This window comes from Phenylobacterium sp. T106, from assembly GCF_057219735.1.
The window spans coordinates 111,433-218,587 of the sequence record NZ_JBXVWA010000002.1; the positions used below are offsets into that span (position 1 = coordinate 111,433).

Annotated in this window: 114 protein-coding genes (2 of these 114 running past the window's edge); 50 read left to right on the top strand and 64 right to left on the bottom strand. The window is 70.8% G+C overall.

Annotation, left to right across the window (positions count from 1 at the left end; translation table 11 throughout):
* A protein-coding gene (locus AC2D8W_RS05145) for an electron transfer flavoprotein subunit beta/FixA family protein (protein ID WP_484670630.1) crosses the window boundary here: on the bottom strand, positions 1 to 104 show its start. Its footprint begins 643 nt before the window's first position; 104 of the gene's 747 nt are visible here — the first part of the coding sequence; its start codon is at positions 102 to 104; its stop codon lies beyond the left edge, outside the window.
* A 148-nt stretch (positions 105 to 252) separates the two neighbouring features.
* On the opposite strand from AC2D8W_RS05145, the gene AC2D8W_RS05150 reads away from it, so the two are divergent.
* Entirely contained in the window at positions 253 to 549 is a 297-nt protein-coding gene (locus AC2D8W_RS05150) for a hypothetical protein (protein ID WP_484670631.1), read from the top strand.
* Here the strand turns inward: AC2D8W_RS05150 and AC2D8W_RS05155 are convergent, their stop codons facing one another.
* Positions 550 to 1,122: a cob(I)yrinic acid a,c-diamide adenosyltransferase gene (locus AC2D8W_RS05155; RefSeq protein ID WP_484670632.1), complete on the bottom strand. Its 573-nt coding sequence runs from the start codon at positions 1,120 to 1,122 to the stop codon at positions 550 to 552.
* A gap of 10 nt (positions 1,123 to 1,132) precedes the next feature.
* Entirely contained in the window at positions 1,133 to 1,330 is a 198-nt protein-coding gene (locus tag AC2D8W_RS05160; protein WP_293483851.1) for a twin transmembrane helix small protein, read from the bottom strand.
* Between the two features lie 334 nt (positions 1,331 to 1,664).
* Between AC2D8W_RS05160 and AC2D8W_RS05165 the strand changes: the two genes are divergently transcribed.
* From AC2D8W_RS05165 to AC2D8W_RS05215, 11 genes are all read left to right on the top strand, one after another.
* A complete protein-coding gene (locus AC2D8W_RS05165; RefSeq protein ID WP_293483849.1) occupies positions 1,665 to 2,315 on the top strand; it encodes a TetR/AcrR family transcriptional regulator in 651 nt (216 codons plus the stop codon).
* Between the two features lie 15 nt (positions 2,316 to 2,330).
* Positions 2,331 to 2,969 carry a TetR/AcrR family transcriptional regulator gene (locus AC2D8W_RS05170; RefSeq protein ID WP_484670633.1) on the top strand — a complete coding sequence of 213 codons (639 nt, stop codon included), beginning with the start codon at positions 2,331 to 2,333 and terminating at the stop codon, positions 2,967 to 2,969.
* A gap of 159 nt (positions 2,970 to 3,128) precedes the next feature.
* A complete protein-coding gene (locus tag AC2D8W_RS05175; protein ID WP_484670634.1) occupies positions 3,129 to 4,058 on the top strand; it encodes a formylglycine-generating enzyme family protein in 930 nt (309 codons plus the stop codon).
* Positions 4,059 to 4,152: 94 nt separating this feature from the next.
* Positions 4,153 to 5,793 (top strand): sulfatase-like hydrolase/transferase, encoded by a 1,641-nt coding sequence (locus tag AC2D8W_RS05180; RefSeq protein WP_484670635.1) that lies wholly within the window; start codon positions 4,153 to 4,155, stop codon positions 5,791 to 5,793.
* 91 nt (positions 5,794 to 5,884) lie between these two features.
* Entirely contained in the window at positions 5,885 to 6,574 is a 690-nt protein-coding gene (locus tag AC2D8W_RS05185) for a TetR/AcrR family transcriptional regulator (protein WP_484670636.1), read from the top strand.
* Positions 6,575 to 6,731: 157 nt separating this feature from the next.
* Complete coding sequence (locus tag AC2D8W_RS05190; protein WP_484670637.1) at positions 6,732 to 9,053, top strand: TonB-dependent receptor; 2,322 nt, start codon at positions 6,732 to 6,734, stop codon at positions 9,051 to 9,053.
* A 63-nt stretch (positions 9,054 to 9,116) separates the two neighbouring features.
* A complete protein-coding gene (locus AC2D8W_RS05195; protein WP_484670638.1) occupies positions 9,117 to 9,770 on the top strand; it encodes a DsbA family protein in 654 nt (217 codons plus the stop codon).
* Entirely contained in the window at positions 9,767 to 10,924 is a 1,158-nt protein-coding gene (locus AC2D8W_RS05200; protein ID WP_484670639.1) for a glutathione S-transferase family protein, read from the top strand. The genes AC2D8W_RS05195 and AC2D8W_RS05200 overlap by 4 nt, the downstream gene beginning before the upstream one ends.
* A gap of 11 nt (positions 10,925 to 10,935) precedes the next feature.
* Complete coding sequence (locus AC2D8W_RS05205; RefSeq protein ID WP_484670640.1) at positions 10,936 to 12,219, top strand: spinster family MFS transporter; 1,284 nt, start codon at positions 10,936 to 10,938, stop codon at positions 12,217 to 12,219.
* A gap of 88 nt (positions 12,220 to 12,307) precedes the next feature.
* On the top strand, positions 12,308 to 12,976 hold the full coding sequence (locus tag AC2D8W_RS05210) for a TetR/AcrR family transcriptional regulator (protein ID WP_293483833.1): 669 nt from the start codon (positions 12,308 to 12,310) through the stop codon (positions 12,974 to 12,976).
* 103 nt (positions 12,977 to 13,079) lie between these two features.
* On the top strand, positions 13,080 to 14,078 hold the full coding sequence (locus tag AC2D8W_RS05215) for a glutathione S-transferase family protein (RefSeq protein WP_484670641.1): 999 nt from the start codon (positions 13,080 to 13,082) through the stop codon (positions 14,076 to 14,078).
* Between the two features lie 10 nt (positions 14,079 to 14,088).
* Here AC2D8W_RS05215 and AC2D8W_RS05220 read toward each other — a convergent pair whose 3' ends face one another.
* The 5 genes from AC2D8W_RS05220 to AC2D8W_RS05240 form a co-directional block, all read right to left on the bottom strand.
* Complete coding sequence (locus AC2D8W_RS05220) at positions 14,089 to 15,129, bottom strand: glutathione S-transferase N-terminal domain-containing protein (RefSeq protein WP_484670642.1); 1,041 nt, start codon at positions 15,127 to 15,129, stop codon at positions 14,089 to 14,091.
* 82 nt (positions 15,130 to 15,211) lie between these two features.
* Positions 15,212 to 16,183, bottom strand: a complete 972-nt coding sequence (locus AC2D8W_RS05225; RefSeq protein ID WP_484670643.1) for an alpha/beta fold hydrolase — start codon at positions 16,181 to 16,183, stop codon at positions 15,212 to 15,214.
* 37 nt (positions 16,184 to 16,220) lie between these two features.
* Positions 16,221 to 17,888: a sulfatase-like hydrolase/transferase gene (locus AC2D8W_RS05230; protein ID WP_484670644.1), complete on the bottom strand. Its 1,668-nt coding sequence runs from the start codon at positions 17,886 to 17,888 to the stop codon at positions 16,221 to 16,223.
* Positions 17,885 to 18,577 carry a hypothetical protein gene (locus AC2D8W_RS05235; protein ID WP_484670645.1) on the bottom strand — a complete coding sequence of 231 codons (693 nt, stop codon included), beginning with the start codon at positions 18,575 to 18,577 and terminating at the stop codon, positions 17,885 to 17,887. Before AC2D8W_RS05235 ends, AC2D8W_RS05230 begins: the two co-directional genes overlap by 4 nt.
* Positions 18,578 to 18,725: 148 nt before the next feature.
* The gene (locus tag AC2D8W_RS05240) at positions 18,726 to 19,721 is read right to left on the bottom strand and encodes a fatty acid desaturase (protein ID WP_484670646.1); all 996 of its coding nucleotides are present in this window, start codon (positions 19,719 to 19,721) and stop codon (positions 18,726 to 18,728) included.
* Positions 19,722 to 19,956: 235 nt separating this feature from the next.
* On the opposite strand from AC2D8W_RS05240, the gene AC2D8W_RS05245 reads away from it, so the two are divergent.
* Positions 19,957 to 20,379, top strand: coding sequence for a response regulator transcription factor (locus AC2D8W_RS05245; protein ID WP_484670647.1), 423 nt, complete (start codon positions 19,957 to 19,959; stop codon positions 20,377 to 20,379).
* A gap of 184 nt (positions 20,380 to 20,563) precedes the next feature.
* Positions 20,564 to 20,767: a hypothetical protein gene (locus AC2D8W_RS05250; protein WP_484670648.1), complete on the top strand. Its 204-nt coding sequence runs from the start codon at positions 20,564 to 20,566 to the stop codon at positions 20,765 to 20,767.
* Between the two features lie 46 nt (positions 20,768 to 20,813).
* Here the strand turns inward: AC2D8W_RS05250 and AC2D8W_RS05255 are convergent, their stop codons facing one another.
* The gene (locus AC2D8W_RS05255; protein WP_484670649.1) at positions 20,814 to 21,734 is read right to left on the bottom strand and encodes an SDR family NAD(P)-dependent oxidoreductase; all 921 of its coding nucleotides are present in this window, start codon (positions 21,732 to 21,734) and stop codon (positions 20,814 to 20,816) included.
* A 265-nt stretch (positions 21,735 to 21,999) separates the two neighbouring features.
* Here AC2D8W_RS05255 and AC2D8W_RS05260 point away from each other — a divergent pair, with 265 nt between their 5' ends.
* Positions 22,000 to 22,629, top strand: coding sequence for a TetR/AcrR family transcriptional regulator (locus AC2D8W_RS05260; protein ID WP_293483814.1), 630 nt, complete (start codon positions 22,000 to 22,002; stop codon positions 22,627 to 22,629).
* Position 22,630: 1 nt separating this feature from the next.
* On the opposite strand, the gene AC2D8W_RS05265 is transcribed toward AC2D8W_RS05260, so the two are convergent.
* Positions 22,631 to 24,208 (bottom strand): class I adenylate-forming enzyme family protein, encoded by a 1,578-nt coding sequence (locus AC2D8W_RS05265; RefSeq protein ID WP_484670650.1) that lies wholly within the window; start codon positions 24,206 to 24,208, stop codon positions 22,631 to 22,633.
* A gap of 182 nt (positions 24,209 to 24,390) precedes the next feature.
* Here AC2D8W_RS05265 and AC2D8W_RS05270 point away from each other — a divergent pair, with 182 nt between their 5' ends.
* From AC2D8W_RS05270 to AC2D8W_RS05280, 3 genes are all read left to right on the top strand, one after another.
* Positions 24,391 to 26,526 carry a TonB-dependent receptor gene (locus tag AC2D8W_RS05270; RefSeq protein WP_484670651.1) on the top strand — a complete coding sequence of 712 codons (2,136 nt, stop codon included), beginning with the start codon at positions 24,391 to 24,393 and terminating at the stop codon, positions 26,524 to 26,526.
* A 92-nt stretch (positions 26,527 to 26,618) separates the two neighbouring features.
* Positions 26,619 to 27,593, top strand: coding sequence for a TauD/TfdA family dioxygenase (locus AC2D8W_RS05275; protein ID WP_484670652.1), 975 nt, complete (start codon positions 26,619 to 26,621; stop codon positions 27,591 to 27,593).
* A gap of 3 nt (positions 27,594 to 27,596) precedes the next feature.
* Positions 27,597 to 29,663 carry a CaiB/BaiF CoA-transferase family protein gene (locus tag AC2D8W_RS05280; RefSeq protein ID WP_484670653.1) on the top strand — a complete coding sequence of 689 codons (2,067 nt, stop codon included), beginning with the start codon at positions 27,597 to 27,599 and terminating at the stop codon, positions 29,661 to 29,663.
* Here AC2D8W_RS05280 and AC2D8W_RS05285 read toward each other — a convergent pair.
* Positions 29,660 to 30,445, bottom strand: a complete 786-nt coding sequence (locus tag AC2D8W_RS05285; protein WP_484670654.1) for an enoyl-CoA hydratase/isomerase family protein — start codon at positions 30,443 to 30,445, stop codon at positions 29,660 to 29,662. The two genes, AC2D8W_RS05280 and AC2D8W_RS05285, sit on opposite strands and share 4 nt — an antisense overlap.
* Positions 30,446 to 30,533: 88 nt before the next feature.
* On the opposite strand from AC2D8W_RS05285, the gene AC2D8W_RS05290 reads away from it, so the two are divergent.
* Positions 30,534 to 31,394, top strand: a complete 861-nt coding sequence (locus tag AC2D8W_RS05290) for a phytanoyl-CoA dioxygenase family protein (protein ID WP_293483802.1) — start codon at positions 30,534 to 30,536, stop codon at positions 31,392 to 31,394.
* Between the two features lie 93 nt (positions 31,395 to 31,487).
* On the opposite strand, the gene AC2D8W_RS05295 is transcribed toward AC2D8W_RS05290, so the two are convergent.
* Entirely contained in the window at positions 31,488 to 32,234 is a 747-nt protein-coding gene (locus AC2D8W_RS05295; RefSeq protein WP_484670655.1) for a class II aldolase/adducin family protein, read from the bottom strand.
* 43 nt (positions 32,235 to 32,277) lie between these two features.
* The gene (locus AC2D8W_RS05300) at positions 32,278 to 33,573 is read right to left on the bottom strand and encodes a spinster family MFS transporter (RefSeq protein WP_293483798.1); all 1,296 of its coding nucleotides are present in this window, start codon (positions 33,571 to 33,573) and stop codon (positions 32,278 to 32,280) included.
* Between the two features lie 115 nt (positions 33,574 to 33,688).
* On the opposite strand from AC2D8W_RS05300, the gene AC2D8W_RS05305 reads away from it, so the two are divergent.
* Genes AC2D8W_RS05305 through AC2D8W_RS05320 form a run of 4 tightly spaced genes read left to right on the top strand, consistent with a single transcriptional unit; the run spans position 33,689 to position 37,000 of the window.
* Positions 33,689 to 34,522 carry a metal-dependent hydrolase gene (locus AC2D8W_RS05305; protein ID WP_484670656.1) on the top strand — a complete coding sequence of 278 codons (834 nt, stop codon included), beginning with the start codon at positions 33,689 to 33,691 and terminating at the stop codon, positions 34,520 to 34,522.
* Between the two features lie 14 nt (positions 34,523 to 34,536).
* Positions 34,537 to 35,079 (top strand): 2,4'-dihydroxyacetophenone dioxygenase family protein, encoded by a 543-nt coding sequence (locus AC2D8W_RS05310; protein ID WP_484670657.1) that lies wholly within the window; start codon positions 34,537 to 34,539, stop codon positions 35,077 to 35,079.
* Positions 35,076 to 36,122, top strand: coding sequence for a zinc-binding dehydrogenase (locus AC2D8W_RS05315; RefSeq protein ID WP_484670658.1), 1,047 nt, complete (start codon positions 35,076 to 35,078; stop codon positions 36,120 to 36,122). The genes AC2D8W_RS05310 and AC2D8W_RS05315 overlap by 4 nt, the downstream gene beginning before the upstream one ends.
* Positions 36,110 to 37,000 (top strand): alpha/beta fold hydrolase, encoded by an 891-nt coding sequence (locus AC2D8W_RS05320; RefSeq protein WP_484670659.1) that lies wholly within the window; start codon positions 36,110 to 36,112, stop codon positions 36,998 to 37,000. Before AC2D8W_RS05315 ends, AC2D8W_RS05320 begins: the two co-directional genes overlap by 13 nt.
* A gap of 182 nt (positions 37,001 to 37,182) precedes the next feature.
* On the opposite strand, the gene AC2D8W_RS05325 is transcribed toward AC2D8W_RS05320, so the two are convergent.
* Both AC2D8W_RS05325 and lepA read right to left on the bottom strand, forming a co-directional pair.
* Positions 37,183 to 37,629 carry a hypothetical protein gene (locus AC2D8W_RS05325; protein WP_484670660.1) on the bottom strand — a complete coding sequence of 149 codons (447 nt, stop codon included), beginning with the start codon at positions 37,627 to 37,629 and terminating at the stop codon, positions 37,183 to 37,185.
* Positions 37,630 to 37,697: 68 nt separating this feature from the next.
* Positions 37,698 to 39,503, bottom strand: a complete 1,806-nt coding sequence (lepA, locus tag AC2D8W_RS05330) for a translation elongation factor 4 (protein ID WP_293483789.1) — start codon at positions 39,501 to 39,503, stop codon at positions 37,698 to 37,700.
* A gap of 152 nt (positions 39,504 to 39,655) precedes the next feature.
* On the opposite strand from lepA, the gene AC2D8W_RS05335 reads away from it, so the two are divergent.
* Positions 39,656 to 40,309 (top strand): DUF1134 domain-containing protein, encoded by a 654-nt coding sequence (locus tag AC2D8W_RS05335; protein WP_484670661.1) that lies wholly within the window; start codon positions 39,656 to 39,658, stop codon positions 40,307 to 40,309.
* 188 nt (positions 40,310 to 40,497) lie between these two features.
* Here the strand turns inward: AC2D8W_RS05335 and AC2D8W_RS05340 are convergent, their stop codons facing one another.
* The 14 genes from AC2D8W_RS05340 to AC2D8W_RS05405 form a co-directional block, all read right to left on the bottom strand.
* A complete protein-coding gene (locus tag AC2D8W_RS05340) occupies positions 40,498 to 40,950 on the bottom strand; it encodes a VOC family protein (RefSeq protein WP_484670662.1) in 453 nt (150 codons plus the stop codon).
* 34 nt (positions 40,951 to 40,984) lie between these two features.
* Positions 40,985 to 41,716, bottom strand: coding sequence for a PEPxxWA-CTERM sorting domain-containing protein (locus AC2D8W_RS05345; protein ID WP_484670663.1), 732 nt, complete (start codon positions 41,714 to 41,716; stop codon positions 40,985 to 40,987).
* A 113-nt stretch (positions 41,717 to 41,829) separates the two neighbouring features.
* Positions 41,830 to 44,199, bottom strand: a complete 2,370-nt coding sequence (pheT, locus tag AC2D8W_RS05350) for a phenylalanine--tRNA ligase subunit beta (RefSeq protein WP_484670664.1) — start codon at positions 44,197 to 44,199, stop codon at positions 41,830 to 41,832.
* Entirely contained in the window at positions 44,196 to 44,603 is a 408-nt protein-coding gene (locus AC2D8W_RS05355) for an ASCH domain-containing protein (RefSeq protein WP_484670665.1), read from the bottom strand. The genes pheT and AC2D8W_RS05355 overlap by 4 nt, the downstream gene beginning before the upstream one ends.
* A complete protein-coding gene (pheS, locus tag AC2D8W_RS05360) occupies positions 44,600 to 45,709 on the bottom strand; it encodes a phenylalanine--tRNA ligase subunit alpha (protein ID WP_484670666.1) in 1,110 nt (369 codons plus the stop codon). The genes AC2D8W_RS05355 and pheS overlap by 4 nt, the downstream gene beginning before the upstream one ends.
* Before the next feature lie 241 nt (positions 45,710 to 45,950).
* Positions 45,951 to 46,307: a 50S ribosomal protein L20 gene (gene rplT, locus AC2D8W_RS05365; RefSeq protein WP_293483773.1), complete on the bottom strand. Its 357-nt coding sequence runs from the start codon at positions 46,305 to 46,307 to the stop codon at positions 45,951 to 45,953.
* 18 nt (positions 46,308 to 46,325) lie between these two features.
* On the bottom strand, positions 46,326 to 46,526 hold the full coding sequence (rpmI, locus tag AC2D8W_RS05370) for a 50S ribosomal protein L35 (RefSeq protein WP_293483771.1): 201 nt from the start codon (positions 46,524 to 46,526) through the stop codon (positions 46,326 to 46,328).
* A 382-nt stretch (positions 46,527 to 46,908) separates the two neighbouring features.
* Positions 46,909 to 47,430 (bottom strand): DsbA family protein, encoded by a 522-nt coding sequence (locus AC2D8W_RS05375; RefSeq protein ID WP_484670667.1) that lies wholly within the window; start codon positions 47,428 to 47,430, stop codon positions 46,909 to 46,911.
* A 132-nt stretch (positions 47,431 to 47,562) separates the two neighbouring features.
* A complete protein-coding gene (locus tag AC2D8W_RS05380) occupies positions 47,563 to 48,633 on the bottom strand; it encodes a hypothetical protein (RefSeq protein ID WP_484670668.1) in 1,071 nt (356 codons plus the stop codon).
* 144 nt (positions 48,634 to 48,777) lie between these two features.
* Positions 48,778 to 49,773, bottom strand: a complete 996-nt coding sequence (locus AC2D8W_RS05385; protein WP_484670669.1) for a hypothetical protein — start codon at positions 49,771 to 49,773, stop codon at positions 48,778 to 48,780.
* 11 nt (positions 49,774 to 49,784) lie between these two features.
* A complete protein-coding gene (locus tag AC2D8W_RS05390; RefSeq protein ID WP_484670670.1) occupies positions 49,785 to 49,907 on the bottom strand; it encodes a hypothetical protein in 123 nt (40 codons plus the stop codon).
* 12 nt (positions 49,908 to 49,919) lie between these two features.
* Positions 49,920 to 50,423 (bottom strand): hypothetical protein, encoded by a 504-nt coding sequence (locus tag AC2D8W_RS05395; protein ID WP_484670671.1) that lies wholly within the window; start codon positions 50,421 to 50,423, stop codon positions 49,920 to 49,922.
* A gap of 129 nt (positions 50,424 to 50,552) precedes the next feature.
* On the bottom strand, positions 50,553 to 51,281 hold the full coding sequence (pdeM, locus tag AC2D8W_RS05400) for a ligase-associated DNA damage response endonuclease PdeM (protein WP_484670672.1): 729 nt from the start codon (positions 51,279 to 51,281) through the stop codon (positions 50,553 to 50,555).
* Positions 51,278 to 53,758: a ligase-associated DNA damage response DEXH box helicase gene (locus AC2D8W_RS05405; RefSeq protein WP_484670673.1), complete on the bottom strand. Its 2,481-nt coding sequence runs from the start codon at positions 53,756 to 53,758 to the stop codon at positions 51,278 to 51,280. The genes pdeM and AC2D8W_RS05405 overlap by 4 nt, the downstream gene beginning before the upstream one ends.
* 88 nt (positions 53,759 to 53,846) lie before the next feature.
* On the opposite strand from AC2D8W_RS05405, the gene AC2D8W_RS05410 reads away from it, so the two are divergent.
* The 6 genes from AC2D8W_RS05410 (at position 53,847) to AC2D8W_RS05435 (ending at position 59,890) form a co-directional block, all read left to right on the top strand.
* On the top strand, positions 53,847 to 54,575 hold the full coding sequence (locus AC2D8W_RS05410; RefSeq protein WP_484670674.1) for a glycosyltransferase family 2 protein: 729 nt from the start codon (positions 53,847 to 53,849) through the stop codon (positions 54,573 to 54,575).
* 29 nt (positions 54,576 to 54,604) lie between these two features.
* Entirely contained in the window at positions 54,605 to 55,336 is a 732-nt protein-coding gene (locus tag AC2D8W_RS05415; protein ID WP_484670675.1) for a class I SAM-dependent methyltransferase, read from the top strand.
* Between the two features lie 177 nt (positions 55,337 to 55,513).
* Complete coding sequence (locus AC2D8W_RS05420) at positions 55,514 to 56,590, top strand: phospholipase D-like domain-containing protein (RefSeq protein WP_484670676.1); 1,077 nt, start codon at positions 55,514 to 55,516, stop codon at positions 56,588 to 56,590.
* A gap of 92 nt (positions 56,591 to 56,682) precedes the next feature.
* Positions 56,683 to 57,690 carry an SDR family oxidoreductase gene (locus AC2D8W_RS05425; RefSeq protein WP_293483753.1) on the top strand — a complete coding sequence of 336 codons (1,008 nt, stop codon included), beginning with the start codon at positions 56,683 to 56,685 and terminating at the stop codon, positions 57,688 to 57,690.
* 32 nt (positions 57,691 to 57,722) lie between these two features.
* Complete coding sequence (locus AC2D8W_RS05430) at positions 57,723 to 57,995, top strand: DUF2277 domain-containing protein (protein ID WP_293483751.1); 273 nt, start codon at positions 57,723 to 57,725, stop codon at positions 57,993 to 57,995.
* Between the two features lie 155 nt (positions 57,996 to 58,150).
* A complete protein-coding gene (locus AC2D8W_RS05435) occupies positions 58,151 to 59,890 on the top strand; it encodes an N-acyl-D-amino-acid deacylase family protein (protein WP_293483750.1) in 1,740 nt (579 codons plus the stop codon).
* Positions 59,891 to 59,896: 6 nt separating this feature from the next.
* Here AC2D8W_RS05435 and AC2D8W_RS05440 read toward each other — a convergent pair whose 3' ends face one another.
* A complete protein-coding gene (locus tag AC2D8W_RS05440; protein ID WP_484670677.1) occupies positions 59,897 to 60,988 on the bottom strand; it encodes a hypothetical protein in 1,092 nt (363 codons plus the stop codon).
* 285 nt (positions 60,989 to 61,273) lie between these two features.
* On the opposite strand from AC2D8W_RS05440, the gene AC2D8W_RS05445 reads away from it, so the two are divergent.
* Positions 61,274 to 61,924 carry a PEPxxWA-CTERM sorting domain-containing protein gene (locus AC2D8W_RS05445; protein WP_484670678.1) on the top strand — a complete coding sequence of 217 codons (651 nt, stop codon included), beginning with the start codon at positions 61,274 to 61,276 and terminating at the stop codon, positions 61,922 to 61,924.
* A 124-nt stretch (positions 61,925 to 62,048) separates the two neighbouring features.
* Positions 62,049 to 62,462: a rhodanese-like domain-containing protein gene (locus tag AC2D8W_RS05450; protein ID WP_484670679.1), complete on the top strand. Its 414-nt coding sequence runs from the start codon at positions 62,049 to 62,051 to the stop codon at positions 62,460 to 62,462.
* 25 nt (positions 62,463 to 62,487) lie between these two features.
* Here AC2D8W_RS05450 and AC2D8W_RS05455 read toward each other — a convergent pair whose 3' ends face one another.
* From AC2D8W_RS05455 to AC2D8W_RS05475, 5 genes are all read right to left on the bottom strand, one after another.
* Positions 62,488 to 62,649 carry a hypothetical protein gene (locus AC2D8W_RS05455; protein WP_484670680.1) on the bottom strand — a complete coding sequence of 54 codons (162 nt, stop codon included), beginning with the start codon at positions 62,647 to 62,649 and terminating at the stop codon, positions 62,488 to 62,490.
* Between the two features lie 90 nt (positions 62,650 to 62,739).
* Entirely contained in the window at positions 62,740 to 64,008 is a 1,269-nt protein-coding gene (locus AC2D8W_RS05460) for a cytochrome P450 (RefSeq protein WP_484670681.1), read from the bottom strand.
* Between the two features lie 91 nt (positions 64,009 to 64,099).
* Positions 64,100 to 64,495, bottom strand: a complete 396-nt coding sequence (locus AC2D8W_RS05465) for a DUF983 domain-containing protein (protein ID WP_293483741.1) — start codon at positions 64,493 to 64,495, stop codon at positions 64,100 to 64,102.
* 83 nt (positions 64,496 to 64,578) lie between these two features.
* Complete coding sequence (locus AC2D8W_RS05470) at positions 64,579 to 64,800, bottom strand: hypothetical protein (protein WP_484670682.1); 222 nt, start codon at positions 64,798 to 64,800, stop codon at positions 64,579 to 64,581.
* A gap of 45 nt (positions 64,801 to 64,845) precedes the next feature.
* Complete coding sequence (locus tag AC2D8W_RS05475) at positions 64,846 to 64,983, bottom strand: entericidin A/B family lipoprotein (RefSeq protein ID WP_293483738.1); 138 nt, start codon at positions 64,981 to 64,983, stop codon at positions 64,846 to 64,848.
* A gap of 173 nt (positions 64,984 to 65,156) precedes the next feature.
* Here AC2D8W_RS05475 and AC2D8W_RS05480 point away from each other — a divergent pair, with 173 nt between their 5' ends.
* Both AC2D8W_RS05480 and AC2D8W_RS05485 read left to right on the top strand, forming a co-directional pair.
* Positions 65,157 to 65,561, top strand: coding sequence for a DUF2784 domain-containing protein (locus tag AC2D8W_RS05480; RefSeq protein ID WP_484670683.1), 405 nt, complete (start codon positions 65,157 to 65,159; stop codon positions 65,559 to 65,561).
* A gap of 1 nt (position 65,562) precedes the next feature.
* Positions 65,563 to 66,585 carry a hypothetical protein gene (locus AC2D8W_RS05485; RefSeq protein ID WP_484670684.1) on the top strand — a complete coding sequence of 341 codons (1,023 nt, stop codon included), beginning with the start codon at positions 65,563 to 65,565 and terminating at the stop codon, positions 66,583 to 66,585.
* A gap of 26 nt (positions 66,586 to 66,611) precedes the next feature.
* Here the strand turns inward: AC2D8W_RS05485 and AC2D8W_RS05490 are convergent, their stop codons facing one another.
* Together AC2D8W_RS05490 and AC2D8W_RS05495 are read right to left on the bottom strand one after the other, a co-directional pair.
* Positions 66,612 to 67,256, bottom strand: a complete 645-nt coding sequence (locus tag AC2D8W_RS05490; protein WP_484670685.1) for a PEPxxWA-CTERM sorting domain-containing protein — start codon at positions 67,254 to 67,256, stop codon at positions 66,612 to 66,614.
* A gap of 143 nt (positions 67,257 to 67,399) precedes the next feature.
* Positions 67,400 to 67,744, bottom strand: a complete 345-nt coding sequence (locus tag AC2D8W_RS05495) for an MmcQ/YjbR family DNA-binding protein (RefSeq protein ID WP_484670686.1) — start codon at positions 67,742 to 67,744, stop codon at positions 67,400 to 67,402.
* Positions 67,745 to 67,930: 186 nt separating this feature from the next.
* On the opposite strand from AC2D8W_RS05495, the gene AC2D8W_RS05500 reads away from it, so the two are divergent.
* The gene (locus AC2D8W_RS05500; RefSeq protein ID WP_484670687.1) at positions 67,931 to 68,674 is read left to right on the top strand and encodes a class I SAM-dependent methyltransferase; all 744 of its coding nucleotides are present in this window, start codon (positions 67,931 to 67,933) and stop codon (positions 68,672 to 68,674) included.
* On the opposite strand, the gene AC2D8W_RS05505 is transcribed toward AC2D8W_RS05500, so the two are convergent.
* From AC2D8W_RS05505 to ubiA, 7 genes are all read right to left on the bottom strand, one after another.
* On the bottom strand, positions 68,668 to 70,434 hold the full coding sequence (locus AC2D8W_RS05505) for a gamma-glutamyltransferase family protein (protein WP_484670688.1): 1,767 nt from the start codon (positions 70,432 to 70,434) through the stop codon (positions 68,668 to 68,670). The two genes, AC2D8W_RS05500 and AC2D8W_RS05505, sit on opposite strands and share 7 nt — an antisense overlap.
* Positions 70,435 to 70,578: 144 nt before the next feature.
* A complete protein-coding gene (locus AC2D8W_RS05510; protein ID WP_484670689.1) occupies positions 70,579 to 70,923 on the bottom strand; it encodes a VOC family protein in 345 nt (114 codons plus the stop codon).
* 37 nt (positions 70,924 to 70,960) lie between these two features.
* Positions 70,961 to 71,611 carry a class I SAM-dependent methyltransferase gene (locus AC2D8W_RS05515; protein ID WP_484670690.1) on the bottom strand — a complete coding sequence of 217 codons (651 nt, stop codon included), beginning with the start codon at positions 71,609 to 71,611 and terminating at the stop codon, positions 70,961 to 70,963.
* A 52-nt stretch (positions 71,612 to 71,663) separates the two neighbouring features.
* The gene (locus AC2D8W_RS05520; protein ID WP_484670691.1) at positions 71,664 to 72,164 is read right to left on the bottom strand and encodes an SMI1/KNR4 family protein; all 501 of its coding nucleotides are present in this window, start codon (positions 72,162 to 72,164) and stop codon (positions 71,664 to 71,666) included.
* Positions 72,161 to 73,153: a fatty acid desaturase family protein gene (locus AC2D8W_RS05525; protein ID WP_484670692.1), complete on the bottom strand. Its 993-nt coding sequence runs from the start codon at positions 73,151 to 73,153 to the stop codon at positions 72,161 to 72,163. The genes AC2D8W_RS05520 and AC2D8W_RS05525 overlap by 4 nt, the downstream gene beginning before the upstream one ends.
* Entirely contained in the window at positions 73,153 to 73,773 is a 621-nt protein-coding gene (locus tag AC2D8W_RS05530) for a TetR/AcrR family transcriptional regulator (protein ID WP_484670693.1), read from the bottom strand. The genes AC2D8W_RS05525 and AC2D8W_RS05530 overlap by 1 nt, the downstream gene beginning before the upstream one ends.
* A 290-nt stretch (positions 73,774 to 74,063) precedes the next feature.
* Complete coding sequence (ubiA, locus tag AC2D8W_RS05535; RefSeq protein ID WP_484670694.1) at positions 74,064 to 75,047, bottom strand: 4-hydroxybenzoate octaprenyltransferase; 984 nt, start codon at positions 75,045 to 75,047, stop codon at positions 74,064 to 74,066.
* A 467-nt stretch (positions 75,048 to 75,514) separates the two neighbouring features.
* Here ubiA and AC2D8W_RS05540 point away from each other — a divergent pair, with 467 nt between their 5' ends.
* Positions 75,515 to 77,302, top strand: a complete 1,788-nt coding sequence (locus AC2D8W_RS05540; RefSeq protein WP_484670695.1) for an ABC transporter ATP-binding protein — start codon at positions 75,515 to 75,517, stop codon at positions 77,300 to 77,302.
* On the opposite strand, the gene AC2D8W_RS05545 is transcribed toward AC2D8W_RS05540, so the two are convergent.
* Entirely contained in the window at positions 77,299 to 78,546 is a 1,248-nt protein-coding gene (locus tag AC2D8W_RS05545) for a winged helix-turn-helix domain-containing protein (protein ID WP_484670696.1), read from the bottom strand. The genes AC2D8W_RS05540 and AC2D8W_RS05545 overlap by 4 nt on opposite strands.
* Before the next feature lie 169 nt (positions 78,547 to 78,715).
* The gene (gene ppk2 / locus AC2D8W_RS05550; RefSeq protein ID WP_484670697.1) at positions 78,716 to 79,468 is read right to left on the bottom strand and encodes a polyphosphate kinase 2; all 753 of its coding nucleotides are present in this window, start codon (positions 79,466 to 79,468) and stop codon (positions 78,716 to 78,718) included.
* 72 nt (positions 79,469 to 79,540) lie between these two features.
* Between ppk2 and AC2D8W_RS05555 the strand changes: the two genes are divergently transcribed.
* Entirely contained in the window at positions 79,541 to 80,254 is a 714-nt protein-coding gene (locus AC2D8W_RS05555) for a 16S rRNA (uracil(1498)-N(3))-methyltransferase (protein ID WP_484670698.1), read from the top strand.
* Between the two features lie 22 nt (positions 80,255 to 80,276).
* Here the strand turns inward: AC2D8W_RS05555 and AC2D8W_RS05560 are convergent, their stop codons facing one another.
* The 3 genes from AC2D8W_RS05560 to nhaA all read right to left on the bottom strand — a co-directional run bounded on the left by AC2D8W_RS05560 (position 80,277) and on the right by nhaA (position 84,226).
* Positions 80,277 to 82,511 (bottom strand): xanthine dehydrogenase family protein molybdopterin-binding subunit, encoded by a 2,235-nt coding sequence (locus AC2D8W_RS05560; RefSeq protein ID WP_484670699.1) that lies wholly within the window; start codon positions 82,509 to 82,511, stop codon positions 80,277 to 80,279.
* The gene (locus AC2D8W_RS05565) at positions 82,508 to 82,963 is read right to left on the bottom strand and encodes a (2Fe-2S)-binding protein (RefSeq protein WP_293483042.1); all 456 of its coding nucleotides are present in this window, start codon (positions 82,961 to 82,963) and stop codon (positions 82,508 to 82,510) included. Before AC2D8W_RS05565 ends, AC2D8W_RS05560 begins: the two co-directional genes overlap by 4 nt.
* Positions 82,964 to 83,026: 63 nt before the next feature.
* The gene (gene nhaA, locus AC2D8W_RS05570) at positions 83,027 to 84,226 is read right to left on the bottom strand and encodes a Na+/H+ antiporter NhaA (RefSeq protein ID WP_484670700.1); all 1,200 of its coding nucleotides are present in this window, start codon (positions 84,224 to 84,226) and stop codon (positions 83,027 to 83,029) included.
* Positions 84,227 to 84,313: 87 nt separating this feature from the next.
* On the opposite strand from nhaA, the gene AC2D8W_RS05575 reads away from it, so the two are divergent.
* The 3 genes from AC2D8W_RS05575 (at position 84,314) to AC2D8W_RS05585 (ending at position 87,284) form a co-directional block, all read left to right on the top strand.
* On the top strand, positions 84,314 to 84,883 hold the full coding sequence (locus AC2D8W_RS05575; protein WP_484670701.1) for a carboxymuconolactone decarboxylase family protein: 570 nt from the start codon (positions 84,314 to 84,316) through the stop codon (positions 84,881 to 84,883).
* A gap of 1 nt (position 84,884) precedes the next feature.
* Positions 84,885 to 85,685 carry an SDR family NAD(P)-dependent oxidoreductase gene (locus tag AC2D8W_RS05580; protein WP_484670702.1) on the top strand — a complete coding sequence of 267 codons (801 nt, stop codon included), beginning with the start codon at positions 84,885 to 84,887 and terminating at the stop codon, positions 85,683 to 85,685.
* 180 nt (positions 85,686 to 85,865) lie between these two features.
* Positions 85,866 to 87,284, top strand: coding sequence for a protein adenylyltransferase SelO (locus tag AC2D8W_RS05585; RefSeq protein WP_484670703.1), 1,419 nt, complete (start codon positions 85,866 to 85,868; stop codon positions 87,282 to 87,284).
* Here the strand turns inward: AC2D8W_RS05585 and AC2D8W_RS05590 are convergent.
* The 3 genes from AC2D8W_RS05590 to AC2D8W_RS05600 are packed head-to-tail and all read right to left on the bottom strand — an operon-like array spanning position 87,281 to position 89,640.
* Complete coding sequence (locus AC2D8W_RS05590; RefSeq protein WP_484670704.1) at positions 87,281 to 88,171, bottom strand: DMT family transporter; 891 nt, start codon at positions 88,169 to 88,171, stop codon at positions 87,281 to 87,283. The two genes, AC2D8W_RS05585 and AC2D8W_RS05590, sit on opposite strands and share 4 nt — an antisense overlap.
* Positions 88,164 to 88,991, bottom strand: a complete 828-nt coding sequence (gene gluQRS, locus AC2D8W_RS05595; RefSeq protein WP_484670705.1) for a tRNA glutamyl-Q(34) synthetase GluQRS — start codon at positions 88,989 to 88,991, stop codon at positions 88,164 to 88,166. Before gluQRS ends, AC2D8W_RS05590 begins: the two co-directional genes overlap by 8 nt.
* A 10-nt stretch (positions 88,992 to 89,001) precedes the next feature.
* Positions 89,002 to 89,640, bottom strand: a complete 639-nt coding sequence (locus AC2D8W_RS05600; RefSeq protein ID WP_484670706.1) for a TetR/AcrR family transcriptional regulator — start codon at positions 89,638 to 89,640, stop codon at positions 89,002 to 89,004.
* A 1,050-nt stretch (positions 89,641 to 90,690) separates the two neighbouring features.
* Between AC2D8W_RS05600 and AC2D8W_RS05605 the strand changes: the two genes are divergently transcribed.
* Positions 90,691 to 91,251: an HNH endonuclease gene (locus AC2D8W_RS05605; RefSeq protein WP_293483051.1), complete on the top strand. Its 561-nt coding sequence runs from the start codon at positions 90,691 to 90,693 to the stop codon at positions 91,249 to 91,251.
* On the opposite strand, the gene AC2D8W_RS05610 is transcribed toward AC2D8W_RS05605, so the two are convergent.
* The gene (locus AC2D8W_RS05610; protein WP_484670707.1) at positions 91,224 to 91,832 is read right to left on the bottom strand and encodes a TetR/AcrR family transcriptional regulator; all 609 of its coding nucleotides are present in this window, start codon (positions 91,830 to 91,832) and stop codon (positions 91,224 to 91,226) included. The genes AC2D8W_RS05605 and AC2D8W_RS05610 overlap by 28 nt on opposite strands.
* Before the next feature lie 117 nt (positions 91,833 to 91,949).
* On the opposite strand from AC2D8W_RS05610, the gene AC2D8W_RS05615 reads away from it, so the two are divergent.
* Together AC2D8W_RS05615 and AC2D8W_RS05620 are read left to right on the top strand one after the other, a co-directional pair.
* The gene (locus tag AC2D8W_RS05615) at positions 91,950 to 92,852 is read left to right on the top strand and encodes a haloalkane dehalogenase (protein ID WP_484670708.1); all 903 of its coding nucleotides are present in this window, start codon (positions 91,950 to 91,952) and stop codon (positions 92,850 to 92,852) included.
* Between the two features lie 14 nt (positions 92,853 to 92,866).
* Positions 92,867 to 93,286: a DUF1330 domain-containing protein gene (locus AC2D8W_RS05620; protein ID WP_293483056.1), complete on the top strand. Its 420-nt coding sequence runs from the start codon at positions 92,867 to 92,869 to the stop codon at positions 93,284 to 93,286.
* Positions 93,287 to 93,346: 60 nt separating this feature from the next.
* Here the strand turns inward: AC2D8W_RS05620 and AC2D8W_RS05625 are convergent, their stop codons facing one another.
* The 6 genes from AC2D8W_RS05625 to AC2D8W_RS05650 all read right to left on the bottom strand — a co-directional run bounded on the left by AC2D8W_RS05625 (position 93,347) and on the right by AC2D8W_RS05650 (position 98,669).
* On the bottom strand, positions 93,347 to 93,787 hold the full coding sequence (locus AC2D8W_RS05625) for a hypothetical protein (protein ID WP_484670709.1): 441 nt from the start codon (positions 93,785 to 93,787) through the stop codon (positions 93,347 to 93,349).
* Between the two features lie 49 nt (positions 93,788 to 93,836).
* Entirely contained in the window at positions 93,837 to 95,516 is a 1,680-nt protein-coding gene (locus tag AC2D8W_RS05630) for a sulfatase-like hydrolase/transferase (RefSeq protein ID WP_484670710.1), read from the bottom strand.
* Between the two features lie 87 nt (positions 95,517 to 95,603).
* A complete protein-coding gene (locus tag AC2D8W_RS05635) occupies positions 95,604 to 95,801 on the bottom strand; it encodes a hypothetical protein (RefSeq protein WP_484670711.1) in 198 nt (65 codons plus the stop codon).
* 46 nt (positions 95,802 to 95,847) lie between these two features.
* Positions 95,848 to 97,305 carry a sensor histidine kinase gene (locus tag AC2D8W_RS05640; RefSeq protein ID WP_484670712.1) on the bottom strand — a complete coding sequence of 486 codons (1,458 nt, stop codon included), beginning with the start codon at positions 97,303 to 97,305 and terminating at the stop codon, positions 95,848 to 95,850.
* Positions 97,302 to 98,033, bottom strand: a complete 732-nt coding sequence (locus AC2D8W_RS05645) for a response regulator (RefSeq protein WP_484670713.1) — start codon at positions 98,031 to 98,033, stop codon at positions 97,302 to 97,304. Before AC2D8W_RS05645 ends, AC2D8W_RS05640 begins: the two co-directional genes overlap by 4 nt.
* A 78-nt stretch (positions 98,034 to 98,111) precedes the next feature.
* The gene (locus AC2D8W_RS05650) at positions 98,112 to 98,669 is read right to left on the bottom strand and encodes a Spy/CpxP family protein refolding chaperone (RefSeq protein ID WP_484670714.1); all 558 of its coding nucleotides are present in this window, start codon (positions 98,667 to 98,669) and stop codon (positions 98,112 to 98,114) included.
* 419 nt (positions 98,670 to 99,088) lie between these two features.
* On the opposite strand from AC2D8W_RS05650, the gene AC2D8W_RS05655 reads away from it, so the two are divergent.
* Entirely contained in the window at positions 99,089 to 99,892 is an 804-nt protein-coding gene (locus AC2D8W_RS05655) for a PEPxxWA-CTERM sorting domain-containing protein (protein ID WP_484670715.1), read from the top strand.
* On the opposite strand, the gene AC2D8W_RS05660 is transcribed toward AC2D8W_RS05655, so the two are convergent.
* Both AC2D8W_RS05660 and AC2D8W_RS05665 read right to left on the bottom strand, forming a co-directional pair.
* Complete coding sequence (locus AC2D8W_RS05660) at positions 99,889 to 100,173, bottom strand: hypothetical protein (RefSeq protein ID WP_484670716.1); 285 nt, start codon at positions 100,171 to 100,173, stop codon at positions 99,889 to 99,891. The genes AC2D8W_RS05655 and AC2D8W_RS05660 overlap by 4 nt on opposite strands.
* A gap of 79 nt (positions 100,174 to 100,252) precedes the next feature.
* Positions 100,253 to 100,582 (bottom strand): winged helix-turn-helix transcriptional regulator, encoded by a 330-nt coding sequence (locus tag AC2D8W_RS05665; RefSeq protein WP_484670717.1) that lies wholly within the window; start codon positions 100,580 to 100,582, stop codon positions 100,253 to 100,255.
* A 65-nt stretch (positions 100,583 to 100,647) separates the two neighbouring features.
* Here AC2D8W_RS05665 and AC2D8W_RS05670 point away from each other — a divergent pair, with 65 nt between their 5' ends.
* Entirely contained in the window at positions 100,648 to 101,196 is a 549-nt protein-coding gene (locus AC2D8W_RS05670) for a carboxymuconolactone decarboxylase family protein (protein WP_484670718.1), read from the top strand.
* Here the strand turns inward: AC2D8W_RS05670 and AC2D8W_RS05675 are convergent.
* From AC2D8W_RS05675 to AC2D8W_RS05685, 3 genes are read right to left on the bottom strand one after another with little or no spacing between them, the layout of a single operon-like run.
* The gene (locus AC2D8W_RS05675) at positions 101,193 to 101,756 is read right to left on the bottom strand and encodes a demethoxyubiquinone hydroxylase family protein (protein ID WP_484670719.1); all 564 of its coding nucleotides are present in this window, start codon (positions 101,754 to 101,756) and stop codon (positions 101,193 to 101,195) included. The two genes, AC2D8W_RS05670 and AC2D8W_RS05675, sit on opposite strands and share 4 nt — an antisense overlap.
* A complete protein-coding gene (locus tag AC2D8W_RS05680) occupies positions 101,753 to 102,268 on the bottom strand; it encodes a disulfide bond formation protein B (RefSeq protein WP_484670720.1) in 516 nt (171 codons plus the stop codon). The genes AC2D8W_RS05675 and AC2D8W_RS05680 overlap by 4 nt, the downstream gene beginning before the upstream one ends.
* A 29-nt stretch (positions 102,269 to 102,297) precedes the next feature.
* Positions 102,298 to 102,876, bottom strand: a complete 579-nt coding sequence (locus tag AC2D8W_RS05685) for a YqaA family protein (protein ID WP_484670721.1) — start codon at positions 102,874 to 102,876, stop codon at positions 102,298 to 102,300.
* Positions 102,877 to 103,048: 172 nt separating this feature from the next.
* Here AC2D8W_RS05685 and AC2D8W_RS05690 point away from each other — a divergent pair, with 172 nt between their 5' ends.
* The 5 genes from AC2D8W_RS05690 to AC2D8W_RS05710 form a co-directional block, all read left to right on the top strand.
* Positions 103,049 to 103,639: a PEPxxWA-CTERM sorting domain-containing protein gene (locus AC2D8W_RS05690; protein WP_484670722.1), complete on the top strand. Its 591-nt coding sequence runs from the start codon at positions 103,049 to 103,051 to the stop codon at positions 103,637 to 103,639.
* Positions 103,640 to 103,774: 135 nt separating this feature from the next.
* The gene (gene hppD, locus AC2D8W_RS05695; RefSeq protein WP_484670723.1) at positions 103,775 to 104,878 is read left to right on the top strand and encodes a 4-hydroxyphenylpyruvate dioxygenase; all 1,104 of its coding nucleotides are present in this window, start codon (positions 103,775 to 103,777) and stop codon (positions 104,876 to 104,878) included.
* Between the two features lie 31 nt (positions 104,879 to 104,909).
* A complete protein-coding gene (locus AC2D8W_RS05700) occupies positions 104,910 to 105,899 on the top strand; it encodes an isoaspartyl peptidase/L-asparaginase family protein (RefSeq protein ID WP_484670724.1) in 990 nt (329 codons plus the stop codon).
* A gap of 1 nt (position 105,900) precedes the next feature.
* Entirely contained in the window at positions 105,901 to 107,034 is a 1,134-nt protein-coding gene (locus AC2D8W_RS05705; RefSeq protein WP_293483076.1) for a homogentisate 1,2-dioxygenase, read from the top strand.
* A protein-coding gene (locus tag AC2D8W_RS05710; RefSeq protein ID WP_293483077.1) for a hypothetical protein crosses the window boundary here: on the top strand, positions 107,031 to 107,155 show its beginning. Its footprint extends 151 nt past the window's final position; the window shows 125 of its 276 coding nt (coding positions 1-125); its start codon is at positions 107,031 to 107,033; its stop codon lies off the right edge, out of view. The genes AC2D8W_RS05705 and AC2D8W_RS05710 overlap by 4 nt, the downstream gene beginning before the upstream one ends.

Below are 107,155 nucleotides of genomic sequence, written 5' to 3' on the forward strand. Positions count from 1 at the left end.
ATGGACATCTTGACGTTGGCGAGGTCGACGCCCGTCTGGTCGGCCTTCACGCGGGCCTTGACGTTGTAGTCGATCACCCGCTTGACCGGGACCAACACCTTCATGGGTTGCTAGCGCCTCAAATTGTTCGCGGAAATGACTTAAGCCGGTGGCTGATACCCGTTCCCACGCGGTTTGCAAGTGCGGCGCGGGCGGTCCTGCCGCAGCGCACAAAACTAGCCAGACGTGCCTGTCCCTACGTAAAAGGCTCCCATGAACCCGAATATCGAGCGCCTGAAGCTCATCTTCATCTGCCTCTTCGTCGCCGCCGCGATCGGAGTCGGCGTGTGGCAGGTGTGGTGGGTCATGCCCGCGCAGAAGTGCGAGAAGGAGCTGAAGAAGTGGTGGGATCCCGTTGAGCGGGTCTGCGCCACGCCGGTGCTCATCTCCGACATCACGGGCCGTGTCATCACCGACGAGAAGGCGCTGGCCGAGGCCAAGCGCGCCATCGGCCGGCCGGCCGGTCCGGCGAATGCGGCAGCAGCGCCTGCTCCCGCGCCGAAGGAGTAGCTAGCGGGTCGCGCCCGAGACCCAGAACACCTCGGCCTCGCCGCGGCCGTTGGCCCACCGCGCGGCGACGAAGAGCAGGTCGGACAGCCGGTTCAGGTAGCGCAACGCCGGCGCGCTGACCGGCTCGCCCGTCTCCACGAGCCGAACAGCCTCCCGTTCCGCACGCCGGCAGACCGTCCGCGCCAGGTGCAGGGCCGCCGCGGCCGACGTTCCCCCCGGAAGGACGAACGACCGCAGCGCCGGCAGGCGGTCGTTCAGCCGGTCGATCTCGGTCTCCAGTCGCGCCACCTGGGCGTCGCTGACCCGCAGCACCGCGCCCTCGGGCTCGTCGGGGCGCGCCGGCGTGGCCAGGTCGGCCCCCAGGTCGAACAGCTCGTTCTGCAGCCGGGCCAGGATCTCGTCGAGCTCGGGGTCGGCCAGCGACACACGCGCCAGGCCCAGGCATGCGTTGGTTTCGTCCACCGCCCCATAGGCCTCGACGCGCAGGTCGGACTTGCTCACGGTCGCGCCGGTGGCCAGCCGGGTCGCGCCGGCGTCGCCCGTGCGGGTGTAGATCCGGTTCAGCGTCACCACGGGGCGACCCTCAGCCCTGGCCGCGCCACCAGACCGCCAGCACGAGGACCGCGACGGCGACGGCCTGGGTCAGGACGCGGAGGCGCATGAGCTTGTTGGACCACGACCGCCCGAAGTCGCCGCCCCGGAAGAGGGCGTAGATTCCCGCCGCCAGAACGATGGCGACGGCGGCCAGCGCCGCGTAGATCAGGTAGTCGAAGACGTCCATGCGTCGAACTTAGGCTGGCAAACGCCGCCTTGCCACAATCATCCATGTTCATTTGAAACTTGACTTTATCAACCTTGATCATGTTCAACGATCACACGACCTTTGTCCTTCCGCAGAAGGGGGGTGACGCAAGAGTCCTTATCACATAAGGACTTGCCGTCCGGCCCCGACCGCGGCCGGTCGCTGATTCCATCGGATTACAGCTTCGTAACCTTGCTCACGTACCGAGTTAGTTGAACATGTTCAGCGTTGGTGCTAGGCCGCCACTCCTCTCCAAATCCCCTGAAACCAGACGCTTCGCCGGATACCCCCACCGGTGAGCGATAAGAGACGAATGAAGCACATCTCCCCCAATCAAGTCGCCGCGGACGCCCCGGCGCGTCCCCCCACGCGCCGCGCGCTCGCCAAGCAGCAGACCCGCCAGAAGGTGCTTGCGGCTGCCCGCCGGCTCTTCTCCGAGCAGGGCTATGAAGGCGCCACCATCCGCGACATCGCCGCTGCGGCGGGCATGTCGACCGGTGCGGTCTTCGCGAACTTCACCGACAAGTCGGACCTCTTCCGCGAGATCATGGTCGACGACATGGAGGCCCTCGTGACCTCGATGCGCGAGGCGGCCGAGCGCGGCCGCAACGTCGAGGACGCGCTCCTGAAGGTCTTCATGGCCGGCTACACGTTCTACAAGACGCGTCTTCAGCTGGCGCGTGCGGCCTTCTCGGTGTCGTGGGACCGGGACGGCGGGCCCTCGCTGCGCGGGCTGCCTTCGTCGCTGGCGTTCCAGGAGCTCTTCACCGAGCAGTTGGCCTCGGCCGTGACCCGTGGCGAACTGTCGCAAGAGGCCGAGGTGAAGCTCCGCAGCCAGATGCTGATGGACACGTACCTCTCCAACTTCCCCCAGGCGATCTTCGAGGGCTGGAGCCTGGACGCCCTGCAGGCGCGCGCCCGCGACCAGATCCGGATCCTGCTCGCGGGGGCCCGCCGCGGCTAGCCGGGGCAGCGGGCCATGACAGCTGGGGCCAACCCACTTCCGGAAGCGACGCCGGTCCGGCAGTCGCAAAAGGAAGCGACGCGCCGGCGGGTGATCGCCGCCGCGCGCGAGCTGTTCGACGCCCACGGCTACGAGGGCACCACGATCCGCGAGATCGCGCGGCACGCCGGCGTGGCTGTCGGGTCTGTGTTCACCACGTTCGCGTCCAAGGGGGAGATCCTCTCCGAGGTGATGGCCGCGCGGCTCGAGCCGCTCTACGCCGAGGTCGACCGCGTGATGCCGCATGTTCGCGGGTCGACGGTCGACCGCCTCCGGACCATGTTCGCCATCCACTTCGAGTTCGAGGCGCGCCATATCCGGCTGTTCCTGGCGCACATCGCGGCCGCCTTCGACCATACCTTGTCGGGCGCCGCGCGTCCCTACGGCCGCAACGAGCACTTCCAGCAGGTGATCCGCGATATCCTGCAGGTCGGGATCCAGGCCGGCGAGGTGCGACCCGACATCGACATGCAGGAAGCCGTCGACCTGATGATGGCGGCCTATGCCTGGACCTACCGGATCGTGGTGACCACCGAGGCGGACGCCAAGGCGCTCATCGCCGTGATGGACCGCCAGCTGGGTCTGATCGTGGCCGGGCTCGCCCCCGAACGGTAGCGGCTGCGCGGCCGCCCGCGAGCCTGCGCTGCGTTTCCGCTTGCCAGACGGCGCTGCTCCAGGCGCAAGAAGGCGAGGGCCGTCATTCCGCGGGAGGGTGGGCGCAGCGTGAGTTCGAAGTTGAAGCCCAGGGCCGCCAGGCGGTCGAAACTCGCGGGGATGACCCTGATCCGCGGCGGCGATTTCCTCATGGGGTCCGACGCGCACTATCCGGAAGAGGCGCCCGTCCGCCGGGCGGCCGTCGGCGACTTCTGGATCGACACCCATCCCGTCACGAATCGGCAGTTCGCCGAGTTCGTCGCTGCGACCGGCTACGTCACCTTCGCCGAGATCGCGCCCGATCCCCGCGACTACCCGGGAATGCCGCCGGAGATGGCGCGCGCAGGCTCGGCCGTGTTCATGCCCACGCCCGGCCCGGTCGACACGGGCGACCCCGGCCAATGGTGGTCCTTCGTGTTCGGGGCCGACTGGCGACACCCGCTGGGCCCCGGCAGCTCCATCGACGACATCCTCGATCACCCTGTCGTGCAGATCGCGTACGCCGACGCCGCCGCCTACGCGCGCTGGGCGGGCAAGTCGCTGCCGACCGAGGCCGAATGGGAGTACGCCGCGCGCGGCGGCCGCGAGGGCGAGCCGTTCGCCTGGGGCCAGGAGCTGGCGCCTGAGGGCCGCGCCATGGCCAACTACTGGCAGGGCGAGTTCCCCTGGCAGAACCTGCTGGACGACGGCTGGGCCCGCACCTCGCCCGTCGGGGTCTTCCCGCCGAACGGATTCGGCCTCTTCGACATGATCGGCAACGTCTGGGAGTGGACCGTGGACTGGTTCGCGACGGACACGGCGGAGAGCGGCAAGGCCTGTTGCGGCCCGCCCCGGGCCCGGCTCGCCGTCGAATCGGAGAGCTACGACCCGCACACGCCCCATATCCCCATGGGCCGCAAGGTGCTCAAGGGCGGGTCGCATCTCTGCGCGGAGAGCTACTGCCGCCGCTACCGGCCCGCGGCGCGACATCCCCAACCTCTCGACAGCCCGACTTCCCACATAGGATTCCGCTGCGTGGCGCGCCGCGGTAGCCCGCGGGATATTGAATGAGAATACCGGTTCCGGTATTGCTTCCCGGGCGCGCTCGCCGCGCGTGATGACGGGATGCGCGCGTACGCTTCCCGCGGACGTGGGAGGCTGGTCCATGCGGTTCAAACGGGCGCTCTTGGCTGCGGCCGCGGTGGTGGCGGGGACGGCGCATCAGGCCGCCGCGCAGGCGCCGTCCAACGTGCCCGTCGACAGGCCGGCGGTGCAGGCGGGTCCGCCGCGCGCCGTGACCTGGCAGCAGGGCCCCGCGCGTCCGCCGTCGGGCAAGCGTCCTCCGAACATCATCCTGATCGTCGCCGACGATCTCGGTTTCAACGACCTCAGCTTCAACGGCGGAGGCGTGGCGGGCGGCTCGGTTCCGACGCCCTACATCGACTCCATCGGCCGCCAGGGCGTGAGCTTCGAGCAGGCCTACTCCGGGCACGGCACCTGCGCGCCCTCGCGCGCGGCGCTGCTCACCGGCCGCTACCCCACCCGCTACGGCTTCGAGTTCACGCCCACGCCGCTGCGGTTCGCCCGCCAGGTGCGGGCCCACCACTACGGCAAGCTGAACCCCGTCTACTTCCCCGAGCGGGAGAAGGATGTGATTCCCATGGTCGAGATGGGCGTCCCCACCGACCAGATCATGCTGGGCGAGCTTCTCCAGAAGGAGGGCTACCACACGATGCAGCTGGGCAAGTGGCACCTTGGCGAGGCGCCCAAGTTCCAGCCACAGAAGCGCGGCTTCTCGGAGACGCTGGGGTTCACCGGCGGCGCCTCGATGTTCCTCCCGCGGGAGGATCCGCGGGTGGTCAATTCGATCCAGGGCTTCGACCCGATCGACATGCAGCTCTGGTCGACCCTGCAGTTCTACGTCCGCAAGGACGGCGGCGAGGCGTTCCAGCCGCAACGCCACATGACCGACTACCTGACGGACGAGGCCGTCGCGGCCGTGGCGGCCAACCGGAACCGGCCGTTCTTCATGTACCTCGCCTACAACGCCCCGCACACGCCTCTCCAGGCGACGCACGAGGACTACTGGGCGCTTTCGCACATCGCCGACCACCGCGAGCGGGTCTACGCCGCCATGATCCGCCAGCTCGACCGAAACGTCGGGCGCGTCCTGCAGGCGCTGCAGGAGCAAGGGCTTGAGGAGAACACCCTGGTGATCTTCACCAGCGACAACGGGGGCGCCTACTACATCGGTCTCGAGGAGATCAATCGCCCCTTCCGCGGCTGGAAGCAGACGTTCTTCGAGGGCGGCATCCGCGTGCCGATGCTGATGAAGTGGCCCGCGGCGATCCGGCCCGGAAAGACCTACCACGCGCCGGTTTCCCACTTCGACATCTTCGCCACCTCGGTGGCCGCGGCGGGCGCCGCCATGCCCAGGGACCGGCCGATGGACGGCGTGGACCTGATGCCGTTCGTCAGCGCGCGGAAGACCGGACGACCCCACGACGTCCTCTTCTGGCGCACGGGCCCCTACCGCGTCGTCCGCGCCGGCGACTGGAAGCTGCAGGTGACGGAGCGGCCGGCGAAGGACTGGCTCTACGACCTGTCGTCCGATCCCACCGAGCGGGTCAACCTGGCGCAGGCGAGGCCAGAGAAGGTGGCGGAGCTGAAGCGCCTCCTCGCCGATCACGACGCCCAGCAGGCCCCGCCGCTGTGGCCCGAGCTTGGTCAATCGCCGGTGATGCTGGATCATTCGCTGATCGAGCCCCAGCGGGACGACGACGAGTATGTCTACTGGGGGAACTGAGGCCTCGCGCCGGTTCGCGCGTCGCCGTTGAGCAACATGGACGCCCGCGGCGAAGCCCGCCGCGATGTCGAGGGAACGGTGGCGCTTGGCGATGGAACCCTTCGACCTGACCGGCGTCGACGGCGTGATGCCGGCCAACCAGGCCCGCAGCCGCGAGGCGCAGGCCCGGCTCCTGAAGGCGGGCGAGGAGGTCTTTGCCCGCAAGGGCTATGACGAGGCCCACGTGGGCGACATCGCCGCGGCCGCAGGCTGTTCCATCGGCAGCTTCTACCGCCGCTTCCGCGACAAGGAGGCGCTGTTCCGGGCGCTGCACCTGCAGTTCGCCCACCGGATCGAGCGCAACATGGAGCGCTTCCTCAGCCGGCCCGAGCGCGCCGGCCAGCCCGTCTACGAGGTGCTCGAGGTGCTGGTGCGCAACACCGCCCAGGTCATCGAGCGCCATCCCGGATTCTTCCGCGCCCTGTTCCAGCGGATGCTGGCGGGCGCCGGCCGACTGTACGTGCCGGCGCTGTGGGCGGCGGACACGGCGTCGGGTCTTCGCCTGGCGGCGTTCCTGCGTTTGCGGGGCGAAGGGCTGTCGGACACCCTGGACGACGCCTGCGCGCTGGGCCTGCGGTCGGTCGAAGCGATCCTGATCCAGCGCGTCCTGCGGCGGGACGTGGTGCAGCAGGAGGCGGTCGCGCCACCGTTCGTGATCGACCGGCTGACGCGGATGCTGGCGGCCTGCATCGGCGTGACTGCGCCGCCGGAACGCCGCGCTGCCCGCTTTACGGAAGCGTAATTCCGGTTCATCCTTTCCTTGCGTCAGGCGGGATGGACTTCGCGTCGCCTGACACCCGCGCTGGCTGCCGAGGCGCCGGTCCGGGTTGACTTGAACCGGAATTCACATTCACAATCCGCCAACAAGAACACGACGTTTCCATCGGGGAGGATCTGACATGCCGAGGCGCAGCCTTGCTTCGAAACTGCTCGTCACCACGGCGTTCGCGCTGGTGGCGGGCGCGGCGTCCTCGGCGCTGGCGCAGACCGCCAGCGGGGTCGCAGAGGTGGAGACGCTGATCGTCACCGCCAACAAGCGCGCCGAGAACATCCAGGACGTCCCGATGTCGGTGACCGCCGTGAGCGGCGAGTTCCTGGAGAAGACGGGCGTTGCGAACGTCACCGAACTGGCCCGCTTCATCCCTTCCGTTTCGATCTCGCAGTCGAACAACAACCGCAACACCACCGTCTTCGTGCGCGGCATCGGGACGTCGGGCACCAACCCCGGCATCGAGTCGTCCGTCGGCATCTTCATCGACGGCGTCTACATCCTGGCGGCGGGGCCCATTCAGGGGAACCTCCAAGACATCTCGACCGTGGAAGTCCTGCGCGGCCCCCAGGGCACGCTGTACGGCCGCAACACCCCCGTGGGCGCGATCAACATCACCTCGCGCGAGCCGACCCAGACCTTCGAAGCGCAGCTCACGGCGCGGGCCGGCAACTACGAGGACCGTGGACTGAGCGGCTACGTGGGCGGCGGGCTCACCGAGAGCCTGGCGGGCCGGCTGTCCTTCTGGGTCAGCGATCGGGACGGCTACGAAACCAACCTGTTCGACGGCGATGACGTCAACGGCAGCGAGCAGTGGGGCGTGCGAGGCCGGCTGAAGTGGCAGCCCCGCGACGGCATCACCGGCAACTTCATCGGCTACTACGCCCGGCTCGAGGCCAACTGCTGCACGCCCGAGACCCTGGCGCCCTCCACGCCCACCGGCATCGCGACCCCGGGCTTCCTGACGGCCGCGCAGGCGGTGGGCCGCCCGTTCCGCAACTTCAACGACCGCGACCACGTGGTCGATGACGATGTCGAGGGCGACAACAACACCGACGTCTACGGCGTCTCGGCGACCTTCGACATCGACCTGCCCGGCGGGCATACCCTGACCTCGATCACCGCCTTCAACGGCTATGAGGACAAGATCGTCTCGCTGGCGGCCGACGGCCTGCCGCAGAACACCGCCACCGGCTCTCAGCGCCTCCGGGCCGAAGGCTACTCCGAGGAACTGCGGATCGCCTCGCCGGCGGACCAGCGCGTGTCGTACCTCGCGGGCGTGTACCTGTTCTCCGAGACCCTGACCTACACCTCGCGCACGGTGCTGGGCCTGCACGCCAACCGCGTGCTCCCGCCCGCCCGCCGGTTCACGCCCGGCGACACCGGCATCTTCTACTACACCCAGGACACCCAGAGCTGGGCGCTGTTCGGCCAGGCGACCTTCAACGTCACCGACAGCTTCCGGCTCGTCGGCGGCCTGCGGTACTCGTACGACAAGAAGAACGCCTTCCTCGACGGCGACGTGAACCCGACGGCGTCCCCGGCGGCGCGAACGGTCTTCCCCGTCAACCACCTGGGCAAGGTCAAGCGCAACGAGGACAAGATCACCTGGTCGGCGACCGTCCAGTACGACGTGACCCCCGACGTGATGCTCTACGCCCTGGCCGCCACGGGCTACAAGACGGGCGGCTACAACGCCCGCTCGTCGGCCGTAGGCGTGCCGGTCGAGTTCGACGCCGAGAACTCTGAGACCATCGAGGTCGGCATGAAGTCGCTGCTGCTCGACAACCGGCTGGTGCTGAACGTCGACGCCTACCGGATGAAGCTGAAGGACTTCCAGGACTCGATCCTCAACCCGCTCACCGGATCCGGCTTCATCGTGGCCAACGCCGGCGACCGTCGGGTGCAGGGCGTCGAGGCCGACGCCGAGTTCCGGCCGATCCGCGAGCTCACGATCAAGGGCTCCCTGGGCTACATGGACGCCGAGTTCACCGACTACACGGCGGGCCAGTGCTACGCCGGCCAGCCGGCCAACGGGACCTCGCCGGGGACCTGCAACTACAACGGCAAGACTCCGTCCCACAGCCCGAAGTGGACCTGGAGCCTCGCCGGCCAGTACCAGCGGCCGCTGGCGGGCACGGGCCTCGAGATCTTCGTCAACGCCGACGTCAGCTACACCAGCTCGAAGTTCCTCGAGCCGCTGCTGGACCCGCGCGGCCTGCAGGACTCGGTGACGCTGGTCGGCCTGCGCGTGGGCCTGACGCCCGAGAAGGGCAACTGGCGCATCTCGGCCTACGGCAAGAATATCTTCGACCGCGACTACTTCGCGCAGGCCACGCTCCAGCCGCTCAACGCCTTCATCTCGGCGGGCGGCACGGCCCAGGCGCAAGGCTTCGTCGGCTGGTACGCCCCGCCGCGCACCTACGGCATCGAAGCCACGGTGAAGTTCTGAGGCGGCTTCCGGCCGGCCGCGCTCCGCGGCCGGCCGGGCCCACGCGGGCTCCGGGGACGATCCATGCTCAGCTACGACCTCTACTGGTCCTTCCGCTCGCCCTACTCGTACCTCGTGACGCCCAGGCTCCGGGCCCTTGAGGACGAGTACGAGGTGACGTGCAACGTCCGCCCGATCTTCCCGATCGCGGTGCGCACGCCCGAGTTCTTCGAGACGCGGGATCCGCTGTGGTTCAGCTACTTCCAGGCCGACATCCGGCGTGAGGCCGAGTTCCTGGGCCTGCCGCTCCGCTGGCCGCGGCCCGATCCGGTCTTCCGGCTTCCAGACGGCAGCTACCCCAAGGAACAGCCCCACATCCACCGCCTCACCTACCTGGGCGTCGCCGCCGCCGAGCGGGGCCGAGGGCTGCCGTTCCTGGACGAGGTCAGCCGGCTGATCTGGGGCGGGTCCGTCGAGAACTGGCACGAGGGCGACCACCTGCGCCGCGCGGCCGAGCGGGGCGGACTCGACTACGACGAGCTGTCCGGCGCCGTCGACGGCGACCCCGACCGCTACCGCGCCATCGTCGAGGCCAGCCAGGTCGCCCAGCGCGAGGGCGGGCACTACGGAGTGCCGATGATGGTGTTCGGCGGCGAGGCCTTCTTCGGCCAGGACCGGTTCGACCAGCTCAAGTGGCGCATGCTCCAGAAGGGCCTGAAACGTCGCGGGACCACATGACCGGCGAAGCGCCCGACCTCTGGCTCTACGGAGCGCCCGCGTCGCTCTACACCGCCAAGGTGCGGGCGTTCCTCCGGGCGCGCGGCGTCCGTCACGTCGAGCGCTTCCCCTCGCACCCTCGCTACCGCGAGGTGATCAAGCCGGCGGTCGACACGCACCGCATCCCGGTGGTCGAGTTCGCAGACGGGATGATCGTCCAGGACTCCACGGCCATTCTGGACGCGCTGGAGCGGCGATACCCCGACCCCCGCGCGCAGCGCATGGGCCCGCGCCAGACCCTGGCGACGCTGCTGCTCGAGGTCCTCGGCGACCGCGGACTCGCCAAGCCGGCCATGCACTACCGGTGGAACTTCCTCGACGTGAACGAGGGCTTCGTCGTCGGCGAGTTCGGCCGCTCGCTTCGGTTTCCCGCGCCGCCGGAGGAGGTCGAACGCCTGGGCCAGCGGGTGGCCTCGCGCATGTCCTCGTACCTGCCGATGCTCGGCATCGAGCCACGGACCATCCCCACGATCGAACGGGTCTACCGCGAGACCCTGGCGCTGCTGAACGCTCACCTCTCGCAGCACCCATACCTGCTGGGGGGCGCGCCGAGTCGGGGCGACTACGCCCTCATGGGACCGATGTTTGGTCACCTGGGCCGTGATCCCTATCCGCTGCACCTCATGCAGCGAACGGCGCCGCTGGTCTTCCGCTGGATCGAGCGCATCAACGGCGGCGAGCTGCAGACGCCCGAATTCCCGGACCGTTCCCGCGAGCTCCCGGCCGACGACGTCGTCCCCGAGACGCTGACAGCGTTCATGCGGCACGTCTTCCGCGGCTACGCGGAGGAGCTGGTCCTGACCGCAGGCCGCTTCAACGCCTGGGCCGAGGCCAACCCCGATGCGCCGGCCGGCGGGTTCGTCTCGGCCGAGGGGGCCGACCAGCCCGCGCTGGGACCCATCGTGGTGGACTATCACGGCGTGGCGATCGAGCAGCAGGCCCTGGGCCACTCGCTGTGGATCCTGCAGCGCGCCCTGGACTTCACGGCCGGGCTTTCCGGCGCGGAGCGCGAGGCGGCGCTGGACTTCGCGCGTGCGGCCGGCGCCGACGGCGTCGTGGCCTTGCGCCTCGCGCGGCGGCTGACGCGTGTGCGCAGCCGACTGGCGGTTGAATAGGGGAGGCGGGAATGGCGGCGACCGACACGGCCGGCGCAGCGGGGGGCGTCTCGCGCGGGTACGCCCGCTACGCGCTCGCCCTGCTGCTCGTGGTCTATGTGATCAACTACGTGGACCGGCAGGTGCTCTCCATCCTGGTGGAGCCGATCCGCAAGGAACTGGGGCTCACCGACACCCAGATCGGGCTGCTTTCCGGCTTGGGCTTCGCCCTCTTCTACGCCGCCGCGGGCCTGCCGATCGCGCGCCTAGCCGACCGCACCTCGCGCAAGGGCATCATCGCCGGCTGCCTCGCCCTCTGGAGCGGCGCCACGGCTGTCTGCGGGCTGGCCATGAACTTCCCGCAGCTGCTCGTGGCGCGGATCTTCGTGGCCGTCGGCGAGGCCGGGGCGGGACCGGCCGGACACTCCATGCTGGCCGACCTCTTCCCGCACGGGAAGCGCGCCACGGCGCTGGCCGTCTTCTCGTGCGGCGTGCCGATCGGCATCCTCGTGGGGCTGCTCGCGGGCGGCTGGCTCAACCAGGCCTTCGACTGGCGCACCGCCTTCATCGTCGTGGGCCTGCCCGGCGTGGTGGTGGCGGCGGTGGTCGCCCTAACTCTCAAGGAGCCGCCGCGCACGGGGGAGGTCTCCACCGAGCCCGCGCCCACCACCCGCGAGGCGCTGGCGGTCCTGATGAAGATCCCGGCCTACAACTACCTCGTCCTGGGTTCGGCCCTGCACGCCTTCACCTCGTACGGCGCGCTGCAGTGGAATCCCGCCTTCATGATCCGCTTCCACGGCCTGTCCACGGGCGAGGCTGGGCTGGCGCTCGGCCTGATCTCCGGCGTCACCGGCGTCGTCGGCACCCTGGCCGGCGGCTGGTTCGCCGACCTGCTCGGCCGGCGGGACAACCGCTGGTACGCCTGGCTTCCGGCGCTGATGATCGGCGTGCGCGCGCCCCTCTTCATCTCGGCCTATCTCGCGCCCACGGCCGAGCTGGCGATCGCCTGCCTGATCCTGCCGGGCTTCCTCGGCAACAGCTTCACGGGCCCGGTCTTCGGGACGATCCAGACCCTGTCGCCGCCCCGCACGCGGGCCTTCGCCTCGGCGTGGACCCTCTTCATCATCGCGCTGGTGGGCTTCGGCCTGGGCCCCCTGGTCATCGGCATGACCAGCGACGCGCTGGCGCCGGCTTTCGGGACGCGCAGCCTCGGCTACGCGATCTCGCTGGCCGCGATCGGAGAGCTGGTGTCGGTGGTGTTCTTCCTTCTCGCCGCGCGCCGCTTGCCCCGAAACACGGCGCCCGCCACGCCCTGAGCCGATCCGGGTACTGCGCCCTGTGCAATCACCGCGCGCAGGCGTTAGAGGATAACGGGATTTTCGAGAACCTGAGTCGCTGCCGCCCATGGCCAGAGCCAAGTCCGCCGAGACGCCGCCGACCGACGATCCGGCGTGGGCCCTGCCGGCCTACCAGGCGCGCAGCCGCGAGCAGCGCGACCGCCTCCTGAAGGCCGGAGAGCGCGCGTTCGCCGAGCATGGCTTCTGGCAGGCCCACGTGGCCGACATCGCCCGGCGCGCCGGATGTTCCGTCGGCAGCTTCTACCGGCGCTTCCAGGACAAGGAGGCCCTGTTCTTCGCGCTGCAGGCCCACATGGCGCAGCGGTCGGCCGAGAACATCACCACCTTCTTCGCCGATCCGGCCTGCGCCACCGATCCGCTGGACAAGGTGTTCGTCCGGCTCGTGGCCAACTCCGCGCGGTCGATGGGCCGCATCGAGGGCTACTTCCGCGCGCTGTTCGAGCTCAGCCTGCGCGGCCAGGACGTCTGGCCTTCGATGCGCCAGCTCGAGATTTTCGAGGCCCGGAAGATCCAGGACATGCTCGAAGGCAGGGGCCTGTCCGTCGAGGCTGGCTTCCCCGAGCGCGCGCAGCTCGCCGTGCGGATGATCCACGGCCAGATCATCACCCAGCTTCTGCACGGACCGGGGCCGTTCTCCATCGATGACCCTCGCCTGGCCGACGAACTGGGGCTGCTGCTGATCCGCTACCTGGGCCTCGAAAAGACGGCCGCCTGAGCCGCGTAGGCGCCGGCCGCGGTATTGCCTCCCCATCCCCCGGACGCCATGATAATCGGAACTCCGGTTCGCAAAAGCGGCCGGTCGGCGGGAGGAAACGTTCGTGAGCGAAGGCGTGTACCGGATCTACGGCTCCGAGATGTCACCCTACTCGGTGAAGGTGCGCTCTTACTTCCGCTACAAGGGCATCCCGCACCGCTGGATCCCGCGCAACGCGGCCACCGAAGAGGAATACAAGGCCGTCGCCCGCCTCCCGATCGTGCCGACGGTCGCCACCCCCGCCGGCGAGGGCGTACAGGACTCCACCCCGATCATCGAGCAGGTCGAGCGCCAGGGGCCTGAACCCTCCATCCATCCCGACGACCCGGACCTCGCCTTCCTCTCCGTGCTGCTGGAAGAGTTCGGCGATGAATGGGGCAACAAGCTGATGTTCCACCATCGCTGGTGGGACAAGGTCGACCAGGAGGCCTCGGCGCTCACCCTGGCGCGCCTGTCCATGCCCGGCGCGGACGCCGAGACTGTGGCCGCGCGCCAGAAGATGATCCAGGAGCGGATGACCGGCCGCGGCCACTTCGTGGGCTCGTCGGCGGAGACGGCGCACCTGATCACCGACTACTGGTTCGAGCTCCTGGATCTGCTCGAGCCGCACTTCGCCCAGCGCAAGTACCTGTTCGGCGGCCGCCCCGCCTTCGGAGATTTCGGTCTGTCGGCCCAGATCTACGAGGCCTCCGTCGACCCGACCTGCGGCGCGGGCATCCTGGCCCGGGGCCCCGCCGTGCTGGGCTGGTGCCATCGGATGATGGAGCCGCGCGACGACGGCCCGTTCGAAACCTGGGAGTCGCTGCAGCCCACCCTGGCGCCGCTCCTGGCCTACGTGGGCCGCTACTTCCTGCCCTGGTCGCAGGCCAATTCGGATGCCCTGGCGGCGGGTCAGGAGAGCTTCACGGTGGATCTCGCCGGCCGGCCCTACGTGCAACCCCCGCAGAAGTACCACGCCAAGTCGCTGGCCGCGCTGAAGGCCCGCTACGCCGCCGCGGCGTCGCCGCGCCTCGACGCGATCCTGGAGGCCGCCGACTGCCGCCGCTGGCTCGCGGCCGGCTGAACCGGACCCCTCACAGCCCCTGCAGCAGCACCTCGCAGCCCGACCCGGCCAGGGCTGCGTCCGCCGCCTTGCGATCGGCCGGCCCCAGGGCGGCGTACTCCTCGCGCAGCCACTGCAGGCACTTGCCCTGGTAGGTGAAGGGCTGCTGCACCCAGCGGCCGCCGTCGATCTCTGTCTCCACCTGTTCGGCGCCCTCGCGCAGCGCCTTCGCGTTGGCGAGCAGCAGGGGAGCGTAGACGCGGCCGATCTCGCCGAGGATCGCCTTCACCGTCTGCGGCAGCGCCGCAGGGTCGAACCAGTCCGCCTCGGTGGGCTCCAGGCCCGAGAGGTCCTCGACGGCGCCCGTCCAGGCGAAGACGCGCGGCGCGCGCGCCTCTGTCACCGCCATGGGCGTGGGGTCGAACAGCGCGAGCTGGGTGAGCTGGCCATAGCAGCCGAAGTCGCCGCCGCCGGGGCGTTGCCCCAGCATGAAGGCGTGTTCGCGCAGGTGCGCCTCGAAGGCGTCCAAAAAGCGCGCGTAGCTGGCCTCGATGATCGGGCCCGTGATCTCATTGGAGCCCACGTAGCGCAGGCGCGGGATCTGGCGGTTCGCCACCTCGGCGCCAGCCGCCTTCAGCTCCGCGTCCGGCATGCGCGAGCGCCGCCAGGCGGGCAGGATGGCCGAGGCCCGCGCGATGTCGGCCTTGTAGGCCCAGCGGTAGTGGAACATGGCCTTGGTCAGCCACTCGTCTCCGTAGTCCTCGATCAGCGAGTCGATGAACGCCAGGGCGGGGTTGGACGGACGCGCCGAACGGCCGGCGTGCTCGCGCTCAAGCCGGCGCAGGATGGGCGTGGAGTCGTTGACGGCCACCAGGGCGCCGGTTTCGTCCGGGAAGTAGAAGGTGGGCAGCAGGTTGACCTTGGCGGTGGGCAGTCCCGCCGCGCCATGAGAGGCCAGCACCAGCTTGTAGGGGATCCGCCGGTAGCGCAGCAGCGCCAGCATCTTGCGGGTATAGGGCGAGCCGGGCACGCCGTTCAGGAGGACGCGTCCGTCGGTCGTGGTGGCGGTCATGTTCGGGGCCTCTGCTCAGTCCAAAGATAGCGAACCGAAATCCCGGTTCCGGTCAAGTTCGAATGCGTCGCCGCTCGGCGGGTCACGTGGCGGCGTGCGCGAGGAACAGCTCGGCGATCCGGTCGCCATGCGTGTCCTGCAGGAAGTGCGCGGCGTCGGGCAGGAGGTCGAAGGTTGCGTGCGGGTAGCGGGCCGCCCAGGCCTGGCCGCGGTCGGTGGTGAAGACGTCGTCGGCCCCGCCCCAGATGAAGTGGATGGGCTTCTTCCAGTCCAGCAGGGTCCGGAAGTGGCGGGTCTGCGCCTCGGCCGCGCCGCCTGCGGGGTTGTCGAAGGGCAGGCTGAGGGGGAAACGCCGCGGGCCCGCGTGGCCCGCGTACCCCAGGCCGGCGAACGGGGCGTCGTACGCCCGCCTCACCTCGGCGTCGGCGGCGGACAGCTGCGGCGTTTCCTGCCCCTGGACCACGGCGAAGAAGTGCGGGCGCTCGATGCGCCGCGTCGCCAGCATCATGAACCAGCCGATCGACATGCGGTCGGGCACGTTCGCGCCGAAGAGGCCGTCGGGCTTCCAGCCCTCGTTCCACCGGCGCAGCGGCTGGGCGTAGTCGTACTCCGGCGTGTGCAGCCAGGTGTTCATGATCACCAGCCGGGCGAAGCGCTCGGGCGTCTCGGCCGCCTGGGCCAGCCCGATAGGCCCGCCCCAGTCCTGGCAGAAGAGGGTCACTTCCTTCAGGTTCAGCTCGGCGATGAGGTGGGCCATGGCGCGGGTGTGGCGGGCGATGGAGTACCAGCCGTCATCGGTGACCTTGTCCGACCGTCCGAAACCGATGTGGTCCGGCGCGACGCACCGCCATCCGGCAGCGACCAGCCCGGCGATGATGCGCCGGTTCAGGTAGCTCCACGTGGGCATGCCGTGGAGCAGCAGCGCCACCGGCCCGTCGGCCGGCCCGGCGTCCACATAGTGCATCCGCAGCCCCTCGAACGTGACGTAGCTGGGCCCCCAGGGGTAGTCCGGCAGTCCCGCGAAGGCCGCGTCCGGAGACCGCGCGAACGGCACGCCATCCTCCGTCGTCCCGCGTTCCACGCCGCCGTCCTCAGCCGGGCCAGTAGATGTACTCATCGTCCTTGGTCGCCTTCTGCTCGAGCGTCTTGTCGATCACCACGGGCATCTGCCCGGCGGCCGGATAGAGCGCGCCGCGGGCGCCGCGACGGTGCTCGGCGATCGCCGCCTTCAACTCCGCGACCTTGGCCGGATTCGTCGCGGCCAGGTTCCGCTGCTCGGTGGGATCGACGGTGAGGTGGAACAGCCAGTCCTTCTTCGGGTCCTGCGAGGTCTGCAGCTTCCAGCCGTCCTTCAGCACCGCCTGGTAGTGCCCGTCCTGCCAGAAGATCGCCCGGTGCGGCGGGCTCGCCGGCCGCGGCCCGCCGGTGACGTAGGGCAGCAGGTTGGCGCCGTCGATGGGCCGGTCGGCCGGCGGCGCGGCGCCCGCGGCGGCGGCCACGGTGGGCAGGAGGTCCAGGTGGCTCACCGGATCCGGCAGTCGCGTGCCCGGCGCGATCTTTCCGGGCCAGGACACGAAGTAGGGCACCCGGATGCCCCCCTCGAAGAAGGTCAGCTTCCAGCCCCGGTAGGGCTTGTTGACCTCCGGAAGACCGAGGTAGCCGGCGCCGCCGTTGTCGGAGGTGAAGATCACCACGGTGTTCTCGGCGAGCCCCTGGTCGCGCAACTCCTGCATCACGCGTCCGACGCTCCGATCCAGCGCCCGCACCATGGCCGCGTACACGCGCAGGCGGTGGTCCTTGATCTGGGGCAGGGCGTCGTAGTCGGCCTTCGAGGCCTGCAGCGGGCTGTGGACGCCCCAGTGCGCCAGATAGAGGAAGAAGGGCCGGTTGCGGTTCGCTCGGATCACCTTCACCGCTTCGTCGGTGTAGTAGTCGGTGAGATAGCCGCGCGGCGCGAACAACGGCCCGCCGTTGAACTGGGCCGCGTGCGTCATCCGCGCCCAGAGGAAGCGGTCGATCGGGTCGAACGGCTGCTTGGCGTTCACCACCTGCGGATCGTCCGGCGGCAGGTACATGCCGCTCGCCATCAACAGGCTCTCGTCGAAGCCCTGGGCGTTCGCGCCGAATTCCTTGCCTTCGCCCAGGTGCCACTTGCCGATGTGGACCGTGTGGTAGCCGCGCGTCTTCAGCACCTCGGCGACGGTCACCTCGGAGCCGGGGAGCCCCTGCCGGTCCTGCGGCGGGAGCGCCTTCTCGGCCTCCGCGTCGTGGATCAGGCGGTGAGGCCGCGTGCCGTCGTTGTAGAACAGCGTCATCATGCGCTGCATGCCGGGCGGCGTCGGCGTGAACTCGAACCCGTGCCGCGTCGGGTAGCGTCCGGTCATGAGCATCGCCCGCGACGGCGCACAGGCCGCCGTTCCGGAATAGGCCCACGGCATGACCGCGCCGCTCGCCGCCAGGGCGTCGATGTTGGGGGTGGGCACGCGGCCCTGCGCCACGCCCCCTCCGTAGGTCGAGATGTCGTTGATGCCCAGGTCGTCGGCCAGGATGAACACGATGTTGGGCGGCCGGTCGCCGGCCGCGGGCTGAGGCGGCCCCTGCCGCCACGCAACCTCGATGTTCGGCCCGGGAATCTCCTTTCCGCGGTTGCCCACCACGAACAGGATGATCTCGCGGAAGTTCGCGGCCGCGACCACGCCCAGCGCGCCGATGACGGCCAGCACCGCCGCCGCGACGACCAGGGGCTTGCGCAGGCTCATCGGGCGAACGCCTCGGACAGGCGATTGCGCTCGGGACGTATCAGCAGCGCATAGTCCACGGGGTGCTCCACCCGCGGCCGCTGGCGCAGGATTTCGCCCGCCGCCTCCGACACGATGTGCCATCGCGCCTGGGCGTACTTGCGCTCGTCGCCGATGATGGTGTCCTCGACGTCGAAGACCGCCACCGGCGTGGCGTCGATCCCGGCCGCGACGTCCGGAGCTTTCGGGTCCGACACCACTTGCACCAGCAGGAGCGGCGCAGAGCCCACCTCGACCGGCGCAGGCGGCGCATCGTCCGGGAGGAAGGTGGCCAGCACGATCGTGAATTCCATGCCCGCCCGCTTGTGGATCACGCGAGCCTGGAACTCGGGCAGCAGCTGCATGTCGAGCTGGGAGACGCGGCTCGGGTACTTTGCGATCGCCACCCGGTCCCAGCGGCCGCCGTCACCGACCAGCTGATGCACCACGGGCGCAAGCAGCACGCCCGCGGCGCCCACGGCCGCCAGTTCGGCCTCCGGGCGATAGAGATCGTCGGCCTCCTGGCCGGTGATGGTGGTCGCGCGGCCGTCCGCGTACTGCGCGACGGGCCGATAGCGCATAAGGTTGAGCGCCCACATCGGCCGCGTGTCGTCGGTGCGATCCCGCCAGCCGCTGATGTAGCCGACGTTCGGCGTGCCGTACCCGTTCATGCGCGAAAGCCCCCTATGGCGGACCGGATGACCCGGCCTCTTTCCGGCACTATGCGCCAGTTCCGCAATAACGTGAACCGGGGTTCTGCTTCCTGATAGAGAACGCCCTACGAACGGTGGGCCGCGCTCTTGAACGGCAGGCTCCGGATCAGCCCGGCCGCGCCTCGCGGAACGTCACCAGGCGCCCGGCGGCCTCGTCCCAAAGCGCAAGCCTCAGCGCCGGCAGGACGTCTCGGCCATGGAGCCGGCGCGCGCCGGCCAGTGCGGCGTGCGAGCCCAGCGCCTCCGGCAGTCGGTAGAAGGGGATGCGGCTGGATGCGTGATGGACATGATGAGCGCCGATGTTCGCCGTCAGCCAGCGCAGCGGCTGCGGAAGCACAAGGTGCGAGCTTCCCTCGATCGCCGCGGCGGCGGGCTCCCACGTCTCATGGCGCGTCCAGCGAACGCCCTCGAACTGATGCTGCACATAGAAGAGCGCCACGCCGATGGCGGCCGCGAACGCCACCACGGGAAGATGCGCGAGCAGCATCGCCTCCAGGCCCACGACGGGGATGAGCGCCGCGGCCAGCAGGAGGAGGCCCAGATTGTTGCCCAGCACGCTGCGCCACGCCCAACCCTCGCGCATCACCCCGATGGGCAGGCGATGCTGCAGCAGGAACATGTAGGGCGGTCCGAAGCCCAGCATCACCAGCGGGTGCCGATAGAGCCGGTAGCCCAGACGCCTGATCGGCCCCAGCGCCCGATACTCGCCGACCGTGAGCGTCTCGATCGCCCCCAGGCCGCGCCGGTCCAGGTCGGCCGACGTGGCGTGGTGGATCGCGTGGGTCCGCCGCCAGTAGTCGTAGGGCGTCATGGTGAGCACGCCGATCAGGCGGCCGATCCAGGCGTTGGCGCGGGAGCCGGGCAGGAAGGCCTGGTGGCCGCAATCATGCTGGATCATGAAGAGGCGGACCAGGAAGATGGCTGCCAGCGGAGTCAGGGCCAGACCCAGCCACCAGCCCCGCGCGACGCAGAGATAGATCGCGCCCCACAACGCCAGCAGGGGGACAAGCGTATAGGCGAGCTCCGCAAGCGCGCGGGCCGTGTCTGGCCGCTGGAACGGCGCGAGGGCCGTTCGCAGGGACTGGGGATCGGGGTCGGTCACGGGGCCTCGGGCTGTAGCGTGCGGCCCTAAACGCCTCGTCCGGGCCGCGGTTCTAGTGGAGCTGGAGGACGCGGGCGGTGCGGCGTCGTGTCTCGCCTCGCGGACATGCGGCCCGTTAACGTCCTTCGTCCACCATGGCGGCCCGACGTTGGGCGCCGAGGCGAGTGATGCGTGCGAGGATGAGCAGCCAGAGCGGACCTGCGCGGGACCGATTCGGCCCGGAAGGAGGCCGTCTATGCCGCAGATGAACCCTGCGCGACGGGTGCTGGTGGTCGAGGACGACGCCGACGCGCGCGAGCTGGTGGTCGGCCACCTGAAGCTCGTGGGTTGCGACGTCCGCGCCTGCGTGGACGGGGTCGCCACCCTGCAGGCGCTCCACACGTTCCAGCCCAACGCGATGGTGCTCGACCTCGGGCTGCCCGGACTCGACGGCTTTCGCGTTTTGCAGGAGATGCGAGAACGCGGCGGGAAGCACGTTCCCACCCTGGTCCTCACGGGACGCTCCCAGACCGACGACTTTTCCCGCGCGACCGCTCTGGGCGCGAACGACTACCTGCTGAAGCCGTACACGCCCCAACAGCTTCTCGTGAGGGTCGCGCGCCTTCTGGTCTGGTCCCGTCGCATCGAGGCGGCGCAGGTCGCGGCTGGCGGAGACTGAGATTCGCCGACGGCCGCCGCTCGCCTCATGATTGATGTTTTCGCCTTTTGGGAGAAGGCTGCGGGAGCCCGACCGGCAGCCGATAGGACTGTCTCATGACGACTCCAGTTCGGCGTCGTCGGGGCGCCGACCGTCACGACCCGCCCGGCGTCGCCCCTTGTTCCATGGCGGCCAGAGGCTGAGCGTGCCCGGCTACGAATTGGAGTACTTCTGGTCGCCGGGGGGCGGGGCGCCTCGCGAGGCCATCGAGGCGCCGGACGACGACGCGGCCAAGCTCAAGGCGGCGTTCAGGTTCGCGGCGCTCGACCCTGGAGCGCGCGTGGTGGGCTACTCTCTCCGGAACGCGGAAGGGCGCGTCGTCTTCACCTACCCGCAGCGCGGGGCCTGACCGGCTCCACGCGGACACGGCCGGCGCCCCAACGCCGCGGTCTTCGTCACCCCAGCCTGACTCCCATAGCCTGGGCGGCCTTGCCCACGAACTTCATCACCTGGGCGCCGCCGGCGGCGTAGAGGTGCTGGCCCCGTACGTCGGAGATCTCGTCGAACAGCTCCGCGATCCGCTCGGGCGTGTTGTCTTCGGGCGGCAGGTAGACCCCCTCGGTCTCGTGGATGTACGTGCGTGAAACGCCGCCCGCCGTCGCATTGAGGATGGTCCGCCGCGGAGCGTCCTCGCTGACGAGGAACAGGGCCGTCGGGGTCACCGACTGCGGCGTCATCAGTTTCAGGATGTCGGGCGCGATCAGGCTCTCGGTCATGCGGGTCGCGGCGCCGGGGCCCAGCGTGTTCACGCGGATGTCGTTCTTCTCGCCCTCGATCTGCAGGACGTTCATCAGGCCGATGAGAGCCGTCTTGGCCGCCCCGTAGTTGGATTGGCCGAAGTTGCCGTAGAGGCCTGACGACGAGGTGGTCATGAGGATGCGGCCATAGCCTGCGGCCCGCATGTGCGGCCATACGGCGTGACTGCAGACCACTGACCCCATCAGGTGCACCTCGACCACCTTGCGGAAGTCGGCGATCGACATCTTGGCGAAGCTGGCGTCGCGCAGGATGCCGGCATTGTTGATCAGGATGTCGACCTTCCCCCACGTCTCCAGCGCCTGGCCGACCATGTCGGCGACCTGTTCCGCGTTGGTGACGTCCGCGCCGTGGGAGATGGCTTCGCCGCCCGCGTCCCGGATCTCCGCGGCGACGGCGTCCGCGGGCGCCGACGAGGCGCCGGAACCGTCGATCCCGCCACCGAAGTCGTTCACCACCACCCGCGCGCCCCGCGCCGCGAGACCCAGGGCATGGGCGCGGCCGAGGCCGGCGCCCGCTCCCGTGACGATGGCGACGCGGCCGTCGAAGCGAATGCTCATCCTGGATGTCCCTGTTCTCGATTGGGCGTCGGAGCGCGGTCGCCACAAGGCGGTGCGCGCAGCCGGGCCGGCGGTGGAAGCAGATCGCCCCGGTCGCGGGGCGGTTGGGACTGAACAATAGTTCAGTGCAGCGTCGCTTTTCAAGGCAGCCGGACCTTGGCGGTCACTTTTTCTGCTCTGTGGCTGAACACGCCGGCGCTCACTGCGGGAAAAATCTGGCGTCGGGCTGAACGAGGCGCGAGAAGGGGCGAATGGAGAGCCGCAATTGACCCAAGCCACACCCCGGGAGGCGCCTGTCGGCCGAGACAGGCTGGTCCGCGAGGCTTTCGTTCTGTTCGCCGAGAAGGGGTTCGACAGCGTCACGGTGCGCGATATCGCGGCCGCGTCCGGCGTCAGCGTCGGGCTGATCAACCACCACTTCGGGTCGAAGGACGGCCTGCGGGAGGCGGTGGACGAGTTCTTCATCGCCCAGTTCGAAGACGCCATCACGGGGGCGGCGGCGCATCCCGAAGCCACGACGCCCGAGGATCACGCCAAGATCATCGACGGCTGGATTGCCCGGCATGAGAAGGACTGGCCGACCATCGTCGCCTACTTCCGCCGGGCGTTGCTGGAAGAGAGCGACTGGGGCTTCTCGGTCTTCCAGCGCTTCTACGGCTTCGTCCAGAGTTCGGTGATGCGCATGGACGCGGCCGGACAACTCGCGCCGGACGTGGATCGCCTGTGGCTGCCGTTCCTGATGATGTACCTCGAGCTGGGGACGATGGTGTTCGACCCCTATGTGAAGCGGGTCCTCGGGCGCTCGGGCTACGAGCGCGACCTCTGGCAGCGCCGCCACCGGGCCTACATGACGCTCATCCGCCGCGGCTCCTCGCCCAAGCGCGCGGGCCTCTAGCCTAACCCGCAGCCGCCTGCTTCAGCGCCAGCTTGTCGAGCTTGCCGTTCGGCAGCTTCGGCAACTCGGCGGCGATCGTGAAGCCCTTGGGGATCTTGTAGTTGGCAATCCGGTCGCGCAGGAACGCTCGCAGCGTCTCGGCGTCGACGTCCTGGCCGGGCGCCGTCTCGACGAAGGCGTGGCCCACCTCCTGGAACGTCGGATGGGGGACCGACACGACGGCGGCCAGCTGCGCGGCCGGGTGCTCGCAGATCGCCTGCTCCACCTCGACCGGATAGACGTTGTAGCCGCCGGACTTGAACATCTCCTTCAGCCTCCCGGCGAAGACCACGTTCCCGTCGGCGCGCCGGACGCCCAGGTCGCCGGTCCGCAGGAAGCCGTCTTCGGTGAAGGCGTCGCGCGTGGCCTCGGGGTTGCGGAAATAGCCGCTCATCACGTACGGGCCGCGGACCTGGATCTCGCCCGCGACGCCGTCGGGCGCAGGGCCGGACCCGTCCGGCTGCCCGATCCGCATCTCGGCGCCCGGAAGCACCTGGCCGATCGTCTGGGACATCACCTCCAGCGAGGCGCCGGGGAGCGTGCGGGTGATGATGCCGCAGGTCTCCGTCTGACCGTACACGTTGGCGAGCTCGAGGCCCGGCCGGGCGATCTGCTCCAGGATCGGCTTCGGGGTGACCGCGCCGCCGAACACGATGAGCCGCGTGTAGGCCAGCCTGTCGGCCGCGCCCTGCGGCTGCTGCAGCATCATCGCGAAGCCGGTCGGCGACGAGACCAGGTAGCTGGGCCGTTCCCGGCGACTGATCTCGGCCAGCACGGGAAGGTCGACCCGCGGATGGAAGATGAGGCGTCCGCAGGCGGCCAGGACCGGCATGCAGAGGTTGTTGATGGCGCCGACGTGGTTGACCGGAGCCGCGCAGACCGAGCTCTCGAGGTTGGACGCGCCCATCCACTCCCGGTTCGCCAGGGCCGACGCCACGATGGCTCTGTGCGAGAGCATGGCGCCCTTGGGCCGGCCGGTCGTGCCTGACGTGTAGACGATCAGCGCGGGGTCTTCGGGATCCACCGCGTCGCGCGCGGCGGCCAGCTCGGCCCGGCTCACGGAGGCGCCGCGGGCAAGGAAGGTCTCCAGCGACGCTGCGCCGGCGCTGGGCTCGCCATGGCAAACCATCGGGGCGGCCGGCGCGAGCGCCGCGAGCTCGGCGCAGTAGTCTCGGCCTTCGAACGGCGACATGGCCACCACCAGCGCCGGGTCGGAATCGGTGAGGACGTGCTCGAATTCGCGCCGCTGGTAGCGCGGGTTGATCCCCAGCCAGATCGCCCCGATGCCCGCGGCGGCGTGGAAGGCGATCCAGAAGTCCACGGAAGGCGCGGCGAGCATGGCGACCCTGTCTCCACGCTTCACGCCGGCCGCCAGCAATGCGCAGGCGTAGCCATCCACCGCGCTGCGCAGACCCGCGTAGGTGAGGCTGCGGCCCTCCTCCATGGCGGCGACACGGTCGTGGGCCAGCTTGCATGCGTGGTCGAGCAGGTCGTCCAGGCGACGCAGGTCGACCATCGGCTGGGCCGCACGCTTGTTCATTCAGGTCCTCAATCGACGCGTCTGCGGCTCCACCGCCGCGGCGCGGACAATGACGCTTGCGGGATGGCTGTACAAGTGTTTAGTCTTTTCTCCACCAGTGAGCCTGGACGATCTGAGTCTCGTGCCGCTGTAACGACATGCAAAACGGTCCAGTCGGGCCACGAAGGGGAGATTCACGCGACATGAACACCCGTACAATGCTGCTCGCGACCGTCTGCGCCGCCATCGGCGTTCCGGCCTTCGCCGCGGACGACGACGCCACAGTCTCCGAACTGGTGGTGACCGCCCAGAAGCGTGAGGAGCGCCTCGTGGACGTCCCCCTCGCCGTTCAGGCGCTGAGCGGCGAGGACATCGCGCGCAGCGGCGCGGTCAAGGTGTCCGACCTCACCAAGCTGATCCCCGGGGCCAGCGTGGTCTCCAGCACGACGCCCGGCTTCGAGACGGTGCAGATCCGCGGCGTGTCCAGCGGGACGACCGGCGACGGGCTCGTCGGCTACTACATCGACGACACGCCCTTCGGCGTTCCGAACCTGCAGCTCACGCCGCCGGCGCGGCTCCTCGATCTGGAGCGCGTCGAGGTCATCCGCGGCCCCTCGGGCACGCTCTACGGCCAGGGCTCGATGGGCGGCACCATCAAGCTGATCACCGCCAAGCCCGACTCCAGCGCCTTCTCCGGCAAGGCCCAGAGCGAGCTCTCCACGACGGAGGGCGGCGGGACCAACTACAACGTCGACGCGGTGGTCAACCTGCCGCTGGTGGCCGGCAAGCTCGCGGCCCGCATCTCAGCCGGCTACGAGAAGCTCAGCGGCTTCGCCGAGGCGCCCGAGCTGCGCGAGCGCAACGTGAACGGCTTCAAGGGCACGAACGCGCGCCTGACGCTGGGCTGGACGCCCTCGGACGACGTGACGGTCACCGGCTTCGTCTGGACGATCCGCAACAAGCAGGACTTCTCGAACAGCCTGACGCCGAACAACGCGACCACGCGGCTCCTGGCGCCGACGCCGTTCAACCTTCCGGGCATCGTGGGGACCGGCGGCCGGCGCGGCTACACCGACGTCGACGCCGACATCTACTCCGCGACGGTGAACTGGGACGTCGGGTTCGCAGACCTGGTGGCCAACACCTCGTACGTCGACCACGAACTCGACTTCCTGGCGCCGCTCCTGACGATCCTCGTCAACGACTCCACGTTCCACACCAAGTCGTACACCAACGAAGTGCGGCTCTCGTCCAAGGCGGATAGCCCCGTCACCTGGATCGTCGGCGGCTACACCCGCAACGCCAAGATCCGCTCCGACATCTTCTACTATTCGCAGCTCACGCCCACCGCCGCGCGGACCGGGATCATCAACACCCTCGGCACGATCGACACCGACAGCTACTCGGTGTTCGGCGAGGTGTCGGCCCCGCTCCTCGACGGTCGCCTCACGCCCCTCTTCGGCCTGTCCTACTTCAAGGACGACCGAAGCACGAACGGCGTCGACCGGGCCACCGGCGCGCCGCGGGTCGGGCAGCTCAAGTTCGACAGCTGGAACCCGCGCTTCAACCTCAAGTACAAGCCCGCGGACAACGGCACGATCTTTTTCAACGCGGCCAAGGGCTTCCGCTCGGGCGCGCTGCAGACGCCGGCGCAGGCGGCCGCGGCCAACGTGACGCTCGGGCTCCCTGCGGGGACGATCCAGACCAGCGTTCAGCCCGACAAGCTCTGGACCTACGAACTGGGCACGCGGTGGGAACTGGCCAACGGCCAACTGCTGGTCGAAGGCTCGGTCTACCGCACCGACTGGGACAACGTCCTGGTCCAGTTCGCGACCGCCGCGGTGATCTCGCTGGCCAACGGCGGCGACGCGAAGATCGAGGGCGCCGACTTCGGTCTGAACTACCGTCCCGACTGGGCGCAGGGCCTGACGCTGGCCGCCACTGGCAACATCCAGGACGCCCGGTTCAAGCGGGTGACGGGCGCGCTGTCGGTGGGCACGGCGATCGTGAAGGGCGGCAAGGTGCCGAACGTGCCCGACATGAGCCTGACGCTGTCGGCCGACTATCGCCGCGAGCTGGCGGCCCTGGGCGGGGTCACCGGCACGTTCTACCTGGGCTACGCCTTCCGGGACAACGTGATCGACGCCACCACCAAGAACCTCCGGGCCGGCGAGCTCAACGACCTCACGGTCCGGCTCGGTGTCGAGAAGGACAACTGGCGGCTCGAGGGCTTCATGCTCAACGGCCTCGACGACAAGGACCCGGTGGCGATCGGCTCGACCGCCGTGCAGATCCTCTATCCGCGGCGTTACGGCGTGCAGCTTGGGATCAGCTTCTAGGGCGTCCTGCGGCCCAGACTGGCGGTTGCGGTCCTGCGGGGGCCGTGACCGCCCGATCTCCCAGTCCTCCCGTGCGTAAGGCGGAAGCGAACGTGTCCCAGTCGCGTCTGATGACCATCGCCGAGCAGTCGGCGCATTTCCTGAACCGGCCGCAGGGTGGTCCGCCGCCGGGTCCCGTCACAGGCGCCGCGGCCTGGTGCGCGCCCGACCTCGGCGGCGCCGAGGACTGGAGCGAACGGCTCAGTCCCGACCTTGTCGCCGCCGTGGACGCGGCGATGGCCCGGGTGAGGGGGCGAGACCTCGACGCCCTGGGACCGGCCGACGTGATGCTGGAAGGCCAGGCCGAGACCGTGGCGCGCTGGCGCGAGACGCTTGCGCGCGGGCGCGGCTTCCTCGTCCTGCGCGGCGCGCCTGTGGAGCGCTGGGACCTCGCCGAGCAGAAGCTCTTCATGCGCGTCCTGGGTCTGCAGTTCGGGCGGCTGGGGTTCAACAATCCGCAGGGCGACGTGATCGGCGAGGTGCGCGACACCGGCGCCGCTGGCCGCGATCCGCACGCGCGCCTCTACGCCACCTCGGGCGAGTTCAGGTTCCACTGCGACGCCGCTGATCTTGTAGGCCTGTTGTGCGTGCGCCCGGCCATGACCGGCGGCGACAGCCGCATCGCAAGCTCGTCCGCCGTCTACAACGAGCTGCGCCGTCGCCGCCCGGATCTGGCGGCGAAGCTGTTCCGGCCGATGCCGTTCGACCTGCGCAACGAACAGGCCGCCGACGCTGCGCCCTTCGCCGAGATGACTCCCTGCACCTTCGACGGCGACCGGCTCTACACGTTCTACATCTCGGACTACTTCCGCAGCGTGGAGCGGCACGGCATCGCCGTGGATCGCGACCTGCTGGACACGTACGATGCCCTCGCCGAGGAGCCCGGTGTCGGGCTGAAATTCAGGCTGGAGGCGGGGGACATCCAGATCCTCAACAACCACGCGCTGCTGCACGCCCGCACCGCGTTCGAGGATGCGCCGGGCCATGAACGGCTGCTGCTGCGTTTCCTGGTCTCGGTCGGGGCCTGACGGATGGACCCGCTTCCACTTGCGGGGGTCCGGGTCCTGGAGCTCGGCGGCGGCCTGTCCGCAGCGTTCTGCGGCCGGCAGCTCGCGCTCTGGGGCGCCGAGGTGGCCGTCTCAGCCGAGCAGGCCGCGGTCGTGGCGGCGGCGGGACCGACGATCCGGCGCGACGGGCGCGCCGCCTCTGCCGCGGAAGCCTACCTTCAGACCGGCAAGCGGCGGCTCACCGACAACGGGCGCGGCCTTCTGGACGCCGCCGACATCGTGATCGGCGGCTTCGAGCCGCCCGGCGCGGCCGGTTGGGACGACCTCGCCGCGCGGCGGCCTGGCGTGGTCTTCGTGTCCATCTCGCCCTTCGGCCTCTCGGGGCCGCGAGCGGGGCAGGACGCGTGCATCGCCGAGCTGGAGGCGCTGAGCGGCTACCTCAGCCTCAACGGTCCGGCGGACGGACCCCCGCTTCCCGCGCCGGCGCGGCTGCTCGACTACGCGATCGGCGCCAACGCCTTCGTGGGCGCGATGGGCGGCCTCATCCGCCAGAGGCGTTGGGGGTGCGGGGAGCTCGTGGAGATCTCGGGGCTGGAGACGATCGCCGGCCTCGTCCCCTTCGTGCGCGAGCAGCAGCAGGGCCACGCCACGGTCCGCAACGGCGGCACGCCCGAGGGCGCGCGGCTGCTTCCGTGCCGGGACGGCCATGTCGCCGTCGCCCCGGCGATCGGCGTCCACCTCGAGGCCTACCGCGAGGTTCTGTGTGTGCCCGACGACGTCGTGATCGAGATTCCGGAGGCGCGGGTGCTCGGTGCGGGGGTCGACCGGGTGGCCGCGGCCCTGGCGCCCTACGCCTCGCGGCTTTCCATGGAGGAGGTGTTCCTGGGGCTTCAGGTTCGCGGCGTGGTCTGCGGCAAGGTCCAGTCCCTCGACGACGTCCTCGCGGACCGGCAGCTGGAGGACCTGAAGGCCTTCTCGCCCCAGGCGACGGCGCTGGGGGAGGGGCGGATCCCGCTGTCGCCGGCGCGCCTCGACGGCGCGGCGCCGCCGGCCCCGGCGGCCCGCGAGGCCGCGCCCGCGTGGGCGCCGCGCAGCGACCGGGCGGGCGATGCGGGCGGGCCGGCGCCGCTCGAAGGCCTGCGGGTGCTGGACCTGACCCAGGCCTGGATCGGGCCGATCTGCGGGATCATGCTGGCTGACCTGGGCGCCGAGGTGATCAAGGTGGAGGGCCCCGCGCGCCCGGACATCTGGCGGCATCTGGGACAGGCCGAACCCGCCGGACCGCGGCCGCTGGACACCAGCTGCTACTTCAACGCCGCCAATCGCAACAAGCTCGGCCTGGCCCTCGACCTGGGATCGCCGGAGGGCGCCCGCGATCTGCTCCGCCTCGCGCGCGGCTCGGATGTCGTCATCGAGAACTTCACGCCCCGGGTCCTCGCGCGCCTGGGCCTGGAGCCCGCCCGGCTGCGCGCGGAGAATCCCCGGCTCGTGGTGACGTCGTTCAGCGGCTTCGGCGCCGAGGGGCCGCACGCCGACTTCAAGGCCAACGGCTCCTCGATCGAGGGCCTCGCGGGCTGGGACGCGCTCAACCTGGACCACCGCGGCCGGCCGACGCTGATGGGCGGCTACCCGGCCGATCCCATCTGCGGGCTCCAGATGGCGGGCTGCACGCTGGTGGCGCTCTACCGGAGCCTCGCGACCGGCGAGGGCGGGCACGTCGAGGGCTCGATGCTGGAGGCCGCCTGCGGCTACATCGGCGACGCCCTGCTCGCCCGCAGCCTGGAGGCCCGGGGATGCGGGACCGTGGCGTGGCCCGAGCCGGCCGCCCGCATGGAGGCGGCGTCCGGCGTCGACGCCTGGCAGGTGGCCGTGGGCGAGCGCCGCACGCCTGTCCTGTCCACGCTTCAGGCCCTCGAGGAGCCCCAGCTCGAGGCGCGCGGGTGGTTCATCACCCTGGACACCGACGGCCAGGGACGGGCGAAGCATCCCGGCCGGTTCTGGCGGTTCGATCGGTCCCGGCTGCCCGAGCCGACCCCGCCGCCCCGCCTGGGGGAGCACACCGACGAGGTCCTGCGCCGCCTGGGCGGCTAGTTGCCGGTGAAGCTCGGCTTGCGCTTCTCGAAGAAGGCGCCGACCGCCTCCTTGTAGTCCTCGGTGAGGCTGGACAGCAGCCACTGGTCCGCGTCCATGTGCATCACCGCCCGGTCCAGCGCGCCCGAGAGGCTGTTGATGCTCTTCTTGATCATCTGCACCGAGTTCGGCGGCAGGGCCGCGTAGGTCTCGGCCATCTCGCGGGCGGCGGCGTCGAGGTCGGCAAGCGGCACGACCTCGTCGAGGAAGCCCCACCGTTCGAGCGTCGCGGCCTCGAACAGCTTGCCCGTCATGATCATCTGCTTGGCCCGCGCCGGCCCGATGAGGTGCAGGCAGATCGGCACGGCGTTCCACATCAGGTTGATGCCGAGCTTGACCTCGCCGTAGCCGATCCGGGCGTTGTCGGCGCCAACGCGGAAGTCGCAGGCCGAGGTGATGCAGGCCCCCGCGCCCGTGGCGATGCCCTGGACCGCGCAGATCGTCGGCTGCGGGATCTCCTGCATCGAGCGCATGAGCTGCGCGCCGAACTCGGCCCCGCGGCGGCGCATCAGGATCGAGGCCTGGGCCCGCTGGCTGGGCGGGTTGGAGAGGTCTGCGCCGACCGAGAAGTCCCGGCCCTCGGCGCGCACGATCACGACGCGGGTCGCCTCGTCGTGCAGGAACTCGCGGCTGATCCGCTCGAGATCCTGCATCATCTCCAGCGTCACGGCGTTGCGGCGCTCGGCGCGGTTGATGGTCACGGTCGCGACGTGTCCGTCGCGGGTCAGTTCAACGAGGGCCACGCGCGTCTCTCTCCCAATTTCCTGGTCCGCGAGGCTAGACGACGGGCGCGGACTGAGCAAATGTTTAGTCGATAAGCGGAGGCCCAGGATGCGACGTCTCACGCCCGACGAGAAGGCGCGCTACGCCCGCGAGGGCTATCTTTGCCTGGAAGGCTGGCTGGATCCGGACTGGGTCGACCGGCTCGCGGCGGTGGCCGACGCCTTCGTCGAGCGCAGCCGGACCCTGTCGCAGAGCACGGCGGATATCCTGCTCGGGCCCGGCCATACCCCGGAGCATCCGATGCTGCGGCGGATCCCGCAGACGGTCGCCTTCCATCCGGTGTTCGAGGCGTTCGGCCTGACCGGACCTATCGTCGACCTCGCCGAGGACCTCCTGGGCCCCGACGTGCGCTTCCATCACTCGAAGCTGAACTTCAAGTCGGCCGGCGGCGGCGAGGAGATCCGCTGGCACCAGGACATCCAGTTCTGGCCGCATTCGAACTACGGGCCGCTGACCATCGGCGTCTATCTCACCGACGTCGACGACGACATGGCGCCGATGGGCGTCTTCGCCGGCAGCCACCGCGGCCCGCTCAGCCGGCTGCGGGACGACCAGGGCGCATGGACGGGCGCGCTGTCCGACGCCGAGGCCGCGCGCCTGGATGCGTCGGCGCTGCGCTGGCTGGCCGGTCCCCGCGGGACCGTGACCGTCCACAACTGCCGCGTCGTCCACGGGTCGCGGGCCAACCTGTCGCCGCGGATGCGGCCGCTGCTGCTGCACACCTACGCGCCCTGCGACGCCATCCCCCTGACGCGCATCATGGACCCGGTGAAGTTCGCCAATGTGATCGTCCGGGGCGGCCCCCCGGCCTACGCCCGCTTCGACGCGGATCCCTGTCCGATGCCGCCCGACTGGGGCGCGGGCGAGTACAGCTCGATCTTCTCGGTCCAGCAGGAGAAGCTGGGCTAGCGGTCGGGAGCCCCTCCAACCAGGATCCCGCACGTGGATCTGGGTCCCGGCATTCGCCGGGACGGTCGGAAGCTGAAATGGCGGCTCTCGGACCTAGTCCGCGTAGCCCGGCGACTCCGCGTCGAGCTTCCGCAGCAGGGCCGGCCAGGTGAAGGCGCCGGCCGAGCCGTCGAACAGCGAGCGCGACTGGTCCGTCACCTTCTCGGGCACGCCCTGGCGGGGCTGGACCAGCCGGGCGCCGGTGGATTGGGCGCGCACCTGCATGGTGCAGGCCCGCTCCAGGAAGTAGATCGCCAGCCACGCCGAGGCGCAGCTCGGCCCCACCGACAGCGTGCCGTGGTTGCGCAGGAGCATCAGGCGCCGGTCGCCCAGGTCGGCGGCCAGCCGCTCGCGCTCGTCGAGGTCGAAGGCGATGCCCTCGTAGTCATGATAGGCGACTTCGTCGCGCACCATCATGGCGTGCTGCGACAGGGGCAGGAGCCCGTCCTCCTGCGCCGCCACGGCGACCCCGTCGTCGGTGTGCAGATGGATCACGCATTGGGCGTCCTCGCGCGCCATGTGCAGGGCCGAGTGGATCACGAAACCGGCCGGGTTCACCGGATGCGCCGACGGGCCCACCGGATTGCCCTCGATGTCCACCTTCACGAGGTTCGACGCCGTCACCTCGTCGAAGCGCAGGCCGAAGGGGTTGATCAGGAAGTGGTGCTCGGGCCCGGGGACCCGCGCCGAGATGTGGGTGAAGATCAGGTCGTCCCAGCCTTCCAGCGCCACGAGGCGGTAGACGGCCGCGAGGTCCCGGCGGACTTCGGCTTCGGTCTGGACAGGCAGGTCGTAGGCCATGGCGATCGGCTCCGATGTCAGGGCAGGAGGTCAGGGCAGGATTTCAGGGCAGTCGGTCGCGAAGGGCCCTTCGCGCCGACAGGAGGAAGTGCAGTCCCGCCCACAGCAGGGCGGCGGTCGAGATCAGCAGGGCGTAGCGCAGGCTCTCCCGGCCAAGGGCGGGCGCGAGGGCGTCGCTGGCCACGCCCACCAGCCAGGGGCCGAGACCCAGGCCCAGCAGCGAGGACAGGAAGAGGGTCAGCGAGACGGCCGTGGCGCGCCGGTGCGGTTCGGCGAAGGACTGAATGGCCGACAGGGCGACGCCGCCGCCCGAGGCCGCCAGGAAGGTCGCCGCCAGCTTGATGCCGATGGCCAGGAACGGCGACGGGGCCAGGAACACGGCGGCGTAGAGCGGCGCGGAGCCGCCGTAGGCGATGGCCGGCAGCCAGAGCTCCCAGCGCGGGTCGCGGGGGATCAGGCGCGTGGCCAGCCATCCACCGAGCATGACCCCGAGGATCCCGCCCACGCCGCTGGCCGTGCCGGACCACAGGCCGATCTGCGTCAGGGAGAGGCCATGGACGCGGATGAAGAAGGCCGGGATCCACTGCGTCAGGCCGTAGGTTGCGAACGCGCCGACCGAGAGGGCGAGGACCAGGTGGCGCAGGGCCGGACGGCCGAGGAGGGCCCGCAGGGCCGCGCCGGCGGGCTCGGTGGACGCGGGCGCGTCGTGGCCCTGACGCGCCGGCTCGCGCAGGGTCAAGGCGATGATGAGGGCGAGGGGGACGCCGGCCAGCCCCACGGCGAACAGGGCGGCGCGCCAGCCCAGCTGGTCCGCGAGGAGCCCGGTCAGGATCAGGCCCCCGCTGAGCCCCGCAAGCCCCCCCGCCTGGAAGACGGAGATGCCCAGCGCGCGCCGGGGCCCGGGCATGTAGTCCCCGATCAGGGAGTGGGCGGCGGGCACGCAGCCGGCCTCGCCGACACCGACGCCCACGCGGGCCAGGAACAGGCCGCCGAAACTGCGCGCGAGGCCGGTAGCGGCGGTCATCAGGCTCCAGGTCGCGACGCAGACCGCCAGCAGCCGAACCCGCGAGGTGCGGTCTGCCAGACGGGCCAGCGGAATGCCGAGCGTGGCGTAGAAGGCGGCGAAGGCGAGGCCCGAGAGCAGGCCGAGCTGGCTGTCCGACAGGCCGAGCTCGGCCTTGATCGGCTCCAGCAGCACCGCCAGGACCATGCGGTCCATGTAGTTGAAGAACGAGACGGCGGTCAGGACCGCGAGGGCCCACCAGGCGCCGGAACTGACGGCCGGGCCGGTCGGCGCGGTCGCCGCGCCCTGAACCATCGCCGGCTCGCCCGTCGCCATCCCTGCGTCTCCCCGCGATCTTGCGTCGCTGAACAGGCGGACACCGTACGCAAAGAGGGTGGACTAATCAAATGTTCAGTGGTTCTCTTTCAGACCTAGGCAGGAGGAGCGCGCCTTGGACGCCGCCGAAGCGATTCCCATCCGCCGGATGGACTTCGAGTTCTCCGACGACGTCGATCTCGTGTTCATCGAGGGCGACCCGGGGCTGTCCTACTTCTTCGTGGGCGCATGGATGATGCTGCCCTACCTGGAGCCCTTCCTAATCCGCACGATCCAGGCCGCCACGCCGCTGATCGAGGATGCGGACCTCCGCGCCCGCATGACCCGCTTCTGCGCCCAGGAGGGCCAGCACTTCCGCCAGCACGCGCGCCTGAACGAGGTGGTCCGCCGCGTGCACCCGTCCGGGCCGAAGCTCGCCGAGCTCGAGAAGGCGGTCGAGGCCGAGTTCGCCGCCTGGAGCGCCGAGAAGCCGCTGAAGTTCAACCTGGCCTACGGCGAAGGCTTCGAGTCCATGACCTGCGCCGGCGCGCGGACGCAGATCCAGCTGGGCATGTTCGGCTGGATGAAGGAGCCGATCCGCAGCCTGATGTACTGGCACATCCTCGAGGAGATCGAGCACAGGTCCGTCTGCTTCGAGGTCTACGAGGCGGTGGTGGGCGACTATCTCTATCGCTCGCGCATGAGCTTCTGGTTCCAGCGCCACTACTTCGCCTGGTGCGGCCGCTTCGCCCGCGAGATGATCGCCGCCGACCCCGAGACGATGGCCCGGTACGACACGCCCGAATGGGCGAGGGTCCGCAAGCGGCGCGCCGCCGCCTACCAGCGCGACTACCTGCCACGCCTGCTGGGCACCTTCATGCCCTGGTACGATCCCGCCCGGGTGCGACTGCCCGACGGGTTCTCCGCCGCCCGCGCAGAGTTCTCGGCGCGCGCCGTCAGCGTTCAATAGACCGGAGCCGCCCGATGGATGACGCCGCCGCCCGCGACGCCCGCCTCGCCGAATTCGCGCAAGCCCTGGCCGCCCGGCCCATGGTGCCGGCCGACGGCCTTCTGCCCACCCTGCACCTGGGCGACGACGACATGCCCTGGATGGAGGCAGGCGACGGATCGGCGCTGCAGCTGCTGCACGTCGATCTCAATCAGGGCCTCTGGATCTCCAAGACGCGGCTGCCGCCCGGCTATCAGGTTCCGACGCACTACCACACCGGCCTGGTGTTCGCGGTGACCCTGGAGGGCGCCTGGTTCTACCGCGAGACGCCCGAGGCGGTGAACCGGCCCGGCTCCTACCTCTTCGAGCCCGCGGGCTCGCGCCACACCCTTTGCACCCCTGCCGACATGCCGGGCCGGATGGTGACGTGGTTCGCCATCTACGGCGCCAATCTCAATCTCGACGAGCAGGGCCAGATCACCTCGGTGATCGACGCCCGCGCCGCGCTCGACCTCTATCGCGGATACTGCGACGCCATGGGGCTGGACCGCTCGAAGCTGATCGTGGTCGGCGAATGACCATGCGGGCGGCCGTGATGCGGGAAGGCCGCTTCGAGGTGGAGCCCCGTCCGATCCCGAAGCCCGGCCCGGGCAATGTGCTGGCGCGCGTGCGGGCCTGCGGCATCTGCGGGTCGGACCTGCACTACTTCCACCATGCGCCCGAGATCATCGCTCGGGCGAAAGGCCTCGGCGCCGACACCTCGGCCATGGAGCGTACCCTGCGCGAGGGGCCGGTCCTGGGCCACGAGTTCGTCTGCGAGATCGTCGACTTCGGCCCCGGCGCCACCCGCGCCCTCCCGGCCGGGACGCGCGTCGTTTCCATGCCGTTCGTGCTGCGCGACGGCGCGCCCGTGCTGGTGGGCTCCAGTCCCGAGACGCCCGGCGCCTACGCCGAGTACATGGAGCTCACCGAGGCGCTGCTGCTGCCGGCGCCGGACAGCGTCCCGGACGAGGGCGCGGCCCTGGTCGAGCCCTTCGGCATCGCCGTCCACGCGGTCAACAAGGCGGCGCTGCGGGGCGACGAGACCTGCGTCGTCGTGGGCTGCGGCCCCATCGGCCTGGCGGTGGCGGGCGTGCTGCGGGCGCGGGGGTTCGAGGCGATCCTGGCCGCCGACCTGTCGCCCCGGCGCCGCGAGCTGGCCCTGGCCCTGGGCGCGACCGCGGCCGTCGATCCGCGGCGCGACAGGGTGCTGGCGCTGGCCGCCGACCAGGCGGCCGGCCGGCCCTTCGTCGTGTTCGAGAACACCGGCGCGGCCGGGATGCTGCACCGCCTCGTGCTGGAAGCGCCGAAGGACAGCCGGATCGTGGTCACGGGCATCGCCGCCGGCGACGAGAGCCTGCTGCCGATGGTGGCGATCACCAAGGAGCTGCAGCTCCAGTTCGTCATCTACTACACCGCCGAGGAGTTCGCCGAAGCCCTGCAGCTGATCGCCGGGGGGCGCGTCGCCTGGCGCGCCATGCTGACGGGCGAGGTGGGCCTCGACGGGGTCACCCAGGCGTTCGCCGACCTCAGCGATCCCGAGCAGCACGCCAAGATCCTGGTCCGCCCGTGGACGGACTGATCCCCGGCGCCGCGCGGCGCGTCCTGCGTCGCGGGGACCTGGCGTTCACGGCCTGGGAGATGGGCCAGGGGCCGCTCGTCCTCTTCGTGCACGGCTTTCCCGACACGCCGGCCACCTGGCGGCCGCTGCTGCCGCGGGTCGCGGCGCGCGGCTTCCGGGCGGTCGCCGTCACGTGTCGTGGGTACGAACCCTCCTCCCGGCCTGCCGACGGCGACTTCGGCCTCATGGAGCTGGTGGACGACGTCCTCGGCTGGCTGGACGCGCTCGACGCCCCGTCGGCGCACCTCGTCGGCCACGACTGGGGCTCCAGCCTGGTGCAGCTCGCCGCCGCCAAGGCCCCGCAGCGGGTCGTCTCGTTGACCCTGCTGGCGGTCGCCCACCCCGCGGCCTTCGCGGCCCTGCTGCCCGCCGACTTCGCGCAGCTCGAGCGCACCTGGTACATCCAGTTCCTGCAGGCGCCGGGGGCGGCCGAGGCCGTGGCCGCCGACGGGCGGTTCCTGGAGTGGCTCTGGCGGCGGTGGTCGCCGGGCTGGGAGCCCGACCCAGGGCCCCTCGCGGCCATGCGGGCGGCCTTCGCGGAGCCGGGGGTCCTCGACAGCGCCCTGGCGTACTACCGGCGCGCCTTCGCGGACGACCATCCGCGCTTCGCCGAGGCGCTGGCGCTGCTCGGCCGGGCGATCCCGTGTCCGGCCCTGGGCCTCGCGGGAGCCCTGGACACCTGCGTGCTCCCGGCCGCCTTCGAGCGCGCCCTGCCGCCCGAGATCTTCACCGCCGGCCGCACCGTCCAGGTCGTCCCGGACGCCGGGCACTTCCTGCACCTGGAACAGCCGCCCCGCGTCGCGGACGCCGTCACCGCCTGGCTCGCCGGCCGGCGCTGAAGCCGCGTCCGCTGACGGAGGCGGCTCCAGGGTCGGGACTCAACACCCGGTCATCCCGGCGAAGGCCGAGATCCAGATGGAATGGCTCAGATGCGGGTTCTGTGGGTCCGGAGCCCTTCCGTCACGATCCCGTACGTACCGGGAGGGGCGGAAGCTGTTGAAATCGCTGTCGAGCCTGAACCCTAGAGGTGGAACCAGACGTGGTTCACCGGCGCCCCGAGCGCTTCCGCGATCGCAGCCTCGACGTCCGGCGGGTCGTCGAAGCCGGGGTTCATGAGGCTGAGCACGAACCGTCCGAAACGCGGCTTGTGGTCGTCGCTGCACGCGTCGAGCGTCGTCGCCGACCCGCAGCATGGCGTCACCACGGAAAGGTCCGTGAAGTCGTGCTCCGCAGCGGCGCCTGCCGCGTCGTACCACCAGGCCTCGATGTCCGCTCCGCACGCCGGGCACCGTGGGCCGTCCCAGAACCCCAGGGGTACGAACACCTGCGGGCAGTCGAAGAACTCGGCATTGATTTCGTCGGCGTCGGGGTGCAGCTCCCGGGCGACCGTGCAGGCGCGGTCGGCGGCCTCGGCGGAAGGCTGCCAGTTGGCATCCGCGGGCACGAACTGCAGAAAGTTGTCGGACAACGCCATCCCTCCGGTCTTTCGGAACAGAAAGGGAACATTCCCTGACTGTCAAGCCCGGATGCCGCGGGTCAGTCGGCGTCCATCTTCAGGGCGGCGATGAAGGCCTCCTGCGGGATCTCCACCTTGCCGAACTGGCGCATGCGCTTCTTCCCCTCCTTCTGCTTGTCGAGGAGCTTGCGCTTGCGGGTGGCGTCGCCGCCGTAGCACTTGGCCGTCACGTCCTTGCGCAGCGCGCGCACGGTCTCGCGCGCGATGATCCGGCCGCCGATCGCCGCCTGGATCGGGATCTGGAACATGTGCGGCGGAATCAGGTCCTTCATCTTCTCGACCATGCCGCGGCCGCGGGCCTCGGCGCGGTCGCGGTGGACCAGCATGGAGAGCGCGTCCACCGGCTCGGCGTTGACGAGGATCGACATCTTCACGAGGTCGCCCTCGCGGTAGCCCTCGATCTGGTAGTCGAAGCTGGCGTAGCCCTTCGAGATCGACTTCAGCCGGTCGTAGAAGTCGAACACCACCTCGTTCAGGGGCAGGTCGTAGACCACCATGGCGCGCGTGCCGACGTAGCTGAGCTCGCGCTGCTGGCCGCGGCGGTCCTGGCACAGCTTGATGATCGAGCCGAGGTAGTCGTCGGGCGTGAAGATGGTGGCCTTGATCCAGGGCTCGCTGATCGAGTCGATCTTGACCGGGTCGGGCAGGTCGGCCGGATTGTGCAGCTCGATCTCGTCGCCGTTGGTCATCTTCACGCGATAGACGACCGAGGGGGCCGTCGCGATCAGGTCGAGGTCGAACTCGCGGCTGAGACGCTCCTGGATGATCTCCAGGTGCAGCAGCCCCAGGAACCCGCAGCGGAAGCCGAAGCCGAGCGCGGCGCTGGTCTCCATCTCGTAGGTGAAGCTGGCGTCGTTCAGGCGCAGGCGGCCGATGGCGGCGCGCAGGTCCTCGAACTCGGCCGCGTCCACGGGGAAGAGGCCGCAGAACACCACGGGCTGGACCTCGCGGAAGCCGGCCAGGGGCTTGTCGGTGGGCTTGCGCTCGTCGGTGATGGTGTCGCCGACGGCGGCGTGCGCCACCTCCTTGATCGAGGCGGTGATGAAGCCGACCTCGCCGGGGCCGAGCTCGCTCATCTCGGTCTGCTTGGGCTTGAACACCCCCAGCCGGTCGATCTGATACGTCGCCCCGGTCTGCATCATCTTGACCTTCTGGCCGACCTTGAGGGTGCCGTCGAACACCCGCACCAGCACGACCACGCCCAGGTACTGGTCGTACCAGGCGTCGACCAGGAGGGCCTTCAGGGGGGCGTCGGGGTCGCCCTTCGGCGGCGGCAGGCGGGTGACGATGGCTTCCAGCACGTCGTGGATGCCCACGCCCGACTTGGCCGAGCATTCCACGGCGTCGGAGGCGTCCAGGCCGATCACGTCCTCGATCTGCTGGCGCACCCGCTCGGGCTCGGCCGCCGGCAGGTCGATCTTGTTCAGGACCGGCACGATCTCGTGGTTGTTGTCGATGGCCTGGTAGACGTTGGCCAGCGTCTGGGCCTCCACGCCCTGGCTCGCGTCGACCACCAGGATCGACCCCTCGCAGGCGGCCAGGCTGCGGCTGACCTCGTAGGCGAAGTCCACGTGGCCGGGCGTGTCCATCAGGTTCAGGACATAGGTCTCGCCGTCGTCGGCCTTGTAGTCGAGACGTACGGTCTGGGCCTTGATGGTGATCCCGCGCTCGCGCTCGATCTCCATGTTGTCGAGCACCTGCTCGGTCATCTCGCGCTGGGTCAGGCCGCCCGTCTCCTGGATCAGGCGGTCGGACAGGGTCGACTTGCCGTGGTCGATGTGCGCGACGATCGAGAAGTTGCGGATCTTGTCGAGAGGCGTGGTCATGGCGGCGCCCCTCTACCACATCTCGCCGCGCAACATAGCCGCGCCCCTTTCGCGCCTCATCAACGTGGTTAATCGGCCGTTAAGGCGGGCCCGGTCATGCAGGGACGCTGGGCGGACTGATTCTTGTGCATTGGGAGGCGGGAAACGCGCCGATGGATCGTCGTAAGCTAATCGTCTCGAGCCTGGTCGCCGCCGCCGCGCCGACGCTGGTCCGGGCCCAGACCGTGCAGTCCCAGCCGCTGCCGCCGGCCGAGGCGCCGCCGCCGCCCAACTCGACCCCCAGCTATCCGTCGGCCGGCCCCACCGGCCAGGCGCCCGGCGCGCAGACCTATTCGCAGGACGAGATCGTCACGAACGTCTCCGACTTCCTGGGCGTGACGGCCGAGAGCGCGGGCGCCGCCGTCGAGCGGCTGTTCGCCAACAACGGCCGGCCCACCGCCTACATCGCGGGCGAGGAGGGCTCGGGCTCGTTCATCTTCGGCCTGCGCTACGGCCGCGGCCTGCTCTACATGAAGGACCGTCCGCCGATGGAGGTCTTCTGGCAGGGGCCCTCGATCGGCTGGGACTGGGGCGGCAACGCCAGCCGGGTCTTCACGCTCTGCTACAACCTGCAGGTCCCCGAGGTGATCTTCCAGCGCTATCCCGGCGTGGAGGGCTCGGCCTACCTGGTGGGCGGCCTGGGCGTGAACTACCAGCGCGCCGAGGACGTGACCCTGGCTCCGATCCGCGCCGGCGTCGGCCTGCGCCTGGGCGCCAACGTGGGCTACCTCGCCTACACCCGGAAGCGGAACGTCATCCCGTTCTGACCTTCCCGCGAGCGGGAAGGGGGGACCGCCCGCCGAGCGGAGCGAAGAGCGGGTGGTGGGAAGGGTGAGCGGCCGGCAGGGCGCGCGTCTCGACCGCAGCGCCTGAGCCTTGCCCTTTCCACCCCTCGCTCTACGCCCTGCGGGCTCGGCGAGCGGTCCCCCTTTCCCGCAGGCGGGAAAGGAAGGGCTCAGCGGCCGTCGAGGCTGGCGCCGACGCGCTGGCTGGGGGTGTCGAAAAGGCCGCGGCCGGGGACGTGGTTCAGCTCCAGGCGGATCCCGTCGGGGTCCTCGAACAGCACGGCGTAGTAGCCGGGCGCCCAGGGCTCGTCCTGCGGCGGGTGGACGATCGTGGCGCCGATCGACTGCAGGAACGCGTAGAGCTCGTCCACGTCCTCGCGCGAGCGCGCCCGCCAGCAGTGGTGGTGCAGGCCCACGCGGAACTGCGCGAACCGCGCGCCCGCGTGCTCGGGATCCGGCCGCCGGACGCCGAAGCCGGTGCGCCCGCCGACGCAGTAGTAGGTGTCCGGGCTGTCGGCGACCTCGCGCATGCCGAGGAACGGCAGCAGCTTGCGGTAGAAGGCGACCGAGGCCTCGAAGTCCCCCGCCGTGATGAAGGTGTGCGCGACGCCGTTCACTTCCATGCGCGGGAGTGGAGAACCGCCGCCGCTGGGGAAGTCAAACGCGGGCGACGGCCCGGGCCAGGGCCGCCGCGGGCCCAGCCCGGCGCAGGGCCGCGCCCGCCAGGCCGAAGCCCAGGATCATGAGGAGCCACGTCGCCGGCTCGGGAACGGCGCCGGTGTCGGGCGCCGCCGTGCGGATCTGCAGGGCCGACAGCAGCTGGTAGCGGGTCTCGCTCTCGGTCAGCAGCGTGAAGTCGGTCGCGCCGTCGGCGTCGAATTGGACCGAGATCCACTGCGGCATGGCGCGCCCGGGATAGCTGGGCCCGCCCGCAATGGCGCCTCCGGCCTGCACCGGCGCCGAGGAGACGCCGTTGAGCGAGAAGCGGGTCGCCCAGTTGGCGTCCCACTGCGGCATGAAGAGCTGGATGACGTACGAGCCCATGGGCAGGACGCCGAAGCCGAGCTGCAGCTGGGTCGGCGCCACGAAGTACGAGGTGGACTCCACGAGGGTGCGGTACTCGGGGTCCCAGCCGGGGCCGAACTGGCCGAAGCCGGTCAGGACGCCATAGTTCGGCGCGTTCGGCAGGCCCAGGCCGACGCTGGTGAAGCTGACGCCGTTGACGGTGGTGGCGGCGCCGAAGGTGATCGCGTCCACGAACGCGCCGGTGTTGATCACATCGGTGCTCTTGCCGGTGCTGTCGACGGGGGCCGACCAGACGATGGCGGCGCTGGCCGGCGCGCCCGCGAAGGCCAGGGCGGCGGTGAAGGCGAGAAGGGCGGTGCGCATGGCGATCTCTGAGTGGCGTCGTGGAGCGCCATTCAGGTTCGCGGGCCGAAATTCGTCAATTCGACCAGAGTCTTACGACGTCACCGACCGGGTCTTACGACCTCCCGCCTCGTCTAGCCGCGCAGCTTCGCGCCCACGGCCTTTTCGGCCGCCGCCACGATGCGGCCGGACAGGGCTTCGATCTCAGGGTCGGTGAGGGTCTTGTCGCGGGGCTGGACGACCACCTCGACGGCGACCGACTTCATCCCCTCGGGCACGCCCTGGCCGGCGTAGACGTCGAACACGCGCACGTCGTCGATCAGCGCCTTGTCGGCGCCCTGGATCGGGCGGACGAGGTCGCCCGCCGGCGTCGCGGCGTCCACCAGGAACGCGAAGTCGCGGCGCAGCGGCATCAGGGACGACAGCTCGAGCGCCGGCTTGGTCTTCACGCCCTTGCGCTTGGGCTCGGGCAGGGCGTCGAGGTTCAGCTCGAAGGCCAGCATGGGTCCGTCGGCGTCGAGCGCCTTCAGCACCCGCGGGTGCAGTTCGCCGAACTCGGCCACCACCACCTTGGGCCCCAGCTGCAGCCGCGCCGAGCGGCCGGGATGCCACCATCCCGCGTTCTGCCCCTGGACCACCTGCAACGCCGGGGCGCCCAGTTCCTCGAGCAGCGCCATGAGGTCGCCCTTCAGCGCGAACAGCGGGTCGCCCGCGGCCTTCGCCCAGTGCTTGGGCGGGTGCGGCGCGAGCAGGGCGGTCACCGCCGTCCACTGGTCGGCCGGCTGGTCGCCGCGGAAGTTTGGACCCACCTCGAAGAGGGCGACGTCGGCGAAGCCCTTGCGGGCGTTGCGGGCCGCCGCCTCGATCAGGTTGCCCAGCGCGCTGGGGCGCATGGTCGACAGGTCCGAGGCGATCGGGTTGGTCAGCACCAGTTCGGGCTGGCCGCCGCCGAACAGCCCGGCCCATTCGCGGCGCATGAAGCTCCACGTCACCGCCTCGGCGTAGCCGCGGGCGGCCATGGTGCGCCGCGCGTCGCGCATGCGACGCTGGCGCAGGGTCAGCGCGCCGCCGGGCGGGCGGGCGATCTCGGGCAGGGGCTCCACCGGCAGGGCGTCGAAGCCCTGGATCCGTGCGACCTCCTCCACGAGGTCGGCCTTGCCTTCCACGTCGCGCCGCCAGCTGGGCGGGGTGACGGTGTCCCCGTCCACCTTGAACCCGAGCTTCGTGAGGATCTCGTCGATCCGCGCGGCGGGTACGTCCAGGCCCGACAGCTTCTTCACATAGCCGCGGTCGAAGGCGAAGGGGGCGGGCGGGGCCGGGGCCCGGCCGGCCACGCGCACCTCCGACGGTTCGCCGCCGCAGAGCTGCAGGATCAGCTGGGTCGCCTGCTCGATCCCGTGGACCGGGCTCTCGGGGTCCACGCCGCGGGCGAAGCGGTACTGGGCGTCCGAGGTGATGCCCAGGGTGCGGCCCGTCTGCGCCGTGCGGATCGGGTCGAACCAGGCCGCCTCGACGAAGACGTCGGTGGTGTCGTCCAGCACCTTGGTGGACTCGCCGCCCATGACGCCGCCGATCCCGATGGCGCCCGTGCCGTCGGCGATGACGCAGATGTCGGGGCCCACGTCGTAGGTCTGGCCGTCCAGGGCCTCGACGCGCTCGCCTTCGCGGCCCAGGCGGGCCTCGATGAAGCCGCCGGTCAGCTTGTTGGCGTCATAGACGTGCAGCGGCCGGCAGTTGTCGTAGGAGATCAGGTTCGTCACATCGACCAGGGCGTTGATGGGGCGCAGCCCCACGCTGGTCAGCCGCTGCTGCAGCCACGCGGGCGAGGGGCCGTTCTTCACGCCCCGGATCAGGCGGCCGGCGAAGACCGGACAGGCCTGCCCATCCACCTTGATCTCGACGGGGTTCGGGAACGTGCCGGGCGTCGGCGCGACCGGATCCGGCTTCAGCGTTCCGACGCCCGCCGCGGCGAGGTCGCGGGCGATGCCGCGCACGCCCAGCCAGTCGGGCCGGTTCGGCGTGACCTCGAAGTCGATCGCCGCCTCCAGGCCGAACGCCTCCACGGCGCTCGTCCCGACGGCCAGGCTGTCCGGCAGCTCGACGATGCCGTCGGACTCCTCGGCGACCTCCAGCTCGCGCGCCGAGCAGAGCATGCCGTTGGACACCACGCCGCGCACCGGCCGCGCCTCCAGCGTGATCCCGCTGCCGGGCACATAGGCGCCGATGGGGGCGTAGATGGTGGTCAGGCCCGGCCGCGCGTTGGGCGCGCCGCAGACGATCTCGAGCCGGCCGTCCTTGGTCTCGACCTGGCAGACCCGCAGCTTGTCGGCGTTGGGGTGCCGCACCGCCTCGACGATCTTCGCCACGGTGAACTTGGCGAGCTTTTCGCCGGGGTTCTCCACGTGCTCGACCTCGAGCCCGGCCATGGTCATGGCCTCGACCACCTGCTCGACCGTCGCGGTCGTATCCAGGTGATCCTTCAGCCAGGAGAGGGTGAACTTCATCGGTCGGCTCCTTCGCCGAGCACTTCAAGAAGGCGGAAGCGTTCGCACCAGAGCATCATCTCGGGGTCGAACCCGCCGTTGCGGGTGAAGTAGGCCTGGTGGCCGTCGCGCCAGTCGTCGAGGCAGGTGTCGCCCTCACCCTCGTGCTGGGCGAAGCTCCACGGCACGTCGCAGAAGCGCATCTGCTCGAGCCAGACGGTCTCGATCACCGCGCGGGGACGGCCCGCGCCATCGTTCACGACCATGCGCTTGCCCACGTGCGTCTGCTGGCCGTCGGCGATCGACCAGCAGGTGGCGGTCTTGGCGCCTGCCAGCACGAAGCCCAGCAGCCGGTCGGCCATCTCGGGAGTGTCGCCGAACGCGAACGTCTCCAGCGACCGCCAGTCGTCGGTCACGACGGTCATGACAGCCCCGTCGAGGTATTCGGCGCCTGGAAGGCCGAGAAGCCGTAGTGCTCCAGCCAGCGCACGTCGCTGGCGAACATGTCGCGCAGGTCGGGCATGCCGTACTTCAGCATCCCCAGCCGGTCGATGCCGAAGCCGAAGGCGAAGCCCTGCCAGACGTCGGGGTCCAGGCCGCAGTTCCCCAGGACGTTGGGGTGCACCATCCCGCAGCCCACGACCTCCATCCAGTCGTCGCCCTGGCCGATCTTCACGTCGCCGCCCGAGCGGTCGCAGCGGACGTCCATCTCGGCGCTGGGCTCGGTGAAGGGGAAGTGGTGCGGCCGGAAGCGCGACTCCACCGCCGGCGTCTCGAAGAAGCGGGCGATGAACTGGTCCAGCGTCCACTTCAGGTGCCCCATGTGGATGGCCCGGTCGATGACCAGCCCCTCCATCTGATGGAACATCGGGGTGTGGGTGGCGTCCGAGTCCGAGCGGTAGGTGCGGCCCGGCACGATCACGCGGATCGGGGGCTCCTGCCCATTGGCGATCCAGGCCGGCAGCTTCTCGTTCAGCCGCTGCATGGTGCGGATCTGCACCGGGCTGGTGTGGGTGCGCAGCACCTTGCGCTCGCCCGTCTCGTCCTCGGGCAGCCAGAAGGTGTCGTGCATCTCGCGCGCCGGATGCTTCGGCGGGAAGTTCAGCGCCGTGAAGTTGTGGAAGTCGTCCTCGATGTCGGGCCCCTCGGCGAGCGAGAACCCCATGTCGGCGAAGACGGCGATCATCTCGTCCAGCACCTGCATGGTCGGGTGCACGCGGCCCCGGCGCTGGGGCGGCGGCGGCAGCGACAGGTCCACGCGCTCGGACGCCAGCTTGGCGTCGAGCTCGGCGGTCTCCAGCGCGGCCTTCCGGGCGGCGACAGCGGCCGCCACGGCGTCGCGCAGGCCGTTGATCCTGGGGCCTTCGACCTTGCGCTCGTCCGGGGTCATCCGGCCCAGGGTCTTGAGGAGCTCGGACACGGTCCCGGTCTTGCCCAGGGCCTCGATGCGGATGGCCTCCAGGGCGCCGAGGTCGGCGGCCGCGGCGATCCGGCCCTCAAGATCGGCCTGCAGTTGCGAGATGTCGGTCATCGGTGGTGTCCTAGATGACGTTGTGATGGAGGGAAACCCGCTCCTCCCCTGCGAAGCGGGGGAGGTGGATCGGCGCCGGAGGCGGCGAGACGGAGGGGGGCAAACAGGCGGCTCGCACGCCCCCTCCGACCCTTCGGGCCACCTCCCCCGCTTCGCAGGGGAGGCGCGCTCACGAAAAAGCCCCCCGGCGGTTCGGCCGGAGGGCTCTTCAAGCTCTAGCGGATCGAGACGATCCCAGACCTTAAGCCAGCGCGGCGCGAACCTTGTCGGCGATGGCCTTGAAAGCGGCGGGATCGGCGCCGGCGACGTCGGCGAGAACCTTGCGGTCCATCTCGATCCCGGCCTTCGCAAGGCCGTGGATAAACTGCGAGTAGGTAAAGCCTTCCAGGCGCGCCGCGGCGTTGATCCGCTGGATCCACAGCGAGCGGAAGTTCCGCTTGCGGACCTTGCGGTCGCGGTAGGCGTACTGGCCGGCCTTGTCCACAGCGGCCTTGGCCGTGCGGATGGTGTTCTTGCGGCGCCCGTAGAAGCCCTTGGCTTGCTCGAGGACCTTCTTGTGCTTGGCGTGGGCGACAACGCCCCGTTTCACGCGTGCCATCTGTCAGTGTCCTTCCGCTTAGAGGCCGTAGGGGAGCCAGGACTTGATGATCTTGGCGTCCTGGTCGGACATCACCTTCGTCCCGCGGTTCTGACGGATGTACTTGCCGTTGTGGCTGATGAGGCGGTGGCGCTTGCCGGCGACGCCGGCCTTCAGCTTGCCAGACGCGGTCATCTTGAAGCGCTTTTTCACGCCCGACTTCGTCTTCAGTTTCGGCATTTCACTCGGGGCCCGAAGGCTCCGTCCTCTGGTCGTGTTGATGAACCGCCCTGGCATGCCTTGGGCCAGGCGGCTCCGAAGGGGCGGGCTAGTAGCGGAAAGGGGGTGGAAGCGCAAGGGGAGGGCGCCTGGTCGTCGGTCGGATGGCCCTCGCGCGGAGCCTTGAAAGGCAGCCATGAGTTTCAAGCCTTCCTCTTCCCACGAAGTGGGAGAGGGGGACCGCCCGCCGAAGCCGGCGCCTGCCGGCTGTAGAGCGGGGGGTGGAGAGGGCAAGCCTCATCCGCCGCACAGCAAGCCGATCCGCCCTGCCGGCGTCTTACCCTTCCCACCGCTCGCTCTTCGGCGAGCGGTCCCCCCTTCCCACTGACGTGGGAAGGGAAGTTCAACGCGGCGGTCCCGACCGCCGCGCCCGGTCCACCGCCCGCTGCAGCGCTCCGTCGTTCAGGCCGCCCTGAACCAGGTATGGACCCACCAGATACGCCGGCGTGCCCTGGAGCCCCAGCCCGAACGCCTGCAGGCGGTGCCGGCCCAGCTGCGCATCGATCGCCGCCGCGTGATCGCGCAGGTCCGCCGCCAGCCGCGCCGGGTCGCACCCGGCCTCGACCGCGATCGCGTCCACCCGCTCCGGCGTCAGCGTCCCGCGCGCGTCCATCAGCGCCGCATGGACCCGGCCGTACCGTCCCTGCCGCGCCGCGGCCAGCGCCACACGCGCCGCGTAGTCCGACACCGGCCCGCGGATCGGCCAGTCCTTCCAGATGACCCGGACGCCGGGGTCTTCGCCCATCAGCCGGAAGATCGCCCCGTCCGTCTGCTTGCAGACCCCGCACTGGTAGTCGGTGAACACGACCACCGTGACGTCGGGCCGCGCCGCGCCGCTGGCGGGCGAGCCGGGATCGAACAACACCTGTTGGACGACAGGCGTCAGTGTCAGGCGCTGGCCGCCCGATCCGAGCCAGCGCGCGCCGGCGGCGACCGCGCCTCCGAAGCCGAGGGCCAGGCCAAGCCCGATCAGGTCACGACGCGCGAGGGGCAGCGGTCAGTCCCCGCCCTTCTTCTTCGCCGGCACCGGCGTGCCGAAGATGCCCGGCCCCTCGGTGGGGGTGATCCCCTGCGCTTCCTGCAGCCGGGCGCCGGCGAGGATGCCGCGCATGGCGTAGTTGCCCTCGTGGCAGGCGTATTCGTAGACCTGCTCCTTGCGCGCGTTGAGGCTCATCTCGGCGCGCCAGGGCTGGCTGTAGTAGACTGGGTCGTCGACCGTGAACTCGTAGGTGATCTGGCCGGCGGACGTGCGCGTGAGCCGCTCGGTCACCCGCCCCTGCGGCGACAGGAAGATCGGGCCTTTGCGCCCCTGCGCCGGGTGGACGTTGGTCGTCTCGATCACCAGGGTGTCGCCCTCCCACCAGCCGACGGAGTCGCCCAGCCACCTGGGGATCGGCCCGTGGGCGGCCCGCGCCTTCGCGGCGTCCTCGAACAGCGGGATGGTCCGGGCGTCGTGGACCATCTCGACCACGATGACCACGGCGTCCCGGGTCTGCACCAGCTGATAGTTGTTGTTGTAGATGGTGTTCAGCATCCCCGGGCCGCCCGCGCCCGAGAAGCCGATCATGCAGCGCTCCTCGAGCGGCAGGGCCTCGGGGTCCTGCCAGAGCTTCTGCCGCCGCGCGGCGCGGTCGGCCTGGGCAAGGCGGCGGCCCTCGGCGGTGAAGGGCATCTGGCCGCCGGCGGGCTCGACGATCCAGCTGGTGCGCCATTCGCCCTTCACATTGGCTAGGCTGCGGCCCGGGTCGATCCAGAAGGTGTTGTAGCCGCGGTCCGAGTTGCCGTCGGCGAGGAGGTCGTCGTCGAGGTCGCTCGCGCCCTCCTCGGCCTCGATCAGCTTCATGAAGGGGTTGGCCTTCACCAGCGCGTCGGCCTCGGCCTTGGACACGACCAGCTTCGGCACGCTGGGGGGCCGGGTGAGCTGGGTCACCGAGGCGTTGGTCCAGACGCCGTTGAGGTCCGGTCGTCCGTCGGCGGTGCGCGGGGGCTTCCACGCCTCGGCCGCCTGCGACACGGTCGCCATCAGGATCGCCGCCGCGAACATCGCGGATCCCAGTCTCAGCCCCATTCGCGCCTCCCGAGCCGCGGCGCTTGCGGCGCGCCGTCTCCGGGAACCGTAGCACCGCCCACGCTGGGGGCGCCCGCAAATCCTGTCGGGACCGCGACGACCCGCCCGGGCGAACCGGTTGGACGCTTCCGGCCCCCTTGGTGTTCAGCGCGCGCTCCGGCCTTCCGTGGCGCGGGCGCCGCCCAGGATGCCGGGCAGCGCGTAGTTCCCCTCGTGGCAGGCGTACTCGTAGATCTGTCCGTCGAGCGCCGTCAGCACCATCTCGGCGCGCCACGGCCGCGTGTAGTGGACGGGGTCCTCCACGGCGAACTCGTAGGCGATCTCGTTGCTGGCCGTGCGCGTGAGGCGCTCGGTCACGCGGCCCTGTTCCGACAGGAAGATCGGCCCGAAGCGCCCCTGTTCGGGGTGCACGTTGACGGTTTCGATCACGAGGGTTCCCCCCTCCCACCAGGCGGTGGAATCGCCCATCCACGGATGCAGGGCCGCGGGACGATGCGCGGCCTGGGCGGCGGCCTTGTCCTTCAGGATCGGGATGGCGCGGACGCCGAAGCCCATCTCCACGATCACCACGAAGGCGTCGCGGGTCAGCAGGAACTGGTAGTTCGAGTTGTAGATGTTGTTGAGCATGCCGGGCCCGCCCGAGCCGCGCGAGCCGATCAGGCAGCGGTCGTTGGGCGCCAGCTCCTCAGGGCCGGCGGGATCCATCCGGTTGCTCATGGCGGCGGCTTCGCGGCGGCGCTGCTGGCCCAGCGGCGTGAGCGGCAGGCGCCCGTCCTCCGGTTCGACGATCCACGACGTGCGGTACTCGCCGCGCACCCTGGCGAAGGAGTCGCCGTTGTCGAGGAAGATGGCGTCGTGGCCGGTGGCCCCGCCGGGCGCCGGCGGGCCGGCCTCGGGGTCGATCGGCCCGCGATCCAGCTTCATCCGCAGGATGGGGTCGTTGGCCGCCAGGGCCTTGGCCTGAGCCTCGGGCAGGGTGAGGCCCTTCAGGCTGGGCGGACGCTCCAGCTTGGTGAGCGAGACGTTCGACCAGTTCCCCGAGAGGTCGGGCCGTCCGTCCGCCGTCTTCGGGACCGGCTGGGCCAGGGTGGGGGCGGCGGCGAGGGCGGCGCAGAGCGCAGTGGCGGCGAACAGCTTCATCGAACGCGAGCTTAATCGCCCCGGACGGCGCACGCATAGGGTCCCTCGGCGCCGTCGATCGGCGTGGCGTCGCGGTAGAGCACCGGCGCAGCCAGGGCGCGCGCGATGCGCCCCGCCGCCGGTGGCCGCGTCAAGAACCGGCCGCGTCAGGAGCCCGGCGGTCCGGCGGGGCCGCCCAGGCGGGGCGGCGCATCGGTGAACGTCCGCGGCTCGGGCCGGGGCTGCGCGTCGCCGCGGGCGAGCCGCCGGAACGCGTCGCGCAGCTGTGGCGGCGTCTCCGCGCCCCAGACCAGCCCGACCGCGTGCAGCAGCCGCACGTTGCTCGCCGCCTCCAGCGCGACGCAGTCCCAGAGGGTCGCGTCGGCGGCCGTGACGTCGCGCACCACGCTGGCCGTGATCTCGGTCACCATCCCCGGATGCTCGGCGGTGCGCGCGACGACGAAGGCGATCTCGAGCGCTCGCGCCGGGTCGTTGGCGGCGATGTCGATGAGCGCCAGGTGCAGCTGCTCGATCTCGACGCGCAGGTGTCGCGGGATCCGGTCGGTCTCGGCGTGCGAGCGCCCGTCGATCCACCAGGCTTCCATCCACGCCGCGGCGATGTCGGCGTCGCTCCGGCTCAGCCACTCCAGCCACGGTTGTTTACGTTTCATAAACCTGGAGGGTCAGGCCGAGACCCTAACGAGACCTTGAAAAACGACGTTAATTTCAAGTGTCGGCCGCGAAACGTAACGCCGGCGCGCGAACGCGGGTCGGTGGTCGCGGAGCGTCGCCTTCTCCGGTCAGTCGTCGGTGAGCTGCCGCCATCCGATCGCCCGCACGGCCTGCGGGCCCAGCGCTCCGGCCAGCGGAGGGCGGACGAACAGGCCGGCGAAGGCGGCGTCGCGGATGTTCAGCCCGCCCGCATAGGCGCCGAACGCGGGCAGGATCACCCGCTCGCCGTCGGTCACGAAGCAACGCCGGCGGATCACGCCGCGCGGGGCGCGCACCTTGGCCGCCGGATGCAGGTGGCCCGCCACTTCGCCCGGCTGCGCGCCCGCCTGCGGCTCGTGCCGGAAGCGCAGGCCGCAGAGGTCGAGTTCGTCGGCCGTCTCGCCGGGGAGCGCCTTCGGACCGTCGGCGTCGTGATTGCCGATCACCCACACCAGCGTGCGGCCGACGGCGAGGGCGCGCAGGCGGGCGGCGTCGTCCTCGGCCAGCCGCGCCTCGGCCCGGCGGTCGTGGAAGGTGTCGCCCAGGAGCACCACCACCTGCGGCGACAGCGCCGCCGTCTCCGCCTCCAGGCGCCGCAGGGTCTCGCGGGTGTCGTAGGGCGGCAGCATCTGGCCGCGGGCCGCGTAGCTGGAGCCCTTCTCCAGGTGCAGGTCGGCGACCACCAGCGTGCGCTCGGCCTCCACCCACAGCGCTCCGGACGGCCGCATCGTCACCTCGGCGCTCCGCACCCGCGTCCGGAGCCCGCCGCAGGGGCTGCCGGCGAAGGCGTAGGAGAAGGTCACGCTGACGTCGTTCACTGGGTGGCCTCGGCGATCAGTTCGGCTTCCGCCTCGGCCAGGATCATCTCGCCGGCCCCGCCGGGCGAACGTTCCTTGCCGATCTCGAGCAGGATCGGCACGGAGAAGGGCGAAAGGTGGTCCAGCGGCGCGTGGCGAATCCGGCCCTTGATGCGCGCCAGCATGTCCGAGAGACGCGCCACGTCGATGAGGCCGCTCGCCGCATCCGCGCGGGCGCAGCGCAGCAGCAGATGGTCCGGCTCGTGCCGGCGCAGCACGTCGTAGATCAGGTCGGTCGAGAAGGTGATCTGCCGCCCCGTCTTCTGCTGCTCTCCCGTGAAGCGCTTCTCGACCAGGCCCGCGATGATCGCGCAGCTCTTGAAGGCGCGCTTCATCATGAAGCTCTCCGCGAGCCACGACTCGAGGTCGTCGCCCAGCATGTCCTGGGCGAACAGTTCGTCGAAGTCGAGACCGGACATCGGGTTCAGGGCCCAGACCGCCAGGGCATAGTCGTTGCAGACGAAGCCCAGGGGCCCCACGCCCAACCGCTCGAGCCGGCGCGTGAGCAGCATCGCCAGCGTGGTGTGCGCCAGGCGGCCCTCGAAGGGGTAGCAGACGAGGAACTGGCGCTTGCGGTGCGGGAAGGTCTCCAGCAGCAACTCGTCCTCGCCCACGATCAGCGACTTGTCCTTCTGCACCTCGAGCCACTCGCGCACGTCCGCCGGGAGCACGGTCCAGTGCGCCTCGTCGAACATTAGCTCGCGCACGCGCTTGGCGAGGTAGGTGGAGAGCGCGAACTTCGAGCCGCCCCACGAGGGCATCTTGGCGTCGCGATCCGGCGCGGGGCGGACGAGAACGTCCAGGTTGGTGACCCCGACGAGCGCCCAGACCTGGCCTGCGAACACGAAGGTGTCGCCGGGGTCCAGCATCTCGAGCATGCCTTCCTCGACCTCGCCCACCTTGCGGCCGCCCTTGCCGCCGCGGGTGGCGATGCGCACCGAGAGCATCGCGGGGCTCACGATCGCCCCCACGTTCAGCCTGTGCCGCTGCGCCACGTTCAGGTCCCTCACCTTCCAGCGCCCGTCGGGTAACCGCACGATGCGTCGGAAACGGTCGTAGGTCTTGAGCGCGTAGCCGCCGGTGGAGACGAAATCGACGACCTGCTCGAAGTCCTCCCACGGCAGGTCGCGGTAGGGGCCGGCGGAGCGGACCTCGTCGTAGAGCTCCAGCATGTCGAACGGCTCGGACACCGCGCAGCCCATCACGTGCTGGGCCAGCACGTCCAGGGCGCCCACGCGCGGCGGATCGCCGTCCAGCCGGTTTTCGGCGATGGCCTCCCGGGCCGCCTGGCACTCCAGCATCTCGAACCGGTTGGCGGGCACGAAGAGCGCGTGGCTGGGCTCGTCCAGCCGGTGGTTCGCGCGGCCGATCCGCTGGACCATGCGCGAGGCGCCCTTGGGGCTGGCGAGCTGGATGACGAGGTCCACGTCGCCCCAGTCGATCCCGAGGTCGAGGGTCGAGGTGCAGACCACCGCCCGCAGTTCGCCGCGGGCCATCGCGGCCTCGACCTTGCGCCGCTGCTCGGCCGCCAGGCTGCCGTGGTGCAGCGCGATCGGCAGCGCGTCCTCGTTCAGCTTCCACAGCTCCTGGAAGGCGAACTCGGCCTGGAAGCGCGTGTTGACAAACACCAGGGCGGTGCGGGCGCGGCGGATTTGCTCGTAGACCTCGGCCATGGCGTGCTGGGCGGTATGGCCGCTCCACGGCACGCGGCCCTCGCTGAGCAGGACGTCCACGACCGGCTCGGCCCCCGGCGGCCCGCGGACGAGCGTTATGGCCTCGGCGCCGGCGCCCGGCGCCGCACGATGCGAAGCCATCCAGGCCTTGATGACCTCGGGGTCGTCGACGGTGGCCGAGAGGCCCACGCGGCGCATGTTCGGGGCGAGCGCCTGCAGCCGGGCGAGGTCCAGGGCCAGGAGGTCCCCGCGCTTCGACGAATGCAGCGTATGGATCTCGTCGAGGATCACGCAGCGCAGGTCCTCGAAGTAGAGCCGCGCGCCCTCCCAGGCGCACAGCAGCGCCAGCTGCTCGGGCGTGGTGAGCAGGATGTCCGGCGGCTTGACGCGCTGGCGCTGCCGACGGGAGACGCCGGTGTCCCCGGTGCGGCTCTCGGCCGTCACCGGCAGGCCCATCTCCAGGATCGGCGCGCCGAGGTTCCGCTCGACGTCCACCGCCAGCGCCTTGAGGGGCGAGATGTAGAGCGTGTGCAGCCCGCGCGGCGCGTTTGCCGGGGGCCGCTCGGCGAGATCGATCAGGCTGGGCAGGAAGCCCGCCAGAGTCTTGCCCCCGCCCGTGGGCGCGATCAGCAGGGCGTCGCGGCCGCCGCGGCCCTGGGCCACCATCTCGAGCTGGTGCGCGCGCGGGCTCCAGCCGCGGCGGGCGAACCAGTCGGCGAAGCGCGGCGGCAGGAGGTCGGCGGTGGGACCGGAGGCGTCGGCCATCGCGCCGCTATAGCACGTTCCCGTTCCGTTTCATCCGCCCGCGCATCTCCGGTTTCGCCGGGACGCCGGGCGGGGTAAGGCTGCTCGGATGCGTGTCGCCGTCATTACCCCCTACTTCAAGGAATCCGTGGACCAGCTGCGGGGCTGCCACGAGAGCGTGGCGGCGCAGACCCACCCGGACGTGACCCACATCATGGTCGCCGACGGCCACGCGAACCCCAAGATCGACGCCTGGCCGGTGCGCCACTTCCCGCTGCCCTGGAACCACGGGGACTTCGGCGACACCCCGCGCGCCGTGGCCGCGATGAGCGCCTGCAGCCAGGGCTACGACGCCATCACCTTCCTCGACGCGGACAACTGGTACGAGCCCGACCACATCGAGACCCTAATCCGCCGCCAGCAGGAGACCGGGGCGCACATCGTCACGGCCACCCGCAACCTGATCCGCCCGGACGGCAGCGTCATGGCGGTATGCAAGCAGTCGAACGGGGCCGACTTCTGCGACATGAACTGCTTCTTCATCACGCGCGCCGCCTTCGCGGCCATCGGCGCGTGGGCGTTCAAGGACCCGCGGGCCTCGATCGTCGACGACTATGTGCTCTGGGCGATCATCAAGAACTCGAACGCCGTGCTGGCGCATGTGTCGAAGCCGACGGTCAACTACCGGACCATGTGGGCCATGACCTACATCGAGCACGGCGAGACGCCGCCGCCGGGTTCGCGCTGCATGCTGCGCTCGCCCGACGAGCCGTACCCCAAGCTGTTCGACTACTGGGAAGCCAAGCGCCTGCACGAGGCCGGCCAACCCATCACCTGACGCCGTCGCGCCCGAGCCGAATGGTCCACATGAGACTTGGACTGGCCCTCTTCGCGGTGCTCGCCACCGCCGCCTGCTCGAAGCCCAGCGAGGGCGCCGCGCCGCCGGCGCCCGCGGCCGTCGAACGGTTTCCGGACGGCTTCCCGAAGCCGGACCGGCCGGTGGCGGGCATCGTCGCCCCGGCCTGGTCGTCCGGCCCGGATCGCGACGCCGCCGACGAGTCGGGCCAGCTGATCCGGGCGCTGGGCATCAAGCGCGGCATGACGGTGGCCGATATCGGGGCCGGGTCGGGGTACCACACGCTGCGCCTGTCGCCGGCGGTCGGCCCCGAGGGGATCGTCTATGCCGAGGACATAGTGGAGTCCTACATCTCGGGCCTGCGCCGCGAGGCCGAGCGCCGGGGCCTGAAGAACGTCAGGATCATCGTGGGGAAGGGCGACGACCCCAGCCTGCCGCCGCGCTCGATCGACCGGGCCGTCCTCGTCCACATGTACCACGAGATCGAGAGCCCCTACGCCCTGCTGTGGAACCTGGCCGCGCAGATGAAGCCCGGCGGCCGGGTGGGCGTGATCGACCTCGACCGGCCCACCCAGAGCCACGGCACGCCCCCGCGGCTGCTGCGCTGCGAGTTCGAGGCGGTAGGCTACCGCCAAGTGGGCCGCCGCGTGATGGACGGCGGCGTCGGCTACATCGCCATCTTCGAGGCCCCCGCCGAGCGGCCCAAACCCGCCGACATCATGCCCTGCCGCGCCCCGCGCTGACGGCGCGCCGCCCGACCCGCGCCCGGGGAGGGCCAGGGGGAGGGCCAGGGGAGGGAATGTGTCGCCGGGACTTGCGCTTCGGCCTAAGCTGGGTTGCTCTTTCCGCCCGCCCAACCGCGAGTCCCGCGCCCCGTGCTCGACAGCCCTGCCGTCCTGCCTCCTCCGCCGAACGAGCCGGTGAGCGCCACGCTCCACTACGGGGGCGTCGACCAGCCGCCGCAAGCCCTGCGCGACCTGCTGCTCGAACGCGTGCGGGCCGCGCCGGCCGGCAGCGAGATCACCTGGGCGACCTACTACTTCCGCGATCCGGAACTGGCCGACGCCCTCATCGCGGCCAAGGCGCGCGGCGTCCGCGTCCGGCTGGTGCTCGAGGGAAACCCTCGCCGCGCGTCGGTCAACCGGCCTGCGATCGAGCATCTGAAGGCGGGTCTGGGGGACGGCCTGCGCCTGCACCGGTCCTGGCTCCCCGGGCAGCACCTGCACGCCAAGATCTACACCTTCTCGGGCGGTCCCGAGCCGGCCGCCTTCATCGGCTCCTACAATCCGTCCGGAGGCCTCGACGATCCCAAGCTCCTGAAGGACATCGGCGACCAGGACCGGGGCGAGAACCTGCTGGTGGACTTCCGCGACCCGGAGGCCGTCGACGCCCTGCGCGCCCAGGCGCGGCGGATCTGGGAAGGCCGCGCCTTCTTCCGCTTCGGCAAGCGGGCGAACAAGGCCAAGCGGGTCGGCGACGACATCGCCTTCTACTTCTACCCGCGCCTGCGTCCCGACGTGGTGGAGCGGCGGATCGCCCGCCTGGGGCCGGGCGACGAGGTGCGCGCGGCGGTCTCGCACATGGACAAGGGGCCGTTCGCCGCCCGCCTGATGGCGGCGGCCCAGCGTGGCGCCCGGGTGGAGCTCGTCGTCCACGACACCCGCCGACGCGTGCCGCGCGATGTTGTGGCCGAGCTGCGCCGCTCGGGCGTGGAGGTGATGCGCTTCTGCGATCCCGAAGGGCTGCCGATGCACGCCAAGTTCGTGATCGTCGACCACGAGGACCGCCGCACGGCCTGGTTCGGCAGCCTGAACTACAACTTCGGCTCGCGGATGATGAACCAGGAGATCCTCGCGCGGAGCGCCGAGCCGCAGCTGGTCTCGGCGTTCGACGCCCGCTTCCAGCGCCTGGCCGACGAGGCCGCCGGCCGTACCTGCGCCGCCGACCCCGGCCGCGTCGCCTCCACCGCCGGCAGCAGCGTCGCGACCCAGCCCTGAGTGCGGCCGCGCCGCCGCTTGACGCTGCGTGACGGCTTACGCCGGCCCCCATCCGGCGTAGGCTGGGCAAAACGCGTTTCGAGGACAGCGCCATGAAGGATTTCGCCGGCAAGTTCGCGGTGGTCACGGGCGGCGGCACGGGGATGGGCCGCGAGCTGGCCCGCCAACTGATCGCCGAAGGCTGCAGCGTCGCCATGTGCGACGTCTCTGACGCCAACATGGCCGAGACGATCCGCCTCTGCCAGGCGGACGGGATCCCGCAGGGCGCCAGGATCACGGCCCACCACGCCGACGTGGCCAGCGAGGAGGACCTGCGCCGCTTCCGCGACGAGGCCGCGGCGGCGCACGAGGCCGAACGGCTGCACCTGCTCTTCAACAACGCCGGCATCGGCGGCGGCGGCTCGATGGTGAAGCCCGAGGAGCGGGAGGCCTGGGAGCGGACGTTCAACGTCTGCTGGTACGGCGTCTACTACGGCTGCCGCACCTTCATGCCGATGCTGCTGGCGGCGGATGAAGCCCACATCGTCAACACCGCCTCGGTGAACGGTTTCTGGGCCAGCCTCGGCCCCGGCGTCTCGCACTCGGCCTATGCGGCGGCGAAGTTCGCCGTGAAGGGCTTCACCGAGGCCCTGATCACCGACCTCCGGGTCAACGCCCCGCACATCAAGTGCTCGGTGGTGATGCCCGGCCACATCGGCACCGACATCGCCGGCAACTCGCGCAAGGTGTTCCGCGGCGACTGGAGCGACGAGCTGACCCCGGCCGAGCTCGCTTCGGCGCGCGAGCGGATGGCGCGGATGGGCATGGACCCCTCGCAGGTGCCGGACGCCGCGATCCAGGCGATGATGGCCGAGCAGGCGCGCCGCTTCCGCGAGGACGCGCCGACGACCGCGGCCCAGGCGGCCACCATCATCCTCGATGGCGTGAAGGCCGAGCGCTGGCGCATCCTGGTGGGCGAGGACGCGATCATCATGGACCGGATGGTGCGCGAGACGCCCGAGGAAGCCTACGAGGTCAGCTTCTACGAGCGCATGGCCAAGGCCGTGGGCTGGCAGCTGGGCGGCCTGGGCCGCGCGGCCCCGCAGACGCAGGACGCCTGAGAACCGCCACATCGGCAGGAGAGCCTGACGCCATGTGCCGCAACATCAAGACCCTCTTCAACTTCGACCCGCCCGCCACCGACGAGGAGGTCCGGGCCGCCGCCCTGCAGTTCGTGCGCAAGCTCTCGGGCTTCAACACCCCGTCGAAGGCCAACAAGGCGGCGTTCGACCGGGCCGTGGCCGAGGTGACCCACATCGCCCAGCACCTGCTGGCCGACCTGGAAACCCAGGCGCCGCCCCGCGACCGCGAGACCGAGGCCGCCAAGGCGCGGGCGCGCAACGCGGCGCGGTTCGCCAAGGCGTAGGGCTGCAGGGCGCGCCCGCTCACAGCCCAAGGGATCCCACGGACAAGCCGGGGATGACGGCGGAGCGCATCGTTGGGACAGGGCCTCATGCCCTCGCGTCAGTCTTGCGGTCCGGGCCGGGCCACGCATGATGCGGCGCGCGCAAGGAGGCCCTGATGCCCGAATTCGATCTGGTGATCCGCGGCGGGACCGTCTTCGACGGGACGGGCGGACCGGGCGTCGTCGCCGACGTGGCGATCGCGGGCGATCGCGTCGTGCAGGTGGGCCGCGTCGCGGGCCGGGGCCGCGAGGAGATCGACGCCGCCGGGATGCTGGTCACCCCGGGCTGGGTCGACATCCACACGCACTACGACGGCCAGGTCACCTGGGATTCCCGGATGACGCCGTCCTCGACGCTGGGCGCCACGACCGTGGTGGTCGGCAACTGCGGCGTCGGCTTCGCGCCCGTCCGGAAGGGTGACGAGGACACCCTGATCCGCCTGATGGAGGGGGTGGAGGACATCCCCGGCGCGGCCCTGCACGAGGGCCTGTCGTGGCGCTGGGAAAGCTTCGCCGAGTACATGGACGCCGTGGAGGCCCTGCCGCACGACATCGACGTGGCGGTCCAGGTGCCGCACGGGGCGCTGCGCGTGTACGTCATGGGCGAGCGGGGCGCGAACCGCGAGCCGGCGACCCCGGACGAGAACCAGCGGATGCGCGAGCTGACCGCCGAGGCGATCCGCGCCGGCGCGCTGGGCTTCTCCACGACGCGCACCATGGTCCACCGCACGGCCGACGGCGACCTGACCCCCACCATCGGCGCGGCGCGGGCCGAGATGGAGGCGATCGCCCAGGGCCTCGCCGACGCCGGTTCGGGCGTGCTGCAGTGGGTGAGCGACTTCGCCGACATCGACCAGGAGTTCCAGCTCATCCGCGACCTCACGAAGATCGCCGGGCAGCCGCTGAGCTTCTCGCTGGTCCAGGCCGACGTGGTCCCCGACCGCTGGCGCGAGCTGATGGCCCGCATGGACGACGCCGTCGAGGCGGGCTACCCGATCAAGGCCCAGGTGGCGGGCCGGCCGGTGGGCCTGATGCTGGGCCTGCAGGGCTCGGCGCACCCCTTCATCAGCCGCCCCTCCTACGCCGAGATCGCCGACCTGCCGCTGGCGGAGAAGGTGGCCCGGATGAAGGACCCCGCGTTCCGCGCGCGGCTGATCGCCGAGGCCCCGGCCAAGGGGCACCCCTTCATCAACTCGCTCGCGGGCGCCCACCACAAGATGTACGCCATCGAGGGGGACCATCTCGACTACGAGCCGCATCCGTCCACCAGCCTGGGCGCCAGGGCGAAGGCGCTCGGGATCAACCCGGACGAGCTGGTCTACGACGCGCTGATCGCCGACGAGGGCCGGGCGTTCCTGTTCTTCCCGATGCACAACTACGTCGAGGGCAGCCTGGACAACGTGCACGCGATGCTGACCAACCCGAACTGCCTCTCGGGGCTGTCGGACGGCGGGGCGCACGTGGGCGCGATCTGCGACGTCAGCCTGCCCACCTTCATGCTCACCCACTGGTGCCGCGACCGGACCCGCGGGCCGAAGCTGGACCTCGCCCGCACCATCCGCGGCCAGACGCTGGACACGGCCGAAGCCGTGGGGCTGAACGACCGCGGGGTGATCGCGCCCGGCTACCTGGCCGACCTGAACGTGATCGACTTCGACCGCCTGCGGCTGAAGGTCCCCTACATGGTCTACGACCTGCCCACCGGCGCGCGCCGGCTGATGCAGGACGCCGAGGGCTATCGAGCCACCATCAAGTCCGGCCAGGTCATCTACCGCGACGGCGCGCCCCAGGGCCCGCTGCCCGGCCGCCTGATCCGGGGCCGCCAGCCGGCGCCGCTGCGCCAGGCGGCGGAGTAGGGGCGCCTAGGGGGCGCCGCCAGTCTTCGCGCCACCCGGACCCGCCGCCGCGGCCTTGCGGGCTTCCTCTTCCTGGTAGCGGGCGCCGGCGAGGATGCCGGGCAGGGCGTAGTTGCCCTCGTGGCACGCGTACTCGAAGACCCGGCCGTTCAGGGTGTAGAACTCGTACTCGCCGCCCCAGGGCTTGTCCCACACGCCCGGGTCCTCGGCCTGGAACTGGTAGCGCAGCCGGCGCGGCCCGACGCGGGTGAACCGCTCGGTGACCTTCAGGTTCTCCCAGGCGCCGTTGTAGGCCTGGTTGGGCAGGAAGTTGGTGGTCTGCACCACCAGGGTGTCGCCCTCCCACCAGCCGATGGAGTCGCCCAGATAGGTGCGGATCCCGTCGGTCCGGTGCTTGCCGCCGATCCGGATGATCCGGGTGTCGTGGATCATCTCGACGTTGATCACCAGCGTGTCTGCCGTCTGCAGGAACTGGTAGTTGTTGTTGTAGAAGCCGTTGGGCAGCATCGGCGGACCGGCGTTGCGCCCGAACCCCATGATGCAGCGCTCGCCCAGCGAGCGCGTCTCGTAGCTGTCGAAAGCGCCCATGCCCGGCCGACGCGGCATCGGCGCGGCGCCGCCCTTGCGCTTGGGGACCTGGCCGTCGGGCGTGGTCAGCAGGCTGGTGCGCGGCTCTCCGCCGACGCGCATCACAGAGCTGCCGGGATCCAGCCAGCCGCGGTTGTAGCCGCCCGTGTCGCCGCCGGCCGCGGCGTACTCCGGCTTCACGTTCGTGACCTTGGCCCGGTGCTCGGCGTCGGCGTTGGGATCGGTCGAGGCGTTGCCCTCCTCCACCTCGAGCTCGGCGGCGGCCTCCAGGGCCTTCACCTCCTCGGGCGTGAGGACGGCCCGGGTCCCGAACTTCGCCGGGCGGACCACCGGGGTGAGGGTGGCGTTGCTCCAGTTCCCCGACAGGTCGGGCTGGCCGAACGCGTTGCGGGGCGCCTTCCAGGCGGCAGCCTTCGCCGCCGGGGCGTCGGCGGCGTACGCCGCGGCGGAGAGCGCCAGCGGGGCGGCGCAGGTGATCAGGGCAAGGGCGAGCCGGGCGGCGCGGTGCATGGGTTCCTCCTTCGCGGAGCGTCCCACGTCTTGACCGGCGGGATCGACCGCAAGGGGCCCATGGTCTCGCACACGTGGCGGCCTGTCGAGAGGAGGCGCGCGTCCGATCGCAGGCCGAGGGACGCCCCAACACCACCCTACAATCGGGTATGGAGACCTCACCCCCCATCGCCGCAACATCGCGGGCGGTGACGCCGCCCGAAGAGGCCGGCTTCACCCAAGTCCTGCGCGCGCCGTCATCGAACGGACGCCGCACCTGTGATTGTGGGGGTTGCTTCGATGAAGATGGGACGTCTGACATTCTGCAAGGCTGTGGCCGTGGGGACCGCGGCCGCCCTGGCGACGGCGGGCGCGGCCCAGGCCGTGACGGTGGTGGGGGCCAAGAGCATCACCGTGAAGAACGCCCTGCCCGACTACCTGCAGGTGGCCGAGCTGCTGGCGTTCGACTTCGGCGGCCAGAACGTGGCCCTCGCCTCGAACGGCGGGGTCGCCACCGCGCTCAGCCGCTATCCGATCGGCGAGGCGCCCGAAGGCGGGCCGGGCGAGGCGAACGACGGCGTCTATCCCGCAGATTTCGACTACGGCGCCACGCCGGCCGTGCCGGGGGTCTACCACTCGGCGGGGGGCGGCCCGAACGAGTTCCTGACGATCACCTTCTCGGTCGCGACGACGCTGGCGAGCGTGGCGATCTACGGGCGTGGCGACTGCTGCGAGACCCGCGACCTGTACGACGTCACGATCCATGGCGCCGCCGGTCAGGTGCTGTTCACGGGTCGCCTAGACGCCAGGACCAGGGGGTACGACAGCGTGAACTTCGACCGCCCCGTGGCTGGCGTTCCCGAGCCCACGGCCTGGACGATGATGATCCTGGGTTTCGGCGGCGCGGGCGCGCTTCTGCGACGTCGGCCCGGCGCGGGCAGGCTGCTTCCGGCCTGACCCGCGGCGCTGCACGCGGGCGCCGCCGGGGGGTGGACGTCCGCGTACGGCGCCACGATGCGAACTTCGCGTGACACGACGCGGCTTTTCGGGTGGCCTTGCTGAGGCAACCAACGAGGCCGCGATGAAGAAGGGATACAAGCAGCTCCTCGCCGAGGCGGACGCCGAGGTGCTGGCGCTGGACGTCAGCGCGGCGCGCGACCTGCACGGCCGCGACGACGTGGTGTTCGTCGACCTGCGCGACCCCCGCGAGCGCGAGCGGGAGGGCGTCATCCCGGGCGCCTTCTCATGCCCGAGGGGCATGCTGGAGTTCTGGGTCGACCCGGAGAGCCCCTACGCAAAGCCGGTCTTCGCCGAGCCGAAGCGTTTCCTGTTCTTCTGCGCCGGCGGCTGGCGCTCGGCCCTGGCCGCCAAGACCGTGCAGGACATGGGCCTCGAGAACGTCTGCCACCTGGCCGGCGGTTTCACCGCCTGGCGAAAGGACGGGGCCCCGGTCGAGGCGCTGGCCCCCAAGGCGTCGGGCCCGGCGCAGGGCTGATCCCTCGGGCCGCCTCAGCCGCCTGTCAGGCGAAGAGCTGCGGCGCGCCCGCCAGGACGCCTACGAAGATGAGGTTCCAGCAGAGGATCCGCGCCACGATCCGGCGGGTGTTGGGCGAGGGCCGGTGGTCGCGCGTGGCCAGCACCCGGAACTCGCCCTCGATGACGTCGGCGGCGGGGTCGGTCACGGTCCGGGTCCTTCTGGCGACAGGTTGTGGTCGAGCTATGCCGCCGACCGACGCCGTCCGCCAGTGAACCTTTCGACAGGATCGAAGCGCCTAGTTCCGCCTGGGGATCACCACGGGCATCGTCTCGTAGCCCTTCACGAAGGTCGAGAAGCTGCGCTTGGGCTCGGCCACCAGTTCGACGGTGGGGAAGCGCTTCAGGATCTCTTCCCAGATGATGGTGAGCTGCAGCTCGGCCAGGCGATTGCCCACGCAGCGGTGGATGCCGAAGCCGAACGAGATGTGCTGGCGGGGCCGTTCGCGGTCGATGATGTAGGCGTTCGGGTTCTCGATCACCTCATCGTCGCGATTGCCGCTGACGTACCACATGACGACCTTGTCGCCGGCCTTGATGCGCTTGCCCTGGAAGTCCACGTCCTCGACGGCGGTGCGGCGCATGTGGGCCAGCGGGGTCTGCCAGCGGATGGTCTCGGACACCATCGAGGGGATCAGGTCCGGGTTGGCCCGCAGCTTGGCGTACTGGTCGGGGTTCTTGTTCAGCGCGTAGATCGAGCCCGAGATGGTGTTGCGGGTGGTGTCGTTGCCGCCCACCGTCAGCAGGACCACGTTCCCGAAGTACTCGCGCGGCTCCATGTTCCGGGTCGCCGGGTGATGCGCCAGCATCGAGATCAGGTCGCCGTGCGGCGGGGCGTTCACCTTCTCGTTCCACAGGCCGGTGAAGTAGGCGTGGTACTCGGAGAAGATGGCCATCTTCTGCTCGATGGACTCGACCAGGCCGCCCGGCCGCGGCGCGGCGGTCACCACGTCGGACCAGTAGGTGATCTTGCGGCGATCGGCCTGCGGGGCGTCGAACAGCGTCGCCAGCGTCATCGCCGTCAGTTCCTTGGAGACGAGGTCGACCCAGTCGAACTCCTCGCCGATCGGCAGGCCGTCCAGGATCTGGCCCGCGCGCTCGCGGATCTGCGGCGCCATGGCGGCCAGCGCCGCCGGCGCCACCGCGGGGCTCACGGCCTTGCGCTGGATGTCGTGCTTGGGCGGGTCCATGGCGATGAACATCGGCAGCGGGTCCATGTTCTGCTGGCCGCCGGCGATGGTGATGCCGCCCTTCATGAAGTCGGACGAGAAGCGATGGTGATCGGTGTCGATCGCCATGATGTCGTTGTACTTGGTGATCGACCAGTAGGGCCCGAACTCGTGCTCCTCGCAGTAGTGCACGGGGTCCTCGGCGCGCAGGCGCTCGAAGTAGGGCCAGTGGGCGTCGGCCTCGAACAGCTCGGGCTGGGCCGGGTTCAGCTTCGCGAGGGGCAGCGCGTAGGCTTCTTCCCGCGCGGCCGCGATGTTCGTCAGGTTGCCGTCCGCCATTGCTGCTCCTCCGTCGAAGGGCCGACAGTGAACAGCGCCAAACAGCGTTTGAACAGTGTCAAGTTGACGGCGCCGTCATCGAAAGCGCGGTTCAATCCGCGGCGTCGGCCGTATGGAAGCGGTGGTCGCGGTCGGTCACCTGCAGGGCGTACATCAGGCCGATCCAGCCGCCCTTGATCCGCGGCAACGTCAGCAGGGTGACGACGGCCAGCGACCCCAGGATGATCGGCAGCGACACGAGGGGCGAGGTTTCCCACACGATGGGGAAGAACAGCAGCGGGGCCACGATCAGGTGCCCGATGAGCAGGATGGTCAGATACGCCGGGCCGTCATCGGCGGGATATCGGGCGGTCTCGTGCCCGCAGGCGGCGCAGCGCGGCTCGACCTTCAGGTAGCGGCCGAAGAGATTGCCCTTCCCGCACGCCGGGCACCGGTGGCGCAAGCCTCGGCCGATGGAGCGGAACAGGGGATGCGCGATCTCGGTCATGGGCGGGATATGCGCCCTCCGGCGCGCGGGGGAAAGGGTCGTCGGACGATTCGCCGCAAGAATTCACGCCGGGGCGAATTCTTTCAGGGGTGGCTGCGATGACGCGCGTTCGGGACGATGGCGCCGGTCGCGTCGGCGTCGTTGGCCACGTCGCCCTCTTCGGTGTTCTCGCCGTCTTCGCGCAGGATGTGGGGATCCTCGCCGGCGATCGTCGTGCCACGCGACGCGCCGATGCCCGGATCGGTCTCGAGGTCGTCCCGGGGCGGGCGGGCCTGGCCGGGCGCAGGGTGCTTGGACGTGGACATGGGGCCTCCTTGCCGGGCCTCAACCCGGCGGAGGGCCGGCGGTTCCTACCGCTTGGCGTCTTCCGCGGCGCCGGTCACGGCGCGCCCCGCCGCCTGGGCGTCCTTGCCGAGGCCGGAGACGGTGTTGCAGGCGGAAACCAGCAGGGCGGCGGCCGCAGCGGTGAGCACGATGAGCTTGCGCATGGGGGTCCTCCTCGGGATGGCCTGGACTCCCCTGCTGCGGGCCCATAGTCAAGCCTGTGGCTGCCGGGCCAGTAGGCCCGCGCGCAGGCCGGACAGGTGCGGAACGGCCCGTCCCTGTTCCGCGGCCGCGCGCGCCGGCGGACAACCCGGCGGGACCGGCGTAGGCTCCGGGAGTGAACCTGCTGCTGGGACAGCTCGTGCTGGCGATCCACGTGGCCGTGATCGCCTTCAACGTGATCGGGCTCGTGGCGATCCCCGCCGGCGCGGCGCTCGGCTGGCGCTTCGTGCGCATCCGGTGGCTGCGCGCGCTGCACCTCGGATCGCTGCTGGTGGTCGCCGCGCAGGCGGTGATGGGCCGCGCGTGCTTCCTCACCGACTGGCAGGATGCGCTCACCGGAGGCGGCGCCGGGGATCCCCTCATCATGAGGTGGGTCAACAGCGTGATCTTCTGGCCGCTGCCGCCGGCGGCGTTTGCGGCGGCGTATGTCGCGGTGCTCGTCTATGTCGCGGCCCTGTGGTGGCTCGTTCCGCCGCAAGGGCGCATACTTCCCGCAACGAGGTTCAACGGGGAGGACTGAGATGGCTCGCACGGACGCACTCATGGCGGCCATGGCGCTCACGATCTGCGCCGGCGCGGCCGGCGCCCAGACCTGGAAGGCGCCGCGCAACGCGCTCGGTCAGCCCGACCTTTCTGGCGTCTGGACGAACGCCTCGGTGACGCAGCTCGAGCGGCCGGCGCAGTTCAAGACCCTGGAGATCACGCCCGAGCAGGCCAGGGCGCTGGAAACGAGCTTCGCGGGCTTCCGCGCCGCGGATGCGCGCCCGACGGATCCCGGACAAGGCGCGCCCAAGGCGGGGGAGGATCCGGGCGGCTACAACGCCTTCTGGATCGACCCGGGCACGAAGGTGGGCAACCTCGGCGGCTCGCTGCGCTCGTCGTGGATCGTGGAGCCCGCCGACGGCCGGCTGCCCTACAGCGCCGAGGGGCGGAAGCGGTTCGCCGAGGCGGTCACCGGGATCCGCACCAACTTCGACGGGCCCGAGGGACGCCAGGTGGCCGAGCGCTGCCTGATGGGCTTCGGCTCCACCGCGGGCCCGCCGATGATGAACGTGCTCTACAACAACACCTACCAGATCCAGCAGACGGCGGACGCCGTGGTGATCGTCGTGGAGATGAACCACGATGCGCGGGTCATCCGGCTGGGCGAGACGCGCCGGCTGCCGGGACACGTCCGCCAGTGGATGGGCGAGTCCATCGGCCGGTGGGAGGGCGACACCCTGGTGGTCGAGACCACCGGCTTCCACCCGGGCGAACAGCTGCGGCCGGGCATTCCGACGACCTTCTACGTCTCGAAGGACGCCAAGGTGACCGAGCGCTTCACCCGCATCTCGGACCAGCAGATCCGCTACGAATTCACGGTCGACGATCCTGCGACGTACACGCGGCCCTGGAAGGGCGAGATGCCGTTCAACGCCGCCAAGGGCCCCGTGTACGAGTACGCCTGCCACGAAGGGAACTACGCCCTGCCGGGCATCCTGCGCGGCGCCCGCGTGGCCGAGGCCGAGGGCCGCAAGCCTGAGGCGGTGGACGTCGGGGAGTAGGCGCGCCGCAGGGTCGGGTCTCGACCCTATCCGACCGTCGTCGCGGCCTTGGTCCGGCGGGAGCGAAGCGTCGCGCCGGCCAGCCCGAAGCCCGCGATCATCAGCGCCCAGGCGCCCGGCTCGGGGACCCCGCCGGGCGCGGCGGTCACCGTCATGGTCACGTCGTCGAGCCCCGGCGCGCCACGGGCCGACGACCCGCTGTTGCCGGTAAACTGGATCCGGACCACGCCCGAGAGCGGCACGACGCCGCTGACGGAGTACTGGGTCCATTCCGACGTCGAGGCGCCGGGCAGGTGCGCCAGGGTGATGGCGTTGGTCGCGGTCGTTTCGCCGAACAGGGTGGCGGTGAGCGTGCCCGCGCTGTTCTGCGCCCAGCGGCCCACCCAGAAGCTGAAGGTGACCGCGTCGCCGGCGTTCAGCCCGGTCACGTCCTGGTAGAGGCCGCCCGTGGGGCTGGCGCCGTTCATGTCCAGGAAGCGGCTGCCGCCGTGCGGGTCGAGCAACTGGGCGAAGCCCGCGCCGGTCTGGTTGTAGGCGTTGTCCAGGATGTCGGGCGCCTCGAGGCCGCTGACGCGGCTCCAGCCGGTCGGCGTCAGGGGGCCGCGATAGTACGTGCCGAAGTTGTAGGCCGGCCCCGCCTCGAAGCCGCCGTTGGTCAGCGTGGCCGCCATGGAAGGCGCCGCCACAAGCACACTCGCCGCCGCGACCGCGGCCGAAACAAACCTACGCATCCGATGAGCCCCATGCCACTTGCCCCGCAAAGCTGCGACGGCGATCAGGCTTGGACATCCCCCGATTGGGGGCCCGGGCGATGTCAGCCCCTCGCCGCCTCCCAGGCCTTCACGACGCTCTTCTTGGCGATCTTGCGGAAGCGGCGTTCCAGGAAGTTGCGGAACGAGCCGGCGTGAAGGGACTCGAGACGGGCCAGCACGCTGGGATAGTCCTTGTAGTGCGGCGTGATGTGGAAAGTCTGCGGCTCGGCCTCCATCAGCATCTCGCGCTCGTCGAACGGCACGTCGACCAGGACCACGCTGTCGTCCTCGGCGCGCAGGCGGGTAAGGAACTTGCCGTTCACCTTGAAGGCGGGCCGGCCGTAGCTCACGCCCTCCTCGGCGCCCGGGAAGCTCAGGGCGATGTCGCGCATCTCGTCACGGGTCATGACCGCGAGTGTGGCGCCGGGCGGCGGCGGTGTCAGCCGCTGCGTGACGCCGGCGCGTGCGCCGCCGGCCGCCGTCTCGCTGAGCGGGGGATGGGCGGCGAGACGAGGGGCGCGCGTGAGACGGCGGCGGGTGGACGGGCCGGGATGCGCGCGCGATGGTCGGCCCGTTCCACAAGAGGTGAGTCCTTGGGCGCAGGATCGATCGTGCGGCGGCTCGCGGGCGCGGCGAACCGGGCGGTTCTGTCGGTCGCCGGCCGGTTCATGGACAAGCCCTACCTGATCCCGGACCTGCCGCCGCCGCGGCTGACGGCGCACCAGGGCCTCTTCGAGCAGGTGGTGGCGCTGGGCGACCGGCCGGGCTTCCGCATCCTCGAGATCGGCAGCCGCGAGGTCACGGGCAGCTACGGCCTGCGAGGCCGGCTGCAGCACGCGCAGTACGTGGGGTTCGACTACTACCCGGGCCCGAACGTCGACGTGGCGGGCGACGCGCACCGCCTGTCAGACCTGGTGGAGGGCCCCTTCGACCTCGTCTTCTCCACGGCGGTCTTCGAGCACCTGGCCATGCCGTGGGTGGTGGCCGAGGAGATCGCCAGGGTCGTGAAGCCGGGCGGCCACGTGCTGGTCGAGACGCACTTCTCGTACTCGGCCCATGAGCGTCCCTGGCACTTCTTCCAGTTCAGCGACATGGGCCTGCGGGCCCTCTTCTCGCCGGCGCTGGGCTTCGAGGTGGTCGAGGCCACGATGCAGAACCCCATCGTCGGCCGCTTCTCGGCCTTCGCCGACCGCTACCTGCGGTTCCAGCCGGTGACCGCGCTCTACTGCCACGCCACGATCCTGGCCCGGAAGACGCGCGACGTGCCCGGGTTCCGCTGGCGCGACGTCGACCTGGCGGCGGTGGCGGGCGAGACCGCCTATCCGCCGCCTCAGTAGGCCAGGGCCACGCCGTCCTTGCGCATCTCGGTGGCGGCGGCGTAGCGGCCGGGCCAGCGCTGGATGGCCTGGTAGCCGCCGTAGCCGCCGGGATTGGGCTTGAACGTCCAGCCGATGCGGGCGAGCTCGGCCTTGGTCTTCTCCGGCACGCCGGTCTCGAGGTTCAGCACGCCGGGCTGGCCCAGGTCCTCGCCGGTGGGCTCGCTGCCGCCGGCATGATGCCAGCGCGGGCTGTCGCCCGCCTCCTGCAGGCCCAGGCCGAAGTCCACCAGGTTCGAGATCACCTGCGTCTGGCCCTGGGGCTGCATGTCGCCGCCCATGACGCCGAAGCTGAGGAGGGCGTCTCCATCCTTCGTGGCGAAGCCGGGGATGATGGTCTGGAAAGGCCGCTTGCCCGGGGCGTAGACGTTGGGATGTCCGTCCGCGAGGGCGAAGAGTTCGCCGCGGTTCTGGAACATGAAGCCCAGGCCGTCGGGCATGAGGCCCGAACCCATGCCGCGGTAGTTGGACTGGATCAGGGACACCATCATGCCGTCCGCGTCGGCGGTGGTGAGGTAGGTCGTGTCGCCGTGTCCCGGCGCCTTGCCGGGATAGACGGCCGGCGCGATGCGGTCCGGCCGGATCAGGGCCGCACGGGCCTTGGCGTACTCCTTCGAGAGGAGCCACTCGACCGGCTGTCGATAGAAGGCCGGATCGGCGTAGAACCGTGCGCGATCCTCGAAGGCCAGGCGCTTGGCCTCGACGCCGTGGTGGATCGCGGCCGCCGACTGGAAGCCCATGCCGCGCACGTCGAACTCGTCGAGGATGTTCAGCATCTGCAACGTGACGAGGCCCTGGCTGTTCGGCGGCAGCGCCCAGACGTCGATGTCGCGGTAGCGGACGGACCGGGGCTCCACCCACTCGGACCGGTGGGCGGCCAGGTCCTCGCGGGTCATCCAGCCGCCGATGCGCCTGAAGTAGCGCTCGATCCGCTCGGCGATCTCGCCCTCGTAGAAGGCGCGGCCGCCGCCCTCGGCGATCAGGCGGTAGGTGCGGGCGAGGTCCGGGTTGCGGAAGATCTCGCCCTCGCGCGGCGTGCGCCGTTCGGGGGCCCAGAGCCTGCGGAAGTTCTCGACCTCCTCGATTCCGGACTCGGGCCGCGTGAAGATGCGGTTCGAGGATTCCACGTAGAAGGCGGTGGCCTGGATGACCGGCGCGCCCTCCTCGGCGTGGCGGATCGCCGGCTCCAGAACGCGCCTCCAGGGCAGCTTGCCGTAGCGCTGGTGCAGGCTCCACCAGGCGTCGACAGCGCCGGGCACGCTGACGGTCACGGCGCCGTGCGACGGCAGGGTCCCGTTCGGCCGGGCGCGCCCGCGCACGGTGTCCAGGGACAGGCCGCGGGGGCTGCGGCCCGAGCCGTTGAGGCCGATGACCTTCTTCTGCTTGGGATCCCACAGCATGCAGAAGGCGTCGCCGCCGATGCCGCAGGCGATGGGCTCCCCGAAGCCCAGCACGGCGTTGGCCGCGATGGCGGCGTCCACCGCCGAGCCGCCCGCCTTCAACATCTCGATGGCCGCCAGAGTCGCCAGCGGATGCGCGGTGGCGGCGGCGCCGTGCAGGCCCCAGACCGCCGAGCGGCTGGCGAAGGTGGCGCCGTCCACCCGGTCGCCGGGCGCCACGTCGGGCCGGTCGCGGTTGGGGTTCTCGCCGCGGCTCGTGGCGAGGGCCGGCGCGGCGGCCGCGGCGGCCGGCAGGGCGGCGAGGAAGGTGCGGCGGCGCATGGCAGTCTCCGGAGCGTGGCTGCGCAGGTTTAGCAGGCCAGCGCGACGGGACGCGAGGGCGCCGGATCCGCGCGGAACCCGCATCTGAGCCCTTCCTTCTGGATCCCGGCCTTCGCCGGGATGGCCGGGTCTTGAGTCCGGAACCTACCCCTCGCTCCAGACCGCCAGCTCGTTGCCGGCGGGGTCGGTGAAGTGGAAGCGGCGGCCGCCAGGGAAGCTGAAGATGGGCTGGCTGATGACGCCGCCCGCGGCGCGGACCCTCGCCTCCATCGCCTCCAGGTCCCGGGCGTAGAGGATGACGAGCGGCTTGTTCACGGCCCCGGCTTCCGCGCCGCTCTGGAACCCGCCGTCGAGGCCTTCCGCGAAGGCGGCGTAGTCCGGCCCGTAGTCGGTGAAGCGCCACCCGAACGCCTGGGCGTAGAACGCCTTGGTTCCCGGCAGATCGCCGCCGGGCAGCTCCACATAGTCGACCTTGCCGTCTTCACGCATGGCATAGTTCCCTGTTTGTTCGCAGGCTAGCTGCGCTTCAGGGCAGAGTCCAGACGGCGGTCTTCTTGACCTCCATGTCCTCGAGTTCGCGGGTCGTGGGGACCTCGTACTGGGCGAGGCGGACGAGGCCCTCGCGGGGGAAGTAGCTGCGCCCGGGATCGCCGATCAGGACCTGCGCGCCGGCGGCGCGGGCCGTCGCGAGCCAGGCCATGACGCGCTCGGCCAGCGGCTTCTCGTAGCAGATGTCGCCCGCCAGGATGACCTCGGCCCAGGCTGGGGGCGGCGCCTCGAGCAGGTCGGCGTCCGTGAAGTCGCAGGCGACGCCGTTGGCCTCGGCGTTGAGCGCCAGGGCCGCGCCGCAGAAGGGGTCGATGTCGGCGGCCAGCACGCGGGCCGCGCCGGCCCGCGCCGCCGCGATGCCGACGATGCCCGAGCCCGAGGCGAAGTCGATCACGCCCTTGCCCGCGACGACGCCCGGGTTGTCCAGCACGTAGCGGGCGAGCGCCTGGCCGCCCGCCCAGGCGAAAGCCCAGAACGGCGGCGGCAGCCCGATCTCGGCGAGCGCCTCCTCGGTCATCCGCCAGATCGGCGTGATCTCGTCGGCCAGGTGAAGCTGCAGCTCGGGCGTATGCGGCGGCCGCTGCGGGCGCGTGTTGTCGAGGATGAACTGACGGCGATCGACGATCATCGCCCTAACTCCCACGTCCCGCACATCGGCGGGAGGGGGCGCGGCCCGAAGTTCAGGCCTGCACGTCCTCGAAGTGGACGAACTCGATCGCGTCGTAGTCCTGCAGCCAGTCCACGAAGGAGCTTGCGACCTCGGCCACCTCGCCCGTCTCGTGGTCCATGCGCACCACGGGGGCGTCGGTCGGGCGCGGTTCGCCGCTGGCGGGGCAGAGGAAGCCGTAGCGGTCGCCCATGCAGTCCGAGGCGAAGGGCACGAACGCGGCGGGCGTGGCCGCTGTGCGGTAGTCGTCGAGCCGCGCGATGGTCTCGGCCGGGGTGAAGAACTCGCCGACGTCCCCGCAATCGGCGTCGGCCTCGACGATGCTGGTGAGCAGCGAGCCCGTCAGGCGCGGCAGGCCCACCGCCACCAGGGCGTCATGATAGGCGCGCGGGAACAGCCGGCCGATGCTGTACTCGGTGATCGCCAGGTCGCCCGGGTCGATGACCACGGGGGGCGTGTGCGGGCTTCCCCACTTGGTCGCGAAGCGCTGCAGCGCGAGTTCGGCCGGGCTCACTGGATGACCGCGCGGACCACGCCGCGCTCCTCGGGCGTGGGGCTGCCGCCGCGGTCTTCGCCCGCGGGTCGCGAGGTCGCCAGGCGCAGGACGTCGAGGTAGCTGGGCGCGGTGAGCATGCGCGGCAGCACCCCCTTGGCCTTCAGCAGCCGATGCGTCCGGGGCAGGTTGTAGCAGGGCACATGCATGAACATGTGATGCTCGCAGTGGTAGTTCACATAGTAGGGCGCGAGGAACACCCGCTCCAGCAGACTGGCGTGCGTGGTCCGCGCGTGGCGCAGCGGATCGGGCTCGTCCTTGGCGATGCAGGCGTGCTCGGCGATGTTGCGCAGGCGGGTGACCATGGGCAGCCAGGTCGCCGACGGCAGCCACCAGAGCACGAACCAGGCCCAGCCGTAGCCGAACGGGGCGGTCAGCGCGATCGTGACGGCGCCCCAGACGAAGAACTTCGGCCGCGACCGGACGAACTTCCACAGGATCGACGCCACGCTGTCGCCGGGCTTGCGCTCCCGGATCCGGCGGAACAGCGGCGCCCAGCGCTGCTTGAGGTGCGTCTGGCCGGTGAGGTCCCGGATGATCTTGCGGCGCAGGCTCGCGCGGGTGATCGGGAAGGGGGCGGACAGGCCCAGGTCCGGATCCTCGGACTGCTGGGCGAACTTGTGATGGCCCAGGTGGTAGCTCCGGTACTGGACCAGACCGCCAGGCGTCAGGTTCTCGCCCACCCAGTCGTTGACCTTCAGGTTCGGGTGCAGCGCGCCGTGGGCCGCGTCGTGCATGAGGATGGCGAGGCCCAGCTGGCGGGCGCCGATGATCATCACCGCGAGCGGGATGGTGACCGGCCAGGCCATGGCCATGGCGGCGGCGAGCAGGATCACGCCCCAGCCATGGGCCACGAGCGCCAGGCCCTTCCAGGACGAGCGCACCGACAGGGGCGTCCACTCGGCGGGGCTGAAGAAGTCCTTGGGCGCGACACGGGCGGCGACGGCCATCAGCGGGCTCCGTTGGTTCTGGCGGGTTCAGGGCGCAGCAGGGCCATCATCTCGTCGACGGCGTCCCCGATCGAGGTCTCGGTGGCCCCTTCGCGCAGGGTGACTCCCAGGGCCAGGGTCCAGAAGCGGCGGGCGGCCACGCCGGCGTCGCCTTCCGCACGCCAGCCGCGCCGGCTGCGGGCCTCGGCGTAGGCGCGGTCGCCCTCGGCGTGGAGCCGTTCAAAGGTGCGCGCGATCTGGGGCGCCAGATCGGGGCGGCGGCGGGTGAGCGACAGCGCCTCCACGAACAGCGCCAGGCCCGGAGACCCGATCACCGTCTCCACGAGGCGGCGGTTGTAGTCCGAGCCGCTGACCGCCCCCGCGGCGGCCTGTTCGGCCTGGCGCGCCACGTAGAGCACCTCCCGGCAGGCGGCCTCCACGAACAGCGCTTCCTTGGTGCGGAAGTAGTAAGTGACCTGGCTGGGGTAGGCGTCCGCCGCGGCGGCGATCTCGGCGACGGACACGCCCGAGAGGCCTTTGGCCTTGAACATCTCCACGGCGGCGTCGAGCAGGCGCGAGCGCATCCGCCGGCCCGTCTCGCGGACGGCGCGTACCTCGGCCAGGGGCTGCACGGTCGCCATGGATGAGTTGTATGGCGTACAAGAACCTGTGTCAAAGGCGTCGGGCCGGCGCCTCGCCCGCCGGCGGACCCAGGCGGCGCGCCTGCGCCAATTTGACGCCGCATCTATTCGGCCGACGGCCACGTGGTGGTCACAAGCGGCCGTGATCCTCCACGCATGCGTACGGAGGCAGTTGTGATGCGTCGGGGATGGTTCAGTGGATTGCTGCGGTTGATGCGGAAGCCGCCGCGGAAGAAGGCGATGGCGCTGCCCGGCTGGGCGGGCAAGCGGTCCGTCTGAACGGTGAGGCTCTAGCTGAGGGCGCCGGCCGCCAGCGCCACGACGAGCATGAGGCCCGCCGAGGTGTTGGACTTGAAGAGGCGCAGCGCCAGCGTGGGGTTGTCCACGCGGACGCGCCGCGCCTGCAGCGCGAGGTGGATGGCGAAGGCGAAGAGGGCGAGGTGGAAGCCTGCCCCGAGGCCGGCCGCCTGGCCGGCCACGAAGGCGGCGGTGACGGCCAGGAAATAGAAGCCCATAACCGCCTTCGGCGCGGCGCGGCCAAGCCGTCGCGCCGAGGATTTCACGCCGGCCAGGGCGTCGTCCTCGAGGTCCTGGATCGCGTAGATCGTGTCGTAGCCCAGGGTCCAGAACACGCCGCTCGCGTAGAGCAGGATCGCGGCTGCGCTGAGATGGCCATAGTCGAGCAGGACGAAGCCCTGCGTCTGCCAGGTCCAGGCGCCGCCCAGCACCGACCCGCCGGTGGCGGCGGCGTAGCCCAGGAGCGCGCCCCAGTTGAAGGTCAGCCCCAGCCAGGCCTGCGGCCACCAGGTGATCCGCTTCATGAACGGGTAGGCGGCGACCAGCGCCAGCGAGGCCACCCCCAGCGCCACCGCGAGCGGCGACAGCGCCAGCAGGATCACGAGCGAGACCAGGCTGCACGCGATGAGGAAGGCCCAGGCCTGCTTCACCCGGATCTGGCCCGAGGCCACCGGCCGGCCGGCCGTGCGCGCCACCTTGGCGTCGATGTCGCGGTCGACGATGTCGTTGTAGGCGCAGCCCGCCGCGCGCATCAGCGCCGCACCCACGAAGAACAGCGCGAGCAGCATGGGGTCGGGCAGGCGGCCGTCCTCGGCCGCGGCCAGCGTGATCCCCTGCCAGCCGGGCAGCATCAGCAGCCAGACGCCCACCGGCCGGTCGAACCGTCCCAGCTTCAGCCAAGGCCGCAGGCGCGCCGGAGCCCATCGGTCCACCCAGTTGGTCGGCGCGGCGTCGGGCAGAGGCGCGGAAGGCTTCATGCCCTCCCCTTTATGAGGCGGGGCAGGCGGGCGCCAGCCGGCCGGAGCGGGAAGTGCGCCGCGCCCCGGGGCGGCGGGACTGTGTCTCCCGCGCCACCCCTGGCGCTCGGAACGACGTGGAATGACCTCGTTCCTTGACCGTTCGATCGACCCCGCCTAGCGTCCAGGCCTTCGACGCCACGAACGAGGGAGGTCCGTCAGAATGACAGCTGTCGCGATGACCAAACCCTGTGCGCGTCGTCTCGGGCCGCCGCCGCCGCTCCTGTAACTCCGAGCCGCTTCGCCGCGTGGCCTGACGGGCCGCCTCCGCGAAGCGATCCCGCGCGCCTCCAGAAGACCGCCCAGCCGAGGGCCTCCGGGCCTTTCGGCTCGAAGCCTCCCGCGAAGCCCATCGACCTTTTTCCGCGCAGGACCATGTGCGGGCTCCCAGAGGAGCCGCCGGTCCGGCGCCCGCATTCGAGACCGTCATGACCGACCACTACGAGGACGAAGAAGAAACCCGCCAGCGCCAGCTCTCCAATCGCAAGGTGCTCGGATTCATCGCCACCTACTGGCGCCGCCGGCCCTGGCTGCTGGCGGCGACCGTCGTGCTGACCCTGATCGCCATCGGGTTCGACCTGATGCTGCCCTGGGCGGCCGGGCGGCTGGTGGACGCCGTCGCCGCCGGCCCCGGCGACCCGGATCCCGCCTGGCGGGCGTGGATGATGTTCGTCGGCGTCTATCTGGCGTTCTCGGTGATCCGGAACACCGCCATGCGCTTCCTGACGCCCTTCTCGGCCAACAACATGAAGGACATGACGGACGACGGCTTCCGCCGCGTGCAGAGCTTCTCGTCCGACTGGCACGCCGACACCTTCGCCGGCGCGACCGTGCGGCGGCTGAGCCGCGCCATGTGGGGCTACGACACCGTCACGGACGCCGTGCTGATCTGGTTCGGGCCCGCGGCCATCGTGCTGGGCGGCCTCTGCGTGATGATGTTCGTGCGCTGGCCGGGCGTGGGCCTCTTCGCCATGGGCGTGACCGTGCTCTACGTGCTCTCGAACATCTTCCTGACCTCGATCTACGCCCGTCCGGCCAACCTGAAGTCGGTGGCGCTGGACTCGCAGATCGGCGGGGCGCTGGCGGATTCCATCTCGTCGAACGCCACGGTGAAGACCTTCGGCGCCGAGGCCCGCGAGGAGGCGCGCATCGGCAGCGTCACCGAGCTGTGGCGCAAGGCGACCATCCGCACCTGGAACCGCTTCACCGACCTGTGGCTGCTGCACAACCTCCTGCTGGTGGTGCTGCAGGCGGGACTGACCGGCCTTCTCCTTCGGGAGTGGGCGGTGGGGCGCGCCACGGCGGGCGACATCGCCTTCGCGGTGACGGCGTTCATGCTGATGAGCGGCTACCTGCGCAACATCGGCGAGAACATCCGCATGGCCCAGCGCGGCATGGACGACGTGGAGGACGTGGCCCGCTACGCCCAGACCGATCCGCAGGTTCTGGACCGGCCGGACGCCTCGGCCTTCCGCCCCGAACAGGGCGAGATCGTCTTCGACCGGGTGACCTTCCGCTACAAGTCGGCCGCCGAGCCGCTGTACGACCGCTTCACCCTGCGGATCGCGCCCGGCGAGCGCGTGGCTCTGGTGGGCCCGACGGGGTCGGGCAAGTCGACGTTCGTCAAGCTGATCCAGCGGCTCTACGACCTGCAGGACGGCGCCATCCTGATCGACGGCCAGGACGTGAGCCACGTGAGCCAGGGGAGCCTGCGGCGCGCCATCGCCGTGGTGCCGCAGGACCCGGCGCTGTTTCACCGCACGCTGGCGGAGAACATCAGCTACGCGCGTCCCGACGCCACGCCCGAGGAGATCGTCCTGGCGGCGCGGCGGGCCCGGGCGCACGAGTTCATCTCCCGGCTGCCGAAGGGGTACGACACCCTGGTGGGCGAGCGCGGCGTGAAGCTCTCCGGCGGCGAGCGGCAGCGGGTGGCGATCGCCCGCGCCTTCCTGGCCGACGCGCCGATCCTGGTGCTGGACGAGGCGACCAGCTCGCTGGACGTCGAGACCGAGCGGCAGGTGCAGGCGGCGATGGAGGAGCTGATGGCGGGCCGCACGACCATCGTCATCGCCCACCGGCTGTCCACCATCCGCGGCGCCGACCGGATCCTCGTGTTCGAGAGCGGCCGGATCGTCGAAGAGGGGCGGCATGCGGACCTGGTGAAGCGGGGCGGCGCCTACGCCCGGCTGCACGCGGTCACCGAGGGCGCAGCCTAACCACGCTCCCGCGCCCCGCGCCCCCGCGCCCCCTCCGTCTCGCCGCGGGGGACGAGCGGGGCCAGGGCGGGGGCGAGGTCGCCGCGGGGGCGGACCTGGACCGAACCCAGGCCCAGCCAGCCCGCCATGCGCTGGAGCTCGGCGGCGAGCTTCGCCGGGGTGTCGGGCGAGGCCCAGGGCTCGGCGTGCGCGGACTGCGCCACGAGGACGCCCGCCTTGCGGTCGGCCTTGAGGTCCACGCGCGCCGTGAGCGCGTCGCCCTCCAGGAACGGCAGGACGTAGTAGCCGTGCTGGCGCTTGTGCGCCGGCGTGTAGATCTCGATCCGGTAGCGGACGCCGAACATCCGCTCGGTGCGGTCGCGGAACCAGATGGCGTTGTCGAAGGGCGACAGCAGCGCCGCGGCCTCGATCCGGCGGGGCCGGCGCGCGGCGGGGTCGAGGTAGGCGGGCTCGCGCCAGCCCTTCACGGTGACGGGTACGAGCTCGCCGGCCTCCACGAGCTCGGCCAGGCGGTCCTTCGCGCCGTCGACCGGCATGCGGAAGTAGTCGCGCAGGTCGCGGGCGGTGGCCACGCCCATGGCGCGGGCGGCGATGCGGTAGAGCTCGCGCTGGGCGTCGGCGCGCGGCGGCGTCGGCGCGTCGAGGACGGCCTTCGGCAGCACCCGTTCCGGCAGGCCGTAGACGCGCTCGAAGGTCCCGCGCCGGGTGGCGGTGGTGAGCTCGCCGGTCCAGAACAGCGCCTCGACCGCCCGCTTGGCCTCGCTCCAGCCCCACCAGCCGCCTTCGCCCTTGTGCCCCATCTCCAGCTCGGAGGCCGCGAGGGGGCCGCGGTCGCGAATCTCGTCCAGGACCCGATCGACGAAATCGCGCCGCTCGCGCAGGAAGCGGGCGATGCCCTTCCACACGCCGACGCCGTCGTGGGCGTCCTGCATCCGCCAGCGGAGCAGCGGCTGCTGCGACAGCGGGAGGAGCGAGGCCTCATGCGCCCAGTACTCGAACAGCGGCCGCTTCCTGGCCCACGCGACCTCCTCCAGCAGCTCGCGCGGATAAACCCCCAGGCGCGAGAAGAAGGGCAGGTAGTGCGTGCGCGAGACCACGTTCACCGAGTCGATCTGCACCACGCCGAGCCGTTCGATCGTCCGCACAAGCTGGCGGCGCCCCGCGGGCGCGTCGCGGTCGCCGCCGAGGCCCTGGGCGGCAAGGGCGATGCGGCGCGCCTCGGCGGCGGAAAGGGTGTCCTTCATGCGGGCCTCCGAAGACTCCCCGGCAGGCTAGCCGCCGAACAAAGGCGGAACAAGATAGAGTCAACGGATGGTTAACAGCCTTGGCCGTACCGCCTGCGTGCGCGGAACAAAGCGAGATGACCTGTGGTCGATTGTCGCGCCTGGTGCAAACGATGGTTGCGCGCCGGGATCAGGGCTCCAGTCGGCCGTCCGCGAGCGCCGCGGGCGAGAACTCGAACACCACCTGAGGGTCCGGGGGCTCGATGCGGTCCGCGATCGCCGGCGGCGCCAGGACCCTCAGGAGATGGCGCATGATGCTGGCCCGGGCGACCTTCTTGCGATCGGTGCGGACGATGGTCCAGGGCGCCTCGGGCAGGTGGGTGCGCCGGAGCATCTCGTCGCGCGCCGCCGAGTAGTCGCTCCACTTCTCCTGCGCCACCGCGTCCAAGGGACTGATCTTCAGCGCCTTCAGCGGGTCGGTCCGCCGGGCCTCGAGCCGCGCCGCCTGCTCCTCGCGCGAGATGTCGAGCCAGAGCTTGACGATCTGGACGCCCGAGTTGACCAGCATGCGTTCGAAGACGGGCACGTCGCGCAGGAAGCGCTCCTGCTCGTCGGGCGTGGCGAACCCCATCACCCGTTCGACGCCGGCCCGGTTGTACCAGGAGCGGTTGAGGATCACGAGTTCGCCCTCAGCCGGCAGGTGCTCGACGTAGCGTTGGAAGTACCACTGGCTGCGCTCGCGCTCGGTCGGCTTCGGCAGGGCGACCACCCGGGTGGCGCGGATCGACAGGTGCTCGACGATGCGCTTGATCGCGCCGTCCTTGCCCGCGGTGTCGCGGCCCTCGAAGATCACCAGGTCGCGCTCGCCCGCGGCGATGGCGTGCTGCTGGAAGCGAACCAGGGCCGCCTGCAGGGCTTCGACGTCGTCGTCTTGTTCGGCCATGAACCTCTCTCATCGGGTGGCGTGCGCGGTCCGCCGGATGCAGCTGCGGCAAGGTCGCGCTAGAACGCGCGAATGATCCGCCTGTTCGTTCCCCACGACCTCTCGACCGGCGCACGCCTCGACCTGGACGAGGGGCAGAGCCGCTATCTCGCCGCGGTGATGCGGCAGGCGCCGGGCGACGCCGTGGCGGTGTTCAATGGCCGTGACGGGGAATGGCGGGCGGTGGTGGCGAGCGTGACCAAGCGCGGCGTCAGCCTCGATGTGGACGCCCTTGTCCGGCCGCAGGCCGAGGGGCCCGACCTGGATCTGGTCGTCGCCCTGGTGAAGCGCGCGCGGCTGGAAACCATCGTGGAGAAGGCCGCGGAACTCGGCGCCCGGCGCGTGCGCCCGGTGATCACCGAGCGGACCCAGGCCGACCACACCCGGGTCGACCGGCTGCAGGCCATCGCCGTCGAGGCTTCGGAACAGACCGGCCGGCTGGACGTGCCGCAGGTCCTGGAGCCGGTCCGGCTGGAGCGGATGCTCGCCGACTGGGAGGCGGGACGACGGCTGCTGTTCTGCGACGAGGCCGGCGAGGCGCGCCCGGTGCTGCAGGCGGTGGACGGCGCCGGCGCCTGGGCGATCCTGATCGGACCCGAGGGCGGGTTCACGCCGCGCGAGCGCGCCGCGCTGCGGGCGCTGCCCTTCGCGACGCCGGCGGGCCTGGGCCCGCGGATCCTGCGCGCCGACACGGCCGCGATCAGCGCGCTGACGCTGTGGCAGGCGGCGGTCGGGGACTGGCGATAGCCCCCGGCTCGGCACGGCCGCCCTACGCCTTGATCGCCGCCTTGACCGCCGCCGGCCGGATGGGCAGGTCACGCACCCGGGCGCCGACGGCGCGGTAGATCGCGTTGCCGATCGCCGGGCCGACCACGGTCGTCGCCGGCTCGCCCAGGCCCACGGGAGCCTCGGCCGAGGGGATGAACTCCACCTCCACGTCCGGCACGTCGCCCATCCGCAGCGGCGTGTAGGTGTCGAGGTTCACGTCCTTCACCTGGCCGTTCTCGAAGGCCGTGCCCTCGTGCAGCGCGAGGCTGAGGCCCCAGAGGGCGGCGCCCTCCACCTGGGCCAGCGCGCCGTCCGGGTTCACCACCGTCCCGCAGTCGATGACCAGGGTGAGCTTCTCGACCTTCACGGCGCCCGTGGCGGGCTCCACCCGCACGCGCGCGGCGCAGCCGGTCCAGGTGGGCATGTCGCGCTCCTGGCCGAAGGTCGTGGCGATCCCCAGGCCGGTGTTGCGCGGCAGCGCCTGCCCCCAGCCGGCCTTGGTCGCCAGGCGCTTGAGGACCGCGGCCTGGCGGCGGGCGCCGCCCACCGCGTTCGGCGCCGAGCCGGCGTTCCGGCCGCTCGCGTCCAGCATGGCGAGGCGGAACGCCACGGGGTCGACCCCCGCCTCAGCCGCGGCCTCGTCCATGAAGCTCTCGACGGCCCAGTTGGTGAAGCCGGGGCCGACCGAGCGCAGCCAGCCCGGCCGGAAGGTCTCGTTGGCGAGGTCGTTGCCGATCGCCCGCACCCGGTGGGCGCCGACGCTGTACCAATGGTTCGCGCCGTTGATCGCGAAGGGGTCGAAGGGGGCGTCGTTCGCGCCCTTGGGCATGAAGAACGGCGCCATGGCCTGGGTGGGCCACCCGGCGCAGCAGTCGTGCTGCATGGCCACGATGCGGCCCCCGTCCAGGGCGGCCTTCACCACCTGGACCGACGGTGAGCGTGGACTGTCGAAGCGGCTGTCGTCGGCGCGGGTCCAGACCACCTTCACGGGCTTGCCGCCGATCGCCTTCGACGCCAGCGCCGCGGCGACGGCGTAGTCGCCGTTGAGCCGGCGTCCGAACCCGCCGCCCAGGAGGTGGGTGCGAAGGACGATGGTCTCCTCCTTGCGTCCCAGCGCCTGCGCCAGCCACGGCAGGACCAGCGACTGCCACTGGTTGCCCGTGTGGATCTCGAACACGCCGTCCTTCTCGAAGGCGAGCGCGTTCACCGGCTCCATCTGGAAATGCAGCGCCGTGGAGGTGGTGTAGGTGTGCTCCACGGTCTTGCGCGCCGCTGCGAAGGCGGCGTCGACGCCCGGATCCTCGACGACGAGGCCGCCCTTCGACCGGTCGGCGATCAGCGCGCGGGCGCGGGCCTGCAGGTCGGCTTCCGAGACGCCGGCGCCGGGCCCCGGCGTCCACGTGACCTTGAGCGCCTCCGCGGCGCGGTCGGCGGCGACGAAGGTCTCGGCGTAGACCATCACGAGGCCGGGGACAGTGCCGGACGGGTCGTCCAGCGCAAGCGCGCGGATGAACCCGGGAACCTTGCGCGCCTCGCGGTCGTCGATCGACACGACCTTCGCGCCGTACCGGGTCGGCGGCAGCCTGGGCCGGGCGTAGACCATGCCCGGGACCTTGGCGTCGAGGCCGTAGACCGCCGAGCCGTCCACCTTGCCGGGGATGTCCCGCTGCGGCGCGGGCCGCCCGAGCAGGCGGCGGGTGGTGGCGGGCTTGGGCTGCAGCTTCGCCAGATCCTCCGGGGACCAGCGCCGCGAGAGGTCGCCGCGGGCGACGATCTCGCCGTAGCCGATGGACTTGCCGCCCAGCGTGACGCGGCCGTCGCGGGCCGTCGCCTGCGCGGGCGGACCGCCCAGCAACCTGGCGCCGGCCTCCACAAGGGTGATGCGGCCGGCCGCCGCCGCCTGGCTGTAGAGAGGATAGGACTGCCACACCGACCAGGAGCCGCCGGTGACCATCAGGCCCCACTTGGGGTCGCTGTCCACGTGGACGAAGCTGACCTTCGACCAGTCGGCCTCGAGTTCCTCGGCGACGATCCGGGCGATGGCCGTGCCGACGTGCTGCCCCATCTCGGCGCGGATGATGTGGGCGACCACGTTTCCCGAGGTGTCGATGGTGTACCAGATGGTCGGTGCATAGGTCCCGGCGGCGCCCGCCGGAGCCGACAGGGCGAATGTGGCGCCCGCGGCGCCGACGGTGACCAGGAAGCCGCGGCGGGAGAGATCGGTCGGGGCGTTCATGCCTTCGCTCCCTGCCCGGCGGCGAGCTTGATCGCGCGGCGGATCCGCAGGTAGGCCATGCAGCGGCAGAGGTTGCCGGTCATGGCGGCGTCGATGTCGGCGTCGCTCGGCTGCGGCTTGGATTTCAGCAGGGCGGCGGCCTGCATGATCTGGCCCGACTGGCAGTAGCCGCACTGCGGCGCCTGGGCCTCGATCCAGGCCTTCTGCAGTGGGTGGCTTCCACCCAGGCCCTCGATGGTGGTGACCGCCTGCCCGGCGACCGCCGACGTGGGCGTTATGCAGGCGCGGACGGCCTCACCGTTCACGTGCACCGTGCAGGCGCCGCACTGGCCGATCCCGCAGCCGAACTTCGTGCCGGTGAGGCCGATCTCGTCGCGCAGCGTCCAGAGAAGCGGGGCGTCGTCGGGCGCCTTGGCGGTGACCTCGCGGCCGTTGAGTCTGAAGGTCGTCATGCTCCCCTCCCAAGTCGCGCTGACGCGCCAGCGGACGCCATTCCGGCCCCGGCGGCAAGAGGATTAGCGAAGCTCTTCGTGCGGCGACGCGCTGCGCCGCGCCGCCGCGAGCCGCAGCAGCGCGACGCCCAGCAGCAACGAGGCCAGCGAGCCCACGACGACGCCGGCGCGCACCTGCGTCTGGCGGGCCGGGTCGGCGTCGGGGAAGGCCAGGGCTCCGATGTAGAGGCTCATGGTGAAGCCCACGCCGCAGAGGGCGGAGACTCCGTAGAGTTCCAGCCACTTGGCCCCGGTGGGCCGCCGCGCCCACTTGAGCCCGATCGCCAGCGCTGCGGCGCCGAAGATCCCCAACTGCTTGCCGAAGAAGAGGCCTGCGGCCACGCCGATGCTGACGGGGCCCAGGGCCTTGCCGGTTTCCGCGCCGAGCGTGAAGCCCGCGGCCGTGAAGGCGAAGAGCGGCAGGATCAGGAAGGCGACGTAGGGGTGCAGCGCCTCCATGGTCTCGTTCAGGACCCCCGGCCCGCCCGGGCGCTTCGGCTCCAGGGGCATGCAGAAGGCGGCCGCGACGCCGGCGATCGAGGTGTTGATCCCCGACTTCAGGGTGAAGGCCCAGAGGAGCAGCCCGCCGGCGACCCAGAAGGTGTAGGGCGCGGTCCGCCAGCGTCCCATGGCGGCCAGGACCGCGGTCGTGATCGCGGCCGCGGCCAGCATCGGGAAGCGTAGCTCGGTCGTGTAGAGCACCGCGATCAGCGCCACCGCCACGAGGTCGTCGAGGATCGCGATGGTGAGCAGGAAGACCCGCAGCGTCGGTGGCAGGCGGGGGCCGGCCGCGGCCAGGGCGGCCAGGGCGAAGGCGATGTCGGTGGCGGTCGGGATCGGCCAGCCGGCCGTGCGGCCGTCCGCGGCGACGCCGTTGACCGCGAGGTAGACGAGGGCCGGGACGGCCACGCCGCCGGCCGCCGCCAGGATGGGCAGCGCCAGCCTGCGCGGGTTCGACAGCTCGCCGCGAGCGATCTCGTACTTGATCTCGAGCCCGACGACGAAAAAAAAGACCGGCATCAGGAGCGACTTCACCCAGCCGCCCAGGCTCATGGTCTCCTCGAAGGGGCCGATCCGGACCGGCGTCGGCTGATGGATGAAGCCGTAGTAGCTCGCCGCCCACGGGGAGTTCGCCCACGCCACGGCGGCCAGCGCGGCGACGACCAGCAGCGCGCCCGATCCCGTCTCGGTCTTCAGGAACTCCAGCGTGGAGCGGCGCGGCATGGCCCTGCCTATCAACGGCCTCGGCCCCGCTCTAGCGAAATCGGGCGCGCCCACTAAGCTGTCGCGATCCATTGCCCGAGGATCGCCATGAGACTGACCAAGCCCCGGATCGCTCCGCTCACCGACGGCGAGCTGACGCCCGACCAGGTGGAGGCGCTGAAGCCGGTCCGCAACGGGACCATGGGCGTCCTGAACATCTTCCGCACCCTGGCCCATGCCCCGAAGGCGCTAAGCCGATTCAACGACTGGGGCTCGTACGTGCTCTCGCGGCGCAACGACCTGCCGGCCCGGGAGCGGGAGATCGTGATCCTCCGCATCGGCTACCTCTGCAAGTCGGGCTACGAGTTCACCCAGCACACCCGCATCGGCCTGCAGAGCGGCCTCAGCGACGCCGAGATCGAGGCGATCAAGCGCGGCGCGGACGCGGGCTGGTCGCCGGCCGACGCGGTGCTCATCCGGGCCTCGGACGAGCTGCACGCCGACCAGTTCATCACCGACGCCACCTGGGCCGAGTTGCGCCGCCACTACACCGAGAAGCAGTGCATGGACGTGGTGTTCACCGTCGGCCAGTACACCCAGGTGTCCATGATCCTGAACACCTTCGGCGTGCAGCTGGACGAGGGGCAGACCCTCGACCCCGAGCTGAAGGGGTACTGAGATGTCGGGGCGGCTCGCAGGCAAGGCTGCCGTGGTGGTCGGCGCGGGACAGACGCCGGGCGAGACGGTCGGCAACGGCCGCGCCATGGCGCTGCTGTTCGCCCGAGAGGGCGCCCGGGTGCTCTGCGTCGACCGGCTTCTGGAGCGCGCGGAGGAGACCGCCGCCATGGTGGTGGAGGAGGGCGGGACGGCCGCCGCCCTCGGCGCCGATGTCGCCCGCGCGGCCGACTGCGCCCGCATCGTCGAGGCCGCGACGAGCCAGCTGGGCCGGCTCGACATCCTGATCAACAACGTCGGCATCGGCGGCGGCGACGGCCCCGCCCACCGCCTGGAGGAGGCGGCGTTCGACCGTATCCTGGCCGTCAACCTCAAGGGCATGTGGCTGACCATCAAGGCGGCCCTGCCGGTGATGCGCGAACAGGGCGGCGGCGCGATCGTCAACATCAGCTCGCTCGCCGCGCGCGCCGGCGGCATCCAGCTCGCCTACGAGCTGTCGAAGGCGGGCGTGAACCGGCTGACCACCTCGGTCGCGCAGTCGAACGCCCGCTACGGCGTGCGCTGCAACGCCATCATGATGGGCTACATGGACACGCCCATGGCGGTTTCCGGGATCGCCCAGGTCAGCGGCCGCTCCCCCGCCGAGGTCCGCGCCGAGCGAGACGCGCGCGTTCCGCTGGGCGGCAAGATGGGCACTGGCTGGGACACGGCCTACGCGGCGCTGTTCCTCGCCTCGGACGAGGCGGCCTTCATCTCGGGCGCGATCCTGCCGGTGGACGGAGCCATGGGCGTGCGCATCGGCTGACGGCGGAACGTGGGGCGCCGCCTCCGCGTTACCGCCGCCCGAGGGGCGCCGAGCAGGAGAGCTTCGCCATGAACAGCATCATCTATCTCGTCGGCCTGGTGGTCGTCGTCCTCGCCGTCCTGGCGTTCCTGGGCATCGCCTGAGGTTGCCCCTGCGCCTTGGTCGCGGGTAGGTCGGGGCATGCCCCCGTCCAGCGCCTACCGGCCCGACCCGCAATTCCCGGCTCTCGGCGGCGAATTCGCCGATCCCGTTCGCGCGGCGGACTTTCCCCAGGCCATCCTGCGCTACCGCAATGACCGCGCCGCCGCCACGGTGGGTCTGGACAGCCTGACCGACGCGGAGTGGCTCGCGCACTTCGGACGCTTCGAGCCGCTGCCCGGCAACATCGACCCGCCGCTGGCGCAGCGCTACCACGGCCATCAGTTCCGCGTTTACAACCCGGACCTGGGCGACGGCCGCGGGTTCCTGTTCGCGCAGTTGCGTGAGGCGGGAACCGGGCGGCTGCTCGATCTCGGCACGAAGGGGTCGGGCGAGACGCCCTGGTCGCGCCAGGGCGACGGTCGCCTCACGCTGAAGGGCGGCGTCCGCGAGGTGCTGGCCACCGCGATGCTGGAGGCGCTGGGCGTGCCGACCTCCCGTTCGTTCTCGCTGGTCGAAACCGGCGAGGCGCTGGTGCGCGGCGACGAGCCCAGCCCCACGCGCTCGTCCGTCCTGGTCCGCCTGAGCCACGGCCACGTGCGTTTCGGCACGTTCCAGCGGCACGCCTACTTCGAGGCCAAGGACCGGATCACCGCCCTGGTGGACCATGTGATCGGCGCCTATTACCCGGACCTTGAGGGCAGCAACGACCGGCCCGTGGCGCTGCTGGAAGCCGTCGTGGCGCGGTCCGCCCGCCTGACGGCGCGCTGGATGGCCGCGGGCTTCGTGCACGGGGTGCTCAACACCGACAACATGAACATCAACGGCGAGAGCTTCGACTACGGACCGTACCGTTTCCTCCCGCACTCGGACCCAAACTTCGTCGCCGCCTACTTCGACCATGCCGGCCTCTACAGTTTCGGGCGGCAGCCCGAGGCGGTGTTCTGGAACCTGCAGCAGCTCGCCGGCTGCCTCAGCCTCGTGGCGGACAGCGACCCGCTCGTGGACGCCCTGAACGGCTTCGGCCCCGCCTACCGGAACGAGCTCACCGCCGCCATGCTCGCGCGGCTGGGCGTGCGGCCGCAGGATCCCGACGCCGACGCGGCGCTCGTGCAGGCGAGCTTCCGCGCCATGGCCGAGGGCGGGGAGCGCCTTCGTTGGGAGCCGTTCTTCTTCGACTGGTTCTGTGGCGCCGAGCCTCGCGCCATGGCGGGCCCGCGCGCCGACCTCTACGCCGAGCCGCCCTTCGCCGAGTTCCGGGCGCGGCTGTCGGGCTACGCGGCGGAGCGGCCCGAGCGGCTGGAGCACCCGTACTTCGCCCGCCCCGAGCCCGAGGAGCTGCTGATCGACCAGATCGAGGCGCTGTGGGCGTTCATCGCCGAGGCCGACGACTGGAGCGTCTTCCACGAGAAGCTGGCGCGGATCGAGACCGCGCGCGTCGCGTGGGGCCTGGCCGTCTAGCTGCTGCGCTTGCGCGACGCCCACTGCGCCAGGACCACGCCCGCCAGGGTCGCGACGGCGCCCAGCGCCTGCAATCGCCCGATCGGTTCAGCGAACAGCGCCCAGCCCAGGTAGGCTGCGACCACCGGCTGGATCAGGACCACGACCGAGGCCGTGGAGGTGGGCAACCGTCCCATCGCCCAGGCGATGGAGCCCTGGCCGCTCACGTGCATCAGACCCAGGCCGACCAGCGCGCCCCAGCCGAGCATCGTGGCGGGCAGCAGGTCTTCGCCCAGGAGCAGCGCGGAGATGAGCATCAGCGGCGCGCCGACGACGCTGACCCAGAACATCAGCTTGCTGGCGCCCTCGGTCTTGCGGCCCTCGCCCATGGCCAGGAAGTAGAGGGCGTACCAGAGCGCGGTCAGGGCCGAGAGGACGTCGCCCAGCGGCTGGTTCCGCAGACCGCCGCCGCCCTTCTCGATCGCCATGAGCCAGGCGCCCCCGACAGCCGCCGCCACGGCCAGCAGGAACAGGCCGCTCGGGCGCTGGCGCAGGAATATCCACGCGAAGGCGGTGACCACCACGGGCGTCAGGTTCGACAGCACCGTGGCGTTGGTCACCGAGGTGTAGTGGATCCCGTAATGCCAGAAGCCCAGGTCCAAGGCGAAGAAGACGCCGGCCAACAAGGCCATCTTCGACGGCCGCCCCAGGTTCCCGGCGGTGCGGCGGGTCATCACCGCCAGCAGCGGCAACGCGAAGGCGAGCCGCCAGAAGCCGGCCGCCGCGGGCCCCGCCTCGGCCAGCCGCACCAGGATCGGCGACAGGCCTATGATGCAGGCGCCCAGGAGCAGCACGGCCAACGCCCGCCAGTCCGTCCGCGCGCCGCTCTGCGTCGCCGCCTCAGCCAAAGCCCAGTTCCTTCCGCAGATCGGCCGGGCTCATACCCTGTTCGCGCAGGGATCGCAGCGTCTGCGCGCGATCGCGCTTGGCGAGGCGCTTGCCGTCGGGGCCCACCAGCAGGCTGTGGTGACGGTAGGCGGGCGTCGGCAGGCCGAGGAGGGCCTGCAGCAGCCGCTGCACATGCGTCGCCTCGAAGAGGTCGCGCCCGCGGATCACGTGGGTGACGCCCTGCAGCGCGTCGTCCACCACGACCGCCAGGTGGTAGGCCACGCCCACGTCCTTGCGCGCGAGCACCACGTCGCCGCCGAGTTCGGGGCGAGCGGCCACCTCGCCCTGGCCCTCTTCCAGGAAGCCGAGGCCCTCGAACCCCCCGAGCCTGCGCGCCGCCGCGTCCAGCGACAGGCGCCATGCGAAGGGCTCGCCGGCCGCCAGGCGGGCGGTCTCCGCCGCCGGCGGCAGGGGCGCGCCGCGGAAGACGTCCATCGCGCCGTGCGGGGCGCTCATCATCGCCTCGGCGATCTCGCGGCGCGTGCGGAAGCAGCGGTAGAGCAGCCCGTCAGCCTCCAGCCGGGCCAGTGCGGCCTGGTAGTCGGCGGCGTGCTCGGACTGGCGCCGGACCGGCGTTTCCCACGCGAGCCCCAGCCAGGCGAGGTCCTCGTAGATGGCGGCCTCGAACTCGGGCCGCGAGCGGGTGGTGTCGATGTCCTCGATGCGGAGGATGAAGCGGCCTCCGGCCTCCCGGGCGGCCTCGAACGCGGTCAGCGCCGAAAAGGCGTGCCCCTTGTGCAGGTAGCCGGTCGGCGACGGCGCGAAGCGGGTGGCGAACACCCGCGTGGCGTTAGCACCCGTCGTGGTCCTTCGGGAACAGGCCCATGTGGTTGAAGACCGCGTCCAGGAACTGGCGCTCGCCGCCCAGCTCCGCCTTCAGGTGCTCGAACTGCTTGAAGCCGGCCATCTCGGCCAGGCCGTGCGCGGCGCACCAGGCGGCCACGGTGGCAAGCTCCAGGTGCGTCTCGGCGCTGGGGTCGGCCCCGTGCTCGATCAGGGTGTCGCGCACCATGCAGTAGGCGTTGCCGTTCTCGGGATTGGCGTCCTCCACGTCCATGGGGAGGGCTTCCTTGTCACGGGCGGCGTCGTACATGACCCGGTAGAGGGCCGGATTGTCGCGGGCGAAGCAGACGTAGGAGATGCCCAGCGCCGTCAGCTGCTCGCGCCCCTCGGTCCGCGCCTTGGCGTCCAGCATGGCCAGCTGCAGCATTTCCCAGCCTTCGTGGGCCACGGCGTCGAGCAGCTCGGCCTTGTCCTTGAAGTGGTGGTAGGGCGCCGCCGGGCTGACGCCGGCCTCGCGCGCGACGGCGCGAAGCGAAAGCGCGCTCGGGCCCTCGGCCTCGAGAAGGCGTCTGGCGGCGTCCACGAGGGCGCGCCTCAGGTCGCCATGGTGGTAGGGGCGGGATTCGGCGCTTTTAGCTTCGCTCATGGCATTACCATAATTTCATATCTAAGCGCTGTACAGATGCCATTGACGGCCCAGCTTGGGCGGCCTATCTGAGCGCTGTTCAAATAGAAAACACCCCCGCTCCCCCGGGGTTCAAACTGAAAGGTGTGTGTCATGTCTCTCGCAAAGTTCGAACGGATCTTCGACCGTCTGGCTCCCTCGTTCCTGCTGTTCCTCGGCGCTGTCGCGGCCGTGGCCACGGTGGGGCTCGGCGCCTAAGGGACCTCCCTCCCGAAAGCCGAAGACGACAGGAGGGGCCCCTGAGCGGGCCCCTTTTTCGTCGCGCCGGTCCGCGCACGCGGATCCGCAGAACCGTCCGGCGAAATCGCTGATCTGTGCAGTGTTCAGATAGTGTTATCCATTGGCGGTCTAAACGGCGGCGCCCGCTCCCCCGGGCCCCCCAATTCGTAACAAACTCAAGGTGTGTGTCATGTCTCTCGCAAAGTTCGACCGTTTCGTTCCGACCTTCCTGCTCTTCCTCGGCTTCGTGGCCGCGGCCGGCACGGTCGGCCTGGGCGCGTAGCCCTCCCCACCCGGCAGGAACCGAGGAGGGGCCCGCGAGGGCCCCTTTTCGTTTCGGGACCCTTCCCACCAGCCGATGCAAAATCGCATAGCCGGACACCGGGAATAACTATCTAGACAATGCTTAGATATATGCTATCTGAGCATCGTTCAGATGAACGCCCGCCTCGCCGCGGGCACATTCGAGAAAGGAGACCTCCGATGACGATGAATCGAATCCTCGATTTCGTCGTGGCGTACGCGGTTCTGGGCCTGACCCTGACCGTGGCCGGCGCCACCGCCGTTCTCGGCGCCTGATCCATGCGCCGATCCTAGGAGCCTCGCCCGTCCTCGCGATCGGGCGAGGCCATCCCGCGCAGAGCTCCGCACCGCCCGCGTCCGTCGTAGATGTGTCTCCGAATCGGGCCTATAAATTCCTCGCTCGCATCGATTTCATCCGTCACTGAGGTGCTGTCTTCAGTCCAGAGTCGATCGCCATAATGCCCTCGAGGCGTCCGGGGAGGCCCTGCCGTGCAGGTGCTTAAGTCTCCGCCCTCGGGATGGCCCTGCCTCGTGCTGAACGCCGACTTCCGCCCCCTGTCGTACTACCCGCTCTCGCTGTGGCCCTGGCAGGAGGTCATCAAGGCCGTCTTCCTCGACCGCGTGGATGTCGTGTCCACCTACGAGCAGGAAGTCCGCTCTCCATCCTTCGCCATGAAGCTTCCCAGCGTCGTCTCGCTGAAGCAGTACGTGGCCCAGGACCGGCCGCCGGCCTTCACGCGGTTCAATCTCTTCCTGCGCGACGCCTTCACCTGCCAGTACTGCACGGCGTCAGAGGACCTGACCTTCGACCACGTCATCCCCCGCTCCCGCGGGGGGCGGACGACGTGGGAGAACATCGTGACCGCGTGCGCGCGCTGCAACCTCGCCAAGGGCGGGCGGACGCCCGGCGAGGCGCACATGCACCCGCGGCAGAAGCCGCGCCGGCCGACGGCGTACGAGCTCCAGGAGCGGGGCCGCAGGTTTCCGCCCCACCACCTGCACGAAAGCTGGCTGGACTACCTCTACTGGGACATCGAGCTGGAGGCCTGATCGTCCTCCAGCAGGCGCGTCACCGCCGTCGTGACCACCGCCTGCGCGTCCTCGGGGGCCAGGCCCTGCTCGCGCCGGAGCCTGGCCCAGGCCTCGAAGCTCATGAGCAGATCGAGCGCCTCGAGCCGCATCGGATCCTTGGCGATGGCCGGCGGGAGCTCCTGCAGGATGCGCTCGCGCATCTGCACCACGAGCTTCGCGTAGTCCGACCCCAGGAACTTGGAGCGGTGCTGGAAGGCGGTCGCGGCGCGTCGGAAGGGCGTGATGGCCTCGAAGATGCGCGCGCGGCGCGCGATCTGCTCGAACAGGCGACCGCGCCAGTCCTGCGCCTCGAAGGGCTGGTCGACGATGGCGCGGAGTTCGCGCTCCATCGCGCGGGAAATCTCCCGGTAGAGCGTGTCCATGTCCTGGAAGTGGCGGAACACGGTGCGCAGGCCGACGTCGGCGCGCTCGGCGACCTGCTCGGCGCTCGGCGCGACCTCGCCTGCGCAGATCAGGTCCATCATCGCCGCCACGATCCGCTCGCGGTTGTCCTGCCCGCGTCGGCGGCGGCCATCCAGCAGTTGCGGCGCCTGGGTCATGTCCTCATCTCGCCTGCCTCTCGGCGGGTGTCGAGCAGCTTCGCGCGTCCGGCTGTTGACCCTTCGATATAGTGGCACGCATAATGTCACTATAGTCTTGGGTGGAGGATTGTCGCGATGGAGGTTCTGAGGACGCCGGAGGCGCGTTTCGCGGGGCTGAAGGACTGGCCTTACGCGCCGCGCTACGCCGAGGTGACCGACGGCGACGGGACCCGGCTGCGCCTGCACTACGTGGATGAGGGTCCGCGCGACGGGGCGGTGGTGCTGCTGATGCACGGCGAGCCCTCGTGGGCCTACCTCTATCGCCACATCATCGCCGGGCTCGTCGCGCGCGGACACCGGGCGATCGCGCCGGACCTCATCGGCTTCGGCCGGTCCGACAAGCCGGCCCGACGCACGGACTACACCTACGAGCGCCACGTGGACTGGATGAGCCAGTGGCTGACCGGCCTGGGCCTGCAGGACGTCACGCTCTTCTGCCAGGACTGGGGCGGGCTGATCGGCCTGCGCCTGGTGGCCGCGTTCCCCGAACGCTTCGCGGGCGTGGTGGTGGCCAATACCGGCCTGCCCGTCGGCGGCGGGATGACCGACGGCTTCAAGGCCTGGCTCGAGTTCAGCCAGAACGTCCCGCAGATGCCCATCGGCATGCTGCTGAACGGCGGCTCGGCGCGCGACCTGAGCCCCGAAGAGGTCGCCGCCTACGACGCGCCGTTCCCGGACGAGAGCTACAAGGAAGGCGCGCGGCAGTTCCCGACGCTGGTGCCGGTGACGCCGCAGCACGCCTCGGTGGCCGAGAACCAGGCCGCCTGGAAGGTGCTCGAGCGGTTCGAGAAGCCGCTCGTCACCGCCTTCAGCGACGGTGACGCGGTCACGCGGGGCGGCGAGGCGCCGTTCCAGGCCCGGGTTCCCGGGGCCAAGGGCCAGCCGCACGTCACGCTCAAGGGCGGGCACTTCCTGCAGGAAGACAGCGGTCCCGAGATCGTCGACCTGCTCGACGCGATGATCCGCCGCCGCGGGTGAGGGAGAAAGCAGCCATGCAAGTGATCAACCAGGTGATGCCGCGCCCCGAGCAGGCGATGGCCTTCTTCGGCGGCGAGGAGGATGGGCCCTTCGTCATGGTCAACCTCCTGAAGTTCAAGCCGAAGGCCGAATACCCGGACGGGTCCGACGCGGACCTGAGCGGCGCCGAAGCCTACGCCCGTTACGGTGAGGCGGTGCGGGTGCTCGTCGAAAAGCTGGGTGGCCGGGTGCGCTACTCGGGCCAGGTGACGGGCCTGATGCTGGGAGAGGTCGAGGAGCTGTGGGACATGGTGGCGCTCGCGGAGTACCCGTCGCTGGCGGCCTTCCGCAGCATGGCCATGTCGCCCGAGATGGCGGCCATCGAGCACCACCGGAAGGCGGGTCTCGCGGGGCAGCTGAACATCCGGACCAAGCCGGGCGAGGGGTTCCTCTAGGCCTTCCGCGCCAAGATGCGGGTGGCGTGAGGCCGGCCGGATCGGCCCTCCTGCGCGACCCTAGGTCGCCGGTCCCGCCCGGCTCCGCAGCGAGAGCACGAGGAACACGGCCGCCAGGACGGCGGTGACGGGGCTGGCGTAGTGCTCGGGCGGATGATGGCCGCCGGCGGGCGAAAGCACCCACGCGTGAAGGCTCATCAGGGCGCGCTCCACGATGACCAGCGCCAGGAACAGCGGCGTGAGGCTGCGGTAGCGCACGACGACGGCCAGCATGGCGAGGCCGAGGGCCAGCTGGGTGGAGCCCTCCCAGCGGAAGACGCTGACGATCAGGTCGCGCCGGTCGCCCATGTCGAGGCCCGCGATCTCGCTGGCGCCGCCGTCCGGGAGGAAGCTGTGGATCAGCCCGGGGATGATCGTGCCCGCGGTCGCCAGGCCCAGGAACCAGACCGAGGCGCGGGCGCCGCGGTACTGGTCGTTCGTGGAGGGGGGCAGGAAACTCATGCGAGGAGCCTGCCCGCGCCGACGGCGCTGTCCGCCGCTGTCTGCGAGGCTAGTTGTCCCATAGGACGTACTCCTGCCCCGCACGCTGCTTCACGCCGCCCGGCTGATCGATGAAGATCGGGCCCTGGAGCAGGGAGGGCCAGGCGGGCCGTACGGTCTCGGCGTCCTGCGCCTTCAGCAGCGCCAGCATGCGCCGCGTCCGCTCCGGCTCGGCCCGGGACAGGTCGCGCTGCTCGGTCGGGTCGCTGGCCAGGTTGTGAAGCCAGACCTTGCCCTGGGCCTCGCTGGACTGGAGCTTCCAGTCGCCCTCGATGACGGCCTTGTACTGGCCCGACCGCCAGAACATCGCCTCGTGCGGCCGGCCCTGGGCGCGGCCCTGCACGAAGGGCGTCAGGTCCACCCCGTCGATCTTGCGGTCGGTGGGCGTGGCGGCGGCGGCCGCCGCGGCCGCGGTCGCGAAGATGTCCACGTGGCCGACCGGGTGCGGGTAGCGGGAACCGGCCGGGATCGCCGCCGGCCAGCGCATGAAGAACGGCGTGTGGATCCCGCCCTCGAAGAAGGTCGATTTCCAGCCGCGGTACGGCCTGTTGATATCGGGCAGGCCGACGTAGCCGGCGCCGCCGTTGTCGCTGGTGAAGATGACCAGCGTGTTCCGGTCGAGCCCCTCGTCCTTCAGCGCCTTCAGGATCCGGCCGACGTTCCAGTCGAGGTTGCGCGCCATGGCGCCATAGACCCGCAGCCGGTGGTCCTTGATGTGGGGCAGGGCGTCGTAGTCCGCCTTCTTGGCCTGCAGCGGCGTGTGGATGGCGTTCGGCGCGAAGTAGAGGAAGAAGGGCCGGTTGCGGTTGGCGCGGATCGCCTTCACGGCCTCCTCGGCCAGGTAGTCGGTCATGTAGCCGCGCGGCTCGAACATCGGCGAGCCGTTGAACTGCACCTGGTAAGGCAGGTTGGGCCACAGGAAGCGGTCGATCGCGTCCCAGGGCTGCTTCGAGTTGACCACGTCCTTGTGCTTTTCCGGCAGGTACATCGAGGCGCCGGAGATGAAGCCCAGGCTCTCGTCGAAGCCCTGATCCTCGGGGCGCGACCCCGCCTTTCCGCCCAGGTGCCACTTGCCGAAGTGCAGGGTGTGGTAGCCGCGCGCCTTGAGCACCTCGGCGATGGTGACCTCCGAGGCCGGGACGCTCAGCGTGTTGACCGCCTGGGGCGAGCTTTCGGTCGAGCCGGGCGGCATGTCCTTCAGCCGCTCCTTGAAGAACTTCGGCCTGACGATCGCGCCGGGTTCGGCCTCGGTGCCGACCATCCGCTCGAAGGCGACGGGGGCCGGCGTGAACTCGAAGCCGAAGCGGGTGGCGTAGCGGCCGGTCATGATCGCGGCGCGGGAGGGCGCGCAGGTGGCGTTGCCCGCATAGCCGTTGGCGAAGCTGACGCCCTCACGGCCGATCGAGTCGATGTTGGGCGTCGGCACGGCGCCGTTCGCCACGCCGCCGCCGTTGAAGGTGATGTCGTTGAAGCCCAGGTCGTCGACCAGGATGAACACGACGTTCGGGGGCCGCTGGCCCTGCGGCGGCGTCTCGGGCCCCTGGGCCCAGACGACCGGCCGGTTCGGCTCGACGTGGGGCAGGCGCGCACGCGCGATCATCGACAGGATGGTGGTGCGGTTCAGGTAGGCCGCGCCCAGCGCGACGCCCAGCGCGAGCACGCCGGCGGCCAGCCATGTCCACAGCTTCATGGCGGATCCTCCCCCTCGACGCCGTCACCGGGCGCCTGGGAAGGACATTATATAGTGACACTCATTGTGTCGATAGTTTCGCGCGGCTCAGGAGGGGTGCGTGCGCTGGCGGAATTCTTCCTCCTCGGCGGCGTACCGGTCGGGGTGCGAGTACTCCTCCCGCGTGGCCGCCTCGGTGATGGGATCGTTGGCGCGGTTCCGTCGGCGGTTCTGCATGACCGCCCAGACGATCACGGCCAGGAGCGCCAGCGCGCCGAGGCCGTACCAGAGTTCATGTGTGTACATGGCAGTCTCCTCGACCAGAGAAGCGCCGGGGAGAACGAGGGGTTCCTCAGGCCAGGGGCAGCGTGACCCGAGCGGTCAGGCCCTGCGCCTGCGGCAGCAGTTCGACGTCGCCGCCATGCGCCCGAGCCGTGGCGCGCGCGATCGGCAGACCCAGGCCGATGCCCCCGGAATCCAGGTTCCGTGAGGCGTCGGCGCGGTAGAAGGGCTGGAACACGCGCTCGAGGTCGGCGGGCGAGAGGCCGGCGCCATTGTCCTCGATGTCGACCACGGCCTGGCCGCCCTCGCAGCGCAACCGGATGCGGGCCTGGCCGGCGTACTTCAGCGCGTTCTCGACGAGGTTCACGAACATCCGCTGCAGGGCCACGGCGTCGCCTTCCACCATGGCCGGGCAGGGCTGGAGGATCTCCACGTCGCCCCCCACCAGGGCCGCGTCGTCGACGACGCACTCGACCAGCGACAGCAGGTCCAGCTTCTCGCGGCGCCGCGGCGTGGACTCGTCGCGGATGAATGCAAGCACGCCGGCGATCATCTGCTCCATCTGCCCGACGTCGGACAGCACCGAGTCCCTGAGGCGCTCGTCGGCGCCCTCCAGCTTGAACCGGATCCGCGCCAGCGGCGTGCGCAGGTCGTGGCTGATCGCGCCGACCATGGCGGTGCGGTCCTCGATGTAGCGCCTGAGGCGACCCTGCATGTCGTTGAAGGCGGCCGCCGCCGCGCCGATCTCGGCCGGACCCGTAAGGACGACCGGCGGGGCGTTGGGGTCGCGTCCCAGCCGCTCGGCGGCCTCCGCGAAGCGCTTCAAGGGCGCGGTGATGCGGCGGGCGAAAAGGAACACCGCGGGGGCCACGACGCCGAACGCCGCCGCCACGAGGAGCAGCATCCGCCGCTGCCAGTCCGTGGGGAACGGCTCGGGGGCGGACCGCACGACCGTCCACATCCCGTCGGAGCGGCGCACGGCGGCGCTGAAGTCGCCGATCACCGGCGCTTCGCGCATCAGCAGCAGGTGCAGGCCGGGCGGCGGGCGGCCGGGATGGCCCTCGTCCATGCGCATCTCGAAGCGCCGGGTCTCGACCAGGGCGTCGGGGCCGGCCGGCCCCGGCGGGGTGCGCTTCTGATGCTCGACCACGATGCGCCCGACGATGGGCTCGCGCAGCATCCGCTCGAGCCGTCCGGGACGGCGGTGGACGAGGCGGACGTCGGCGCCGGGCTTGCCCAGAGCGGCGGCGAGCGCCGCCACGGGGGGCGGACGGCCGTGGCGGGAGGCCTCGAACGCCTCGGGCAACGCGACGCTCACGCTGCGCAACATGGGCCGGCCGTCGCGGCTTGCCAGCGAACCCCCCTCGAGCGCCTGGGCGATCTCGCTGACGCGGTAGATCGGCGGCCGGGGCGGGGGGAAGAGCGCGACGACGGCGAACAGCAGCAGGTGCATGGCGGCCATGCACGCCAGCACCAGGAGGATGAGCTGCACCGCGATGCTGGCGCGGGGCTGCGCCGGCAGCCTCATGGCCGGGTCACGGCCACGTCGAACATGTAGCCCGCGCCGCGCACCGTCTTGATGATCTCGCCATCCGAGCAGGCGTGCAGCTTGCGGCGCAGGCGGCTGATCTGGACGTCGACCGCGCGGTCGAAGACGTCGGAGTCGTCGCCGCGGGCGATGTCGAGCAGCTGATCCCGCGACAGGATCCGCTGCGGGTGGTCGAGGAAGGCCGACAGCAGCTGGAACTCGCCCGAAGTGAGCAGGATGGTTGCGCCGTTCGGCGCGCGGAGCTGGCGCCGCAGGGCGTCGACGACGAAGCCCTGGAACTGGAAGGCGCGGCCCTTGCGCGGCGCGCCGCCGCGGACCTCCTCCAGCCGGCGGAACACGGCGCGCACCCGGGCGAGCAGCTCGCGGGGGCTGCAGGGCTTGGCCAGGTAATCGTCGGCGCCGAGCTCCAGGCCGAGAATGCGGTCGATCTCCTCGCCCATGGCGCTGACCATGATGATCGCCGGGCCCCCTTCCGCCGACAGGCGGCGGCAGATGGAGAGTCCGTCCTCGCCCGGCAGCATGAGGTCCAGCACGACGAGGTCGATGGGAGCCTGCGCGAGCAAGGCGTCCATCTGGCCCGCGTCGGCCGCCGCATGCACCTGGAAGCCGTGGTCGGCCAGATAGGACGTGACCTGCTCGCGCAGCTGGGAATCGTCCTCCACCACCAGGATATGGCGGCCGGACAGGACGGATGGCGCGGGCGGCATGGCGGATCCTCTCGCCGCCGACTGTGGCGCCGTCATCGCGACTTCGCCACAATCGGCGGCGTGCGCGGCGCGCCGTGGTCAGTGACCATGCGGCGCGTCAGGAGCGTCCTTGCGGATGATGACCCGCCGCTCGACCGGGCCGCCGTGCATCATCATGCCGGGGCCTCCGCCCATCATCGGGCCATGGCCGGGGCCGCCGTGGCCGCGGAGCCGCTGCAGCGCATCGAACGCCTTCTGCTGATCGGCCGAGAGGGCGGCGTAGAACCTGGCCAGCGCCTCCCGGCGGCTGGCGTGGGCGGCCCGCATGGCCTCCTCGCGCTTCGCCATCTCCTCCAGGCGCTGCGGCGTGGTCATCGGCTTGTCGTCGGGCGTCATCCTGCGTTCCACCCGCTGCGGCCCGTGACTCGCGAGGAAGGCGCTGAGCGCCGCCTCCTGGTCCGGCCGCAGGCGCAGGAGGATCTTCAGGTCCTCGGCGTGCTGCTTCATCATCGCCTCGTGCCGCGCCTTCATCTCCTCGGGCGGCGGTCCGCCGTGGCGCATCATGCGGACCTCGGGACCGGGACCCGACGGCTGGGCGAAGGCGGCGCCGGCGGCGAGAGCAAGCGGCGCGAGGGCGAAGATCAGACGACGTTGCATCGGGACTCCTGCTGTTGGCTGTCGGGCATTCTGGCGCCGCCGTCGCGAACCTTGATGGCGGGCTGTGCGCCGGCGCTGAAACGTTCGTGCAAATGTCCGCCCTTGGGCCGCGGAGAATCGTTACGAAACCGTCATCCACACGCCCTACCGCCGCCGCAACGGCTTCCTAAATAAGTAGGGCCTCCGGGCCGCGGCCGCTCTCTCCCCCAGGCCCGCGCCGCTGGAGGCCCCGATGACGCCTCGCCCTCCCCCCGCAGGCGTTCGGAACGCGGCTCCCCCGAACCCCCAACCGGGGGAGCCGCACGTCCCTTCTCCCGTCTCGACACTTGGGATCGCCGCCTGACGGCTCGAGGCCCTGTCAGGTCGAACGGCGCCCAATCTGCTTTCCGCAGTGGCAAGACCGCCGCTGGAGAGCCCGCATGTTCCGTTTCGATCCACCCCGCATCGCCGTCGCCCTGAAGCGGCTGGCGCCAGTGGCCGCTTTCGCAGCCTGCGTCGCGGGCGCGGCGCCAGCCGCGGCGGCTCAGTACTTCCTGGCCTCGTCGACGATGAACACGTCGCGGACCGGTCAGATCAGCGGGCCCGGCTACAGCGCCCACGTCTACATGGCGCCCATCCGGTTCACGGCCTACGAGGGGACCAGCGCCACCGGTCCGGGGTTCGATTTCCTGGGCTTCTGCGTCGACATCTTCCACGGCATCGGCCTGGGGACGCTGAACCTGCAGTACGACGACGCCTACGATCTCACGACCGACTCCAAGTACAAGACCAGCACGCCATTCCAGGGCGGTACGGCCCTCAGCGGCGGCCAGCGGACCCAGGTGGCGCGCCTCGTGAACTACGGGACGCTGGTCTACAACAACGCGCCCAACACCATCGACACGGTGAACCGGCTGTCCGCGCTGCAAGGCGCCATCTGGCAGGTGGTCAACCCGGGCTATACCGTGACCGGCAGCAACGCCGCCGTGAACAGCTACATCGCCGCCTATTCGGGCTCGAACTACCTGGCGAACCTGACGGGCTACGGCCCGGTCCACAGCGGGATCACCTTCATCAGCGAGACCGGCAAGTACGGCACGTCCTCGGCGCACCAGGCCTTCGCGCTGGCGGCGCCGGTTCCTGAGCCTGGGACCTGGACGCTCATGATCGGCGGGTTCGCCCTCGCCGGCGCCATGCTGCGCCAGGCTCGCCGCCGTCCGGCGCCGGTCCGGATCCGGGTCTAGCGGAAGACGTGAATCCCGCCGGCGCCGCGGCCCGGCGCCTCGGCCAGCCCGCGGATCTCCAGCTGGGCCCGGCGCGCGCCGCACACGCAGCGCAGGCGATGTTCCATGTCCTGCACCAGCTGACGGCCCAGTCCCTGGGCGATCCAGGGCCTGGGATCGATGACCGCCTCGCGCCCGCATCCGCAGCGGGCCCATAGACTGGATCGCGCGGCGGTCGCCCAACCGAGCCGCGCCTCGCCGAAGGTCAACTCCCGCGCCAACTGCCTGCTGCCGTCCGCCATGTGCGACTCCCTTGGCGCGAACAAAAGCAGAACTCGCGACGCTTGGCGACTCCGCTGAGGCTGTGTTTTTGCCCGATTCTCAACCCGGCGTGGTCGGCTTGGATGCGGCCCAACGCTCGGCGAAGGCATACAGCGGCGTGAAAGCTGTGAGGAACTCGCGGCCTTCCTCGCTGAGGCCGTAGCCGCGGCCGGCCGTGTGATCCACCAGACCCGCCGCGCGCAACTCGGCGAGCCGGGCCTGCAGCACCGTCGGGGAGGCGTCGTCGCAGGCGCTGCGCAGCGCACGGGCCGTCAGCGCGCCGTCCCGCAACTCCCAAAGGATGCGCAAGGTCCAGCGGCGACCCAGGAGGTCCAGGAGCGCCATGATCGGGCGCCCCGTGCGCGAGCCGCGGACGGGGCGATCAGCCATGCTTGACCCTTGCTACTGAAAATGTAACGTTCATGCTACTGATAGCGTAGCAATGAGGTGAGGCGATGCCAAGGATCGCGCCGCTGGAACCACCGTACCCGGAGCCGGTCCGGCAGGGGTTCGACGCCATCATGCGCGGCGCCCCGCCGCTCCTGCTGTTTCGCACCCTGGCGACCAGCGAGCGGGCATGGCGGAAGTTCAGGGCGGGCTCGCTGCTCGACCCTGGACCCCTCAGCCTCCGTGACCGCGAACTGGTCATCGACCGCACCACGGCCCTGGCCCGCTGCGAGTACGAATGGGGCGTGCACGTGCAGATCTTCGCGCGCGCGGCGGGGCTTTCGCCGCAGGAGGTCGACGCCACGGCCACGGTCGGCTCGGACGCCCCGTTCTGGACGCCGGCCGAGCGGGCGCTCCTCGAGGCGGTGGAGGCCTTGCACGAGAGGGCCACCTTGTCGGACGCCGAGTTCGCCGCGCTGCGCGCCCACTACGACGAAGCCGCCGTGTTCGAGGTGCTGCTCCTCTGCGGCTTCTACCGAACGGTGGCGTACGTGGCGAACGGACTGGACCTTTCCCTGGAGCCGGACGCCGCCCGGTTCCCGGCGCGCGAAGCCTAGACCTTCTCGCTGATCTTGATCGCCGCCCGGCAGCCGGCGCCGATCACGGCCGACAACAAGCCGTAGCCCGGCGCCTCGCGCGCGCCTTCCTCCAGGGCGTGGTCGCGGTGCGCAACCTCGTCGTCGCGGAACTTCGCGAGCTCGGCCGCCAGTTCCGGCTCGCGCTCGGCGAGCTCGGCGACCTGGTCCGCGTAGTGGCCCTCGATCACCGTCTCGACGGCCTCGGTGCAGGCATGCGCGGCCTTCTCTCCGAGCAGGGCGGTGCCCGCGCCCAGGGCAAAGCCGGCCACGCGCCACAGGGGCGTGAACAGCGTCGGACGGACGCAATGCTCGGTCAGAAGGCGATCGAAGCGCGCCAGGTGCTCGGCCTCCTGGGCCTGCATCTCGGCGAAGTGGCCGGCCAGCTTCTCCTGTCCGCGCGCGCGTTCGAGGACAGCGCGCTGGCCGCGGTAGATCTGCACGGCCGCCAGTTCGCCGGCGTGGTCGACCCGCAGGATCTCGGCGAGACGGGCCGCCGCCGCGCCGCGGCCGGGGCGGGGGGGCACAGGCTTCTGCGTCATCCCTTGGCGTGCTCCCTGAGCGCCGCTGCGGCGGAGAGCGCGGCCAGCCCGATCGAGATGACGGCGTTCCAGCCCGCCATGGAGAGCCCGGCGAAGACCCAGGGGGCCTCGTCGCAGGCTGGCGGCCGAACCTTCTCGCCGGCGAGGAACGCGGCCATGTCCGCGGCGCTGACGCCCGCGGCGCCCGCGCTGGCGCAGGCCTCCGGCCCCGGCCAGAACTTCCATTCGGCGCCCGCGTGGTACCCCGCGACGCCCGCCCCGAGCAGGAACAGGGCGCCGAGGATCCAGCAGGTCAGGGGCCGCCACCTGGGGCCGCCCGGCATCCGGACCAGGGCCATGAACACGACGCCCAGCGCCGCGATCGTCCAGTAGACCTCGCGCTGGCGCAGGCACAGCGTGCAGGGGGCGTAGCCGCCGAAGGTCTCGAAGGCGTGCGCCGTCGCCAGCATGGCGGCCGCCACGAGGACGCAGCAGAGCCGCCAGCGGTCGAGGAAGGGGCGGAGGGCGGTCATCGCCGGCGCTTATCGCCCGGAACACCTCGCTAGAGGAAGACCTTGATCGCCACGATCCCGCCCACGAGCAGGATGAGGAGGAGCACGGAATAGAGGTTCAGACGCCGCTCGAACTCCTCGAGCATGGCCGGTCCGAAGTACTTCAGGATCGCGGCCACGAGGAAGAAGCGGGCCCCCCGGGTCACGATCGAGGCCCAGATGAAGGTGAAGAGGCTGAACTGCGCGAAGCCCGCCGTGATGGTCACGAGCTTGTACGGGATGGGCGTGAGGCCCTTCACCAGGATCACGCCCAGGCCCCATTCGTCGAACCACTTCTGGAACTCGGCCTTGCCCTCGGGGTGGCCGAACACGTTGAGGATGAACTGTCCGACGGGCTCGAGGAAGACGCCGATGGCGTAGCCGAGCAGACCGCCGAGCACCGAGGCGATCGTACAGATCCCGGCGTAGACGAACGCCTTGTTTCGATTGGCCAGCACCATCGGCGCCAGCATCACGTCGGGCGGAATCGGGAAGAACGAGCTCTCCGCGAACGAAACCACGAACAGCGAGGCCGGGGCGTGCCGCGAACGCGCCAGGCCCATCACCCATTCGTAGAGTTTGCGGAACATGCCTCTCCCTGACCTGGATTCTGCCCGTCTGCCTAGCAGTCGCCGTCCCAGCTGTCGCCGCTGCAGCCGCCGTCGATCTTCTTTCATCCAGAAGTAGACCTAGCTTGACTTACGCGTGTGATGGGCGCCGCCAATGGCGCCGCTGGGGCGGGCATTTCCTCTGGAGGTCCGCATGAAACGACTTCTCGCTGCCGCCGCACTCGCGTCGGGACTTTCGGTGGCGTCTGGCGCGGGCGCGGCGGTTTTCGTCGTGGACGCGCTCCTGCACTCTTCTGACGGCGGAGCCGGCGCCGGCCTCGACACGGTGGTGCTGGACGCCGGCGATCTCTTCACCGTGAGCGTCGGACCCGACGACCTGTGGAGCGCGGGCGCCTTGCCTCGCTGGTCGGACGCCGATGGGCTGACCGGCGACCGGACCGCCACGGGTTCGGATGAGTCTGGCCAGGCGGCGGGCGTGCTCATCGGCACGGACTTCGGCCTTTTGACCCTGAGCGGCTTCTCGGCGCCCTATGGCAGCCTCGTCGGACAGATCGGGGCGGGGCCGGGAAGCTACCGCCTGCTCGGGACCAGCTTCTCAGGCGCCGCCTGGGCGAGCGGGACGCTGAAGCTGTTCTATTGGGACACCTTCACCGCCGACAACACGGGCTCGGTGGCCGCTGATGTGACGGTTGTCCCGGAGCCGGCCGTCTGGTCGATGATGATCGCCGGCTTCGGTCTCGCCGGCGCGATGCTGCGGAGCCGGCGGCGCATCGCGCCGGCCTGACCGGCCCGTCGCGCCGGACCTTCGGGGCGTCGGGTCCGGCGGTGGCGTCCCGCCTCGCGCGGACGGTGGCCATGACCCGGCCGCTGGCGCCAGATGGTTTCACATGATACTAGTTGTCTCGCACGGAGACACGCCATGACCGACGTTCGCGAGACCGCCGCCGAGAGCCGGGACCTCTTCGACAACCCGTTGGGCACCGACGGGTTCGAGTTCGTGGAATTCACCTCGCCCGAGCCCGAGCGGCTGAAGGGCTTGTTCGAGAAGATGGGCTTCACCGCGACAGCCCGGCACCGTTCGAAGAACGTGCTGCGCTTCCGCCAGGGCGACATCAACTTCATCCTCAACATGGAGCCGGCGGGCCAGGCCGCGGAGTTCCGGTCGGCGCACGGGCCGTCGGCGAACGCCATGGCGTTCCGCGTCCGCGACGCGGCGAGGGCCTTCAAGCTGGCGGTGGAGCGCGGCGCCAAGCCCGTGCAGGGCCCGGTGGGCCCCATGGAGCTGAACATCCCGGCCATCGAGGGGATCGGCGGCTCGAACCTCTACCTTGTCGACCGCTATGGCGCGCAGGAGATCTACGACGTCGACTTCGTTCCTATCCCCGGCGCCGAGGAGGCCCGCAAGGCCAACGAGGTGGGGCTGACCTACCTGGACCACCTGACCCACAACGTCCATCGCGGCCAGATGGCGCGGTGGGCGGAGTTCTACGAGCGCATCTTCAACTTCCGCGAGATCCGGTACTTCGACATTGAAGGAAAGCAGACGGCGCTGGTCTCGAAGGCCATGACCAGCCCGGACGGGAAGATCCGCATCCCGCTCAACGAGAGCCAGGACGAGCACTCGCAGATCGAGGAATTCCTCAAGGACTACAAGGGCGAGGGGATCCAGCACATCGCGCTGGGCACGAACGACATCTACGAATCCGTGGAGGCCATGCGCGACCGCGGCGTGCGCTTCCAGGACACCATCGACACTTATTTCGACGGCATAGACGCGCGCCTGCCCGGCCATGGCGAGAACGTGAACCGCCTGCGCGCCGACCGCATCCTGATCGACGGCGCGCCCAGCGAAGGCCAGGGCCTGCTGCTGCAGATCTTCACCGAGAACATGATCGGCCCGATCTTCTTCGAGCTCATCCAGCGGAAGGGCAACGAAGGCTTCGGCGAGGGCAACTTCAAGGCCCTGTTCGAGTCCATCGAGCTGGACCAGATCCGCCGCGGCGTGCTGCCGGCCAAGGGGTGACAGCCGCCCCGCGCGCTGAGACGGTGTCGGCATGAGCCTGCCTCCGAACCCCCGCTGGGCGCTGGTCTGCCACGGCGGCGCCGGGACGATCCCGCGCGGGCGCCTGACGCCCGAGCAGGAGGCCGCCTACCGCGCGGCGCTGGGGGACGCGGCGAACGCCGGGGCCGAGGTGCTGCGCGAGGGCGGCGCCGCCATGGATGCGGTCGAGGCGACCGTGCGCCTGCTGGAGGACGACCCGCTGTTCAACGCCGGGCGCGGGGCGGCCTTCACGGCGGAGGGGCGAAACGAGCTGGACGCCTCGATCATGGACGGCGCGACCCTGGCGGCGGGCGCCGTCGCGGGGCTGTCCACGACGCGTCATCCCATCTCCGCCGCGAGGGCGGTCATCGGCGGCTCGGATCACGTGCTGCTGGGCGGGGAGGGCGCCGACGCCTTTGCCCGCATGCAAGGGCTGGAGCAGGTGGACCCCGGCCACTTCTTCACCGAGGCGCGCTGGGCCAGCCTGGAGCGGGCGCTGGGGAAGCTGGGGCTGCCCATCCCGCCGCGGCCGCAGGGCGTCGGCGTCGATGCGCGCGCGGCCCTGGCGCATGACGAGGGCAAGCGGGGCACGGTCGGCTGCGTCGCGCTGGACCGGCGCGGCAACGTGGCCGCGGGCACGTCCACCGGCGGCACGACCGCCAAGCGCTGGGGCCGCGTGGGCGACAGCCCGCTGATCGGGGCAGGGACCTACGCCGCCAACACGGCCGCAGCGGTGTCCTGCACGGGCGCAGGCGAGTACTTCATCCGCCTGGGCGTGGCGCAGCGCATCTGCGCGCTGGTGGAGCATGCCGGCCTGTCCCTGCAGCAGGCCGCCGACCGCGTCGTGCACGAGGACCTGTCGGGCCTGGGCGGCGAGGGCGGCGTGATCGCGGTCGACCCCCACGGCCGCATGGCGTGGAGCTTCAGCACCGACGGCATGTACCGCGCCCGGATCGCCGAGCGCGAGCCGCTCACCGTGAGCATCTACAAGGACGAGGCCTGACATGGCGAAGGGCGACTGGATCCCGGTCCGCGGCGCGCAGGGCGCACATTCCCGCCAGGCGCACGCCGACCTGCCGGAGGGAGCCTACGAGCGCGAGATGTCGAAGGAGGGCTTCTTCGGGCCGGCCGCTTTTCTCTACCATCCGCGCCCGCCGACGGGCTGGACCTCGTTCGAGGGCCCGCTTCGTCCCCGCGCCTTCGACTTGGCCCGGCTGAACGCCGCCGAGCCCTCGCCCTGGGCCGCGGGCGTGATCCTGCACAACCCGGCCTGCGAGATGCGCTTCTGGAAGCTGGCGGCCCCGATGCCGGCGCTGGCGCGCAACGCCGACGGCGACCAGCTGCTCTTCGTGCACCAGGGCGCGGGCGACCTGTTCTGCGACTTCGGCCGCATCGCCTATGCGGCCGGCGACTACCTCTACCTGCCGCGCGGAACGATGTGGCGGCTCGCCCCTGCCGAGCCCACCGCGATCCTGACGATCCAGGCCACGAACACCCACTTCCGCCTGCCGGACCGCGGAATCCTGGGACCCCACGCCCTGTTCGACCCCGCGGTGCTGGACACGCCGGCGATGGACGAGGCCTTCCGCGACCATCAGGCCGAGGCGGGCGATCACCGCGTCGAGGTGAAGAAGCGCGGCCAGGTGTCGACCGTCACCTATCCCTACAATCCGCTGGACGCGGTCGGCTGGCACGGGGAGCTCGCGCCGGTGCGCCTCAACGTGAAGGACATCCGCCCGGTGGTGAGCCATCGCTACCACCTGCCGCCCAGCGTGCACTCCACCTTCGTGAGCGACCGCTTCGTGGTCTGCACCTTCGCCCCTCGCCCGTTCGAGAGCGATCCCGGGGCGATCAAGATCCCGTTCTTCCACAACAACGACGACTACGACGAGGTGTTGTTCTACCACGCGGGCGACTTCTTCAGCCGCGATCACATCGAGGCCGGGATGATGACCTTCCATCCGTCCGGCTTCACCCATGGACCGCACCCGAAGGCGCTGAAGAACATGCTCGCCCAGCCCAAGCCCGCCACCGACGAGTACGCGGTGATGATCGACACCCGCGATCCCCTGGACGTGGGCGAGGCCGCCGCCTCGGTTGAGAACCCCGCCTACGTGGACAGCTGGAAGGGCGGATGACCCGGGACGAGGACCTGGCCGCCGCGGCCGAGGACGAACTGGACCGCGCGCTCACGCTGGGCTGGCGGGAACTGGTCAAGGTGACGCCCTGGGGCGATACGTTCGAGGGCTTCACGCCGGA

What these genes read in the sequence shown, in the direction of transcription:
- nhaA (WP_484670700.1), bottom strand. Translation starts at nt 84,226, where the DNA reads ATGCCGCGCCGCTCCACGCTGGAGTTCCTGAAGACCGAGACGGGATCG.
- AC2D8W_RS05540 (WP_484670695.1), top strand. Translation starts at nt 75,515, where the DNA reads ATGACCGACCACTACGAGGACGAAGAAGAAACCCGCCAGCGCCAGCTC.
- AC2D8W_RS05700 (WP_484670724.1), top strand. Translation starts at nt 104,910, where the DNA reads ATGAGCCTGCCTCCGAACCCCCGCTGGGCGCTGGTCTGCCACGGCGGC.
- AC2D8W_RS05200 (WP_484670639.1), top strand. Translation starts at nt 9,767, where the DNA reads ATGACCGGCGAAGCGCCCGACCTCTGGCTCTACGGAGCGCCCGCGTCG.
- AC2D8W_RS05670 (WP_484670718.1), top strand. Translation starts at nt 100,648, where the DNA reads ATGCCAAGGATCGCGCCGCTGGAACCACCGTACCCGGAGCCGGTCCGG.
- AC2D8W_RS05335 (WP_484670661.1), top strand. Translation starts at nt 39,656, where the DNA reads ATGGATCGTCGTAAGCTAATCGTCTCGAGCCTGGTCGCCGCCGCCGCG.
- AC2D8W_RS05625 (WP_484670709.1), bottom strand. Translation starts at nt 93,787, where the DNA reads ATGAGTTTCCTGCCCCCCTCCACGAACGACCAGTACCGCGGCGCCCGC.
- AC2D8W_RS05450 (WP_484670679.1), top strand. Translation starts at nt 62,049, where the DNA reads ATGAAGAAGGGATACAAGCAGCTCCTCGCCGAGGCGGACGCCGAGGTG.
- AC2D8W_RS05705 (WP_293483076.1), top strand. Translation starts at nt 105,901, where the DNA reads ATGGCGAAGGGCGACTGGATCCCGGTCCGCGGCGCGCAGGGCGCACAT.
- AC2D8W_RS05475 (WP_293483738.1), bottom strand. Translation starts at nt 64,983, where the DNA reads ATGCGCAAGCTCATCGTGCTCACCGCTGCGGCCGCCGCCCTGCTGGTT.
- AC2D8W_RS05410 (WP_484670674.1), top strand. Translation starts at nt 53,847, where the DNA reads ATGCGTGTCGCCGTCATTACCCCCTACTTCAAGGAATCCGTGGACCAG.
- rplT (WP_293483773.1), bottom strand. Translation starts at nt 46,307, where the DNA reads ATGGCACGCGTGAAACGGGGCGTTGTCGCCCACGCCAAGCACAAGAAG.
- AC2D8W_RS05195 (WP_484670638.1), top strand. Translation starts at nt 9,117, where the DNA reads ATGCTCAGCTACGACCTCTACTGGTCCTTCCGCTCGCCCTACTCGTAC.
- AC2D8W_RS05645 (WP_484670713.1), bottom strand. Translation starts at nt 98,033, where the DNA reads ATGCCGCCCGCGCCATCCGTCCTGTCCGGCCGCCATATCCTGGTGGTG.
- AC2D8W_RS05295 (WP_484670655.1), bottom strand. Translation starts at nt 32,234, where the DNA reads ATGGCCTACGACCTGCCTGTCCAGACCGAAGCCGAAGTCCGCCGGGAC.
- AC2D8W_RS05630 (WP_484670710.1), bottom strand. Translation starts at nt 95,516, where the DNA reads ATGAAGCTGTGGACATGGCTGGCCGCCGGCGTGCTCGCGCTGGGCGTC.
- AC2D8W_RS05610 (WP_484670707.1), bottom strand. Translation starts at nt 91,832, where the DNA reads ATGACCCAGGCGCCGCAACTGCTGGATGGCCGCCGCCGACGCGGGCAG.
- AC2D8W_RS05380 (WP_484670668.1), bottom strand. Translation starts at nt 48,633, where the DNA reads ATGGGGCTGAGACTGGGATCCGCGATGTTCGCGGCGGCGATCCTGATG.
- AC2D8W_RS05150 (WP_484670631.1), top strand. Translation starts at nt 253, where the DNA reads ATGAACCCGAATATCGAGCGCCTGAAGCTCATCTTCATCTGCCTCTTC.
- AC2D8W_RS05600 (WP_484670706.1), bottom strand. Translation starts at nt 89,640, where the DNA reads ATGAGCGAAGCTAAAAGCGCCGAATCCCGCCCCTACCACCATGGCGAC.
- AC2D8W_RS05265 (WP_484670650.1), bottom strand. Translation starts at nt 24,208, where the DNA reads ATGAACAAGCGTGCGGCCCAGCCGATGGTCGACCTGCGTCGCCTGGAC.
- AC2D8W_RS05675 (WP_484670719.1), bottom strand. Translation starts at nt 101,756, where the DNA reads ATGACGCAGAAGCCTGTGCCCCCCCGCCCCGGCCGCGGCGCGGCGGCG.
- AC2D8W_RS05190 (WP_484670637.1), top strand. Translation starts at nt 6,732, where the DNA reads ATGCCGAGGCGCAGCCTTGCTTCGAAACTGCTCGTCACCACGGCGTTC.
- AC2D8W_RS05565 (WP_293483042.1), bottom strand. Translation starts at nt 82,963, where the DNA reads ATGACGACCTTCAGACTCAACGGCCGCGAGGTCACCGCCAAGGCGCCC.
- AC2D8W_RS05585 (WP_484670703.1), top strand. Translation starts at nt 85,866, where the DNA reads ATGCCCCCGTCCAGCGCCTACCGGCCCGACCCGCAATTCCCGGCTCTC.
- AC2D8W_RS05415 (WP_484670675.1), top strand. Translation starts at nt 54,605, where the DNA reads ATGAGACTTGGACTGGCCCTCTTCGCGGTGCTCGCCACCGCCGCCTGC.
- AC2D8W_RS05690 (WP_484670722.1), top strand. Translation starts at nt 103,049, where the DNA reads ATGAAACGACTTCTCGCTGCCGCCGCACTCGCGTCGGGACTTTCGGTG.
- ppk2 (WP_484670697.1), bottom strand. Translation starts at nt 79,468, where the DNA reads ATGGCCGAACAAGACGACGACGTCGAAGCCCTGCAGGCGGCCCTGGTT.
- AC2D8W_RS05650 (WP_484670714.1), bottom strand. Translation starts at nt 98,669, where the DNA reads ATGCAACGTCGTCTGATCTTCGCCCTCGCGCCGCTTGCTCTCGCCGCC.
- AC2D8W_RS05180 (WP_484670635.1), top strand. Translation starts at nt 4,153, where the DNA reads ATGCGGTTCAAACGGGCGCTCTTGGCTGCGGCCGCGGTGGTGGCGGGG.
- AC2D8W_RS05300 (WP_293483798.1), bottom strand. Translation starts at nt 33,573, where the DNA reads ATGGCGACGGGCGAGCCGGCGATGGTTCAGGGCGCGGCGACCGCGCCG.
- AC2D8W_RS05575 (WP_484670701.1), top strand. Translation starts at nt 84,314, where the DNA reads ATGAGACTGACCAAGCCCCGGATCGCTCCGCTCACCGACGGCGAGCTG.
- AC2D8W_RS05470 (WP_484670682.1), bottom strand. Translation starts at nt 64,800, where the DNA reads ATGTCCACGTCCAAGCACCCTGCGCCCGGCCAGGCCCGCCCGCCCCGG.
- AC2D8W_RS05345 (WP_484670663.1), bottom strand. Translation starts at nt 41,716, where the DNA reads ATGCGCACCGCCCTTCTCGCCTTCACCGCCGCCCTGGCCTTCGCGGGC.
- AC2D8W_RS05460 (WP_484670681.1), bottom strand. Translation starts at nt 64,008, where the DNA reads ATGGCGGACGGCAACCTGACGAACATCGCGGCCGCGCGGGAAGAAGCC.
- AC2D8W_RS05235 (WP_484670645.1), bottom strand. Translation starts at nt 18,577, where the DNA reads ATGAACGGGTACGGCACGCCGAACGTCGGCTACATCAGCGGCTGGCGG.
- AC2D8W_RS05660 (WP_484670716.1), bottom strand. Translation starts at nt 100,173, where the DNA reads ATGGCGGACGGCAGCAGGCAGTTGGCGCGGGAGTTGACCTTCGGCGAG.
- pheT (WP_484670664.1), bottom strand. Translation starts at nt 44,199, where the DNA reads ATGAAGTTCACCCTCTCCTGGCTGAAGGATCACCTGGATACGACCGCG.
- AC2D8W_RS05440 (WP_484670677.1), bottom strand. Translation starts at nt 60,988, where the DNA reads ATGCACCGCGCCGCCCGGCTCGCCCTTGCCCTGATCACCTGCGCCGCC.
- AC2D8W_RS05165 (WP_293483849.1), top strand. Translation starts at nt 1,665, where the DNA reads ATGAAGCACATCTCCCCCAATCAAGTCGCCGCGGACGCCCCGGCGCGT.
- AC2D8W_RS05510 (WP_484670689.1), bottom strand. Translation starts at nt 70,923, where the DNA reads ATGCGTGAAGACGGCAAGGTCGACTATGTGGAGCTGCCCGGCGGCGAT.
- AC2D8W_RS05485 (WP_484670684.1), top strand. Translation starts at nt 65,563, where the DNA reads ATGGCTCGCACGGACGCACTCATGGCGGCCATGGCGCTCACGATCTGC.
- AC2D8W_RS05515 (WP_484670690.1), bottom strand. Translation starts at nt 71,611, where the DNA reads ATGATCGTCGATCGCCGTCAGTTCATCCTCGACAACACGCGCCCGCAG.
- rpmI (WP_293483771.1), bottom strand. Translation starts at nt 46,526, where the DNA reads ATGCCGAAACTGAAGACGAAGTCGGGCGTGAAAAAGCGCTTCAAGATG.
- AC2D8W_RS05255 (WP_484670649.1), bottom strand. Translation starts at nt 21,734, where the DNA reads ATGAGCATTCGCTTCGACGGCCGCGTCGCCATCGTCACGGGAGCGGGC.
- AC2D8W_RS05205 (WP_484670640.1), top strand. Translation starts at nt 10,936, where the DNA reads ATGGCGGCGACCGACACGGCCGGCGCAGCGGGGGGCGTCTCGCGCGGG.
- AC2D8W_RS05530 (WP_484670693.1), bottom strand. Translation starts at nt 73,773, where the DNA reads ATGGCGACCGTGCAGCCCCTGGCCGAGGTACGCGCCGTCCGCGAGACG.
- AC2D8W_RS05665 (WP_484670717.1), bottom strand. Translation starts at nt 100,582, where the DNA reads ATGGCTGATCGCCCCGTCCGCGGCTCGCGCACGGGGCGCCCGATCATG.
- AC2D8W_RS05270 (WP_484670651.1), top strand. Translation starts at nt 24,391, where the DNA reads ATGAACACCCGTACAATGCTGCTCGCGACCGTCTGCGCCGCCATCGGC.
- AC2D8W_RS05395 (WP_484670671.1), bottom strand. Translation starts at nt 50,423, where the DNA reads ATGAAACGTAAACAACCGTGGCTGGAGTGGCTGAGCCGGAGCGACGCC.
- AC2D8W_RS05555 (WP_484670698.1), top strand. Translation starts at nt 79,541, where the DNA reads ATGATCCGCCTGTTCGTTCCCCACGACCTCTCGACCGGCGCACGCCTC.
- AC2D8W_RS05445 (WP_484670678.1), top strand. Translation starts at nt 61,274, where the DNA reads ATGGGACGTCTGACATTCTGCAAGGCTGTGGCCGTGGGGACCGCGGCC.
- hppD (WP_484670723.1), top strand. Translation starts at nt 103,775, where the DNA reads ATGACCGACGTTCGCGAGACCGCCGCCGAGAGCCGGGACCTCTTCGAC.
- AC2D8W_RS05425 (WP_293483753.1), top strand. Translation starts at nt 56,683, where the DNA reads ATGAAGGATTTCGCCGGCAAGTTCGCGGTGGTCACGGGCGGCGGCACG.
- AC2D8W_RS05560 (WP_484670699.1), bottom strand. Translation starts at nt 82,511, where the DNA reads ATGAACGCCCCGACCGATCTCTCCCGCCGCGGCTTCCTGGTCACCGTC.
- AC2D8W_RS05230 (WP_484670644.1), bottom strand. Translation starts at nt 17,888, where the DNA reads ATGAGCCTGCGCAAGCCCCTGGTCGTCGCGGCGGCGGTGCTGGCCGTC.
- AC2D8W_RS05280 (WP_484670653.1), top strand. Translation starts at nt 27,597, where the DNA reads ATGGACCCGCTTCCACTTGCGGGGGTCCGGGTCCTGGAGCTCGGCGGC.
- lepA (WP_293483789.1), bottom strand. Translation starts at nt 39,503, where the DNA reads ATGACCACGCCTCTCGACAAGATCCGCAACTTCTCGATCGTCGCGCAC.
- AC2D8W_RS05385 (WP_484670669.1), bottom strand. Translation starts at nt 49,773, where the DNA reads ATGAAGCTGTTCGCCGCCACTGCGCTCTGCGCCGCCCTCGCCGCCGCC.
- AC2D8W_RS05580 (WP_484670702.1), top strand. Translation starts at nt 84,885, where the DNA reads ATGTCGGGGCGGCTCGCAGGCAAGGCTGCCGTGGTGGTCGGCGCGGGA.
- AC2D8W_RS05490 (WP_484670685.1), bottom strand. Translation starts at nt 67,256, where the DNA reads ATGGCGGCCACGCTGACCAACGGCGGCTTCGAGGCGGGGCCGGCCTAC.
- AC2D8W_RS05680 (WP_484670720.1), bottom strand. Translation starts at nt 102,268, where the DNA reads ATGACCGCCCTCCGCCCCTTCCTCGACCGCTGGCGGCTCTGCTGCGTC.
- AC2D8W_RS05435 (WP_293483750.1), top strand. Translation starts at nt 58,151, where the DNA reads ATGCCCGAATTCGATCTGGTGATCCGCGGCGGGACCGTCTTCGACGGG.
- pheS (WP_484670666.1), bottom strand. Translation starts at nt 45,709, where the DNA reads ATGACCGACATCTCGCAACTGCAGGCCGATCTTGAGGGCCGGATCGCC.
- AC2D8W_RS05340 (WP_484670662.1), bottom strand. Translation starts at nt 40,950, where the DNA reads ATGGAAGTGAACGGCGTCGCGCACACCTTCATCACGGCGGGGGACTTC.
- AC2D8W_RS05525 (WP_484670692.1), bottom strand. Translation starts at nt 73,153, where the DNA reads ATGGCCGTCGCCGCCCGTGTCGCGCCCAAGGACTTCTTCAGCCCCGCC.
- AC2D8W_RS05160 (WP_293483851.1), bottom strand. Translation starts at nt 1,330, where the DNA reads ATGGACGTCTTCGACTACCTGATCTACGCGGCGCTGGCCGCCGTCGCC.
- AC2D8W_RS05655 (WP_484670715.1), top strand. Translation starts at nt 99,089, where the DNA reads ATGTTCCGTTTCGATCCACCCCGCATCGCCGTCGCCCTGAAGCGGCTG.
- AC2D8W_RS05245 (WP_484670647.1), top strand. Translation starts at nt 19,957, where the DNA reads ATGCCGCAGATGAACCCTGCGCGACGGGTGCTGGTGGTCGAGGACGAC.
- AC2D8W_RS05185 (WP_484670636.1), top strand. Translation starts at nt 5,885, where the DNA reads ATGGAACCCTTCGACCTGACCGGCGTCGACGGCGTGATGCCGGCCAAC.
- ubiA (WP_484670694.1), bottom strand. Translation starts at nt 75,047, where the DNA reads ATGAAGCCTTCCGCGCCTCTGCCCGACGCCGCGCCGACCAACTGGGTG.
- AC2D8W_RS05465 (WP_293483741.1), bottom strand. Translation starts at nt 64,495, where the DNA reads ATGACCGAGATCGCGCATCCCCTGTTCCGCTCCATCGGCCGAGGCTTG.
- AC2D8W_RS05175 (WP_484670634.1), top strand. Translation starts at nt 3,129, where the DNA reads ATGACCCTGATCCGCGGCGGCGATTTCCTCATGGGGTCCGACGCGCAC.
- AC2D8W_RS05685 (WP_484670721.1), bottom strand. Translation starts at nt 102,876, where the DNA reads ATGTTCCGCAAACTCTACGAATGGGTGATGGGCCTGGCGCGTTCGCGG.
- AC2D8W_RS05620 (WP_293483056.1), top strand. Translation starts at nt 92,867, where the DNA reads ATGCAAGTGATCAACCAGGTGATGCCGCGCCCCGAGCAGGCGATGGCC.
- AC2D8W_RS05405 (WP_484670673.1), bottom strand. Translation starts at nt 53,758, where the DNA reads ATGGCCGACGCCTCCGGTCCCACCGCCGACCTCCTGCCGCCGCGCTTC.
- AC2D8W_RS05355 (WP_484670665.1), bottom strand. Translation starts at nt 44,603, where the DNA reads ATGACCGTCGTGACCGACGACTGGCGGTCGCTGGAGACGTTCGCGTTC.
- AC2D8W_RS05505 (WP_484670688.1), bottom strand. Translation starts at nt 70,434, where the DNA reads ATGCGCCGCCGCACCTTCCTCGCCGCCCTGCCGGCCGCCGCGGCCGCC.
- AC2D8W_RS05220 (WP_484670642.1), bottom strand. Translation starts at nt 15,129, where the DNA reads ATGACCGCCACCACGACCGACGGACGCGTCCTCCTGAACGGCGTGCCC.
- AC2D8W_RS05170 (WP_484670633.1), top strand. Translation starts at nt 2,331, where the DNA reads ATGACAGCTGGGGCCAACCCACTTCCGGAAGCGACGCCGGTCCGGCAG.
- AC2D8W_RS05210 (WP_293483833.1), top strand. Translation starts at nt 12,308, where the DNA reads ATGGCCAGAGCCAAGTCCGCCGAGACGCCGCCGACCGACGATCCGGCG.
- AC2D8W_RS05290 (WP_293483802.1), top strand. Translation starts at nt 30,534, where the DNA reads ATGCGACGTCTCACGCCCGACGAGAAGGCGCGCTACGCCCGCGAGGGC.
- AC2D8W_RS05615 (WP_484670708.1), top strand. Translation starts at nt 91,950, where the DNA reads ATGGAGGTTCTGAGGACGCCGGAGGCGCGTTTCGCGGGGCTGAAGGAC.
- AC2D8W_RS05495 (WP_484670686.1), bottom strand. Translation starts at nt 67,744, where the DNA reads ATGACCCGTGACGAGATGCGCGACATCGCCCTGAGCTTCCCGGGCGCC.
- AC2D8W_RS05545 (WP_484670696.1), bottom strand. Translation starts at nt 78,546, where the DNA reads ATGAAGGACACCCTTTCCGCCGCCGAGGCGCGCCGCATCGCCCTTGCC.
- AC2D8W_RS05635 (WP_484670711.1), bottom strand. Translation starts at nt 95,801, where the DNA reads ATGTACACACATGAACTCTGGTACGGCCTCGGCGCGCTGGCGCTCCTG.
- AC2D8W_RS05430 (WP_293483751.1), top strand. Translation starts at nt 57,723, where the DNA reads ATGTGCCGCAACATCAAGACCCTCTTCAACTTCGACCCGCCCGCCACC.
- AC2D8W_RS05310 (WP_484670657.1), top strand. Translation starts at nt 34,537, where the DNA reads ATGGATGACGCCGCCGCCCGCGACGCCCGCCTCGCCGAATTCGCGCAA.
- AC2D8W_RS05640 (WP_484670712.1), bottom strand. Translation starts at nt 97,305, where the DNA reads ATGAGGCTGCCGGCGCAGCCCCGCGCCAGCATCGCGGTGCAGCTCATC.
- AC2D8W_RS05315 (WP_484670658.1), top strand. Translation starts at nt 35,076, where the DNA reads ATGACCATGCGGGCGGCCGTGATGCGGGAAGGCCGCTTCGAGGTGGAG.